Origin of the sequence: Paenibacillus solani, from assembly GCF_050475945.1 — a bacterium.
GTDB classification, from domain to species: domain Bacteria; phylum Bacillota; class Bacilli; order Paenibacillales; family Paenibacillaceae; genus Paenibacillus_AQ; species Paenibacillus_AQ solani_A.
In genome coordinates this window covers 57,672-173,014 of sequence record NZ_JBCMXJ010000006.1, presented here as the reverse complement: position 1 = coordinate 173,014, position 115,343 = coordinate 57,672, and the positions used below count along the sequence as shown (strand labels likewise).

Annotated in this window: 95 protein-coding genes, 1 other RNA gene and 1 pseudogene (2 of these 97 cut by a window edge); 30 read left to right on the top strand and 67 right to left on the bottom strand. The window is 45.5% G+C overall.

What is annotated here, in order from left to right:
• The 13 genes from ABEQ74_RS07980 to ABEQ74_RS07920 form a co-directional block, all read right to left on the bottom strand.
• A protein-coding gene (locus ABEQ74_RS07980) for a glycosyltransferase (protein ID WP_430121235.1) crosses the window boundary here: on the bottom strand, positions 1–608 show its 5' portion. Its footprint begins 532 nt before the window's first position; the window shows 608 of its 1,140 coding nt (coding positions 1–608); its start codon is at positions 606–608; its stop codon lies off the left edge, out of view.
• Complete coding sequence (locus tag ABEQ74_RS07975; protein ID WP_430121233.1) at positions 609–1,811, bottom strand: glycosyltransferase family 4 protein; 1,203 nt, start codon at positions 1,809–1,811, stop codon at positions 609–611.
• A complete protein-coding gene (locus ABEQ74_RS07970) occupies positions 1,808–2,998 on the bottom strand; it encodes a glycosyltransferase family 4 protein (RefSeq protein WP_430121231.1) in 1,191 nt (396 codons plus the stop codon). Before ABEQ74_RS07970 ends, ABEQ74_RS07975 begins: the two co-directional genes overlap by 4 nt.
• 25 nt (positions 2,999–3,023) lie before the next feature.
• Positions 3,024–4,076 carry a glycosyltransferase family 4 protein gene (locus ABEQ74_RS07965; protein WP_430121229.1) on the bottom strand — a complete coding sequence of 351 codons (1,053 nt, stop codon included), beginning with the start codon at positions 4,074–4,076 and terminating at the stop codon, positions 3,024–3,026.
• 41 nt (positions 4,077–4,117) lie between these two features.
• Entirely contained in the window at positions 4,118–5,464 is a 1,347-nt protein-coding gene (locus tag ABEQ74_RS07960) for a lipopolysaccharide biosynthesis protein (protein ID WP_430121227.1), read from the bottom strand.
• Positions 5,465–5,468: 4 nt separating this feature from the next.
• Positions 5,469–6,629, bottom strand: coding sequence for a glycosyltransferase family 4 protein (locus ABEQ74_RS07955; RefSeq protein WP_430121225.1), 1,161 nt, complete (start codon positions 6,627–6,629; stop codon positions 5,469–5,471).
• Positions 6,626–7,411, bottom strand: coding sequence for an SGNH/GDSL hydrolase family protein (locus tag ABEQ74_RS07950; RefSeq protein WP_430121223.1), 786 nt, complete (start codon positions 7,409–7,411; stop codon positions 6,626–6,628). Before ABEQ74_RS07950 ends, ABEQ74_RS07955 begins: the two co-directional genes overlap by 4 nt.
• Before the next feature lies 1 nt (position 7,412).
• Positions 7,413–8,825 (bottom strand): O-antigen ligase family protein, encoded by a 1,413-nt coding sequence (locus ABEQ74_RS07945; RefSeq protein ID WP_430121221.1) that lies wholly within the window; start codon positions 8,823–8,825, stop codon positions 7,413–7,415.
• Positions 8,826–8,857: 32 nt separating this feature from the next.
• Positions 8,858–9,556 (bottom strand): sugar transferase, encoded by a 699-nt coding sequence (locus ABEQ74_RS07940; RefSeq protein WP_430121219.1) that lies wholly within the window; start codon positions 9,554–9,556, stop codon positions 8,858–8,860.
• Positions 9,557–9,570: 14 nt separating this feature from the next.
• The gene (gene galU / locus ABEQ74_RS07935; protein WP_430121217.1) at positions 9,571–10,464 is read right to left on the bottom strand and encodes a UTP--glucose-1-phosphate uridylyltransferase GalU; all 894 of its coding nucleotides are present in this window, start codon (positions 10,462–10,464) and stop codon (positions 9,571–9,573) included.
• A 295-nt stretch (positions 10,465–10,759) separates the two neighbouring features.
• Positions 10,760–11,404, bottom strand: a complete 645-nt coding sequence (locus tag ABEQ74_RS07930; protein ID WP_430121215.1) for a CpsD/CapB family tyrosine-protein kinase — start codon at positions 11,402–11,404, stop codon at positions 10,760–10,762.
• Positions 11,385–12,140, bottom strand: a complete 756-nt coding sequence (locus ABEQ74_RS07925) for a YveK family protein (RefSeq protein WP_430121213.1) — start codon at positions 12,138–12,140, stop codon at positions 11,385–11,387. Before ABEQ74_RS07925 ends, ABEQ74_RS07930 begins: the two co-directional genes overlap by 20 nt.
• Positions 12,141–12,486: 346 nt before the next feature.
• On the bottom strand, positions 12,487–14,457 hold the full coding sequence (locus ABEQ74_RS07920; RefSeq protein ID WP_430121211.1) for a glycosyl hydrolase family 28-related protein: 1,971 nt from the start codon (positions 14,455–14,457) through the stop codon (positions 12,487–12,489).
• Positions 14,458–14,662: 205 nt separating this feature from the next.
• On the opposite strand from ABEQ74_RS07920, the gene ABEQ74_RS07915 reads away from it, so the two are divergent.
• From ABEQ74_RS07915 to ABEQ74_RS07855, 13 genes are all read left to right on the top strand, one after another.
• Positions 14,663–15,085 (top strand): VanZ family protein, encoded by a 423-nt coding sequence (locus ABEQ74_RS07915; RefSeq protein ID WP_430121209.1) that lies wholly within the window; start codon positions 14,663–14,665, stop codon positions 15,083–15,085.
• A 141-nt stretch (positions 15,086–15,226) separates the two neighbouring features.
• Positions 15,227–17,176: an asparagine synthase-related protein gene (locus ABEQ74_RS07910; RefSeq protein WP_430121207.1), complete on the top strand. Its 1,950-nt coding sequence runs from the start codon at positions 15,227–15,229 to the stop codon at positions 17,174–17,176.
• Positions 17,177–17,192: 16 nt separating this feature from the next.
• Positions 17,193–17,318, top strand: coding sequence for a paeninodin family lasso peptide (locus ABEQ74_RS07905; RefSeq protein WP_430121205.1), 126 nt, complete (start codon positions 17,193–17,195; stop codon positions 17,316–17,318).
• A 98-nt stretch (positions 17,319–17,416) separates the two neighbouring features.
• Positions 17,417–18,337, top strand: coding sequence for an aldolase (locus ABEQ74_RS07900; protein WP_430121203.1), 921 nt, complete (start codon positions 17,417–17,419; stop codon positions 18,335–18,337).
• Between the two features lie 247 nt (positions 18,338–18,584).
• Positions 18,585–19,259: a Crp/Fnr family transcriptional regulator gene (locus ABEQ74_RS07895; RefSeq protein ID WP_430121201.1), complete on the top strand. Its 675-nt coding sequence runs from the start codon at positions 18,585–18,587 to the stop codon at positions 19,257–19,259.
• Positions 19,260–19,327: 68 nt separating this feature from the next.
• Positions 19,328–19,543 carry a YgaP family membrane protein gene (locus tag ABEQ74_RS07890; RefSeq protein WP_430121199.1) on the top strand — a complete coding sequence of 72 codons (216 nt, stop codon included), beginning with the start codon at positions 19,328–19,330 and terminating at the stop codon, positions 19,541–19,543.
• On the top strand, positions 19,540–19,929 hold the full coding sequence (locus ABEQ74_RS07885) for a carboxymuconolactone decarboxylase family protein (protein WP_430121197.1): 390 nt from the start codon (positions 19,540–19,542) through the stop codon (positions 19,927–19,929). The genes ABEQ74_RS07890 and ABEQ74_RS07885 overlap by 4 nt, the downstream gene beginning before the upstream one ends.
• Before the next feature lie 287 nt (positions 19,930–20,216).
• Positions 20,217–20,720 (top strand): MauE/DoxX family redox-associated membrane protein, encoded by a 504-nt coding sequence (locus ABEQ74_RS07880; protein ID WP_430121195.1) that lies wholly within the window; start codon positions 20,217–20,219, stop codon positions 20,718–20,720.
• A 5-nt stretch (positions 20,721–20,725) separates the two neighbouring features.
• Complete coding sequence (locus ABEQ74_RS07875; protein ID WP_430121193.1) at positions 20,726–21,286, top strand: hypothetical protein; 561 nt, start codon at positions 20,726–20,728, stop codon at positions 21,284–21,286.
• A gap of 1,174 nt (positions 21,287–22,460) precedes the next feature.
• Entirely contained in the window at positions 22,461–24,266 is a 1,806-nt protein-coding gene (locus ABEQ74_RS07870; protein WP_430121191.1) for an ABC transporter ATP-binding protein, read from the top strand.
• Between the two features lie 249 nt (positions 24,267–24,515).
• Complete coding sequence (locus ABEQ74_RS07865; RefSeq protein ID WP_430121189.1) at positions 24,516–25,106, top strand: TetR/AcrR family transcriptional regulator; 591 nt, start codon at positions 24,516–24,518, stop codon at positions 25,104–25,106.
• Between the two features lie 10 nt (positions 25,107–25,116).
• The gene (locus ABEQ74_RS07860; RefSeq protein WP_430121187.1) at positions 25,117–25,887 is read left to right on the top strand and encodes an SDR family NAD(P)-dependent oxidoreductase; all 771 of its coding nucleotides are present in this window, start codon (positions 25,117–25,119) and stop codon (positions 25,885–25,887) included.
• Positions 25,888–25,915: 28 nt separating this feature from the next.
• Entirely contained in the window at positions 25,916–27,172 is a 1,257-nt protein-coding gene (locus tag ABEQ74_RS07855; RefSeq protein WP_430121318.1) for an FAD-dependent oxidoreductase, read from the top strand.
• A 135-nt stretch (positions 27,173–27,307) separates the two neighbouring features.
• Here the strand turns inward: ABEQ74_RS07855 and ABEQ74_RS07850 are convergent, their stop codons facing one another.
• From ABEQ74_RS07850 to ahpC, 3 genes are all read right to left on the bottom strand, one after another.
• Entirely contained in the window at positions 27,308–27,529 is a 222-nt protein-coding gene (locus tag ABEQ74_RS07850; RefSeq protein WP_430121185.1) for a hypothetical protein, read from the bottom strand.
• 176 nt (positions 27,530–27,705) lie between these two features.
• The gene (ahpF, locus tag ABEQ74_RS07845; protein ID WP_430121183.1) at positions 27,706–29,232 is read right to left on the bottom strand and encodes an alkyl hydroperoxide reductase subunit F; all 1,527 of its coding nucleotides are present in this window, start codon (positions 29,230–29,232) and stop codon (positions 27,706–27,708) included.
• A gap of 12 nt (positions 29,233–29,244) precedes the next feature.
• The gene (gene ahpC / locus ABEQ74_RS07840; RefSeq protein ID WP_053490398.1) at positions 29,245–29,808 is read right to left on the bottom strand and encodes an alkyl hydroperoxide reductase subunit C; all 564 of its coding nucleotides are present in this window, start codon (positions 29,806–29,808) and stop codon (positions 29,245–29,247) included.
• 262 nt (positions 29,809–30,070) lie between these two features.
• Here ahpC and ABEQ74_RS07835 point away from each other — a divergent pair, with 262 nt between their 5' ends.
• Positions 30,071–30,247, top strand: coding sequence for a hypothetical protein (locus ABEQ74_RS07835; RefSeq protein WP_165593455.1), 177 nt, complete (start codon positions 30,071–30,073; stop codon positions 30,245–30,247).
• A 140-nt stretch (positions 30,248–30,387) separates the two neighbouring features.
• Here the strand turns inward: ABEQ74_RS07835 and ABEQ74_RS07830 are convergent, their stop codons facing one another.
• On the bottom strand, positions 30,388–33,762 hold the full coding sequence (locus ABEQ74_RS07830) for an S-layer homology domain-containing protein (protein WP_430121180.1): 3,375 nt from the start codon (positions 33,760–33,762) through the stop codon (positions 30,388–30,390).
• 231 nt (positions 33,763–33,993) lie between these two features.
• On the opposite strand from ABEQ74_RS07830, the gene ABEQ74_RS07825 reads away from it, so the two are divergent.
• Together ABEQ74_RS07825 and ABEQ74_RS07820 are read left to right on the top strand one after the other, a co-directional pair.
• Positions 33,994–36,951, top strand: coding sequence for a histidine kinase (locus ABEQ74_RS07825; protein WP_430121178.1), 2,958 nt, complete (start codon positions 33,994–33,996; stop codon positions 36,949–36,951).
• Complete coding sequence (locus tag ABEQ74_RS07820; RefSeq protein WP_430121176.1) at positions 36,929–37,702, top strand: LytR/AlgR family response regulator transcription factor; 774 nt, start codon at positions 36,929–36,931, stop codon at positions 37,700–37,702. The genes ABEQ74_RS07825 and ABEQ74_RS07820 overlap by 23 nt, the downstream gene beginning before the upstream one ends.
• 173 nt (positions 37,703–37,875) lie before the next feature.
• Here ABEQ74_RS07820 and ABEQ74_RS07815 read toward each other — a convergent pair.
• The 21 genes and pseudogenes from ABEQ74_RS07815 to ABEQ74_RS07715 all read right to left on the bottom strand — a co-directional run.
• Positions 37,876–38,547: pseudogene (locus tag ABEQ74_RS07815) on the bottom strand (DUF438 domain-containing protein); the annotation flags it as partial.
• Between the two features lie 262 nt (positions 38,548–38,809).
• On the bottom strand, positions 38,810–39,853 hold the full coding sequence (locus ABEQ74_RS07810; protein WP_430121174.1) for a DMT family transporter: 1,044 nt from the start codon (positions 39,851–39,853) through the stop codon (positions 38,810–38,812).
• Positions 39,854–39,905: 52 nt separating this feature from the next.
• On the bottom strand, positions 39,906–40,733 hold the full coding sequence (locus tag ABEQ74_RS07805) for an urease accessory protein UreD (protein ID WP_430121172.1): 828 nt from the start codon (positions 40,731–40,733) through the stop codon (positions 39,906–39,908).
• Positions 40,708–41,343 (bottom strand): urease accessory protein UreG, encoded by a 636-nt coding sequence (gene ureG, locus ABEQ74_RS07800; RefSeq protein ID WP_430121170.1) that lies wholly within the window; start codon positions 41,341–41,343, stop codon positions 40,708–40,710. Before ureG ends, ABEQ74_RS07805 begins: the two co-directional genes overlap by 26 nt.
• A 555-nt stretch (positions 41,344–41,898) precedes the next feature.
• Positions 41,899–42,639, bottom strand: a complete 741-nt coding sequence (locus ABEQ74_RS07795) for an urease accessory protein UreF (protein ID WP_430121168.1) — start codon at positions 42,637–42,639, stop codon at positions 41,899–41,901.
• Positions 42,581–43,024 (bottom strand): urease accessory protein UreE, encoded by a 444-nt coding sequence (locus ABEQ74_RS07790; RefSeq protein WP_053490406.1) that lies wholly within the window; start codon positions 43,022–43,024, stop codon positions 42,581–42,583. Before ABEQ74_RS07790 ends, ABEQ74_RS07795 begins: the two co-directional genes overlap by 59 nt.
• A 78-nt stretch (positions 43,025–43,102) precedes the next feature.
• Entirely contained in the window at positions 43,103–44,815 is a 1,713-nt protein-coding gene (gene ureC / locus ABEQ74_RS07785; RefSeq protein ID WP_430121165.1) for an urease subunit alpha, read from the bottom strand.
• Positions 44,816–44,821: 6 nt separating this feature from the next.
• Complete coding sequence (locus tag ABEQ74_RS07780) at positions 44,822–45,181, bottom strand: urease subunit beta (RefSeq protein WP_430121316.1); 360 nt, start codon at positions 45,179–45,181, stop codon at positions 44,822–44,824.
• A gap of 78 nt (positions 45,182–45,259) precedes the next feature.
• On the bottom strand, positions 45,260–45,562 hold the full coding sequence (gene ureA / locus ABEQ74_RS07775; protein ID WP_053490408.1) for an urease subunit gamma: 303 nt from the start codon (positions 45,560–45,562) through the stop codon (positions 45,260–45,262).
• Positions 45,563–45,960: 398 nt separating this feature from the next.
• A complete protein-coding gene (nikR, locus tag ABEQ74_RS07770; protein ID WP_430121162.1) occupies positions 45,961–46,380 on the bottom strand; it encodes a nickel-responsive transcriptional regulator NikR in 420 nt (139 codons plus the stop codon).
• A 75-nt stretch (positions 46,381–46,455) separates the two neighbouring features.
• Positions 46,456–47,139: a class I SAM-dependent methyltransferase gene (locus tag ABEQ74_RS07765; protein WP_430121160.1), complete on the bottom strand. Its 684-nt coding sequence runs from the start codon at positions 47,137–47,139 to the stop codon at positions 46,456–46,458.
• A 22-nt stretch (positions 47,140–47,161) separates the two neighbouring features.
• A complete protein-coding gene (locus ABEQ74_RS07760; protein ID WP_430121158.1) occupies positions 47,162–48,025 on the bottom strand; it encodes an ATP-binding cassette domain-containing protein in 864 nt (287 codons plus the stop codon).
• Between the two features lie 64 nt (positions 48,026–48,089).
• Positions 48,090–48,890: an ABC transporter ATP-binding protein gene (locus ABEQ74_RS07755; protein ID WP_430121156.1), complete on the bottom strand. Its 801-nt coding sequence runs from the start codon at positions 48,888–48,890 to the stop codon at positions 48,090–48,092.
• Positions 48,891–49,736, bottom strand: a complete 846-nt coding sequence (gene nikC / locus ABEQ74_RS07750) for a nickel ABC transporter permease subunit NikC (RefSeq protein WP_430121154.1) — start codon at positions 49,734–49,736, stop codon at positions 48,891–48,893. It abuts the gene before it with no gap.
• 1 nt (position 49,737) lies between these two features.
• Positions 49,738–50,676, bottom strand: coding sequence for a nickel ABC transporter permease (gene nikB, locus ABEQ74_RS07745; RefSeq protein WP_430121152.1), 939 nt, complete (start codon positions 50,674–50,676; stop codon positions 49,738–49,740).
• 16 nt (positions 50,677–50,692) lie between these two features.
• The gene (nikA, locus tag ABEQ74_RS07740) at positions 50,693–52,324 is read right to left on the bottom strand and encodes a nickel ABC transporter substrate-binding protein (RefSeq protein ID WP_430121150.1); all 1,632 of its coding nucleotides are present in this window, start codon (positions 52,322–52,324) and stop codon (positions 50,693–50,695) included.
• 140 nt (positions 52,325–52,464) lie between these two features.
• On the bottom strand, positions 52,465–53,250 hold the full coding sequence (locus tag ABEQ74_RS07735; protein WP_430121148.1) for a class I SAM-dependent methyltransferase: 786 nt from the start codon (positions 53,248–53,250) through the stop codon (positions 52,465–52,467).
• 52 nt (positions 53,251–53,302) lie between these two features.
• Positions 53,303–53,836, bottom strand: a complete 534-nt coding sequence (locus ABEQ74_RS07730) for a GNAT family N-acetyltransferase (protein ID WP_430121146.1) — start codon at positions 53,834–53,836, stop codon at positions 53,303–53,305.
• Positions 53,837–54,526: 690 nt separating this feature from the next.
• Positions 54,527–60,115: an S-layer homology domain-containing protein gene (locus ABEQ74_RS07725; protein ID WP_430121144.1), complete on the bottom strand. Its 5,589-nt coding sequence runs from the start codon at positions 60,113–60,115 to the stop codon at positions 54,527–54,529.
• A 203-nt stretch (positions 60,116–60,318) separates the two neighbouring features.
• Positions 60,319–60,789: a DUF5381 family protein gene (locus ABEQ74_RS07720; RefSeq protein WP_430121142.1), complete on the bottom strand. Its 471-nt coding sequence runs from the start codon at positions 60,787–60,789 to the stop codon at positions 60,319–60,321.
• A gap of 199 nt (positions 60,790–60,988) precedes the next feature.
• Positions 60,989–61,783 (bottom strand): sensor domain-containing protein, encoded by a 795-nt coding sequence (locus tag ABEQ74_RS07715; RefSeq protein WP_430121140.1) that lies wholly within the window; start codon positions 61,781–61,783, stop codon positions 60,989–60,991.
• 282 nt (positions 61,784–62,065) lie between these two features.
• On the opposite strand from ABEQ74_RS07715, the gene ABEQ74_RS07710 reads away from it, so the two are divergent.
• The gene (locus tag ABEQ74_RS07710; protein WP_430121138.1) at positions 62,066–62,221 is read left to right on the top strand and encodes an AbrB/MazE/SpoVT family DNA-binding domain-containing protein; all 156 of its coding nucleotides are present in this window, start codon (positions 62,066–62,068) and stop codon (positions 62,219–62,221) included.
• Positions 62,203–62,445 (top strand): type II toxin-antitoxin system death-on-curing family toxin, encoded by a 243-nt coding sequence (locus ABEQ74_RS07705; RefSeq protein ID WP_430121314.1) that lies wholly within the window; start codon positions 62,203–62,205, stop codon positions 62,443–62,445. Before ABEQ74_RS07710 ends, ABEQ74_RS07705 begins: the two co-directional genes overlap by 19 nt.
• A 43-nt stretch (positions 62,446–62,488) precedes the next feature.
• Here ABEQ74_RS07705 and ABEQ74_RS07700 read toward each other — a convergent pair whose 3' ends face one another.
• A complete protein-coding gene (locus ABEQ74_RS07700) occupies positions 62,489–62,851 on the bottom strand; it encodes a hypothetical protein (protein WP_430121136.1) in 363 nt (120 codons plus the stop codon).
• Between the two features lie 175 nt (positions 62,852–63,026).
• On the opposite strand from ABEQ74_RS07700, the gene ABEQ74_RS07695 reads away from it, so the two are divergent.
• On the top strand, positions 63,027–63,377 hold the full coding sequence (locus ABEQ74_RS07695; RefSeq protein WP_430121134.1) for a hypothetical protein: 351 nt from the start codon (positions 63,027–63,029) through the stop codon (positions 63,375–63,377).
• 79 nt (positions 63,378–63,456) lie between these two features.
• Here ABEQ74_RS07695 and ABEQ74_RS07690 read toward each other — a convergent pair whose 3' ends face one another.
• From ABEQ74_RS07690 to ABEQ74_RS07655, 8 genes are all read right to left on the bottom strand, one after another.
• Complete coding sequence (locus tag ABEQ74_RS07690; protein WP_430121132.1) at positions 63,457–64,152, bottom strand: polysaccharide deacetylase family protein; 696 nt, start codon at positions 64,150–64,152, stop codon at positions 63,457–63,459.
• A 34-nt stretch (positions 64,153–64,186) separates the two neighbouring features.
• On the bottom strand, positions 64,187–65,803 hold the full coding sequence (locus tag ABEQ74_RS07685) for a discoidin domain-containing protein (RefSeq protein WP_430121312.1): 1,617 nt from the start codon (positions 65,801–65,803) through the stop codon (positions 64,187–64,189).
• Between the two features lie 144 nt (positions 65,804–65,947).
• Positions 65,948–66,838, bottom strand: coding sequence for a glycosyltransferase (locus tag ABEQ74_RS07680; protein WP_430121130.1), 891 nt, complete (start codon positions 66,836–66,838; stop codon positions 65,948–65,950).
• Positions 66,839–66,873: 35 nt separating this feature from the next.
• Complete coding sequence (locus ABEQ74_RS07675) at positions 66,874–67,131, bottom strand: acyl carrier protein (RefSeq protein WP_430121128.1); 258 nt, start codon at positions 67,129–67,131, stop codon at positions 66,874–66,876.
• Positions 67,128–68,165, bottom strand: a complete 1,038-nt coding sequence (locus tag ABEQ74_RS07670; RefSeq protein WP_430121126.1) for a hypothetical protein — start codon at positions 68,163–68,165, stop codon at positions 67,128–67,130. Before ABEQ74_RS07670 ends, ABEQ74_RS07675 begins: the two co-directional genes overlap by 4 nt.
• Positions 68,166–68,717: 552 nt before the next feature.
• Positions 68,718–69,971, bottom strand: coding sequence for a mechanosensitive ion channel family protein (locus ABEQ74_RS07665; protein WP_430121124.1), 1,254 nt, complete (start codon positions 69,969–69,971; stop codon positions 68,718–68,720).
• Between the two features lie 185 nt (positions 69,972–70,156).
• Positions 70,157–71,851, bottom strand: a complete 1,695-nt coding sequence (locus ABEQ74_RS07660) for a methyl-accepting chemotaxis protein (RefSeq protein WP_430121122.1) — start codon at positions 71,849–71,851, stop codon at positions 70,157–70,159.
• A 252-nt stretch (positions 71,852–72,103) separates the two neighbouring features.
• Positions 72,104–73,195: a carbohydrate kinase gene (locus tag ABEQ74_RS07655; protein WP_430121120.1), complete on the bottom strand. Its 1,092-nt coding sequence runs from the start codon at positions 73,193–73,195 to the stop codon at positions 72,104–72,106.
• Positions 73,196–73,520: 325 nt separating this feature from the next.
• On the opposite strand from ABEQ74_RS07655, the gene ABEQ74_RS07650 reads away from it, so the two are divergent.
• From ABEQ74_RS07650 to rbsK, 3 genes are all read left to right on the top strand, one after another.
• Positions 73,521–74,702 (top strand): NupC/NupG family nucleoside CNT transporter, encoded by a 1,182-nt coding sequence (locus ABEQ74_RS07650; protein WP_430121118.1) that lies wholly within the window; start codon positions 73,521–73,523, stop codon positions 74,700–74,702.
• A gap of 23 nt (positions 74,703–74,725) precedes the next feature.
• On the top strand, positions 74,726–75,655 hold the full coding sequence (locus ABEQ74_RS07645) for a nucleoside hydrolase (RefSeq protein WP_430121116.1): 930 nt from the start codon (positions 74,726–74,728) through the stop codon (positions 75,653–75,655).
• 106 nt (positions 75,656–75,761) lie between these two features.
• Positions 75,762–76,700, top strand: coding sequence for a ribokinase (gene rbsK / locus ABEQ74_RS07640; protein WP_430121114.1), 939 nt, complete (start codon positions 75,762–75,764; stop codon positions 76,698–76,700).
• A 237-nt stretch (positions 76,701–76,937) separates the two neighbouring features.
• Here the strand turns inward: rbsK and ABEQ74_RS07635 are convergent, their stop codons facing one another.
• Complete coding sequence (locus tag ABEQ74_RS07635; protein WP_430121112.1) at positions 76,938–78,005, bottom strand: AI-2E family transporter; 1,068 nt, start codon at positions 78,003–78,005, stop codon at positions 76,938–76,940.
• Positions 78,006–78,949: 944 nt separating this feature from the next.
• Between ABEQ74_RS07635 and ABEQ74_RS07630 the strand changes: the two genes are divergently transcribed.
• The gene (locus ABEQ74_RS07630; RefSeq protein WP_430121110.1) at positions 78,950–82,429 is read left to right on the top strand and encodes a glycosyl hydrolase family 18 protein; all 3,480 of its coding nucleotides are present in this window, start codon (positions 78,950–78,952) and stop codon (positions 82,427–82,429) included.
• 270 nt (positions 82,430–82,699) lie between these two features.
• Here the strand turns inward: ABEQ74_RS07630 and ABEQ74_RS07625 are convergent, their stop codons facing one another.
• Positions 82,700–84,058 (bottom strand): sulfatase family protein, encoded by a 1,359-nt coding sequence (locus ABEQ74_RS07625; RefSeq protein WP_430121108.1) that lies wholly within the window; start codon positions 84,056–84,058, stop codon positions 82,700–82,702.
• Between the two features lie 252 nt (positions 84,059–84,310).
• On the opposite strand from ABEQ74_RS07625, the gene ABEQ74_RS07620 reads away from it, so the two are divergent.
• The 7 genes from ABEQ74_RS07620 to ABEQ74_RS07590 all read left to right on the top strand — a co-directional run bounded on the left by ABEQ74_RS07620 (position 84,311) and on the right by ABEQ74_RS07590 (position 93,428).
• Positions 84,311–85,261: a helix-turn-helix domain-containing protein gene (locus tag ABEQ74_RS07620; protein ID WP_430121106.1), complete on the top strand. Its 951-nt coding sequence runs from the start codon at positions 84,311–84,313 to the stop codon at positions 85,259–85,261.
• Between the two features lie 327 nt (positions 85,262–85,588).
• A complete protein-coding gene (locus ABEQ74_RS07615; protein ID WP_430121104.1) occupies positions 85,589–86,533 on the top strand; it encodes an ABC transporter permease in 945 nt (314 codons plus the stop codon).
• Between the two features lie 13 nt (positions 86,534–86,546).
• Positions 86,547–87,476 (top strand): carbohydrate ABC transporter permease, encoded by a 930-nt coding sequence (locus ABEQ74_RS07610; protein WP_430121102.1) that lies wholly within the window; start codon positions 86,547–86,549, stop codon positions 87,474–87,476.
• A gap of 155 nt (positions 87,477–87,631) precedes the next feature.
• Positions 87,632–89,104, top strand: coding sequence for an ABC transporter substrate-binding protein (locus ABEQ74_RS07605; protein ID WP_430121100.1), 1,473 nt, complete (start codon positions 87,632–87,634; stop codon positions 89,102–89,104).
• A 271-nt stretch (positions 89,105–89,375) separates the two neighbouring features.
• Positions 89,376–91,103 carry a sensor histidine kinase gene (locus ABEQ74_RS07600; protein ID WP_430121098.1) on the top strand — a complete coding sequence of 576 codons (1,728 nt, stop codon included), beginning with the start codon at positions 89,376–89,378 and terminating at the stop codon, positions 91,101–91,103.
• A gap of 6 nt (positions 91,104–91,109) precedes the next feature.
• On the top strand, positions 91,110–91,871 hold the full coding sequence (locus ABEQ74_RS07595; RefSeq protein ID WP_430121096.1) for a response regulator transcription factor: 762 nt from the start codon (positions 91,110–91,112) through the stop codon (positions 91,869–91,871).
• A gap of 30 nt (positions 91,872–91,901) precedes the next feature.
• Positions 91,902–93,428: an ABC transporter substrate-binding protein gene (locus tag ABEQ74_RS07590; RefSeq protein ID WP_430121094.1), complete on the top strand. Its 1,527-nt coding sequence runs from the start codon at positions 91,902–91,904 to the stop codon at positions 93,426–93,428.
• 320 nt (positions 93,429–93,748) lie between these two features.
• Here the strand turns inward: ABEQ74_RS07590 and ABEQ74_RS07585 are convergent, their stop codons facing one another.
• The 18 genes from ABEQ74_RS07585 to ABEQ74_RS07500 all read right to left on the bottom strand — a co-directional run.
• The gene (locus ABEQ74_RS07585; protein ID WP_430121092.1) at positions 93,749–94,354 is read right to left on the bottom strand and encodes a response regulator; all 606 of its coding nucleotides are present in this window, start codon (positions 94,352–94,354) and stop codon (positions 93,749–93,751) included.
• A complete protein-coding gene (locus ABEQ74_RS07580) occupies positions 94,355–95,527 on the bottom strand; it encodes a sensor histidine kinase (protein ID WP_430121090.1) in 1,173 nt (390 codons plus the stop codon).
• The gene (locus ABEQ74_RS07575) at positions 95,528–96,271 is read right to left on the bottom strand and encodes an ABC transporter permease (protein WP_430121088.1); all 744 of its coding nucleotides are present in this window, start codon (positions 96,269–96,271) and stop codon (positions 95,528–95,530) included.
• A gap of 27 nt (positions 96,272–96,298) precedes the next feature.
• Positions 96,299–97,204, bottom strand: a complete 906-nt coding sequence (locus ABEQ74_RS07570; RefSeq protein ID WP_430121086.1) for an ATP-binding cassette domain-containing protein — start codon at positions 97,202–97,204, stop codon at positions 96,299–96,301.
• A gap of 233 nt (positions 97,205–97,437) precedes the next feature.
• The gene (locus tag ABEQ74_RS07565; RefSeq protein WP_430121084.1) at positions 97,438–98,049 is read right to left on the bottom strand and encodes a DUF4352 domain-containing protein; all 612 of its coding nucleotides are present in this window, start codon (positions 98,047–98,049) and stop codon (positions 97,438–97,440) included.
• A 305-nt stretch (positions 98,050–98,354) separates the two neighbouring features.
• The gene (locus ABEQ74_RS07560) at positions 98,355–98,810 is read right to left on the bottom strand and encodes an HNH endonuclease (protein ID WP_430121082.1); all 456 of its coding nucleotides are present in this window, start codon (positions 98,808–98,810) and stop codon (positions 98,355–98,357) included.
• Between the two features lie 392 nt (positions 98,811–99,202).
• Complete coding sequence (locus ABEQ74_RS07555) at positions 99,203–99,781, bottom strand: zeta toxin family protein (protein WP_430121081.1); 579 nt, start codon at positions 99,779–99,781, stop codon at positions 99,203–99,205.
• A complete protein-coding gene (locus ABEQ74_RS07550) occupies positions 99,774–99,971 on the bottom strand; it encodes a hypothetical protein (RefSeq protein WP_053490481.1) in 198 nt (65 codons plus the stop codon). Before ABEQ74_RS07550 ends, ABEQ74_RS07555 begins: the two co-directional genes overlap by 8 nt.
• Before the next feature lie 94 nt (positions 99,972–100,065).
• Positions 100,066–100,430, bottom strand: a transfer-messenger RNA (tmRNA) gene (ssrA, locus tag ABEQ74_RS07545).
• A gap of 265 nt (positions 100,431–100,695) precedes the next feature.
• On the bottom strand, positions 100,696–101,175 hold the full coding sequence (smpB, locus tag ABEQ74_RS07540; RefSeq protein ID WP_053490482.1) for an SsrA-binding protein SmpB: 480 nt from the start codon (positions 101,173–101,175) through the stop codon (positions 100,696–100,698).
• 151 nt (positions 101,176–101,326) lie between these two features.
• Positions 101,327–103,963 (bottom strand): ribonuclease R, encoded by a 2,637-nt coding sequence (gene rnr / locus ABEQ74_RS07535; protein WP_430121078.1) that lies wholly within the window; start codon positions 103,961–103,963, stop codon positions 101,327–101,329.
• Positions 103,964–104,158: 195 nt separating this feature from the next.
• Positions 104,159–104,389: a preprotein translocase subunit SecG gene (gene secG / locus ABEQ74_RS07530; protein WP_430121076.1), complete on the bottom strand. Its 231-nt coding sequence runs from the start codon at positions 104,387–104,389 to the stop codon at positions 104,159–104,161.
• Between the two features lie 504 nt (positions 104,390–104,893).
• Entirely contained in the window at positions 104,894–105,343 is a 450-nt protein-coding gene (locus ABEQ74_RS07525) for a PaaI family thioesterase (RefSeq protein ID WP_430121074.1), read from the bottom strand.
• 193 nt (positions 105,344–105,536) lie between these two features.
• On the bottom strand, positions 105,537–107,210 hold the full coding sequence (locus ABEQ74_RS07520; protein ID WP_430121072.1) for a long-chain-fatty-acid--CoA ligase: 1,674 nt from the start codon (positions 107,208–107,210) through the stop codon (positions 105,537–105,539).
• Between the two features lie 101 nt (positions 107,211–107,311).
• A complete protein-coding gene (locus ABEQ74_RS07515; RefSeq protein ID WP_430121070.1) occupies positions 107,312–109,102 on the bottom strand; it encodes an acyl-CoA dehydrogenase family protein in 1,791 nt (596 codons plus the stop codon).
• 652 nt (positions 109,103–109,754) lie between these two features.
• On the bottom strand, positions 109,755–110,945 hold the full coding sequence (locus ABEQ74_RS07510; protein ID WP_430121068.1) for an acetyl-CoA C-acyltransferase: 1,191 nt from the start codon (positions 110,943–110,945) through the stop codon (positions 109,755–109,757).
• Between the two features lie 378 nt (positions 110,946–111,323).
• A complete protein-coding gene (locus ABEQ74_RS07505; protein WP_430121066.1) occupies positions 111,324–113,765 on the bottom strand; it encodes a 3-hydroxyacyl-CoA dehydrogenase NAD-binding domain-containing protein in 2,442 nt (813 codons plus the stop codon).
• A protein-coding gene (locus ABEQ74_RS07500) for a heterodisulfide reductase-related iron-sulfur binding cluster (protein WP_430121064.1) crosses the window boundary here: on the bottom strand, positions 113,762–115,343 show its 3' portion. Its footprint extends 599 nt past the window's final position; the window shows 1,582 of its 2,181 coding nt (coding positions 600–2,181); its start codon lies off the right edge, out of view; its stop codon occupies positions 113,762–113,764. Before ABEQ74_RS07500 ends, ABEQ74_RS07505 begins: the two co-directional genes overlap by 4 nt.

Sequence of the window (115,343 nt, the reverse complement as noted above, 5' to 3'; positions counted from 1 at the left end):
TAGTCGCCGGGGCCTTCCTCGCTAACACTGAACCGGCTGATATCTACCGGCGGAAATATAATGGGTGCCTTTACCCCGTATGTGCGGCTGATGCGTTCCTTCACAATGGTCGAATTGGCAATCAAGCGGTCTACCCGTGCGGAATTGCTGCGATCCCATCTCTGCAGCGGGTAGGTCAGCCATTTCGCTATCCGCTTCAGGCTTCTTGGTACGGCAATGCCTTCCATATAGCCTTCAAAATCCCAGGCGAATCGCATCGGGGTGTGGCAGTAGCATACATGCACGCTGCCCCTTTCCTTTCGCGCTCCCTTTGCATAAGCGCTGCTAGAGCTTAGGATGAGATCATAGCCTTTCAGCTTCATGGAGGAGACAGCGAAAGGATACAGCCAGAAGAACAACTTGAATCTCCGCAAAATTCCCGGTATTCGCTGCATCCAGGTCGTATGAATGACCGCATCCTGTAATTCCGGAAGCAATTTATCCAGGTCAACAATGGTCGTATAAATTGGCGCATCGGGAAACATTTTTCGGAACACGGCAACTACCCGTTCTGCGCCGCCCATTTGATTGAGATAATCGTGGACAATGGCCACTTTTACGTTTCGCATTTATATGAACTCCTTTGCATGCTGACGCTCTATTAATCCAGTTCCCGCTCCCTTTCCTTTCAGCAGCAGTTGATATATGTCCTCAACCTTCCGTGCTGTCTGAGTTATGGAGAACAAATCCCTTGCCCGGATCTCCCCATTTCTGCTGAATGAAGATCTCACTGTCTCATCCGACAAAATTTGATGGATACAATGAGTGAGTCCGGCAGTATCTCCGATTTCATACATAAGCCCACTAACCCCATGCTCGATGATCTCGGGTACGCCGCCCCCTCTTGTTCCCACAACAGGTGTCCCTTGCGACATGGCTTCAATAATGACCCGTCCAAAAGGTTCTTGGTCGGAGCATAATAAAAGGAGATCTGCTGCACAGCAGATCTCCAATACATCTTCACGGTATCCCGTGAATACGACATGATCTTCAAGCCCCAGGGATGCAACCTTCTCCTGTAGGCTATCCAGATAACGTTTATTCTCGAGCCTGAACTTGGCTTCTCCGACGATCCAGAGAACGATGTTTCGTTCCTCTTGTACAAGAGTAGCCAATGCCTCTATTGCGTCTTCTTGTCTCTTCCAGGGAGCAATTTGCCCAATAATAGTTAATACCTGTGCATCCGGCGGTGTCGATAATTCCAGCCGAATTCGTTCTCTAATCCGTTGTTTGTTTTCGCTGTCAAAGCTCTGCATTTCCACCCCGTTGTGCACAAGATGACATCGCCCCTTAACCGCAGGATGCTTGATACCGTCAATGACGGACTCAGAAATACCGATGATTGCCTGCGCTGTATGTCCGGCAAACTTCTTGATAAGCTTTCCGATGATTCCCTGCGGAGGCATATCCCGTATATGCCATACGACAGGCAGCTGATGGTACCATCTGAACAGTCCGGCCATGATCCCTGCTCTTATGGAGTTGGCATGTATGAGATCCACCCGGCTTCTCTTCATAAGCCGCGCAAGCCTCCATCCTGCCCACAGCATGCCCATCACATAAACGATCAGAAGAAACGGATTTTTGGTCATTCTCGCCCGGTAGCTCGGAAGAGCAACGCATTCAAGTCCTTGGCTGCGTGCCTTCTGCAGCAATTCTCCCTCGGGAGCGAACACAACCGGATGGGCTTTCGTCAGATGCTTTGCAGTCAGCATGAGGCTGATCTCCGCACCACTGATCGCGCTGGTATGGTTATAAAAAGCAATTCTCATCTTCTGAATACCTTTCTTTTATTGACTTCTTCTGCAAATACCTCGGTCACGGATTCCGCCACGCGGCTCCATGTATATCGGTTCAACACATGCTCCCTGCACGCTTCCCGGGAGGGAAGGAATGAATCATTATTTAGAACGTCTATGATCTTCTTGCCAATCGCTTCGGAGGAGCCATCCTCAAACATCAAATCATCCGATATGCCCCGCAAAATCTCCTTTGTGCCCCCATAAGGAGTTCCCAGAACCGGCGTTCCACATGCCAGGGACTCTACCGTGATCAAGCCAAAGCCTTCAAGCGTCAGTGTCGGAACGACGCTGATATCCGCAGCCTGGTAATATTGAACGAGCTCTTCATTTGAAATTCTGCCCAGTAACTTCACATTGGCTGAGAGACCCAATTCCTGAATCAATTCATCATATTCCGCCCTCATTGGTCCATCACCACCGATGAATAATTGAACGTCGGGGTGTATAAGAATGACGTCTGCCATGGCATGGATCAAACGATCAATACCCATTCTGCGTACAAGTCTGCGGATGCAGAACAGCACGGGTTGACCAGGAGATAGCCCCAATTGCAACTTCAATTGCTCACGATGAGGATGAGGATGGAAGCGATTGTGGTCAACCGCGCCGGGTATGATATGAATTTTACTGTCCTCAATACCATAGGTGTTCGTTAAAATGTCTCGGAAGTATTCGCTGAGTACGATAAAGCTGTCGGAGCGGCGGTAGGTTAGTTGTTCTACTTGCTTTTTGAGCCAGAACTTGGTTTCCCTTATGGAATTCATCGCGCCTGACGTCTGTTGTACCTCTGTTTCCATTGCCCAAGGACCATGAAAATGCGTGATGATCGGGACATGAGACGGGATTACCCTCCTTGTGATCATCGTTGTGTAGAATGCAAAGTGCGGATTAAACACGTCCGGTTGAAATGATTTTACTGCCTGATGTGTATGCTTCTTAACCAACCGCATTCGAGGCAGATAATGGTTAGCTTCGCTATCATGTGTAACATTTCTAATGTTAAGATCCGTCGTTAACCGGGAGCCCTTCGGAGCTACGATAAAGCCCAGTTCAGAATGTCCATGCTCTTTCATGGCGTTAGCGTAATCGGCAAAATAACGGTTCAGCCCTCCGTACTGGATATCGATCCAGCCCATTCCAGTGGACAGCACATTCATGATTATCTCTCTTTTCTCCTAGGATTTAACTGATTAGCAGCTGTTCATAAATTTTCAATGTATCCTTGGCGACTCTTTCTACGGAATAATACTCCAGACCTTGCTGGGCTTCTTTTTGGTACGCTTCTCTCACATCGGGATACTGCAGCATCGCCAGAATAGCATTTGCCAGCTTACCCGGTGTTTTTGGCGGTACCAATATGCCCGATTTACCAAAATCAAGTGTTTCCGGAATCCCGTCCACATCTGTAGCGACAATGGCACAGCCGACCTCCCGGGCCTCGATCAGCACCAGGCCAAACGATTCTTTATGCGAAGCCAGGACAAACACATCGGCTGCTTTCATATAGGTCTGCGGATCAGGCTGGTAGCCTAAGAAATGAATCCGATCACGATACGGAGACTGGCTTGCCCTCCATTCGAATTTTGATCGGTCGGGCCCCTCTCCTAACAGATACAGATTGGCTTCAGGATACACGGAGGCCACATTTTCAAATGCCTCCATCAGTTCAAAGATCCCTTTGCGCTCATACATGCCAGATACGCTGACTATCGCAATGCCATTAAGTGTGACCTCTTCGCCAGGCTTCCTCCGTGAGCTGCCAATCGTCCCGTTTCTGACCACATGCAGTTTCGATTCCTTCACTCCACGATTCAACATCGAAGCAGCAACGGCTTGGCTTACCGCAATAACGGAATCCCCGACCTTCATCACATCCGCGCTTTTTTGAAACTCATTATGAATATGCGTCACAATCTTATATTTATTGAATCCCCTCAATAAGCGAGACAACAAGGCTCCGGTCATCATATGCGCATGGATAATATCGGGCTTGAATGTTTTTACTATTTTCCGAAAATTGAAAAAAGCCTGCATCATCTGTGCCGGCTTCCTGGTCTGGTCCAATGTATAATGTTGAATACCGTGCTTCTCCAGCAAATCAATGTAATGGCCGCCTTCGGATGCAACCGCCACATTATGACCTATTTTTGCCTGTTCGCAAGCTAAGTCTACCATGACATTGACGATGCCGTTACCGGACTGCTTCACATGATTGGCGATATGAAGGATATTCATGCGATCACCTCGTATATGAGTCACTTCAATTTCATTTTCATCTACATAGATTGCTGATTACTCCGCTTATACTGACTGCGAATGCGCTGGAACAACCATGTGACATCGTTCTTCGATACGATCCATTCCTTCATTTTGACTCGATGCCTGGTTGTGTAAATCATAAACACGACTAGAAGTTCAGTAATGGATGCTGTTAACAGTGATATGGCAGCCCCCTGTATTCCCAGAGGAGGAATCAATATATTCAACAATATTACATTTAAAGCCAGGGTCATGACTCGCATGATCGTAACGGTCCCTGGTTTACCGATCGACATAAAGCCTTGTGACAGAATCCATGAAATGCTGGTTACCGCAGTTTGGAATATCAATATTCTAAACACCGGGATGGCCTCAACAAATGATTTCCCATATAAGATTATTAACAGATACGGTGCAACCAAAAATATCCCGGCACCCACGATAATCGTGATAATGGTGCTTATTCGATACACTTTAAACGTCAGCTTAAGCGCTTCACTCTGCTCTAATCCTGCGGCTTTGGGGAATAACACCAAGGTAATGGCATTTTGAATGGTATTTAACATTTTGGATAGATTCAGAGAGACCACATAAAGACCCAAGCTGCTTGGAGACAATAATCCTACAACTAGAATCTGATCAATATACCCGGAGAAGGTTCCGGCAACATCGGTGCCGTAGGATCTAATTCCATAGCTCAGCAATTTTTTACCGGATTCCACTTTTCGTTGCTGTTTCATTTTATACTTGGACACTAAACGAATCGTCATCCATAAGGCTATGGGAATTGCCGGAAGCAGATAAGCCACTGAGGTATAAAAGGGCGTGACGTGTCCCGCTATAACTAGACCGCATAGTAATACTAAAGTGCTCAAAACAGGGATGTATCTCATAAAGTTGAAGAGATGATACTCGCCTCTGGCCTGCAGCGCAGCCGTATTAATCGTTCCCAACATGGCAATAGGCGACATGATTAGAGCCCACGTCGCAAACTGGATCACCTCGCTGGAGTAACCTTTCAGCCAAAAGGGAACAAAGATAAAGCCGATTGCAATCGCAACGCAACCAAGAATCTGACTCATGTACAATGACGCCACATATAATGAACCTTGGTTCTCGCCCTTTTTCTTCATATAGTAGACCAAGGAGGCAGGAATCCCCAACGTCAATGAATATGCAAGGAATCGGGGCCACATAATCATGGCTGCTTGTTCTCCCCGTCCCTCCGGCCCTAGAAATCTCGCAATGATAATACCAGTCAATACGTTTAAGCCGAGGATAAACACATTCGATGCGAATATTTGCAGTACATTCCCCAAACTTCCGAATCGCTTTGTTTGTTTAATCAAGTTTACGATGGCCATAGTACTATCCCTTCAAACTCGCTTTTCCGGTATTTAACCCAATTCCTAAGGCCCGGTTGATTAAATGCATATACTGATTAGACATATTGCCCCAGGAATTCTTTCGGGCATCTTCCCTCGCTCTCAATGACATCGTTTCTAGTCTTTCTTTATTTGATACAAGTTCCCTTAACGCATTCACTAACGTCTCCGTATCATCAGGGTCCTCCATCACAACTGCAGAATCATCCGATAACAGCTCAACGGCACCGCATCTGCTGCTGGTTATAACAGGGAGTCCCGAGGCCATGGCTTCTAATATAACCAATGAGAATGGTTCGTATCTCGAAGGGAATATGAACATATCAGCAAGCGACATGATCTCGGCAATATCTCTTCGATATCCTAGAAAATGAACACGCTGGGAAATCCCTAAACGCTCTGCCATGTGAGGATATACGCTCTTCTCTGCATATCCAAGCACTAACAGATGGATATGATCCACCTGAGTCAAAGCCTCAAGCACAGTGTCCAGGTTCTTCCTCGACGATTTCAAATCCCCGGCAAACAAAGCGTAGGTTGTATGGACGTCCAGATTAAAATCCTCGCGGTTTACCGTACGCGGATAGAACTCATTCAAATCGACACCATTCGAAATGACAGAAACCTTATATGGATTTACTCTTGCATCCTGTATTAGTTCTTGTTTGACTTGCTCGGATACGGCCACGATCTGCTTCGTTCGTTTTAGCGCATGACGCTCTAACAGAGCATTCACACTGTTGTACAGCCATTGGTACATGGCTCTAGCATTTTTTTGTTCTTGATAAGGATGATATTTAGATTTTACCCAGGCACTATGAACAAAATGAATGCAGTTAATATCCGATCTCGCATAGGTTATGAATCCATTGACAACGACAAGGTCCAGTTTCCTTCTGTTCGTCCAAATCCAACAGGCGGAAAGCCATGCAAACAGCTGGTATCGAAGCAGTGCAGTCGGGACTTTCCTCAGATTCATTCTTATCCATTCCACCCGCTCATGGTTCTGCAGTTCGTCTGACAGTTCCGACGATATCACTACAATCTCATGCCCTTGATGAAGGGCTTCAACGATAACCTCGTAATTGACCCTTCCTTGTCCATCACCTTTTTTTACGGCATGTGTAACGAAACAGATCTTCATTGGCTTACCTCTTTCATCACTTGGTTATTGCTCCAGAGTGAATGCTGGATGATGGTTTGCAAGAGCGTCTCGGCAATTTTGTCGTGGCCGACTTCATTCGGATGGAATCGGTCATAAAAATAGTCATCCCATTTATGCAAAGCGGCTGACGAATCACACATGAACAATCGATTGCTCGATTTATACTGCTCGCAGATCTCCCTCATGGCTTCCCTGTATTGCCGCATCGATTCAGGAGTTCCCGGGAAATATCTCTCCTCGATATCACCGGGAGTGAGAAATATAATATTCGTTTTAGGACTGTGCTGCAGAACGGTCAGGACAAAATCCGTGGTTTGCCGTCTGAACTCTTCTAAACTCATCCACTGTTTTCCGCCAAACACTTTGATCAGGGATACCTTCACCCGCCACCTAAGGCCTGATTCTATTTTTTCCAGCAATCTTCTCCTGAACCGTGTTGAATAATAGGCTCTGGGATCCATCCATCCCGGTCTTCTCCATCTTTTCGGAAGAAATCGCAGGTATTTCTTCTGTTCTCTCACGACCGCTTCGGTATTCCCATGGGCATACACAATAATGTCCGGCTGCAATTCGAGTATCGTCTTCTCATATTTGCTTCTCGACTCATTAATCTGCATGGCGCTAGCCCCATAATTGATAACCTGAGCAGATGGACAATACGAACGCTTCAGCTTCTCCTGAAGTAGATTTGCATAACTTGTATTGGATCTGGTGACACCTAACCCTTCGGTTATAGAGCCTCCTAGACAAACGATTAACATTCTATATCTCCTCTCGTTTTGAGGAATTTGGCATAAGCGCTAGGGATACTATAAATAACAGGATAAATCCGCTCAGCCCGCGGATTACATTACTGGCAAAAAGAAGAAATAGAATAGCGCTGATCGCAGCAAAAGCGATGGGAGAATACATCTTCTCTGTTCTGCTTGACTTGTACGTATAAAAAAAGAGATAGCCTAGTAGTGCAATTACGGCCAATCCCAAAGGAAGTCCAAACGTATAAAACAAATTTAAATAACCATTGTCAAAAGCAACCAGCGTATCGGTACTTTTCGTAAGCTTCGCTCCCAAGCCTGAGCTACCCAGTCCCTTCCCTACCGGATTAGCCAATAAACCCGAGATAATCTCGTTTGAGAATATGAGCCTTTCATTAAAAGAGTGATCCTCTTCCAACGACCCAAAAGTTTCGATTCGAGATGTCACATTATTAGCACCCGGCAACATGGGGAGGATGAATGTGTACGCTAATATAATGATGAGGGCCAGTGCAAGCAATCTAACCTTGCTTCTTAGCTCGGAACGGAGGAAGTAAGCCATGATCATAACTGCGTAAGCAATCCAGCCGACGCGAACCAGTGTAAGGAGCAATGCAAATGCTACAATCATCACCCCAACTATTCCCAGCACTCTCCATTTCTTTTGTACGGTCATGATCGCGAGTGCCACAGCAAGAAATACACCTGCTGGACCAGGAGAATTCAAAAATGAAAAGACCCGGAAATTCTGAGGCTGCGGTAGACCAATCGAATTCATTTCCGCATTCAGCATCCAGAATTTATCCCAGGGAGGCAGTGCGATATACTGATATATCCCGTACGCAGCAACGATTACCGCTAGATATGAAAGACTTCTTAACCATCGATCTCGGGTATCATTATCAAATGTACTTACACTGACATAAATGAAAGCTAGAAACGGAACGACATAATTCAGCAAATCGTACACAGACGATAAGCCATATCTTAAAAAACCAAGGCCAAAACCGTATAACAAGGCGGCCCCTATTATTTTCATAATGAAGCCCACTCTGCGGTCGATCTGCTTCTTATTTTTCAAAATGGGCAAAAGCAGCGTCAAACTTACACAATAAGGAGTAAGGGATACGATTGAGGTATCACTGTAGGATTGGACGAGCCAATCCATAAGGCGCCTTATCTCCGGGCTAACTACCCATATAAGTAACGTATAGGGCAATAATGATTTGGGTTTGTATGCATAGATATGCACTGACATCAACACGCTGAGAAGAAGGAGTGTGAATTCCAGAAGCTTCGAATGAAGCGAATCGATGGATCCAGCCAGACCAACACTTAACCCAAGCGCAACGATCCCCGCCAGTTTCAGCAGACTTTGAATTGATAGCGTTACATTACCTTTCTTAAAAAGCCTCTCCACGTTTTCCAACCACCCCATCTGCCTATTAGACATTAATAAGCTGAATTTGGGAATACGATAATTTTCACCGTTTTGAACAGGAGCTTAATGTCAAGCCATAGACTTCTGCGCTCGATATACTCCAAATCTAATGCAAGCATTTCATGAAAGCTTAAGTTATTGCGTCCACTTACCTGCCACAACCCCGTGCAACCCGGAGTAACCTGTAGTCTCAGCTTATCCAAGCTTGTATATTGCTCAACTTCTCTGGGTAATGCAGGCCTTGGCCCGACCAGTGACATATCTCCCCGGATCACATTCCATAGCTGCGGCAGCTCGTCGATGCTCGTCTTGCGAATCAGCTTTCCGACCTTCGTAATGCGCGGATCTTCTTTCATCTTGAACATGGCTCCGCCGACCTCATTCTGATCCAGCAGGTTCTCCAGCAGCTCCTCCGCATTCGAAACCATGGACCGAAACTTATACATTCGAAAGGGCCGTTCATGCTTACCAATTCTTGTTTGGTAAAAAAAAACAGACCCCTTGGGGTCCTCAATTTTAATGATGATAGCTATAAGCACAAAGAACGGAATTAATATGACCATACCTACAAGCGCGAGAATAAAATCCATACCCCGTTTGGTCATGAGATACATGATCTTGGCCTTTTTCGTTTCCGGCACATAATCTGTATAAACCGGGTTCCCCTCAAGAACAACCTCGATATCATTTCGTTGTGGAGTGGGAGACACTTGATTTCACCTCGTTAGCGATTTATTTTACCAAGATATTCTCGTTCGAGAATGGCTTCCATACCTTGCAGCAGCGGCTTGCGAAGTTCATCATTCTGAAGTGCAAAATCAAGGGTAGTCATGATAAATCCGAGCTTCTCGCCTACATCATGACGAGTTCCCTCAAAATCGTATGCATACACGCCTTGGTTTACATTCAATTTTTGAATGGCATCCGTCAATTGAATTTCTCCCCCTGCTCCTTCCTCCTGATGCTCAAGAAATTCAAATATCTCCGGAGTCAATATGTATCTGCCCATAATCGCCAATTGGGATGGAGCTCGATCCGTTTTCGGTTTTTCCACAAAATAATCCACTTCATACAACCGGTCCATTCGTTCCAGAGGGGCTACGATTCCGTAGCGCTGGGTCTGATCAAAAGGCACGGTTTGAACTCCGATCACAGACTTTTGCAAGAGCTCGAACTGCTCTGCGAGCTGGCGAGTGCACGGCACACGGGATTGGACAATATCATCTCCAAGGAGCACGGCGAAAGGCTCATCTCCGATAAAGTTGCGGGCACACCAAACGGCATGGCCAAGCCCCTTGGCTTCCTTCTGACGGATATAGTGTATATCTACGTTCGAAGAGCGCCTCACTTCATCCAGAAGATCAAACTTCCCCTTGCTAAACAGATTATTTTCCAGCTCAAACGCATGGTCAAAATGGTCTTCAATCGAACGTTTCCCTTTACCGGTGACAATGATAATATCCTCAATTCCGGATGCTACCGCTTCTTCCACAATGTATTGAATCGTGGGTTTATCCACGATCGGAAGCATCTCTTTCGGCATGGCTTTCGTTGCAGGCAGGAAACGTGTTCCCAAGCCCGCTGCGGGAATAATTGCTTTTTTTACTTTCTTCGTCATCATCTTCACTACCCATCTCTATATATTATTGATACCATCGCCTAAATAATGGCCTCTATATTAGAAAAGCCTAGCTATGCACTCTTCGGTCTGAACTGAAAAGAACATAGCCAGTTTTTCTAACAAGGGCATTCAACCCGTCCTCACATCACACCCTCGACAATAATGTCTAAGGCCCTTAAGACCCACAGCGTGACCGAGTGTCTACAGTGAAAGAGGTGCAGTAGACATTACCTTGGCTCCTTCTGGCCATTCCCGCCAGTTCAGCCTCTCTATTCCGTTATATTTCCAGTTGCTATCTGGCTTCCTTGTTAATCACAATGCCCAGCATATGTGCATTCACATGATCCAGCTGCTCTTTGGCTTTTCTCAGATGGTCTTTCCTTACCTTGCCTGAAGCCACGATCATGACGACGCCATCACATAACGCGCTGACAATGACACTATCGGATACCGACAGTACAGAAGGCGTGTCGAGAAGAATCACATCATATTCCGGTTTAAGCTGTTCGAGTAGCTCCCGCATGACAGCCGAATCCATCAATTCGGCAGGATTCGCAGGTACCGGTCCGGAAGGCAGGAGCGATAAGTTGCTAACAATCGTTTCTTGAATGGAATCTTGTACACTCGTATGTCCGATCAACAGCGTGCTCAAGCCCTGATGGTTAGGCACGGAGAATACACGATGAAGCGACGGCTTTCGCATATCCGCATCAATCAGAAGAACCCTCTTTCCTTCCTGTGCATACGTGACCGCTAAGTTGCTGATCGTTGTCGTTTTCCCTTCTCCAGTCTGGGTCGATGTAATCATGAGAGTCTTTAATTCCTGATCCTTGGAAGAGAAATGGATCTTCGTTCGGAGGATGCGATATACCTCCGATATAGGTGATTTGGGATTCATGGACACAATTAGGCTGCTATCATTGATTGAGCGTCGCATACGGACTGTCACCTACTTTTGTCTTTTGGATGGCCTTCATTCTGGCAGATTTCTTGAGGTCTGCTTTGCTCATCATGCCTACGACAGCGAGTACAGGAACATCGTCCAGAGTGTCGATAACTTCCGCTTCGGATTTCACGGTATCGTCCAGGTAATCAAGGAGAAATACAAGCCCGACCGCCAGCATAAGTGACACCGCAAAGCTGATAAACAAATTCATAACAGGGTTAAAATTAATCGGTGCAGGCCTTGCCGCCGGATCTGCCTCGCTTAGAATCGTGATATTATCCACGTTCATAATGTGAGGAATCTGCTCCTTGAATACGGCAGAGACCGCATTTACGATTTCGGCTGCGTTTGCATAGGAAGTATCTTGGTAAACCAAGTTCATCACCTGCGAATTATTTGCCGAAGTGACCGATATTTTGGCAGATAACTGCCAGGCACTCTCGCCTAAGTTCGGATATTCCTCGACAACCTTATTCATAATGGCCGATGACTTGATAATTTCCTTATATGAATTAATAAGAAAAATACTCGTTTGGATTGTACTTGCATTGAGGCTTGCTCCTCCCTCACCTGACGACTGGTTGACGATCAGTTTGGCATTCGCTGCATAAACAGGAGTTGTAAAGTAGAAGCTTTTAACGCCTGTCGCTGTGATTGCGATGATTACGATCGATGCGATCAACCACCATTTCTTTTGCAACACCCTAAAATACTGTTTGAGTTCCATTCGCTTGTAGCCCCCCCGCTCGATTTCCTGAAATGATGCATATTTAGACTTTCTTTCGAAAAGTTATTCCTATTTTCAGAAGCTTCCGCGATACAATCTGTATAATTTATATTCCATAATTTACGATACAATATGTATCATGTCAAGGCTATATTGTGTAAAAACTGCATTTTAGAAACAATTTGTATCATTGTTGTGAATGATAGCGCTTGCTTATTCTGTTCCTATAAATTCGTTGACCGACCGCAAGAAAATCTCAATCAACAAAAAGAACCCATCTTGCTGATCGACTGATCAACGAAACGGATTCATTTGGGAAATCACTGATATTTTTAACTTGAAGATGTTATGGCATGGGTGTAATTTGTAAGGTTCCATTGACGACACTCAACTGATATCTGCCGCCCGTAGCGGAGTCGGTTAGAATGATTCCATTACCCGGGCGGCCAATTTCCAAGGAATCAGTCATATAACTGTGTGAATATGGAGAATAAGAACCGACATGATCCCATGTCACCATCACTCCGGCGACGTAAATTTCTCCAAGCTTCGGCAAGCCTCCTATACTAAACTCATACAATAAGCCTGTTTTACTCGCCAATTCTCTGCCGCGTAAATGCTGCCAATCTCTCGTCCTCCAGGTCAATGAATCATTGAAAATATATTCTGCATTCTGCCCGGAAATGCGTCCGATCGCTCGGTAGGTGGACGAAGTCTCATGTTCTGTCTCTAAAATGAAGTATTGCATCGCCAGGTTCCGATTAGCATCTCCCTGATACGGTAAGGTCGGCGCATTAAATTTTATTCGAATACTCGGTGAACTAACGCCGTCCGGGGTTATTCTCAAGATCACAGGCTGGCTACCAATAACCTGCTTCATCTCATTCGTGATGGGAACAGGCACCTGGTTGGCTGCAACCAGGCTGAGGGAAGCGTTAGATACAACCCAATTGGATAATACTTCCGGATTTCTAAGCAGGTTTGGTGCCGAGACTGGCATCAAGGTCCGATGTTCCCTTTCCTGCATCCGTGTTTGTAAATCAGCATTTCGATACAGCGGCGTCACTTTTCTACGAATCACGGTTTCTAACGGTCCCAAGCCGGTTAGCACAGATCCCTTGTCGCCCGTCAGCGTATCAATATAAGCAGATCCTAATGCTCCCTGGGAGGCCGATTTCCTAAGCGTTCCAAGATCATCATTAATTATCGTTGGGTCAGAAACGGTTCCAAACCAAGCAGCATACTGCTGTTTCTCACCAGGGATTCTCAATTCATCCGGCAGAGAATATGCCCAACTGGCAACATCCCCGGTATAAGTGATTGTCGACCATGAGAATCCGAAACCAAAGACTCTAAGATTGGAAGTTAAGGATTTAGTCAGTAACTTTATCGCTGCTTCTCCGCACTGCTCGAACATGGAATTCATATAGATTCCGCTTAGTCCGACGACCGAAGACGCACGATAATAATCATCAAGCCCGCTATCAATACATTGATATATAGCATACGGTGCAAATCCAAGATGAACCCTATGCAAAAATGCATTAAAGCCTCCCCGATGTCCTGCGATTAAGGTCGTCCCCAGCAAAACCCCGCAGAATACGCCTGATATTCCACCGCCTTGATAAAAATAATCCCCTGTATTGAGCCGGCAATACACGCCAATCAATCCGTTCCATGAGCATTCATATGAGGATACATGTCCATTATTACTGTTAAGAAGCTGCCCCACCTTTACTCCGGAAGTAGCAATATTTCTGAATATCGGCGTCGCTGCTCCTGCGACTTCGATCGCAGCTGGGCCCACGGCGAACATATTGTATAAGCTTTGTTCCAATAAGTCTTTGTTAATCCACTTGCCGAGTTCTCTTGAGTTATATTTAGAAACACCATATATGCCGAAGTCTTCAAATACCGCTTTGATTCCAGCATTCCGTACTCTAATACAAGGGAGCAAATCAGTCGTAGTGTCGATGGGATCCCAGATGATTCGCGTACCCATCTGCCCGCCATCTATATAGGACCCTACTCCAAAGATGCCGCGGCTATTGTTCTCTATGGTTTGTCTGATGCGATAGTCGCCGGCAGGTATAAACAACTTATAACGCTTATCGCACTTTGCCATCGCCGTTTGAAAAGCCAAAGTATCGTCTGTTCGCCCATCCCCTACAGCTCCGAACCACTTTACATTTATGCCACGGCTCATTAATTCTTCATCTAACAGATCGAAATTAAAGCCAACATCCTTCGGATCCATCGCATCCGAGGATGATGACCATGCATTCATCTTCATGTGTTTCGTTTGCCTCTTAGCCATGTCATCTCCTCCTTGCTTACATAGTAGTGACTCTAATTCAAATATGCTTGATGCAAATACCCAGCTGTGATGCAAGTCCCGCCCAAATATGAAACCCATTTCAAATGTAGTCTTGAATATCGGATTAAGGTTGCTATAATATAGAATCTGTTGGATACAATTTGTATCAATGAGAGACCATCATCTTCAAAAAGGAGCTATTATCATGCGAAACACGCTTACCCTTCTATGGGCTATAGCTCTGTTTATCTTCACTTGCTCTGTCAATTTCCAGCATTTGATCAGCAATCACGTCGTTGAGTTTCAGTTCAATCCGTCCCCCGACTGGTCGGAGCTGATGCAGCTGGATTTCCAGTGGTACAGCAGCGATTGGAGATTACGCAAAATAGGCCACTTCTTCGGATTTTTTGTCCTTGCACTGCTGGCTTCCAACTTCGGTAAGAAGAAATCGGCTTTTTATGTGTGCGTCGTCTATGCAGGGTTAACTGAAATTCTCCAGCTCTTCTTCTTTCGCGGCGGGCGCATCTATGACGTCATCAATGACTCACTCGGGATTCTTCTTGCCTATCTTATCTGTCTGATCCTGCTGCGTAAAAGGTTCAATTCGCACCCAAGTATGAAGTCATGAAAGAAGCTGATGATTCCATTCATCAGAAGATTTAAAAAAAGCAGTTGATACAATTCGTATACTTGTATTATAATGACGATGATACGAAATGTATCGACAAGAATAACATATCGCAATGCTTTATAACGAAAGGATAATCCAATGGGTGCAATTGCCGGAATCTATCATATCCAGGGAGAACCGATCCCAACGAACAGCAGTGAGCTTATGATGTCGGCACTTAGCAAATATCCCGCCGATCAAAGCGCAGCCTGGCAGCAGGATCGCATTATGCTGGGATGTCACGCTCAGTGGATCACGAAGCAAGCCGCACAAGAAATACTGCCTTATTACGATCCACAGCGCGGGCTTGCCATCACGGCTGACGCCATCATCGATAATCGGGACGAACTTATGGATCAGCTCCAGGTGCCACATTCCGAAAGATCATGCATGACGGACAGCGAAATTCTGCTCTTGGCTTATGAGAAATGGTCCGAGCGCATGTCGGAGCGATTGGTCGGTGATTTTGCTTTTGCCATATGGGATGAGCGCAAGCAGCTTCTGTTTGGGGCAAGGGATTTCTCAGGGGCAAGGACCTTGTATTATCACCACGATGGGCAGCGGTTCTCCTTCTGTACGACAATGACCCCCTTGTTCGCTTTACCTTACATACATAAAGAGCTAAATGAACGGTGGCTAGCCGAGTTTCTGGCGATCCGGGGTGTATTCGAGCCGCCAGATACTTCAACCACGGTGTATAGCCATATTCATCAGCTTCCTCCCTCCCACAGCTTCATCATCTCGCAAAGCCGGTTACGGATCAGCCGTTATGACAGCCTTGCCAGTATACACCCATTACGGTTACGTTCCTCCGATGAGTATGAAGAGGCCTTTCGGGAGGTATTCCAGAGAGCAGTAACTTCAAGGCTTCGGCGATCGAGTCTGCATGTTGGCGCTCATCTCAGCGGCGGATTGGACTCGGGCTCTGTTGCAAGCTTCGCAGCCAGAGCTCTTCGACAGGAGAACCGTCCCCTTCATACATTTAGTTACATACCTGAAGGTGAATTCGAGGATTGGACGCCCAAACACAGATTTGCGGACGAAAGGCCGCTCATCTGTCAGACGGTACAATACGTGGGCAACATCAAGGAATACTACCTGGATTTCAAAGGACATAGTCCCTTTACGGAAATTGACGACTGGCTGGATATTATGGAATCACCTTACAAGTTCTTTGATAACTCGTTCTGGCTGCGAGGAATTTACAAGCAAGCGCAGCAGCGCGGAATCGGAGTTCTCTTAAACGGAGCCCGGGGGAACTACAGTATCTCTTGGGGGCCTGCGATCGAATATTATGCGATGCTTATGAAAAAGTTCAACTGGCTGCAGCTCTCGCGTGAAGTTAAACAATACAGCAGGAATGTTGGCGTTGGCCGTAAGCAGTTGTATTCCATTCTTTATCGCAAAGCATTCCCTTCCTTAGTAAAGGGCAAGGTATCCGGATCATCATCTGACTTTCCGCAGCTTATTCACTCCGGTTTCGCTGAGCGCGCAGGCATTTACGAGAAATTGCAGGATCCCTCCTTCGTGGGGATTGGATCAATGGATGATCTGCCGGCTGATCCGCTGGAAGCCAGAATCCAGCATTTCAACCGTGTCAATATGTGGACCGCTACCGGATCGAGCGGCTGCAAACTATCACTGCGTTATTCCGTATGGAGCCATGATCCGACCAATGATCTGCGTGTCATTCGTTTCTGCTTGGGAACGCCTATGGAGCAGTTCGTTCACAGCGGTATGGATCGGGCCTTAATCCGGAGGTCTACCGAGGGCTGGCTCCCCGACTCCATCCGGCTGAATCAGCGGACGAGAGGGATCCAAGCTGCCGATTCCATCCATCGAATGCGGAGCGACTGGCCCGTAATCATCGATGAGCTGGAGCAGTTGAGCCGCGATTCCAGAATGCAGCAGTTCATTAACATGCCTGTTCTCCAAGAGGCTCTAACGGAAGCACGCCAAGGATTAGACCCGAATCAAGCTTACGGTCCATCCATCAAGCTGCTTATGCGCAGCATCATTCTGTACCGGTTTCTTCAAACAAACTTTTGAAAGGAGGTGAATCCAAATGAAACAGGAATGGAGCGTACCCGTACTGGAAGTCCTTGACATGAATATGACAATGGCTGGTCCCGGAAATGCAATTCCGGATGGAGTTCAGCCCGATCCGGATGAGATGGTTCACTACAGCTAAACAATATGGATTCATCTTTTAGGAAGTCAGCCCATATGCCCAGCTGGGTATATGGGCTTCCACTTTTATTCGCCATAACAAACAATGGAGTGAGGATCGTGACTCAAACCCTTAACAAAAACCTATATACGGCCTTCGGGCATTCCATACATAGCGAGATTCCCCTGCCTGAAGCACAGCATATGACATCACAGGATCATCCCGCCGATATTGTCGTTCGTTATGCCAATTTAACAGAGAAATGGTCGACGTGCGCTATCCCCTCAAGATCCTTCTTCTGTACAGAAGATCTGGTCATGTTCAGGGTCCCTGATCTAGCCATTTTCGCCGTGGAAAACGGGACCACCATCTCCTTTTCTCCGGAAGGGAACGCTGAAGAGGACAAACTTCGTCTATATGTATTGGGTACATGTATGGGCGTTATTTTGATGCAGCGAAAAATCCTGCCCCTTCACGGAAGTGCCATCGTTATCAACGAAAAAGCTTATGGATTCGTCGGCCATTCGGGTCACGGAAAATCCACGCTCGCCTCGGCTTTTCTGCAGCAAGGGTACCCGCTTGTAACGGATGACATTATCGCAGTTACACTGGATCATCACCATGTGCCTTATGTAACTCCTGCTTACCCGCAGCAGAAGCTTTGGCAGGAAAGTCTGGATGTCTTTGGCATGAATTCGAATCAGTTCCGCCCCTTGTTCGATCGTGAAACCAAGTATGCTATTCCCGTGGAATCCCACTTCGCCTCCGCCACGCTTCCCCTCGCCGGAATCTTCGAGCTCATCAAGACCGACTGCGAGCAAGTCAGCATACGGGCAATTGAGAAGCTGGAACGACTGCCACTTCTATATCGACACACCTATCGTAAATCCCTCCTGCAAGACAGCGGATTAACCAAATGGCATTTTGATATGACAGCCCGGATCTCGAGCAGTGTTGCTATTCATCAGCTTCTGCGTCCATCGAACCAGCCTACCGTACAGCAGCTGACTGACCTGGTCTTGGATACTATAGGTGAATAAGTAACCGCCCCTCCTTCCACGTCTTAGAATTAATCCCTATAATTACTTACGCCACTCACGATAAAGAATCCCCAATCGATAGGTTCGGGGATCCTTCTCCTGCTTAAAACTTCGTTGATAGCGGTGACGATGTCACTCTATCCCTGGGCTAAAATCTAAAATTTACTGAACCTTTCAATCGTTGTAAAACATATAATAGATAGACCCCCTTGGTTTATGACATTGATCATCGATAAAGGAGCCCCTTATGAATCCCTCTGATATGGAACGAATCATCGCTATTCTTCCTTGCCTGTCCATGATTTCACCTCAAGATTGGCAGCGTGCCGAGCTCATGCAGGTCGATCCCTCCACCCCGCATTCGATTCGGGAAGGACATGTCCTGCAGCATGCGATGTTTATGCTTAAGGGAAACGTGCGCATTCATAAGATTAGTGAGCAAGGAAGAGAAATCACCCTATATCGCGTGCGCAGCGGACAGAGCTGTGTGCTTATGATGGCAAGTATTATGGGAGAGTCGGAATATGAAGCGAATGCATCAATTGAAGTGGAGAGCGAAGTTTTGCTTATTCCTGTAGGCGTATTCGAAGATTGGATGGATCGTTATAAACCTCTGAGGCAATATATCTATCAGCAAATCGTTCAGAGAATAACGGCAGTCACCAGCCTTCTTGAGGACATTGCATTTAAACCGGTGAACCAGCGGCTTGCCCATTTCGTCTATACGAATACGGAAGACGAAATACTCACATTGAAGATGACGCATGATCAGTTAGCCGTAGAACTAGGAACGGCCCGGGAAGTCATTAGCCGTGTTCTGAAGGACTTTCAAAACAAAGGAATCTTGTCACTAACCAGAGGAAAAATCCATATCGTCAACCGATCCGCTTTGGAAGAAATCATGCATCAGCATCTTGTGTGACTTAGTCACGGAAACGGGATGAAGATACCGCTAAGATGGAGATAATTCCAATGATGCGGAGGTATGTTATGAGAAATGTCGGCGGTATCGACTGGTTGTTCCGTTTGGTTCTAAGCTTCCCTCTCCTGTTCATGCTTTTTTATATGGATAGTAACTGGAGGTACATCGGCCTGATCGGACTTGTCTTTCTGTTTAATGTACTAACTCGAATCTGCTTCATCAATCATATACTCGGGATCAATTCCTGTACGATGAAAGATGGGAAAGGCGGTGTGACGCGTTGACCCATTACTATGATTCTTCAAATTTAAAGAAAATCTCCGAACTTATGCAGCTTGCTCCGGAGGCCTCTGCCTCGTTTCTATCTTTTGAAAAAGACGTCTATCACACTCACACCCACATCCCGCTGAAGACAAAAGAATTGATTGCCCTGGCTGTAGCTCATATTACAGGCTGCCCCTACTGTATCGATGTTCATGTGAAGAAATTCCAGCAGCTAGGAGGAACCCGGGAAGAAATTCTGGAAGCTGTACTCGTCGCAACGACCACCCGCGCAGGTGCCATACTTAGCCATGCAACGCATGCTTTACTGGCATACGACGAGACAACAACTTCCTCGAAGGAATCTAAGAATGTGAATTCTTCGCATGATCCCGAGTGTTTTTGTTAGGGTTGGGCCGATTCTGACACCATAGTATCTGCCAGTCTGGCAGAATAGCAGCATGATATGGAGGTGACCATTACAAGTGTAGTGATGGCCCTCTTCATTGTTGGCACTCTATCTATTTCATTTTTTGAAACCTATATTCGATTTATCTAAAAATTAATTAACAAATGTCTTGAATAAATTCCATATTATACTATAATAATATTTGATATTACATTTAATCCTAATAAATGTAATTAATTACATATCATATTACACTAGAAATCCTATAAAAGTTTAGGGGGAATTTTATGGATGCTAATTTGGTAGTCTCGGTTGTTTTAGCTACCCTGCTATGTTACTCATTTATAGCCAAAATTGTTTCTTACTCCGAATTCAAATCCACCATTCAACAATTGAGTTTTCCGCTATTCTTCGCTTGGATGGCCATAGCAGCGGAGGGATTGGTCGCAGTGCTGCTCGTTGTTGATTACACTCGCCAGATGGGCCAATTCGCTGCTATGCTTCTCTTCCTTACTTTCTATGGAGTGGCCAGCTTGGCCATTTATAGAAAATTAAACGTAAGTTGTAATTGCTTCGGTAAATCCAGTGAAGAGAAACTGGGATGGGGGACTATTTCGAAGGTTACACCACTCTTCCTGTTAACAGTAATCGGAGTTTCGGTTGATCACTCGCAATCGCTAACTTCTATGAATCTAACAGAAATCATTAGCTGCGTTGGACTTACTATTGGTATTTTGAATATGTACCTCATGTTGAAGAATAGAGAACTATTAGTAGAAGGAGGCTCTTGAATTCAATGAATCTATTCAATCTATCTCATGCATTTCTATGGGTTATGGTTGCACTACAATCGTACTTCATTATTCAGCTTGGACGAAAAATACAAGCCTCAAAAGGACAAGCACCACCACTACCCGGTCTTATTGAGGAAGATCACGGGCTCCCCCATGGATTACGGTTTCCTCAGCTTCACTTTGAAACCGTTAACAAAGGCTCCATCGATTTAAGACTACTCAGAGAACAAAAACTCGGTTTTCTAATAGCGTTTACAGATGCAAAATGCAGCTCGTGTAAGTCACTCTACCCTGTATTGGAAAAATTCAACAAGCGTAATCCCCACATTCAACCACTCATTCTCATGATCGGTCAACAACCGGACGTAATTGAGATCATTAAGCAATATGAACTAAGCATACCCGTAGCAAATATTGCCTCCCCTACACCCTTTGAAACCGGCATCTTTCCTTTTGTCTATTATTTGACTCCGCAAGGAGATGTCATTGCGAAAAGCGTCGTCCAGCACAGAGAACAGCTTGAGGCTCTGCTTGCTCAGACACTCACCTCCCAAGCCTCATAACCTACGATGATCGATCGGATTTAGATCTAAAACTCCAACTTCCGTCACATGTAGATTTTTGGAAAGGGGGTGAAACAATGTCGTGTCCTTCAAACGGTAACTACTGTGTTGCTCAGCGCTGTAGCGGAAATATTAATGATGTAAGGATCTATTACTGGTACTCCGGTACAAATTGTAAGTATGGTCAGGACTCCATTTGTGGCTGTTAAGTATTTCCATTAAAAAATCTTATAAAGGTGGTAATGTCCATGTCTTGTCCTTCAAACGGTAGTTACTGTGTCTCTGAGCGTTGTGGTCCTAGCACTTATTCAGTAAGAATTACTTACTGGTATTCCGGTGCAAGCTGCAGATATGAGCAATCATCTTCTTGTGGTTGCTAATTACGTTTATTTAAAAAAACTTATAAAGGTGGTAATGTCCATGTCTTGTCCTTCAAACGGTAGTTACTGTATCTCTCAGCAATGTTCTTTTAATACTTATTCAGTAAAAATTACTTACTGGTATGCCGGTGCAAATTGCAGATACGGACAAGAATCCTCTTGCGGCTGTTAAAACTTCACCAAAAAATATCCAATAAAAGGTGGTAATGACCATGTCTTGTCCTTCACAAGGAAGCTATTGCACTTCTCAACGCTGTAGCGCGAATACTTATGACGTTCGAATTTATTATTGGTACGAAGGTACAAATTGCAGGTATAACCAAGAGTCCAAATGCGGCTGTTAAAACTTTATTGACAAATATCTAAATAAAGGCGGTTATGACCCATGGCTTGTCCTGTAAACGGAGACTACTGCACTACTGTACTCTGTCTAAATACTTATGACAGACGAGTTACTTATTGGTACGAAGGTGCAAGTTGCAGGTATAACCAAGTGACTAGTTGCACCTGCTAAAGCTTTTTTTAAAATATCCAATAAAGGTGGTAATGTCCATGTCTTGTCCTGCACAAGGAGACTACTGCGTTGCCCAACGTTGTAGCGGGAATATTAATGATGTAAGAATCTACTACTGGTACGAAGGTACAAATTGCAAGTATAAGGAAACGTCCAAATGCGGCTGTTAGTCTCTTAATGTACTTGGATTGATTCGATAGTAACAAACCAAAAAGAGGAGAGCGTTCGTTCAGTGCTCTCCTCTTTATTAATAACAATCTCCTATAAAGGTGAGGTCACGATGCAGATCAATCATTCGGAGAAAAACAAAGTTGTATTCAGTGTATTCAGTCGATTCATGCCACTTATGCTTAAAGTCATTCCTGGTGCGACGATTCTGCTTATCTTGCTAAGAATCATGACAGCATTAATTCCTGTCGCCCAAATTTACATTGTAAAAGAATTAGTTGACTTGGTAACCTTACTATTCACACAACAGCAAGCAATCGCCTCTGACGTCTATTTCGTTCTGGGCCTGCAAGCGCTGGTTCTGATCGCAGATCGCTTCTTTAATTATTTAAACTCCGTCGTCGGTTTTCGTGCGCAGCAGAAGTTAAAATATTATTTCGAACAATTACTAATCAATAAAGCCTCCCAGCTGCCCTTAAGCTATTTCGACCGTCCTGATTATTATGATCAACTTGAGCGGGCTGCATTTGGTGTAGATGTTAAGGGCTTTAACCTAGTTAACCTGATACTAACGATTGGTTCAAGTATCATAACTTTAGTCGGATTAGTATCAATTCTGCTCTCGTTCCATTGGGTCCTGGCTGCCATTGTACTAATTATGATTATTCCTAATATTCTAGTGAATGTTCATTTTGGTAAACAAAAATACAATCAGGCGATGACCCAAACACCGGAACAACGAAAGGTTCATTATTTACTCCGCATTTTACATAGCCGAAGCACAGCCAAAGAAGCACGAATTTATAATTATACACCTTACTTAACCGCTAAGTGGAAGGGCATCTTCTGGAAAACAGGGGACGAACAATATGATCTGCGCAAACGCACCGATAGCCGAATGCTCCTCGTCAATATCTCACAAATTTTATTGGATGTCTGTGTCATTATTGTACTCATTCTGTTTGGCGCAAGCGGCGCGCTAACCATCGGACACTATGTCTCGTTAACCCAAGCCCTTCAGCAAATTCAGTCCATCATTACCGGATTGGGTTACTCCATAGCCGCCGTCTACGAAGAAAGTCTATTCATTAATGAAGTCTTACACTTCCTTGATCTGGACGTTGAGGAATCTCAAAATCAAATCCATCCATTCCCTGAGAAATTAAAGACAAAAATAGAGGTCAAAAACCTCTCTTTCACATATGCGACGCATAGCACTCCGCAGCTAAAAAAGATTAGCTTTAACATTTCACCAGGAGAAAAGATTGCCATTGTAGGTGAGAATGGCGCGGGTAAAAGTACGCTTGTTAAATGCTTGCTCGGGTTGTATTTGCCCGATGAAGGCACCATTCTATTCGATGGGGTAGACATTCGTACGATCGAGCCCAAAAGTATGCGTCAAAATGTTTCCGCCGTGTTTCAAGATTTTGAGAGCTATCAATTAACGGTCCGCGAGAATATTGCCATGGGACACGCAAAAATAGAAGATGATGCATCCATTAAAGCCGCCGTGAATAAAGCTGGCCTAAGCGGATTAATGGAGAAGCTGCCCCACGGTTTGGATACAGAACTCGGGGCAATGTTCCACAATGGATACGAACTGTCCGGGGGACAATGGCAGAAAATAGCGTTAAGCCGCGCTTTCATGAGAGATACGCAAATTGTTATTCTGGATGAGCCAACAGCTGCACTTGATCCACGGGCAGAAGCCGAAATCTATGATAAGTTCGCTACGCTATATGAAGGTAAGACAACAATTATGATCTCTCATCGATTGAGCAGCTGCAAGCATGCAGACAGAATTATTGTCCTGCATAATGGCGAAATTGTAGAAGAGGGAAATCACGATACATTACTAGCAGCCCAGGGTGCCTATGCTGAGATGTTCCATACCCAAGCTAAGCGATATGCTTCATGATTGGTTCATAAAGATTACCCTATTAGCTTGCCGTGTCCAATTTCACATCTAACCCGACTCGTTCCATACGAGCGGGTTTTTGTACGTCCATATCTATGTACGCCTTTATATTCAAGCCACTCACATCTAATTTGGAATTATTGACATTTGTGTGGAGTGTTGGTATCATACAGGAAACTCAAAACTAAATTTGAGTTTCCATAGACCTGTTTTTACATAGGCTTGTTTTTCACAGGAGGGAAATCGGGTATGGAGCTGACAACTCTACAGCATCAGCAGAAGATAGAAATTATGGAAAAGTATTTGGAGCTTGGTTTGAAAGACGGATTTAAGAGCGTGCTGTTGGATCAAGTCGCTTCTGAATTAAGCATAAGCAAAAAAACAATCTACAAACTGTACACGAATAAAGAAGCTTTGATCACGGCCTGCATTGACCATGTATTTCAATCCATCGACGAGACGATTGCCCCGATCATAAGAGATCCCAGTATGGATATTATCGATAAGATCATCCGTCTGCTTACGATGGTTTCTGAAAAGCTGAGTTTCTTTACCATGCAGCAAGTAGGTGAAATTCAGCAGCTTTATCCGGAATTGTGGGAGCATGTAGTACGCGAGCGCAATGTTCGGCTGGAACGATACGAGATGTTGTTTGAAGCTGCTAGGAAAAAGGGGGTGATCCGGGACATCGACCCGAAAATAATCGTTCAGCTATTAATGCATTCAATCGATGAATTTACGAAGGAAGGGTTTATGAAAGAGCATAACCTGACTTATTCTCAATCCTTGTCCTTAATTACAAGCATTCTTTTTGAAGGAATATTAAAACCGATTAAATAGGAGGATTGGCATGGATGGAAAAATTGTTCTAATCGTTGGAGCTTCAAGCGGAATCGGGCGAGTATTGGCCAAAAGGATGGCATCGCTCGGTGCCACGGTTATTTTATCATCCCGCTCAACTCATGCGCTTATAGAGCTACAGCATGAAATCCTTGAAAGCGGCGGAACCTGCCATGTGGTTTCCTGTGATATTTGTTCAGAGGCATCCGTCACGGCACTGATCTCGGAGAGCATCGAAAAATTTCAGCGGATTGACATTGCTATTTTGGGCTCTGCCGTCCAATATATCGATCGGGTCGATACCCTTCAAACCGATGAATTGGAGTTGATGTTTCAGACCAATGTTGTCGGCATCATGCGATGTGCAAGATATATCCTTCCTCATATGCTGAGAAGAAATAAGGGACAGCTTGTATTCCTCTCCTCGATGATGGGAGAAGCCGCATTTCCACAGATGGTCCCTTACGGTGCATCCAAAGCAGCAATCTCTTGCTTCGCACGCGGCTTGTATCGAGAATTAAAGAATAGCAATGTGCATGTAAACCTGCTCTCCCCTGGACATATGAACACAAATATAAATTCACATCTAGGCAACCGCACTCCCAGCTGGTATGGCAAATCAGGCTCACTGAATTTAGATAAGGCTGCAGAAGCCATGATCAGAGCCATCTTGGCCAACCGAAAGGAAGTAGTTATCGGCCGCCAGAGCTATATGATGACTCAATTGATTAAGTACATGCCCGCGATCGCCAACCGAATTATTCATAAAATTACGACTTGATATAGAAGGAGGTTAACATAGGTTGATCATGGATCATTCCGTTAAATATGACGCAGACGTCATTATTGTGGGAGGGGCAGTGGCAGGAGCAGCACTGGCTTGTGCAATGGCCAAATACAATATAAGGACTCTCCTACTTGATCGACGCAAAGAGCCTGGCAGTATGAATCGCGGAGACGGCCTGCAGCCCCGAACGCTGGAAATACTCGAACAATGGGGAGCTCTACCAGAGTTACTAAAATATCCGCATGTGAAATCTTCCGGTATTGAACTTCGACATCCTGTTTTTAAGACATTAATGAATATCGACTTACAACCTCTCTCCTCAAGTAAATATAACTACATTCTCAACATTCCCCATCGAGATATTGAACAAGGATTATTAGATTATGCCAACAAACATGAGATGATCAACATTCGGCGCGGAATTATTGTTGAAGAGCTATTATGGAATGAAAAAAACCAAGTGAACGGAGTAAGGGTAAAGCAGAGGAACGAGACATTTCAATATACCGCTCCAATTGTCATTGCTGCCGATGGTGGATTATCCGGTATTCGACAACAACTCCAAATCGATGCAAAGCGAGAGGTATATCATCATGAGCTTGTCGTTCTGCATTTGCCAAGGCCCGCCTGGTTTTCAAACGAGCTAAGAACACTCGTAAACCTTCATCGTGACGGTGCCGTTGTCTTCATTCCTTTACCCGATCAGCAGATGCGCGTGACCATCGTTGTCCCCTCGGGACAAGCCTCACAATGGCGAAAATTATCAGATGAACAGTTGTTTGAGCAGCTACAAAAACGCGTCCCTGAATTAGATCAGGTTCCTGTACATCGTGAGGGTGAACATATCTACAAGATGTACAGAATGCATGCAGATCAGTATGTTAAACAAGGGGTCGCCCTCATTGGTGATGCCGCTCATCTCACACATGCAAGCTCTGGCCAAGGCATGAATATGGCTATTCAAGATGCCGATCTCCTGGGTGATCTTCTGCATCGTTGTTTCTCCAAATCCATCTCCTTAGAAAAAGCTTACTCCCTGTATGAACAAATTCGCCAACCGATCAATGAGGAGATTATTTCGAGATCCGACTTTATGTCTTCTGTCGTTTATACACCGAATAAACTGATTCACACGTTAAAAATGATGGGCATATTCTCAGCACGATTCATACCTGGGCTCCGTAAAAAAATTAGCGGAAATATTGCTCGCGGTATTGCTGGCATAGAGCAAAAGGAAATCATTCTTAAGTCGTTAACCCATACCCTCGAACCTATATGAGTGTTTGTTTATAAACTACAAAAAGCCCGCTCATGGAGCGGGCTTCGATTCATAAAGGCGAGGGATACACAGAAATGAGGATGTCCCTCCTCTATTTCAAAAATCAGCTCTTCAATTCACAAATACAACCACGATTTAATCGTCCAGCGGAAGGCTCTCAATAGCAGTGAAAAACACGTCAAGAAGCTCTTTATCAAAATTAGCTTTAACATATTCGGATATTTGGGCCAATTCTTCCTCACTGTTATACTCCAGGCATGCACGCCCTTCACACCAAAGCACCGTGCAAGGGAAGTGATTCTTCACATGCTCAATCACATAATCTTGCTCCACGCACTCCCGGATCGCTGCGCTCACGTCCCTCCCCCTCTCCGTTCATAAATACAGCCGCAATTGCCGTTATCCTTATTGTTCAAATTTTAGATTATTTCATCGATGACATTTATCACATCCTGATCTAAATAGTGAGTGCGCCTGGTCGAGAAAAATAAAAAGCCCGCTGCATGAGCGGGCTTTCGGTATAAAGATATTTATTAATTTCGAATAAGATAATCAAATGCGCCCAATGCTGCTGTCGCACCCGATCCCATCGATATGATAATTTGTTTATAAGCGCTGTTCGTGCAGTCTCCTGCAGCAAATACGCCAGGAATGGTTGTTGCACCATGGCTGTCTACGACAATTTCACCCATGCGCGTACGTTCTACGGAATCACCAAGCCATTCTGTGTTAGGAACAAGACCGATTTGGACGAACACCCCTTGCAGCTCCACATGCTGAGTAGTACCGGTTTCGCGCTCGATGTATGAAATACCGTTCACTTTGTTTGTTCCGGTGATTTCTTTTACTTGAGCGTTCTTAAGTACCGTTGTGTTTGGCAGACTGTTCAGACGATCCTGCAGAACAGAGTCGGCCTTCAGCTCAGGCATGAACTCAAATACCGTTACATGCGCTGCAACACCAGCCAGGTCAATGGCAGCCTCAACACCGGAGTTACCTCCGCCGATGACGGCAACATGTTTACCGGCAAACAAAGGACCATCACAGTGCGGGCAGTAAGCTACCCCTTTGTTCTTGAATTCCGCTTCTCCAGGTACACCCAGATTACGCCAACGGGCACCAGTCGAAACAATGACGGTTTTACTTTTCAGTGTAGCGCCATTTTCCAATTCAACCTCAATGAGGTCTTTCTTCTCCAGAGACTTCACGCGCTGTGCCTTCATGATGTCAATATTGTACTGCTTGGCATGTTCTTCTAGGCTTGCAGCGAGTTTTGGACCTTCCGTGTAATTTACACTGATAAAGTTCTCAATACCCAAGGTATCATTGACTTGTCCGCCAAAACGCTCGGCCACAACTCCTGTACGGATCCCTTTGCGCGCTGCATAAATCGCTGCACTCGCACCAGCAGGGCCGCCTCCGACAACAAGAACATCGTAAGGCTCTTTATTCTCGAACTCGGATACGTCTGTGGTACCCAGCTTGCCAAGAATATCGTCGATTGTCATCCGGCCGCTTTCGAAGAATTCACCATTGAGGTGAACCGTCGGTACGGCCATAATTTCTTTGCTTTCCACTTCTTCCTTAAATGCCGCACCATCAATCATGGTATGTGTAATACCCGGATTCAGGATACTCATCAGGTTCAGTGCCTGCACGACATCAGGGCAGTTATGGCAGCTCAGACTAACATATGTTTCAAAGTGGTATTCACCTTTAATTTTCTTGATGCGGTCAATGACGCTTTGCTCAACCTTTGGAGGTCTGCCGCTGACTTGAAGCAGCGCCAGTACTAATGAAGTAAATTCATGTCCTAGTGGAACACCAGCAAAGGTTACGCCAGTCTCTTCGCCTACGCGATTGACGCTAAAGCTTGGAGTTCTGGATAATTGCGTTTGTTCTACTGTAATCCAGCTTGACATGCTGGATAGTTCATTGACTAAATCCAGCATGTCATCGGATACAGAGTCGTTACCTGCACTGACTTTCAGCAGAACATCGCCTTCCAAAAGCTCAAGATACTGCGCTAGTTGATTCTTTATGTCTGCATCCAGTTTCATTTTTTTCTCTCCTTAGATCTTGCCTACGAGGTCAAGACTTGGCTTCAATGTTTCAGCGCCTTCTTTCCATTTAGCCGGGCAAACTTCACCTGGATGATTGCGAACGTATTGAGCCGCTTTGATTTTGTCGATCAGAGTGCTTGCATCGCGTCCGATACCATCAGCTGTAATTTCAACGGTTTGGATGATACCGTCCGGATCGATGATGAAAGTAGCACGGTTTGCCATTCCGTCTGCTTCAATCAATACATCGAAGTTACGGGAAATCGTATGGGATGGGTCACCAATCATAATGTAAGTTACCTTACCGATCGCTTCAGAGCTGTCATGCCATGCTTTGTGCACGAAGTGAGAATCTGTGGATACGGAATACACTTCAACGCCAAGATCCTTCAAAGTTGCATATTGATCTTGCAAATCTTCGAGCTCTGTTGGGCATACGAAGGTAAAGTCCGCTGGGTAGAAGCAAACTACGCTCCATTTACCTTTAAAGTTCTCCTCGGTTACTTCAATAAAGTCACCGTTATGAAATGCTGAAGCTCTGAATGGTAGTACTTCTGTTCCGATCAATGCCATGATTAGTTACCTCCTAGATATATTGGTTTTCTTTTATAGTATAGATTTTAGAACCAGTAAATCGCAATGACTTAATACACTACCGGCTCTTATTTATACTTATTATTATATGGGAATGATTTTCATTGTCAATCTTATTCATCAAGTCTTCATATTCCTTGAAAGCCATTCACATTATTCCCTATATTCTTGTATATCCGTACAACGCCGGGCACATACTAGACATCACAACCTATTCCAGTCACTAAGGAGGATCCTTCCATTGAGTCCAAACCAACCCGACAAGAATTTAATCAACACGGTCGAGCAGCTGAATGAAACACCCGTTAACAGCCATGAGGCCCAACAACAGCAACAAGCTCGTAATGACCGCCGAAAACAAGCACTGCATGACAGTGATGGTAAATATAAAGAAAGCGAAACTGACAACTATCATTGAGCATTTTGTATGATAATGAGTGTTTATCTACAAGTTTACAAGAATGCAAAAATCCACAGCCTGAGTCGGTTGTGGATTTTTTGCTTCAATTAAGTTCTTGATCATTTGGGATCAAAATTTTGCTTCTATAGGAACCCCGATTACTTCCAATTCTCAACGCCAGTTTCGAGCTGCTCGAAGGAATGCGGAATGGAAGCTTCCATAATGTCAGCATAATTCTTGTGGTCGTCCGGAATATCTGTCCATTTCGGTTCAACCTTGATGTCCCACGGTTTACGATCCAGAAGCTGATTGAGGATACGTACAACTTCTACTCTCGTAATCGGTTTATTCGGATTGAACTTCTTCTCTGTAAAATCGAACAGCAGGCCTTGCTCCTGAGCAGCTGCAATGGCTTGTTCAGCCCAGTGTCCCGCTACATCGGTATAGGTTGTGTTCTCAGCAGCATCCCACTTATAAATATTCATGAGAATCTGCATAAATTCTGCTCGAGTAATCTGTTTCTTAGGCTTGAATGTATGGTCGTTGAAACCGACCATCCAGTTATTACGGGTTGCAGTCTGGATTGCATTCGCAGCCCAATGTTTTGCACTCACATCCGAATATGAAACTTTGCTGGTTCCACCTGCAGATGTATACAGACGGGACAAGATCGCAGCAACTTCAGCTCGGATAATTCCACGATCTGTACGGAACGTACCGTCAGGGTATCCAACCATGTAAGCTTTATGATCGCCTGCCGTTTTCACTTTCGGCTGCGCGGAGAAGTTAAATTTCACGATCGTGTCACCGACGTGGATAACTCCGTCCTTAATATAACTATTACTTCCAAAACGTTCTTCACGCTTATCGGTACGACTGTCAAAAAGAACGTATCCATTCTTCTCGCCCAAGAAATAGTAATCACCATCGGCATATACCATCCAGCCGTATTGACCCTTATCTGAGCTCAATTGTGGGTTGTGGTTTTGGTTCGGCGAAAACTCTGGAAGCTCAGGCAATTGTACAAGCGTTCCAGGAACTCTTCCTTTGGAACGATTCAGCGCCGTATCCGCCCAGAATAATTGCATGTTCATGCCTTCAACGGGCTCACCAGTAACCTTGTCAAGGATCGTGCCATATGGATCAACCAAATCAACCGATACCTTTGCATTTCCTTTGCTATCAACAATGACCTTGCCAGCTGGACCAGCCAGCTTCTCTCCGTTAGGAGCGAACACATTCAGCGACAATTGATATTCGCCGGCTGCAAGTTTCGGAAGCGTAAAGCTTCCATCTTTGTTCATTACAAGATTCGGCAGATTAAGTTCTTTGCCGTCCGCCGATTTAATTTTTCCTGATACCTTGAGATCGTCTCCGACTAACTTCGTGATTTTGTCCTGAACGACTTTGCCGCCGTTCGATTGATCGGAAACGATGACTTCTGCTTTCATTGTAGGTTGCTCTACCGCTGGCACAGATGGTGCAGGTGCAGGTGTAGGTGCCGGCGCAGGCTCTGACGGTGCAGGCACGTAAGGTGCGCGCGGTGTAACATTAACTATATTAGACAAGCCTGCATATTGGCCCGATCCGATATTTAATCGGAAATAGTAAGTGGTGCCATTCTTTAAACCAGTTACAGTTGCACTTGTTGAAGTAGCAGTAAGCGTCTCCTTAGGACTAATCGGGGAGAAATTGGTGCCATCTGTGGATTGTTCAACAACGATGCTTGATGCCCCTGTCAAAGCTGGGAATTTCAATGTCACTTGCCCATTGTCTGCAACAGCCGACAACGTGGTTAATGTTTCAGAAGGTGTGACCTCTACTGGATCGGACTCACCTGCGTAAAGTCCAGACTCAACGACTAACCGGAAATAGTAGGTTTGCCCATTCGTTAATCCGGTTACGGTTGCACTTGTTGAAGTAGCATCCAGTTTCTCAGACGGGTTAACCGGAGAAAAATCGGTACCGTTTGTGGACTGCTCAACAACAATTTTCGTCGCCCCTTTTAAAGCCGGGAATTTCAATGTGACTTGTCCATTTCCTGGAACAGCCGACAAGGTTTTTAGGGATTCCGGTTCTGCCGCAAGTACATAAACGGTGAATGTCTTTTCGCTTGTAAGCCCGCCTTTTGTAATCTTGGCCGTCAAGTTGACATAAGTTCCCTTTTGTTCAATTGCCGGTCTCGTCACAGTTCCGTCAGGTGCGATGATTGACGGGTCATCAGCAGACCAGACGATGTCTTCATCGTTTGGCAGCAGCGTAAGATTACCTTTAACCGAGTTTTTGTTGTCGCCGGGTTCGTAGCTGATGGTAGTGAGTTCCTCTGCTTGTTCAACAGCCTCAATAGCATCTTTCTTTGCAATGACTGCATTTGCTACGCGCTCAGCAATTTCCTCAATGATATCATCTGTGGACTTTTCGGAATCAAGATGCAGTCCGCCGTGCGGAAGGCCATTGATAAAGTCATCTTCAATATCCTTATAAGTCGATTCAGTGACTCCAATATATTGGGCACCGCCGTTATTAAGTTTGTCCTTCAGATCGGATTCATTCGTTCCGCCATCCAAATTCACACGAGGGTCGTCGTTTAAGTTCACGACATAGCGATAAGGGGAGTAAGGATCCCAGACGATATCATTTACCGCTACATTTACATCTTTAGGCGAAGTGGAGAACAGTTTCATATTGTCAAAGGCAAAAATCGAGATGATTTCGCAACCATGCCCTACATGACTGACAATCGGTCCGAATTCGTCACCATAAACTTGGGGAAGAGCCAAGTTTTTAATGATTTGGTCCCCGTTATCCCACATATTCAATTGTGTATCCGTAGCTACAATTTTAATGCTGTGTTGAGGAGATGCCCCTTTCGAATAACTGCTGACGGGGGAAACACCCTGTATAAATCTTAGTCCACTCCCAGCTTCATTATGGAACGCAGTAGCGTCTACCCCATCAAGCTTATAAACATCGATAGCATTTGATACATATAGAATAGCGTAACCGCTCAATTTCCCGTCGCTATCAATCTTCGAATTAAATAGAAAGCCTCCGCCTTCCATACTGTGATAATTGACCTTGGATTCATCCATGTCAAAGGTGATGATTTTCTTACCCGCAGGGCTTCCACCTGTCAGCATGAAATCCTTGTAACCCGGCATGGTATATCCGTAGAAGGTTAGCGCTTTGCCGTTATTGGAAATTTGAACATGATTATAATCGGCAGTCTCAACCTCTGGAGTGATCCCCATCATATACCAGCTTTCCTGGCCTTTATGCACATAGGTCGTGTCCGTTACCGTTGCTGGATTAGCGCTGGCATCCATGATGGACATATATTTAGGATTAATCCCTGCTGCTTCCAGCTTGGCTTTAATAGCCTCATTCAATTTGCTTTCAAAATCACTATCTCCATGAGAACTTGTTCCCACGTTATAGTAAACCTCTGCTACCGGCGATAGCGCAAATGCCATGGTGGCATTTGTAACCATGAGCACGAATGCCACGGCCATCGAAATTATTCTTTTTTTCATTTAAACACCCATCCTGTTATTTAGTCACAACATCACAACAAGCCGTCCGACACCCCATATATTAAGAATCTATGCTGAACACAACCCTCCAATAAAATAGATTGTAAATATTGTTATTTTTAAAATAGCAGACACATCTCTCAAAAATCTCTCAAATTCGACTGCAGTCGACAGGTAGATTTTTTAGATATTTTTAACATATGATAGTGTTCATAGGGGTGTGAGTATAACATGAAGAAACTGATTGGTTATCTGGGTGCGGCATGCGCCTTAATCGCCATTATGTATATGATTTTTAGCGACCAGGGCACTGGTTCTGTCAAGATCAAAGCCGTAGATGGCGTGATAGACCTGCGAGAGCTCAACGATTCACCTTTTGTGTCCTTAGCTGGCGACTGGAAATTCACACCCGACGCTTTTGTCGCGCCCAATCATTTTATAAGAGATACGGATAATCTGCTGGTACCCGGTTCCTGGGCATCGAATGTGCAATGGGGCTCCTATCAATTACTCGTATATCTGCCCGACCACTGGACCGATATCGGTCTGCGTGTTCGGAATATTTGGTCTGCGCATGTCATCTACATCGATGGAGTACTTCTTTCAGAAAAAGGCAAGGTGGCAGCCACCAAGCAAGAGACGTGTCCAGCTAATCCTTATTATGAAACGTACTTTACACCGGACACCCGGCAGGTGCTGATTACTATACATGCGTCCAATTTCTACAATACAAGAGGTGGCATCGTGCTGCCGATCGATATCGGGGATGCGGAGCCAATGAGGAAAGACGTACATCGGGATCTTTCCCTCGAATGGGCAGCAACCCTATGTTTGCTTCTGTTCAGTGTATTCCATATAACCATCTATTCACTGCGCAGGAAGGATGAAGCCTTCTTATATAGTGGACTGCACTTCCTGGTATTGGCGCTTGTTATTGCACTACGTGGAGAACGGCTGCTCATTCGTGAATTTCCGTCGTTTCCCTTCGAGCTATACTTTCGCCTGCAAGACACGTTTACTTTCCTGGCCTCCATCTTGCTCATTGTCTTTATTGTCAAAATGATTCCATCGATCATAAAACCAAAGACGCTGCTTCTGCTGTTTCTTCCGATTTTGGCCTATGTCATCTTAAATATAATCCTCCCGGCCAGAACCATTTCGGCCGTACAGTATGGGTTCTTTTACTACAATGACGCATTATTCCTGATCGTGATTCTCCGTCTATGTTATTTAACGGTTAAAAATCGAATCAGTATACGCAAAAATGAAGCTGTTGTCCTTGTGTTGATGCTTCTGTTCCTAGCTATCTTCGCGATCAGTTCTTCCTCAGATACCTTGTACTTCTCCGGCCGCAACTATATGAATAGAGTCGGATTGGTAGGGTTCATGATGGCCATGAATATTTTTCTTGGCATACGTCTGATGAATCGCACTGAAGAATCCGAACAGCTGACAGCCAAGCTCCAGAAGGCAAACGACGCAAAGGATGCTTTCTTGAAAGTCACGACCCAAGATTTACAGAGACCGCTTCATGATGCCGTTCATTTAATGAAATCGATTACCCGGGAACAAGATCCCGAGAGGCAGGGCGAGCAATTATATTTGGCTGAACAGCTCATGGGGAACATGGTCTATTTACTAAGGGATCTGCACGATTTTACTCGCATTCGATTTGATGATTATAAGGTCACGCTTAAATCTACCAATCTGCGGATGGTTATGCTCCATGTCATCCAATTGATGCAGCTTACATTTACGAAGAAGAATATTCATATCGACGAGATGATTTCGAAGCAGCTATACGTATGGGCAGACGAGCAGCGTCTGACACAGGTATTCCTGCGTTTGATGACCGAGATTTCACATGATACGGCGAATGACAGCCTGAACATTGAATCGATGCAGGCCGGAACTGAAGTCCTGCTTCGCGTATCGACGACCCGCCAGGGAGCGACCACGAATGGGGATCGGCCATATTCTTCGGGACTCATGATGACGGAGGAGCTCATTCAACAAATGAACGGCACCATGACCTATGAACGCTTGGAGAGCGGCATTCAATTTACGGTCAAACTGGCCTTCAGCGAATTCAAAGAGCCGCTTACAGCAACAGAACATGAATACAATCTGCAGGCCGCGGTATTCAGAGAGGACCGAAAGCTGGGAACACTCTTAATCGTCGATGACGATGTGATGCATGCGGAAATCATGAGAGGCATGCTGGGGGACATCTACCAGGTGCGGATCGCTTATACAGCGCAAGAAGCCCTTGATTACTACAGTGCTCATCCGGAAATCGCGATGATGATCATTGACGATATCATTCCAGGTGACATCAATAGCCTGGATTTACTTGAGCAGATTCGCACCCAGGCATCACTCATGGAGCTGCCGGTCTTAATGATGATATCCTCCGAATATCCTCGGTATATTGAGATGGTTTTTGCGGCCGGTGCTAACGACTATATAATGAAGCCATTTTCAAAAGAGACCTTGATGGCCCGCTTGAATGCGACGGATCAGACGAAGCAGTTTATGCTGAAAGCGATTGAATACGAAATGGCATTTTTGCAGACTCAGATAAAGCCTCATTTTCTATATAATGCGCTTAGCAACATCATTTCCTTTTGTTATACGGATGGCGAGCGTGCTGCGTATCTGCTGACGATGCTCAGCTCCTTCCTCCGTTATATATTTGAGACAAACCGAGATGGACAGTTCTCTTCTCTTCAGAAGGAACTTGAGATTATCGAGGCTTATGTAGAGGTAGAAAAAGCTAGATTCGGTGAGCGTTTAACGTTTGCTTATGATATCGATCCATCCATTGCAGTAAAGAACGTACTGATTCCAAGCTTGCTCATACAGCCTTTAGTCGAGAATGCCATTCGTCATGGCCTGTTCAACAAGGACGGACCAGGGCATGTTCAGGTCTCCATTTCCTTGCAGGGGCGATTGCTGAGCATCCAGGTTTCCGATGACGGCATAGGAATGTCTGCTGAGCAGTGCGCCCAATTAATGGGGGGATCCACCTCCAGTATCGGTATCGGATTTACGAATGTGCGCCGAAGGGTGCATGATCTTACTCAGGGAAGCTTGGAGATTCATTCCATACCGAACCAAGGAACCACCATACTAATAACGATTCCCCTAAAGGAGGGACAAGATCATGTGGAAAGTCATCGTCGTTGAGGATGAGAGACCGATTCTGGACCTTCATGCCAGATTGCTTGAAACTTATGGCCCCTTTCAAATTGTAGGCCGCTTCGAATCGCCGTTCGACGCGCTGGAGGAAATTCCGAAGCTGGATGTGGATGCACTCGTGCTTGATATTGAGATGCCGAGGATGACGGGGCTGCAGCTGGCCCAAAACTTAGTAGAGAACGGCATTGACGTGCCTGTCATTTTCACAACCGCCCACCAGCAATATGCAGTACAAGCCTTTCGCGTTCAAGCGCTGGATTATCTCCTGAAGCCGATGAACCTAAATATGGTCAAGCAGCTGGATGAACGCCTTCAGAAGTACTACGGTCAGAAACAGAAGCAGACCCCTAAGAATGAACTTTCTGTGCAGCTATATGGCGAAGCATCCATTAAGGTTGGAGATCAGCTCATCAAATGGCCTACCCGTATAACCGAGGAGCTGTTCTATTATTTTCTGCTTCAAGAAAATAAGCTGTGCTACAAGTGGAGAATTATCGATGATCTCTGGACGAATGTAGAGGAGAAGCGAGCGCTCTCGAATCTGTATAATACGATTTACCGGATGCGCCAGCTGTTTATGGAGCTGGATCTTCCCATCGTTATCGATCGAAGGCATGATGGTTATATCATGAATACCAATGGCAGCCTTGTTGTCGAACCCAGGGAAAAAACCGATGCCCTTCTGCTAGAGTCCAAGGGTTATCTGTGGGCCTATCGTTGGGAGTCAGTTGTCGATTAAGCGGCCAATACGGCGTGCTCGTTAATCAGACTAAAAAAAACCGACCTCATGCGTTCGTTTTTTTATCGTCAGGCAGTTCCCATTTCATGTGGCAAGGAAGTATAATTATGAAAAGCAAAATCCACAACCTATTTCGGTTGTGGATTTTATGTATGAATCCGAGGGGAGTCACGCTCCTGTCCGAATATAACGACAATTAGATTTCTATAGGAATTTAATATCGCCTTAAGGTTCCTATGGCCATCAAAGTGAGTGAGCTTCTGTTTCACTTCTTTGATTCCAATTCGGATGCCGTCATCTACGGCCCACATCACCTTGGTCGGTCCATAGATTCCGTATTTCTCGAGGAATGGAAACAGCAAATTCTCTTTGCGGCTGTAGTGTTTGTCTACATCATAGAGCAGACTGAAATCCTCCAGCAATTTGAGGCGATTGGCTTCTCCTTGGTCCTTCAGAAATTTGTCCAGATGGAGTACAATTTTGAAGTTGACCAGTTGATCAATTTCTCGGTTCTCCATCTTAAAGGTGTGTACAGGATGTACAGGCTGCTCTTCCGGTTGATGAGCTCTGTGAATGTCTTGGATGGAACCTTTGAACACGACAGCATGCACACTGCACAGTCGCTGGACTTCGGTTATCGGTATTCCTTCCTCCTGCATCAGCACCTGCCCCAGCTCCGAAATCTCATCAACGGAAATTTCCCCTACGGCTTGGTTAAATATCGCCTTTACCTCCTCTACGCTTTTCCCATGATGCAGCTCTTTAATGATGTCCTTGAGCATATTGATACGGACGGTTCGATGAGCGGAAACTCCATTCTCACGGTTATTAATTAATTCACTCATGTTCTTCACCTCGGTATTTGTTTCTATATCAAAAAGATTAAATTCTTTCTTGTTTACATCTTTAAAGTAACATTCCCATGAAACACGACTTGTAATTTAAAGCACAAATAAAATGGAAATTGATTGAACAATCTCCAAGGTGAAAACAAAGAATGACCCAGCTTTCGCTGGGTCATTCCAAATGGAGGCGATATATAAGACATGTATTCAAAAATGTAAAACTAAGAACCCATTATTGAAAAGTAACTGGAGCGAATCAAGGTCATCCAGGCAGCGATTTATCGCTCTTCGTTTTCTTCGTTAGAGCCGCGAACAAATTATTCTGGTAGGCAACCGCCCCTAGAACAATAACAACACCAAGGATCTGAAGAACTGAAGGAATCTCACCGAAAAGAACGATGGCGATAATAGCAACGGTAGAAATAGGGCTGAGCAGCAAGAGTCCTGCAACGATTGTAGAATTCAACCGAACGGAACCGTACTGCACGAACGTCCATGCTACTGCTTGTCCCAGGATACCCAACACAAGCATCCAGAACCAGTTCATGCCGGTGATCGGATCACCGAGGGTGGTTTCCGGATTCATTGGAAGCGCACCATTGACCATAACTCCGTGAGTCAGATCGAACCCACGATCAGAGAAGAACAACATGAAAATCGCTGGAGCCACGAGCTGGGCAGCAGTAGCCCATGCCATAGGCTGGACGATCTGTCCCACGTTGACCTTGGTCGCCTTACGGCTGGTATAGAGGTAAATACCATAGCAGACACCCGAGATCATACCGCAAATGGTTCCGAGAATAGCGATATTAACTCCATATACCGTAGCCGGTCCGTCTGTCGCCGCAGCATTGCCCTCAAAGACACCGCCAGACATAATAACACCAAGGATCATGATTGGAGCAACAATGAAGTACGTTTTTGGAACTCTCTCCCTATCGAAGAGGAATGCAAGTGCAGGCAAAATAATGATCTGAAGGTTCAGCAAGATCGAAGCAATACCAGAACCTACGTAGTAGATGGAATAGTTCCAAGCCGTAAAGTCAATTCCGAGGAACAGACCCGCGAGAACGGAGAGAATAACGCCTTGTTTGTTGAGCGCGCCGATTTTTTTTACTTCCCGAATGGCAAACGGGAGCAGGGCCAAGAGCCCAATTCCACAGCGTAGGATAACAGACGTTGCTGGTTCAAAATTTGATTGTTTTACCCAAGGAGCAGTAAATGCGAGGGCCAGGATACCGATCATAAGGATTACATATGCCCGGGCATTTGACCCTCCACTTTTCTGAATACTATTACTTCCCAAATCTTTCACTCCCACAATTAAATAGAATATGTGATCCGAATATCATTCGGATTTATGCCATACAGCGAGCAAACTCATCCCATGTGCTGCTCATCTCTTGCTTTAACAACACCATGTCTGAGGCAAGCCATCTGACATTCACTGCTTTCCCCTCAAGCAGCGCGGCACTCGCTTTGATATCTGAGAAGCGCTGAAGTCTCTCATTTAATTCCCGAATGTCCAATTGCTGCAGCGTAGGGGCCACAAACCACAATGATCCTACATATAAGTGATCTTCGAGCAATCCCAATTGCCCAAGATTCATGTGGCCCGGAGAAAACAAGAGGGAGTCATAAATCAAACATTCCTCTTCCATCCAGACTTGAAAGTTCGTTCTCACATCACTATATTGGAACTTCTCCCCACGCTTATCACGGCCTGGGGATAGGATCTCACCCCACAGAAGTGTGGAGTCCTGCGCCATGCGGACGATCGTTTTCCCGCGAAATTTCGCACTTTCAAAAGGAATGACCGCTTCCGGTTTCCACGCAAGACTGGCTTTGGAACCAATGGATACGTCAATGTTTTGTGAACTCAACATGCCGTTATATGAAGGATAGATTTTGGTTGCCGATTGTGGAATGAGACAGACGTCCGCTCCATCTTGAACATCGATTTGAAATTTATTTTCGTCCCCTGCCACAAGACCGCCCGATGTTTCCACCATATATACCGTTGCCTCAGACGGGTTAGCCGGATTCAAATACAATGTCCGACTCGCCCTAAGCGGAGGAAGCTGATAGCAATCCGTCATGATTGTCTTATTCCCGCGATTCGCAAACTTCAAGGACAGGCAGCCATTATGATACAGTCGCTTAGTTGGAAGTTGTTGCAGGCTCATCTGGTATCACTTCCAGCAATAAATCAGATTTGATCCAGTTCACTACCTTATCGAGACCTTTTTTGGTCTTAATGTCTGCTAATACAAATGGCTTGTCGCCTCTTGATTTTTTGGTGTCACTTTCCATTCTTTCAAGGTCTACGCCAACGTATGGAGCAAGATCCGTTTTATTTACGATAAGAAAATCAGAACGTGTAACGCCCGGGCCACCTTTTCTCGGAATATCGCCGCCTTCGGCAACATCGATAACGTAGATAAACGCATCGACTAACTCGGGGCTGAATGTTGCTGACAGATTGTCGCCACCGCTTTCTAGCAGGATGATATCAAGATTCTCAAAACGCTGTTTCAATTCATCGATAGCTTCGAAATTCATTGATGCATCCTCGCGAATCGCTGTATGAGGACAACCTCCTGTTTCAACACCGATGATACGCTCTGGTTCCAGCACCTTCTCATTGATCAAGAAATCGGCGTCCTCTCTGGTGTAGATATCATTGGTAATGACAGCGATGTTGTAATGATCTTTCAATGTCTCGGAAAGGATTTTGACAAGCGTTGTTTTACCGGAACCGACGGGTCCGCCAATGCCAAGGTGTATTGTTCTCATTTTCACAATCTCCTCGTATGTTAATTAGATTTAGGCTCTTAAATTTGGCTTTTTATACCTAAAAATCACGTGAATTAGATGTCAATCATTTGAACGCTCTGAGATATTTCTGTATAATATATTTAGGAACATTTCTGGGAAAATCCCCTTGTTTTCATGGGTACAACACATGCTAGCGACAACATCCATGCATGTGCGTGGACCTTCCTGCACGCAGGTTGTCCACCCTGTTGTTCGAACCCGGAAGTGCAGTCCCGGGGCGGCTTTCGAATCAGGGATTGTACTCTTAAACGTTGTGCTGATTGGCGTTCACACCCAGGTATTATAGAGTAGCCCATCACTAGGTTCCAAGGAATTCTATAAGGATATTGGTAGTATCCCTCGAATTTGCTTAAGCTTGGATAGAATGGAGTCCATTTCGATATCTGGTGTGCTGTTGAGAGGTGAAGGGGTTAACGAAAAATCCCTTCACCACAGCCAATGACCTGCCAAAGCATCACGTACTTTAAAGAAGAATTAGCTATTGATTCTCTTCTTAACATGTCACTGCAGGTTCTAGGAAATAAACAATCGTGAATGAAGAAATTCGTGCTGCATCGAAGCAATCTCCAGGGCGATTGAATTGTTATCAAGATCATCCATACTCAAGTCCATAACGCGACTTGCCGTTTCTTGGATGACAGGCAACAAGGAAAACATCGTTTTTACCCCGCTTCGCTGACCAAGTGGAACAGCACGGACAGCATTTTGTACGAGTGCTGTTATGGATGAATAGATAAATGTATCAATCGACATCTTCACATCCACATCCATCATGGCCGTATATATACCGTATATGACGGGATAATGACCCTTGATTTCCTTGTTTTTTAATTTTTCATACCAAAATTTAAGCAGCTCATCATCATTTAACGGATATACCATATGTAAAAATTGACGCCCCATCATCGCGCTACCTTTTCGCGTCTCGGGAGATAGCTTAATACCGTGAGATATGTTTTCAAGGTGGATCAGCCCTTGGGTGTCGTGTTTTTTTGCTAGATGATATGCTTCCTTAACAATGATGGCATCCGCTGAAGCAAGATTATGACGGATATACATGCTGCAGAATTCCCATAAATCATCTTCATTACGGAGGACATTCTCCTGGATATATGTCTCCATTCCAAAGGAATGTGCAAAGCTGCCGGTTGGAAACGCCGAATCATTGATTTGAATCAGATGCAGGAACCACGGATCAGTGCTGATGTCCCTTGTATTTGAAGGGCTCTTTGAACCTTCTCTCTGATTGTTCATAGGTAACCCCCACTTCATCCATCAATTTCTCAAGCGTATGATCGTAACGGACAAGAATCTCATCATCTTCAATGATGCATGGGGTGTGACGGTTGCCTATTTCAAAAGCTGCTTTCCCCATTTCACGCATCGTCTTTGGTTTGATGACATATACCTTTTCAAGCTTTGTTCTAATAGCAATCAGTGTATCCTCATCTTCATACAACACGTCCCCATAATGAAGATGGCTGCCATTTTCGAGCGATATGGAAACATCCCTACCGTTCTCTGTCTGTTTACGCAATATTCTCTTGTTCAGTTCTTCCCATTCGAGCTCAAGCCAGTCGATTGCTTTATCGGATGAACTAAAGTTGTCGAGGTGTCCCGCTATCTTCGTAATAATCAAGCTAATATCCTCCTCATATGGGTACAATGTCGGCTATTAAAGATTGTTCAACACTATGCACATGAACCCATTGTTTTATTAGAACAAGAAATATCTTTGAGCCATGGAGAGTTTTTCAAACGGTTCACACGTAATCAGTTCTCCATCTACTTTAACTTCGTATGTTTCCGGATTGATGTCGATATTTGGCGTTGCATCATTCCACTTCATATCCTTCTTGCCAATGTTGCGGCAATTTTTCACCGTTCCAATGCGGCGTTTCAGACCAAGCTTCTCAGGTACGCCTTGCTGAATCGATCTCTTCGACATAAAGGTAATGTTAGCGCTGTGAGATGCACTTCCATGAGCAGCAAACATACGACGGAACATCACCGGCTGTGGTGTCGGAATCGACGCGCCAGGATCACCAATTTGTGCAGCAACAATGAAGCCGCCTTTGATTACCCGGTCTGCTTTTACTGCAAAGAACTTCGGATCCCATAGAACCAGGTCAGCAAACTTACCTTCTTCAATCGAACCGATCTCATGAGAGATGCCTTGCGCAATCGCTGGGTTAATCGTATATTTCGCCACGTAACGTTTAGCACGCATATTATCTGAACCGTTCTTCTCCTCAGGCAATGCACCACGCTGCTTTTTCATCTTGTCAGCGGTCTGCCAGGTGCGGAGAACCATCTCACCAGCTCGCCCCATTGCAAGAGCGTCTGTGGACATGATGCTGATTACACCTAGATCGTGTAAAATATCTTCAGCTGCAATCGTTTCTGGACGAATTCTGGAATCAGCGAACGCTACATCTTCTGGAATGTTGTGCTTCAGATGGTGACAAACCATCAGCATATCCAGATGCTCGTCAATCGTATTCACGGTAAAAGGTCTTGTCGGATTCGTGGAAGAAGGCAATACGTTCGGTTGACCAGCCATCTTCATAATATCCGGGGCGTGTCCGCCTCCCGCACCTTCAACGTGGAATGAGTGAATGACGCGGCCATTAATGGCACGGAGCGTATCTTCTAGAAATCCTGCTTCATTCAATGTGTCAGAGTGGATAGCCACTTGCACGTCAGCTTCATCAGCTGCTGTCAGGCTGCGGTCGATCGACGTTGGTGTCGCTCCCCAGTCCTCGTGAATTTTCAGTCCAACTGCACCCGCATCAATTTGTTCCATAAGAGGAGCAAGAGACGAAGCATGGCCTTTTCCTAAAAATCCAACGTTAATCGGAAAGTCTTCCGCTGCTTTCAGCATCATTTCAATGTTCCATGCACCCGGAGTAACGGTTGTTGCTTTAGAACCTTCCGCTGGTCCAGTTCCGCCGCCGAACAGAGTCGTTACCCCGTTAGCAAGAGCGACGTCGATCTGATCCGGATTGATAAAGTGCACGTGTGTATCAATTCCGCCTGCTGTTACAATTTTACCCTCGGCAGCAATAACTTCCGTAGCCGCCCCAACGATCATATTCGGAGTAACTCCGTCCATAATGTCCGGGTTACCGCCTTTACCGATGCCGACGATATAACCGTCTTTCACACCGATATCCGCTTTGTAAATTCCTGTGTAATCAAGAATAAGCGCATTAGTGATCAGAAGGTCGAGGACATTCTCAGTCCGAGTGTTCGTACCGTTTTGCCCCATACCTTCCCGAATCACTTTCCCGCCACCAAACATGGATTCTTCTCCATATACTGTGTAGTCCTTCTCGACCTCCACCCATAGATCGGAATCAGCGAGACGGACCTTATCCCCAACAGTTGGACCGTAGTTGCCCGCATACTGCTGTCTATTGTACTTCACCTATCATCACACTCCCTTATAGCCTAATGCCTGTGCTCTCTTGAGAATCTCGTCTTTATTGTCAATGGAACCGTTGGTCAAATCTGCGACACCGAACACACGACGATTGCCGCCGATTTCCGTTAGTTCAATTTCCTTCTCTTCGCCTGGTTCGAATCGAACCGCCGTACCTGCAGGAATATTCAGCCTCATGCCAATTGTTTCCCCGCGGTCAAATGATAGCTCCCGGTTCACTTCAACAAAGTGAATGTGCGATCCTACCTGGATCGGACGATCTCCGGTATTAGATACACGAATCTTTGTTTTCTTGCGACCAGCGTTAATCTCTATAGGCTCTTCCGCCAATCGGTATTCACCAGGTACGATATATTCTTTGGTTGCGTTTTCAATACTCATTTGTTCTATCCCCCTTTTCATTGCTCTCCTACATATTGCTGTCATTTCTTAGGAAATCGGATTGTGAACGGTTACAAGCTTGGTTCCGTCTGGGAAGGTCGCTTCCGCCTGAATGTCCGCGATCATTTCCGGAACCCCATCCATAACATCGTCTCTTGTCAACACGTGCTTTCCTTCTTCCATCAGCTTAGCCACGCTCTTTCCGTCTCGCGCTCCTTCCAGAATAAAACTGGTAATGATCGCAACAGCCTCCGGGTAATTCAGCTTGAGGCCTCTCGCCTTACGCTTCAGAGCCAATTCACCGGCCAAAAAGATTTGCAGCTTTTCCTTCTCTACTGGGTTCAAATGCAATGTCTTCACCTCTTTTACGCTTCATTCGCAGATTTTAAAAAAAATGAATGGTTAACCTCACCATTCTAGTTACCGATTCTACATCGTTAATTTTAGGCATGCTGTGACAAAACTCTCATTCCCCAATCGGAAGCTGCTTGATCAAACCATGAAAGAAACAGAGTGATTCGCAAGCCATAGAGAAATTAATACTTCTTATAATAACGTAATAACGCGTTTAATTTGACCATTTCTGATGTTTACTTCATTTTTCTTCCAAAAATAAAGGAGTATCTTTTTAGTGACTAGCTAAAAAAATGTAATCAAAAAATTTATTTTATTTTTTACATAAAAAAAGAGAGCTCTCTTGTTTCATAACAAAAAAGCCCTCCTAATAATTAAAGTATTATTCCAAAAAATTACATGTGTTCTACAGGTGCCACTATAAATTTTCCATACTCAACACCTTTTAAACTCGTCATTTTATTACTTAGAAGCTTGATATCTTTTGCTTTTCCCTTTACAATGATGAGCTCAAGACAGCTGGCCTTGTCCAGATGAAAATGGGTAGTAGCCAGAATATTATCATGCATATCATGTTGAATGGTTGTTAGCTCTTCAAGCAGATTTCGCTGATGATGATTGTAAAATAACAGAATGCTGCCTGCTACGATTTGCTCTTCCAGTTCCCATGATTGCTGAACTAGAGCATCCCGTACAAGGTCCCGAACGGCTTCGGATCGATTCGCATATCCCTTCTGTGTGACTAAATGGTCAAATTTTCGTAGTAAATGGCCCTCCATAGAAACGCCAAATCTCTTTAATGAGGAATCTTCCATTGTATCCTCTCTCCTTATGTACGCACTCAAATCTTACCCACAATTTAGCATTTACAGGTTGTTAATCCGTCTCTTTTACAAGCGCGTAAATCTGAATATATAACTATTCTCATAGATGGACATTAATTCATCGCTCAAGCTGCTGAAATACTTCTCCTCACTGGACACTTCAACAAAATCAGTCGGCACTTTTCGCTTGATTTCCACTCGAAATCCCTCATTGCTAAAGGCAGAGGCAATATCGTCGAGGGTATGCATATTCGCTTGCAAATGACTGTACTTTTCGATCTCTTCTTTAAAAAAGTCTCGGCTCGGGTTCGTCGTTAAATCGGTGTAGGTTACATAATAGACACCGCCCGGCTTTAACGCCTTGCTCAACTTCCACGCATGTGTCTTTAAATCGTCAATCAAATAAATGACGGATAGACAAAAAGCAAGATCGAACTTTCCTTCGAACTCTTCCGGAGACCCTGATACCATATAGTCGATCGGTAAATTGCCCTTTCTTTCATTGGCGATTTCAATGGAATTACGTCCTAAATCGATGCCGATCGCTTCCTTATACGGCTTAAATTGATGAAGAAGCCTTAGAAATCCGCCTCTATTACAACCGAAGTCCAGAACGGAATCATTCGATAGATCATCTTCCTTTATCGTTGAAATCAGCTGCATCCAGCCCTTCAGATGCCCTTCTTCCATCAAAGATTCGCCTTCGTCATTGTTCCACCATACCTCATAACTTTGTTCATTGACTGTCATGTTTGTCCACTCCTTACTGTCATTAAATTGCTTTTGCTGCCAATAATCGTTCTTGCGTTCCATCGGAAGATGGAGTATCCCCAGCCGCCTTAGCCTTACCACGATCCCTCGGGTGACTAGGGAGAATCGAAGCCACAAGCTGCTTAGAAACAGGATGCTGCACCGAAGATAGTGGTTCTTTACAGCTTATGGTTTCGACAATTTGCCCTTTGTACATGACCGCCAATTGATCCGAAATGGAACGAACGGCCATAAGATCATGAGAAATAAACAGGTATGACAATAGATACTGCTCTTTCAGCTCCTCCAGGAGCTTCAAAATTTGATGCTGAATTAACACATCAAGACTACTGACGGCTTCATCCAGTACTATCAGTTTCGGTTTAAGTGCTATGGCTCGTGCAATACTTATTCGCTGTAGCTGACCGCCGCTGAATTGATGAGGGTATTTGGACATATCGTCCGGGCTTAATCCTACCGATACCAGTAGTTCTTGAATAGTTCTCTTCTCTTCGCGTGCGCTCAGCTTCTCGAAATTTTTGAGAGGTTCTCTGATCGATTCGTAGATAGGCCATCTAGGATTTAGCGAACTATAGCAATCCTGGAATACGGTTTGAATTTTTCTGCGAACGGCTAAACGTTCTTTTCTACTCATGGATGCCAGGTTTTTTCCTTCAAACCAAATCTCGCCTTCATCTGGCTTCTCCAGACCCAAGACCATCTTTCCCAGCGTACTCTTGCCGGAGCCGCTCTCGCCGACCAGTCCTAGACACATGCCTTGATCCAAGGTCAAACAAATGTTATCTGCGACCTTCAAATTGTTGCTGCTCAGCAAGGTTCGCGCTCCAACAGTGAAGCTTTTATTTACATTCCTTAATTCAAGCATACTTCCACCCCTAGAAAACATACTGTTCATCATATCCAGGTACCACACAGCCATTTGAATAACCTTAAGTGAGGCTGATGCCAGGTCTTGCTTGCAGCAGCATACGCGTATACGGATGCTCTGGCTGATCAAACAGCTTGGCTACCGGAGCTTTTTCTACGATACTGCCATGGTTCATCACCATCACCTCATCAGCCATATAAGCAATAACACCAAGATCATGGGAAACGAGCAGCATCGCCGTTTCCTGCTCTTGGCATAACTCATACATCTGTTCCAGCAGCTGTACCTGATGAACGCTATCCAAAGCTGTAGTCGGCTCATCAGCGATCAATACGGCTGGCTGCATCGACATCGCAATCGCGATCATCACCCTCTGAAGCATCCCTCCGCTCAATTGAAACGGATACTGATCCATCAATTTGGCAGGGTGAGGAAGGCCTGTTTTTGCAAGATAGGTCACTGCCAGCTCGTGAGCTTCCACGCGTGAGAATGAACCATGGGTTCGAAGTGTCTCCATAAAATGCTTGCCGATCGTGATCGTTGGATTAAAGGCACTCATCGGATTTTGCATAATGACCGCGAGATCCTTACCTCGCATGCTTCTCATTTGGTTGGCATTCAATTGCAGCAGATTCTTGCTGCCCAGATATATCGAGCCTTGTTCTATAATGGCTGACTCTTGGAGCAAGCCCATTACCGCCAGGCAGGTCATCGTTTTACCGCTTCCACTGGCTCCAACAAGACCTAGTACTTCTCCTTTTTTCAGTTGAAAGCTAACATCGTTCACGATCCTCTTCATGCCTTGAGGAGTTGAGACACTAATATGCAAATGATCCACGCTTAACACGGTGTGATTGTCCATTTACTCCACCTCAATTCTTTCTTGACGAGGATCTAACGCATCCCTCAAAGCATCTCCGATAAAATTAAAGGCCATAACGACTAACATAATACAAACACCAGGATACAGCATCAGCATCGGATTGCTCTTCAAGAATTGCTTGCTGTCATTTAACATGGCCCCCCATTCTGGTGTGGGCGGCTGAATGCCCAGCCCAAGAAAGGAGAGGCCCGAAATACTTAAAATAATGCTCCCTAAATTTAAAGTGGCCAGTACAATGGTAGGAGGCAATATCGTCGGGATAATATGGAAGATAATAATTTTATAACTTGGCGTTCCGGCAATTTTCGCAGCTTGAATGAAATTTTGCTGCTTCGCTGTAATCACCATTCCGCGGATCCAGCGTGCATACCATATCCAGTACGACATGACCATCGCAAATATAACGTTGACCATGCCGGGTCCAAGGATCCCTAGCAGGGCAAGAGAGAGAATTAGACTGGGAAATGCCATCAACAAATCACAGAAACGCATAAAGATACGATCAATAATGCCGCCGATATATCCGGAGAATGTTCCAATAACGACACTGATTAAAATAATCAACACCATCACGATAAATGAGATACCCAGCGAAATTTGCGTCCCATAAATCAATCGCGATAAAATATCTCTGCCTAAATGATCTGTGCCAAGCAGATAGGTGGATGAAGGTCCTTCCAGCTTATGCTCAAGACTGACGAAATTAGGGTCATGCGGCGTGAGCCATGGTGCAAATACGGCAAGAACAAGCATGAGGACAAGCATAATGCAGCTGATCAGTGTAAGTTTGTTGTTCATCAATTTTTTCAACACGACCGAGTTCATGCTAGTACACCCCCTTCTTGCGCACCCGTGGATCGATAACCGCATGAAAAATATCGATTAACAAATTACATATAATAATAATCGTGGTGACCAGCACCACATAGCATAGAATCACCGGATAATCCCTGGCAGACAAAGCATTGACGAAGTAGCGGCCCATGCCTGGCCAAGCAAATACATTTTCCACAATAATGGACCCGCTTAGTTTATGACCGATATGCATGCCCATTGTCGTAATAAGAGGTGTAATTGCATTCTTAAGCACATGCTTCCCGATAATGATTTTCTCTCGAATCCCTCTTGCTCTCGCATAGAGAACATACGGCTGATGCAATTCGTCGATGGTACTGCCCCGCAGCATCCGTGTGTACACGGCTACGGAAGCCAGGGCAAGGGTGAGGGAAGGCAAAATGAGATGCAATAAGCCTCCCCTCCCGGATACAGGGAAATAGCCTAACTTTAATGAAAAGATATAAATGAACAGAAACCCCAGACAAAAACTCGGCGTAGCCGCTCCGACAAAAGAGAGCGTCCGGCTAAAGTGGTCAAATATTCGGTCTTTATACAGAGCCGAGAATATGCCGATCGGCAAACTGATTACAAAGGCGAGAATAATCGATGAAAATGTAAGCTCCAGGGTCGCCGGGAGATAATTCATCATCTCCTCCCACACCGGATTCTTACTAATATAAGAGCTGCCAAAATCCAGTCGAATTGCACCGCTTAGCCAATTGAGGTATTGAGTATATAATGGTTGATCTAATCCGAGCTCGGTCCGGACAAGCTGCACCGCTTCATCCGATATGGGGATTTTCGATAAACGCAAGTACGCTTCTGCTGGATCGACCGGAAGCAGATGAACCATCAGGAATGTAATAATCGAAACGCCCAATATGATGGGTATTATGCTTAGCACTCGCTTTACGATAAACCAGGCCATATTCCCTCATTAGCTCCTATTCCTTGTCTATTTTCTCGAAGGGAATCTCGCTATTCATTTGTCCAAATTCGAGCCCTTTGATGTTTTTATGGTATACGGTCAAGTTCGTACCATAGGATATCGGCAGGTATACTGCTTGTTCATGTAATGTCGTGAGAATATAATCGTACAGCTCTTGCCGCGTTTTCTCGTCCGTGCTGAGCAGAGCTTCCTCAATTTTCTGATCAAGCTCCTCCTTCATCGGCAGTCCAACCTGTGCCTGGTAATCAGCATGCGAAGGGATGCGCATGGATGATACCATCGCGTGAGGATCATACGGTATGCCGAAGGTATCGCTGAAGATCATATCAAAGTCGCCATTTGTTTGACGTTGTCCAAATAGTTGGTTTTCTTCTCCAATCAGTTTTACGCTCACTCCGATTTTTCTCAAATCACCCTGCAGCACTTCGGCGATGGCTTTATGCACATTATTGGCACTATCAAAACAAAGCTCCAATTCCAGTACATTTCCATCTTTCTCCCTGAACTCTTTGTTCGCAGGCAATACCCAGCCAGCATCATTCAGCAGCGCTTCCGCTTTGCTCACATCATACGTATATGGCGTCAGCTTCACATCGGAATATGGAAAGTTTGCCGGGAATAGCGTGTCCGCCAGCTTGTCAGTGCCGTAGAATACATTGTCGATGACTGATTGTTTATTGAAGGCATATTCCACAGCTTTTCTTACATTAATATCTTGAAGAGGACCCTTGTTGGAATTCAATGCGATGGATTTGGTGAACAAGGGATCGGAAACGGCCGTTTCGTACTTGCCCGTCTCCTTCAGATATTTAAATGAATCCAGGCTGATGCTGCCATCGCCATAGATCACATCGATTTCGTTATTTTCAAATGCCAGCACTCTGGATTCGCCGTCGGGGATAACCGCGACGTGAATTTTATCGACTTTAGGCATCTCACCCCAGTAGTTTTCATTCTTGCTGAATTCGGCATATTCATTAATTTTGTAATCGGTCAAAACCCATGGACCTGTCCCGATCGGTGCTTTAATCCCCTCTGAGGTATTTCCGCTCTCAGGAAAACCAGCCTCTCCCAAGAACCGGAGCGGGCGAATCAAAGCTAACTCTTGCAGCATCGGGTAATAAGGATTTTGTAAAGAGATGGTTACGGTGTAATCATCAATTTTTGTAGCTTCTTTGATCTGGTTTACCAGCTCCAGCCAGCTATGTCGCTGTCTATTAGCCAAGACCGCATCCACGTTCTTAACTACGTTATCCGCATTAAATTCAGAGCCGTCCGAGAACTTGACGTCTTTACGAAGAAAGAAGGTGTATTCTTTGCCGTCTTCTGAAACTTCCCATTTCTCGGCCAGATGAGGAACTACTTTACCGTCCACATATTTAACAAGTGATTCATATACCATATTCTGCGCGAACATTTGGTTTGGGGCATACATATGGGGATTGATTGGGCCAATATCGTTAGCAGACGAGAATCTAATGGTTTTCACTCTGGCTTCGGACGATGCGTTATTATCTGCTGCCGAATTCGAAGAGGTCCCACTACATGCGGTTAATAGTAGAGAAAATACGAGCAGAATCGTCAGTAAATAAGAAGATTTAAAATAGCGTTCAGATAAATTAATCATTTATGTAAGTCACCTCGGTAATTTAACTAGTATTGTAAATAAGTTGTAAGTTGTTATAAGAGAACGTGTTACGATTGTTTTCAAAGGTAGCACGATAAGGCGTGCCTGAATATAGTCAGGCTTTCAAGTGCTGGTGCCTATTACGAATGCTTATACCCGGCAACAATAAATCTTCGATGGCTGTCAATAAAACTTAAGCGGTAAGCCAGCGGAAAAGATTCGGCATCTGCAGCGAGCAAGTGCTGAACATCATATTCCTTCAGCTCCTCAATTCCTGCTGCTTCCATTAATGCAATGACCTTCCCCGGGTCTACCCCGCTAAAAGGAAGCATGTGAGACATGTCGTCGTACCCTCTTCCTTTTCCTTTCCAGGGGATCGTTCCTTTGGTTAGAAAAGTCAATGTATGTCCCATGAAAATTCTCATTTTCTGTTTTCGTGACAAATTCCGGTTCGTCCAGTCTCCGTCCATAATCAGCAGCTTACCACCTGGTTTAAGCACGCGGACCCATTCACGGATGGCTCTTCCCGGATTCGGCAGCGTCCACAGCAAATGCCGGTTGGCAACCACATCGAATGAAGCGTCCGGGAATGGCAAACCCTCTGCATCCCCTTGGAGAAACGTACAATTCAATTGACGCTCGGCGGCTTTCTCGGTTGCGACCTCGATCATATTAGGCGATAGGTCAAGTCCAGTAACTTGATGCCCCATCTGAGCAAATTGCAGAGCTAGAAAACCTGGGCCCGTCCCGACATCAAGAATATCAAGCGTCCCCTGCCCCTGTGACTCTAGTAATCCAGACAACGTTTCTTGCCATAGGCGCTGCTGCTTCTCTGTTTGCAAATACATATCGCTGCGCCCCGTGTACTCGCGAGAGCGCCAATTCCAATCCTCTGTAATTCTTTCCTTAAGATTTATGCTGGACACGGTGCCTCACCCTCACCCTACAATGATGTAATATTCATAATGATCTTCAGGATTAACGTTCCCGAGCTAAAGTCAGCTTCTTGTCCATGTGTACGGTTTCAAAAGAATCAAACGGCTCCAGCCGAAATTCGAACCCTTGTTTCTCCCAGAAGGATACGGCCCCTGGCAAGAATCGATGCGTATGCAAATACATCGTTTCATATCCCTTGGTGCGAGCGATTGGAAGTAATCTTTTGACTAACTCGGTTCCGAGCCCCTGCTGCCTCAGCTCAGGCTTAACATAACATTTGACCAACTCTGCCGTGGTCTCTATCGAGTAGTTGCCTTTAATGTCTGGAATCCGATCATCGTAAGGTAGAAAAGCTATAGTAGCAGTTATGGCACCTTCTCGATCGAATGCTGCAAGAAAGGCAGCTGTATTTGATTTATGATAAATCTCCTCAAAAGCTACCATATCGGGAGGCAGCATATTCGGGTCCAGCATAGGAAAGACCTCTCTTACAATCTCCATCACAAAATTCATAGCCGCAGGCAGCTCGTTTAATTCAATTTCTCTTATTACGTACTTCTCCAAACATAAGCTCAATGGAATTCCTCCTTCCTATCAACTTCTATTACAAATATGTATTCCTTCCGTGTTACATTCATGCTCAAAAGTAACACGATGGTACAAACAGACGCTGCCGAGCCGTTATCTGAAATAATCAAACGATATCTACTTCCGCAGAAGCGAGTTCAACCCATATCAAAGCTTCAAATAGAGCATATTTGTTTATGTTACTTTTTGATCCATTCGTAACACCAAGTGGCATGACTGGGCAAGACGTATGAAATGACCTCCTTGTTCGTTTTTGCACATTATATTGGTATAATTATTTCTTATAAATGAGTCCACATATATGAGAAACATCACAGCGGCTCCGATTTAAACGGTTCACAGCGTATGGAATCGTGTGATCGAAACATAAAAAAAACCTCAGCAAACCGCTGAAGGAGTGGAGAATAGAGAGTATTGTTAACCAATCTATTGTAGAAAAAATGCCATAAGATTATTAAAAAAAGTTGAGCAGATTTATATCACCATGGTTAGAAAGAAATCAATAAACGGTATGGTATACATAAACGTGCCGATCATCCATAATATTCCTATAATAAATTTAATATATATGGCTTTCTAGTCTTCATTATCTAGGGCTCCCTTGTTTCTAACTGTATATATGGCTGAATAAAAGAAGTCCTTGTTGCCGCATTATTGTGGCAACAAGGACTTCTCTCTTTATCTATACAAGTGAGTAAACAGATTTAACAGCATTTGTGCGCTTTCCGCACGGGTTGCCAGAGCTTTAGGTGCAAGAACTCCATCACCCTTCCCCTGCATCCACTTCTGGTCAACTGCAATGTTCATCGCTCGAGCTGCCCAGTCGCTAATGCTCTCTTGATCTTTGAAGCCCGACAGATCCGAGCCGGTTGTCAGCTCTCTGTTTGTCGCCTCCCATGCACGAACAAGCATCACAGCCATTTGCTCACGCGTTATCGCTCCATTCGGATCGAAACGATTGCCGCCCGTACCTTCAACCAGGCCGGCTTTGGATGCTGCTTGAACCGCGTCATAGTACCACGCATTAGCTTTTACATCGCTGAAGCTCCTGCCCTCATCCACGCTTTCGCTAATGCCAAAGGCCCGAACCAGCATCGTAGTGAACTGTGCGCGCGTCAATGTATCCGACGGGCCAAAACTGGTATCTGATAGTCCTTTCATAATGTGCTTGGCTGTTAGAACTGCAATGGCATCATAAGCCCAGTGCCCGGCAGCAACATCCTTATAAGAGTGTTCAAGGGTTAACAACGCATAAGTACCGGAAAGAAAAACCAGAGCCTCCAGGACATCGCCGTTTCGTGTTCCTCCAACATATACGGCTTTGCCATCATCAGAAATCGAATAAATCCCCAGCAACCCTGCGTCTTGTTTCTCTCCGATTACAAATTGCAGCTTGATTGGTTCTGCTGCCCTGCTGTTGGAATAACGTGTGCCATCAGCCGTAATAACAGCCGTACTCAGTACAACGAAGCTGCCTGCCGGCTTCATTCCAGCATTGCCAGGCTGCTGCTTCACTTTATTATGAGCTGCCACTTTATCAGCAGCTTCCATGATGCTAACTTGAACAGCGATTTGCGCCGTACCTGTGTCACCCTTGCCTGCCATTTCTGCTAATGCAGCAGATGTCAAAACAGCTTGAACGTCACCCTTTACAAGGGTAATCTGACCATTCTTCATGATTTCAGCCGAATGGATCGGAAGAAGCACTTCCGTAACGCCGTCGGCCAATTGGATAACTGCATTCCCCCCAGGTTGCTTCAGCTGCTGTTCCGTAATCACCATTTGTTCCTTATGAACTGGAGGTGTCGTTGCTGTAACTGGTGTGGGATTCGTGACGGTTGGTGCAACTGGTGTTGGATTTGTGATTGGCGGTGCAGGTGGCGTAACCGGTGATGGATCTGGTTTTGGATTCGGTGTTACCGGATCCGTATTCTCCCAAGTAATCGTATACGTAAGCTTCGACACTCCATCTGTCCCAAGGACATGAATCATCGTTTTGCCCTTCGCTTGACGTTGATCCTCAATAGCAACTACAGCGCCCGATTGCATCGGAACAGCAGCTACTACCGCAGATGGTGAAGCCTTCTGCTTGTAGTTTAAGATCCCTGGCGAGAAGCCGCTAATGTCTGCTCCATCAATCGTCAAAGAGGCCAACGTAGCATCAGTTTGAGGAATCGCAATTCTGGACAGAGATGTACCTGCATTCGGTGCATAATAGATACTGCCATCGATGCCCAGCGTCATGCTGTTGACGAACGTATCAACAACCATCTTATACTGGAGCGTATCCGGATCAACAGCTACAACTTTACGCGCCAATGTCGTGTATAATAACCCATCCGGGGACCAATGCAGCTCATATGGCATCCATTTGCTGGAGTTGTACATACTTGGCCTAATAAGCTTGCTCTTTACAACTTGCTTCGTATCCACGTCCAGAGCAAATATTGTGCCGTCTACTATGCCCCATAGCAATCCGTCAGGTCCAAACGACAGGCCTCCAATCATGCGCGGGGCTTCATCAATATCGATTCCATCCAATGTGTACTCATCAATCTTCAGACCTCTGGCAACATCCCAAACAAAAATTTTGGCTTCGTCCTCAGAAGGATCAATTCCGAGTCCACCCCACTGAGTCGTACTTCCATACAGTAGGCCGTTCTTATACGCCAGTCCAATAATACTATGATCTTTAACAACCTCCGTGTGGTCATACTGAGTCCATACATCTGTTGCTTCATCATAAATAACGAGCGCACCGCCAAGGAACCCATAGTCCGGCACCGTTCCTACGAACAGCTTATTGTCCCCGGATGTGATGGCAAAAGGACGATCCTGATGCGCAATATCAAATTCCAATTTAGGATTCTGGTTCAATATCACTTCCTTGGTCGGATCATAGCTGTACATAATGGCCGATACATAAGTGCCGAAATACGCCTTATCATTCAAGAAGCCAATACCTTCCGGCTGTGCGAAGGAAGAGATGCTAACGTCAATATTGGACGTAAACGGATTATAGATGCTCATGCCACGCTGATAACCGCCCATATAGAGTCGGCCGTCAAAACCTGTCTGAAGGGACTGAATATTAACCGGGTTAGAGTCAATATCAAGTTCAACAAACTTCATCCATTTATCAGATGGATCTATTAATACGTACTCCCCATACTGAGTAATCATCGCTAAAACAGTTTTCCCCTCTTTTTCACCGCCCTTTAATTGGATCCACGCCATATCCTTCACACGGGTGGTATCAGGCAGAGGGAAAGGCAGTTCAATTTCTGTTGATGTCTTTGTGCTTATATCATACTGATAAAACTTCGTTAAGTACTTGTAATAAATCAAATTCGGATTGGAAGGAGAAGGATCAGAGATCATATTGCTGTACTGGAATGTGCTTTCAATTTCAAGCGTATCCAGGTCCATGACCACCATATTAATGGTACTTACCGAGACAAACAGCTTGCCGCCATGGACAAACACATCAGCGATCGTCTCCGTTGCTCCAGAGTAACCTGGAATATAGATCTCTGTTTTTTCGCCGGTCATGCGATCAATTTTGAACAACTTGCGAGTAGTACCTAATCCTGCATAAATATATTTGTCGTCAACTGCAATTCCGCGCACATATTGCTGGCCAGGGTCAACAACGCCGTATTGCCGGAACTGCTTGGTTACCGTGTCATATTCGTACACTTTGCCGCCCGCCGATTGATCGAACGTGCCTCCATATACCTTAATGCCGATATTTTCAGGATCTGAATGATCTTTTCCTTCATCTATAATGTAATCGATCGCTTCCAGATCCCATGTCCAACTGTCTAGGCCATTATAGCTAAGGTTCTCTATTCTTTGCTCCGTCGGTATATAACGGTATAAAATGCCATCCTCTGTGCCTGCGAAATAAACATTCTTATCCGAACCGATTGTCATCGCCCAGGTTGCAACCGTGTTCGGAATGACCTGCTGGAACTTCAAAGCCCCAGTCTCACCGTCAACGGCGAAGAAGCTTCCCGGCTTTCCGTTCGTGACAAAATAAGCCTCATTGTCCCCATTCGCATTCGTTTGCACAGCGCCAGCTTGCCCTAAATTAACATTAACCATATCACCTAATACTTCCGGCACTTCATATTGACGATCCAGAGGGGCCTCATAAGCCAGTCTCTCAATGGAAATATCATCGAAATAAGCCTCCGTCAGGCTGATTTCACCAGAGTACAGGAATACTCTCAAGTATTTGGCATTAGCAGGTGCTTCTGAATACAGCCTCATCGTGGACCATCTATAGCTGCCCAGCGATACATTTGAGAAGAGAGCTTCATCTGCCTTTAATTGCTTATCATTCTCATCATAGTAGTAGACCTGTGCAACGATATTATGTGTCTGCTGCAGCACATACACCTGTGCAGAAACAATAATGGAATGATCAGGTGTAGCGGTTATCTTATTGCTCATTACCTTTAAAGCGTCTGACGTCGAAGAGTCTTTGAAGTAGAGGCTCTTCTCTCCATTAAACTTAACTTCGCTGCTGATGCTAAACTCGCCTTTGCCGAAGCCAAGACTCCAGCCAGGAATGACGCCGTCTACCAGTTCTTCCTCAAATCCCGGATTTACGACATCATCTGATATTTCTTGTTCAGGCCCCTCTGATTGTTCGGCCGATACGGCTACATCGTCAATATATACTTCAGATGTGCTGACTCCTCCGGAGTTAAAAGCAATTCTTGCTTTTACGGCCTCTTCCGGAACAACTGATTCCACCATCAATGAGTTCCATTGATTAGCATCAACGGTAATGCGTCCATTTGCAGGCTTGGTGACGTAGAAGGTTTGTTGTGCACTTCCTACCGGCTTATCATTCCCATCATAATAATAAATCTGTTGAACAAGACTATGAGACAGCTCTACAGGGTATAACTCGAACGCTACCGACAGCTTATCACCTGATGTTACATTGAACGCATCACTGTCTACACGTAATGATGTCGTAGTAGAGTTATCCAGAAAGTAAAGGCTGTTAGGTGTGCTTTTCGCATGCGTCTGACTTAACTCTGCTATGCCGCTTCCAACTTTTGTCCAACCCGGTATCGCCATATTGCTTTCATACGGCAAATCAAAAGATGGATTTTTCAATAAGCTAACAATGGGCTCTTGCGGCTCTGTAACGATCATTTCCTTCGTTATGGAAACATCATCAATGAATACCTCAGAATTGCTGCTTTCTCCGGTACTAAATACAATCTTTGCTTTGACCGCATGGTCCGGCACAGTGTATTGTTCTGAAAGGGTATTCCATTGATTAGATGCCGTATCTTGATCAATAATGTAGCTGGCCTTCTCCATACTCCATGCTGGCGCATCATTGGCATCATAGTAATGAATTTGCTGTTCGAAGCCCGAAGCCAATGCGATCGGAAAAAATTCTAAGGAGACATTCAGTTTCTCCCCGGCGTTCACACTGAACACATTACTTTCTACGAGCAGTGGATCCGCGGCTGAATTGCTGCTCATGTGAAGGCTACCCGGTGCACTCTTGGCTTGTGCTGTGCTCACTTCTGCCGTACCGGTCCCTGATGTAGCCCAGCCTGGAATTCCAGGGTCGGACATAGGATCTTCAAAGCCTGGATTAACAAGTTGAAAGGGATTCGAGTTGATAGTGACAACCGCATCATCAACATATAGCTTCGTCAAGCTCGAAAAGCCTGAGTATAAGCCCACTCTGATATGTGTAATTCTGGCATCCGATATGTTCGCTTCAACCTCAACAGGTGTCCATGCCCCCACAGAAACTTTGTCCTTTGGATAGCTCGTAGAGAACGCGTTTGGTGTTATTTCCGTGTCATCAGAATAAAAGTGAATAACCGGCTGAATTTGTGCCGTCTGATCCGCTGCCGTTTCTTTATACACGTAAGTAGAGAATGTAACCGTATCGTTGGTTTGCACAGGGATCGTATCGCTTAGAACTCTGAAATGTCCCGTCGGTGCAGCTCCATTCGTTTTGTCATGGAATAATAGACTGCTGTTCCCGCTTCTTGTGTATTCAGAGCTGAGAGTCGCACTGCCAAAAGCCGAAGTTGCAGGATCAACGGACCATCCGGGGATCTCGCCTGTTACCTCTACATCAAAACTTGAGTTGACCAAAGGAACCGGAATTGCTAGCGGGCTTCTGCTATCTGCTGCAGCAACCAAAACTGGGAACGCTCCCAAAACTATCGAAAAACAGAGACCCAGGATGAGCAATGCTTTCATTTTAGAGCTTCTCACATGAACACTCCTCGCATCAGTGGATTCGTCTTCTGATATTAATAAATAGTATTGAAACAAACAGGATCATTAAGCAGCAACAATAGATGTTGTTGTAACCGCTTTCAATACACTGTATAAAATAACCCCTTAACTGCCTCCTCCCTACCATATCTATATCCCATCTAACTTGCCTTGTATTGTAATGCACGATAAAAGGTCTGTCAATAATCCTTTCCATTACGACTGATCAGTCCCCGCAGACGCTTCATGACAGACTGAATTTCGGTATCGGTCAACAAATAATACGTGTTCACGGTCCAGGTCTCTCTGTTCTTCAAATGAAAAACCAGCACAGGAAATTTCGGAAGCAGCCACTTTCGAATGGATGGACCGCTGTAGCTGATGCTTTTAATCTCCGCCCAGGCTACAGTCCGCGTATCGTCTGAAATGGAACGTTGATCGTAGGTTAGCAGCTGCGTGTCTGATCTAAGCGCTCTTGGCAAGCTGACAACCAAATATCCTCCAAAAAACGGGATTCCTATTATGGCTGATGTAATACAAAAAAACTTGCGAATAAAAGAAGTATCCACAAAAAAAGCAGCATACAGCAAAAACAGGCAGGCCAGCACAAACAGTAAACTGCCTAGTGCTTTGCCCCATGCCACGGATTTCCGATAAGATATTACGTTCATGATCTAGCGCCTTTCTGAGTTTATTTGAACAATCCACTAATCCAACGAGCTCCACTATCGACCAAGTTCGTCTTGCTTAGACAACAAGGGCTGTCCCTCAAGTAGATAATCTACTTCAGGGACAGCCTCTTATCTGGAAAGGTGCATATCCCGCATCCGCGATAAAGACGCCGGGTATCGAGCCGACGACAGAGAGCTTTTAAAGCTCTCTATGGGCTGGCTGCATCATCCCTTGACTAGGGTGATTCTCTTGGTATTCGTAATATTGCGACTGAAAGGGTGCATCTAGTTCTGCTTCCATTGATGACACGGACGGCTGCTGATACGACTCATCCACATACATAATTCTGCGCTGAATTTGCATAAGCCCATTCACGATGCGCAGCGCAACATAGAACAAGACAAGGCCAACGCCCACGTACAGCAGATATTGCTGATTATAAGTCCAATCGATATGAAAATAACTAAACAAGCTATTCTCTAAAATATCAAGCTGCAATTCATTCATCAATATAATATGCACGACTGGAAGAGCAATGAATCCAAGTCCTAGTGCTATCGCCGTTACCATAATCGCAAAGAATACAATACCTGTTACAAATTTCAAGAATACGAGCAGCAGATTTCGAATGAATAACCCACCGTCAAAGCTTCTCACCATTTGCTTCAACCAGTTCCCCCCGGCTTCAGAGGATTGACGGTAAGTATACGATTCAGCCGGAGCAGGTAAACCTAATATTTGTCTAATCATGCTTTGTTCAAAATTCACAATCCCATTTAACAGCTTGGCTACTCCAAAAAACAGCGGTATTCCGATAAATATAGGAGTCAGACCGATCGATAGTGTAATTCCCGTTATTGCTACTGTAAAATAAATAATTCCTAACGGGAGTGATATCAATAAGTAGAGGATCGTTGCATAGGTTTTTGGATTAAACAGCGCCCAATTCACCTTGCCTGTCCGCACCTTTGCAGTCGCTTCTGTTGCCTTCATATTCAAACACCCCTTATAGCTTCATAAATCACGATCAAATCACGCTCTAAAGTTATAAATCTATTATATCCGCCTTATTTGCCTGACATAACCGTCTTAGGGGGTATCTAAACCTAGACTTTAGACTAGGGACTGCACTGGCCCTGCTGACTTTATAGATGTAGCTAAGATTTAGTCACTGTGCGGTGTCCTATAAATTGAAGTTAAGCCTTTAGAGTGTATAATTGTTATAACAGTTGAATAAATTGATAAAGAGGACTTCCAATAAATGGGATGGTGGACATGGAACGGAAAGTGACCAAGTTTGGAAACAGTTTGGGTATAACCATGACCGATGCACTCAAGCAAATTGGCTTGGGTCAGGGAGATAGCGTTCTGATTGATGTTAACCAGTCAACTGGTGAAATCATTATTAAAAAATCGACCATGCCTACCTGACCGTTTATGGAAAATCAGCCGCTCTGTTTGAATCCCTAGGACAAAATCATCTCTTTCATAACGCTAACAAACGCACCGCTTTTACAGCCCTGGTTATATTTTTACGTTACAACGGGTTGCAGTTTAAAATGGATACCAAGTTTGCTGAAGACTTCATGGTAAACCACGAATATTCATTTGAGCATTTGACAGAAATCATTAAAATGCATTGCATAGTTATTTAATGACTGAGCCGAAAAAATGCGACCAATCCAGGTCGCTTTTTAACTATAGCGAAAAATCAGTAACGCCCTTCTTATGCGCATATTTCAGCGTATATGTTTCTTCTTTTCCATAGGGCATGGTAGCAATTTTTATACGAGTATGATCAAGTCGGCTCTCTCTTAAAACTTTTTTCACCAAAGCAATTCCCCGTTCTTCCTCGTTAACTACACAAAATATATTAAGGGCATACTTCTTTTGGTCAGAAGTAGATCTCCCCATATCAAATCCATCAACATAGCCTAAATCAGCATCTGCTAGAGATATTTCTAAATATTCCATTACTTTTTCTTTTAACCAGTGGTCACGCTGGCTGCCTTTTTCACTTTTCAGAGGATACTGTACCACTAACCAGAATTGTTCACTCATTCCAATTCACCAGCCAATCTATAAAAAATGATTACTAGAAAATTTCTCCCCTCGGCTCATTATCCCTTCCGATTTAACCCTATTCTCCTTTTATTATTCCAGAACTTGTGCTTTATTAAATATAGAATGAAGCTATCATATTCACATTTACTACCTTACTGAAGGAGATCTCTACATGAAGCAGCCATTAAATATCATCCCTGAAAAATGGAAAAGAACCGGGATTGTCACCATCGGCGGTCTACTTATAGGAGCAGGTGTTGCCGATTGCCTGATTGCCATGAATTCAATCGATTTAAATCAAATCGCTAGAGGGTTAACGATCTTTAGTGCAGGTCTAACCATCTTAGTCATCATGGATAACTCCAAAACACAAAAAGAGACCGAGAAACTCCAGAAAGAAACGCAACTTCAAATGGAAAGAATAGAAGACAAGCTGAACGCCCTTCATCAATCCCAACAAATCACGAATTCACAATTTCTTGAGATCAAAGAGTTGATGCAGCAAACGAATTCGGAGACTTAATACTTTGTTCAATATAAAAGTAAGAACCCGCTCAATGAGCGGGTTTAATGTATGGGGCGAACTGTGAATCTGTAAGCTGCTAGCCCCGAGTCCTAGAGTTCATTAGTTCACTCAAGGTGGTAAATTTATAGTTTAAGCTTTTTAATATGGGTAGAACCTTAGCAACGGTTTCCACCGTTTGATCACGATTCCCACCAGCATCATGCATCAAGATGACGGAGCCATTTTTCACATTACTTATAATTTCATCAACCATTTTATCTGTACCCGGCAATTCCCAATCATTTACCTGCATATCCCTTGACCATAGCATGAACTTATAGTTCAATTCTTCTACTTTCTCTACGATTTCGTCACTAAAAATCCCATATGGCGGTCTAAATAAGCTACATCGATACTCCACAGCAGTCTGAATGGCTTTCTCACCCTCGAATATTTCACGCTCTACTTCCGATAAATCAAGAGACGTTAATGTAGGATGAGAATATGTATGATTACCTATTTCATGATGCTCACTTACAATTCTGCGCACGATTTCCGGATAAACTTCTGCAAATTCTCCGAAAATAAAAAAAGTAGCCCTAGCATCATATGCTTTTAACAAATCAAGGATCTGAGGAGTATATTCCGGGTTAGGTCCATCGTCAAAGGTAAGACAAACATGATTCTCTCCGTCATCAGGAAGTACTATGTCTTGGATGATTCGCCCATCATCAAAGCCTGTGAAACGTTCATCTTTACATAGCTCAATATAGTCATACACTTTAGAATACATGAATACACCTACTTCTATTAATATATTCGATTGACTATTCAAACACAGATATATTCCAAATAGAGTAACCGTATATTGTAGCTTTTTCCTCACATAGAATTCTAATGTATCTGCCCCGGCCATTCAGGTCTGCAATTTTTTCTACTCCACCATGTCCATCATGATTTACATAGACATCGTTCCAATCTTTGGCATTGTTTGAACATTGGATTTTATATTTTATTGCATAAGCTTCTTCCCAACTAATCATTATAGTTGAGAACTCCACTTCATTGCCTAAATCAATATAAACCCATGAAATGTCCTCCGAATGCGAACTCCCCCATCTGGTGTGCCGTCTCCCATCGACTACATTATCTCCACCACGGAAGCTAATTTCATCTGAAGAAGTAACAACGGGCTTAAATAATGCCATATCCTTGTTTTGAATCGAAGTATCGATTTTAATATGGTTGATTACACCCATCTCACTTGAATTCCCAAAAACATCTCTTGCTCTTACGGAGATCGCATAGGATGTATCCGGTAAAATATCTTTTATATTAAATTGCAATTGGTTAGTTTCTCCCACCAGCTCTCCATCTTTGAAAATTTCGTAGGAGGTAACCCATATATTATCGACTGAATCATTCCACTTTATTTTCATATTTGTATTGTTAGCTTTGATCAATTCAGGCTTTTCAGGGCGTTCCACCCTGATACTCGAAATCAGTTCTGATAGCTTTTCGGTGTTATTGTCCAAGTTATTTTGCAACAATAACACGGCTTCAAGTTCCATCTTCTTTATTTTATTAATTAAATTTATGATTTCCTTGCTGTTGTATCTCTTTCTAACCAAGCTTATAGACATCATGATCTTCAGCTTCTCTACGTCTTTGGAAATGAGCATAAATAAATCGTAATGAATTTTATTCCAATCAAGTTTCAATAATCCATTCGCAAATAAGTACCTTGATCCAGCTATAATACTTAATGCATCATCTATCCATATGGACTCTTTAAACAATTCATCGCTAACTGTGCCGCTCGGTGAAAAAAGACTACTTAGATAATCATAAAACTCCAGCTTATCTTGATAATACTTAATGTAAGCAATTTGTTTACTCTTTAGTGATTCCACATTCAAGCTACCCTCTAGCAAATCATAATACACCAAATTTTTACTTACATGATTAGGAATATCATTACACATTCTCTCTAAATCCTTAAAATCATAAATGATGTCAGAATAAAAAGGAATGTCCTGAATTTTATACATTTCTTCTTGATTCAGAAACTCCGTTACCATGATCGAATGTATGGATTCAGGGTCAAGGGTTGTATTATGCAATACCTCAGAACTTCTCACCCATAAAAATATAACTTTATTCTTATGTATAAGATCATGCATTAAATCTTTGACATCACGAAGTTGCTCGAATGGTATAAAGATTGGAATGATACCAAATTTCTTCATAGCGAAGTCCGATAGTATATTAGAGTTGAAGTACCACTTCCTTTTTTTCATGTTTATGATTTCATCGAAGACTTTATCTGTGCTTTCTAAGGCATGATAATAATAATAACCAAGAGGCAAATCACGATTATAAAAATGATTAACGACTTGGATTTTTCTACAATTCAAGTAGTTTAAGGACGAGTTCTTAAACACATTTTCCAATTATGGCCGCTCCCTGCTACATATATGGATTTAAATAAAAAAAGACATTCTTGACTCGCTGTGTAAAATAGAAGTACGATCGGCACTCGGCGAGAGGAAATCAAAAATGTCTATATTGGACTACACAGTTCATGTTTATATTCCTATTTTCTGCTCTTCTAATAACATTTTAATGAGTTCCACATCATCGTCCGTTTCATTCCATAACCAAACAGCTCTTGTTGGATACTTCCTATATAAGTACATTTTTTTATCATCAACATGACGATCTGCAACATCGGTTTCATTAGCAAAATCAAATTCTTTTTTATGAGGAAAATGAATACTCATTGCACTTCTAGCTAGTATAAATTTTGCACCATATTTTTGCATGGCCAGCCCAATATCTGAATCTTCCCCTCCCCATGTTGTGAAGTTTTCGTCAAACATCCCTACATCTATTAATGATTTCCTGCTCATCGATACATGACATGTCCAGAACAATACAAACGGTGCAGGCAACTTATCGATATCATCAGAGAATTCTTTATAAAATTTTTCTCTTACATCCAGTATTCCTTTTTGACTTAACAGTTGAATCGCATCGTCAATTGAATTTTCCTCAACAATATGGATAATTTCTTCCTGATTACTTTCAAACACATCGAACCCATACACATAACCTACAACAGCACAGGGCTGATCATGCTCGCCATGAATTCTTATATGTTCATTTAAAGCATCCTTATGCAGAATGATGCCATTATCAATAAATAAGCAAACATCACCACTGGCTTCTCTGATCCCCATATTTCTTGCTGCTGCAGCTCTAAAACCCTTATCTTCTTGAAATTGATAAATAATACGCAGACGATCTTCATATTGCTTAACTAGTGAATAGGTATCTTCACTGGAGCCATCATCACAAACCAGAACCTCATAACTATTTTTGTCGAGCCTCTGTTCTACTAAGGAATCCAATGTTACCTTTAAACCACCCAATCGATTGTAGGTTGGAATAATAACGGATATAGCAGGTTTACTCATTTGAAGACCCCCTGATGAATATTATAAATTTGGTTTTATCGGACTTCGTTCGTCATTTGTTTTTGATTTATAAATTCAAGGATATTATTAAATGTGGTTAAATCTCCTGAAAGCAAGTCAGCATCGTTAATCTTTATGCCAAAATCACTCGCCATTTGATTTAAAATCTGAACATATGTAATCGAATCCATCCCAAAAAAGTCATCAATCGACATATCTCGGTCATTCTCAGAAATAGATACTCCATGTTTTGAAAAAACTTCCTTAAGTTTTTGTACTAATTCTTCGCTCACAATGTTACACCTCGCTTAGTCTCTTTATTTTCTAGTTCCATATCTCTTTCTTCTACGATGGCTAACCACATTTTTTTCTCAATGTCTAACATTTCATTCGCTTTATTCCTAATTAATTCTAGATTTATCTCTTTATGTTCAGACACTAAATTATTTATAAATACTTGTTTAATAGCTTTCCAGCCCTTCTGGAGACGTTTTAAACAATATTTCATCTCTTCATAAGTTGCTTCTTCCATTAGATTAAGATCAGTGAGTTTATTTACCAAAAGCTCATTACCGATATGTCTATTTTCGATAATATTAACTCCAATGAGAGAAATCCTTATGTATTCATCCATATTATCTTTATGCTCGTCTTTAAAATTCCACAGATCATCAAAAGAAAACACAGACAGTTCTTCAATCAGTCTCTCTGCATGCTTTATAATTTCCGATTTATCCATTCTAAAAGGTTGGATGTCCTTACGGATACCATAGATATAGGCATGAGGGATTTCACCCTCAAGTTCATTCATAGCATATGAATTCATAAAAGCCTGCACTACCCGATCCTCAGGTATAAGATGAACGCCATACCCATCAACATCATCATCCAGAACAGAGTACATTTTTGTCTCTGCATCAAAACCATTAATTATGGAGTAATGACTCATATGAAACCGATTCCAGGCAATGTTTTTGGGCAACCAATAAAATAAATCTACATTAAGCTTTACAATTTCCCCCTCTGAGATTATTTTTTGAAGATCCGGAAGAAAATCATGCGGGTTTTTAAAGGAAACTGGTATTTCTTTCTCAATCACCGCACTCAATACAAAGTTCTCCCAATGATCTGAATAATCTAAAACTTCAATTGTGGGAGTCATAAACTCTATATCTATGGCAGCGCCCCAGCTGGTGTATGAATAATTATTTAAATATGCTGCAGCGGAATAACTGCTTTCAAAGTTAGTGGCAACAGAATAAGCTGAGTTTAATATACAATTCATCCAGAAATCATTATACGGTGTCATTTGACGTGAATACTTCAACCTGCAACCTCCCTTTATTCTTTTCTACTTCTATTTCATTCATAAATAATCAGACAGAAACGGTTGTTTTTTGCTACGAATAAACCTAATTGCGCCAGCTAAATAAACTCAAAGAAGCTGCTTCAAAAGAGACCCTTGAGTTCAATCAACAAGATAATATTTATGATGAGAACGACAATGAGAGTAAGTTGAGTGTGAGGAAGGTGATAATCGCGGTGTAATACAGCTTTTTCCATATATACTAAATTAAAATATATTATACATAAACACCATTGTCAACTCAGTATTTTACTGTAATTATAGTGTTTCTTTGTAAGCTTTTTTGACCAAATCTGGCTTCGAGTTCCGCTTATTAACAATAGTTCTCCTTAATTAATGCCGTTTATATCAAGTCATCCTCGAGTGATCCCATAGATTTCATACAAATACGCAGAAAAGCGACCAATGTTGGTCGCTTTTCTAATAATTATAGGAAGAATAATCCACGCTGTACAAAGCCAATTTCTCCAATCGGTTCAGCTGCGAGTCAGCAGTCCGGCTGACTTTCCATACTCAATATCCTCGAGAGAATTCCGGGCTTTCTTTGAGTTGGACGATATCATGGCCGCTTGGATTTTGGAAAGCACGAAGCCCGAATATCGGTGCGATGGCGAAAATGTGATCAAAGATATCCGCTTGAATCGATTCATATACCACCCAGGTGGTATCATTGCTGAAAGCATAGATCTCCACTGGCAGTCCGTTATCTCCTGGCGCTAACTGTCTCACAATCAGCGTCATATCCTGATGAATTTTCGGATGATTCCTCAGATACTGATGGATGTATTCTCGGAATACACCGATATTCGTCAGCTGCCGGCCGTTCACTTTGCTTTCTCTATTAATCTGGTGTTCGATGTTGTACGCGTTAATTTCATTTACTTTTGTCGTGATATAATCGGTAAGGTAATGAATCTTTTGAAATTCCTCAATCATTTCTTTCGTACAAAAACTTATGCTGGTCGTATCGACATAGAAGCTTCGCTTAATCCTCCTACCGCCGGATACTTGCATGCCCCTCCAATTCTTGAATGAGTCGGAAATGAGAGCATAGCTCGGAATCATGGTGATCGTCTTATCGAAATTCATGACCTTTACCGTGTTTAAGGTAATGTCGATCACGTCGCCGTTCGCGTCGTATTTCGGCATTTCAATCCAGTCACCGACACGCACCATGTCATTCGACGATAATTGAACGCCTGCCACCAGGCCTAATATGGAATCTTTGAAGATCAGCATCAGCACAGCCGATAAGGCTCCAAGCCCGCTAAGAATGATCACGGGATTCTGACCGATCAGGTTCGAGACGACCACGATGCCGCCGATGACGTAAAGAAAGATCTTCACCACCTGTATGTATCCCCTAATCGGTCTGATCTTGGAGACCTCAAACGAACGATATATCGCATCAAAGGCATTGAGCAGCGCAATAAACACCATGATGGTTACGATGATCATGTATGTCCCTGCAGCTTTTTCTATCAATGCTTGATAGGGCGGAAAAATTGACGCCGAATAATAGATGATAATCGCCGGCACGAGATGCGACAGCTTATGGAACACTTTTTTCTCGACAATGATATTATCCCATGTATAACGATTGTTATTGACAATATGAATAATGATCTTCAATACGATTTTTTTGGTTATAAAATTGGCCAGTATGGAAACCACGGCTATAAACACGACCATGATCAGATTTGAAAGAAATCCAATCATTTGTTCGCTCATGCCGTATCCGTCTAGTTGATTTCTGATAAAATCCATTGGTGCCTCCTGACGCACTTTATACTAGTCTATTATTATAAATGAGTTTTTAGAACGGGGCAAAGCCAGAGGCGGCATTGGGTTGAATTGGCAGATGTTTAACAGTAAAGGGAGTAAGGCCATACAAAAGAAAATAGCACCGAATCGGTGCTATTTGATACCATATGAATCATGTTCTATTCATTTTAGACTTTAAACTTCATAACGAGTGCTTCCAAGCTTCGAGAATTTTGGCTAATCAAGTCCGTAACTGAAGCTACCTCCTGAACTAAAGAGCTCTGCTTTGCAGTCATATCATTCACTGTTTTAACTCCTGCAAGCGAATCTCCAGCTATAGTTGCCATTTCGGAAACAGATGCTGCAATTTCTTCAGAGCCTGCCGCCATTTGTTCGCTAACAGCGGAAACCTCCTGAATTTTCCAGGCTACTTTCTGAGCGGATTTCAATATGTTCTCAAACGATTCAATGGCTTCTTCCATCTTCTTTTGTCCCGTCAATACTTCACTCGTTACTTGCTGCATCGCATGTTCTGTTTCTTGAGAGTCTTTCGTAATATCTTGCAGCAATCCGAATATTTGCCCTGCTGAAGCAGAAGAATGGTCTGCCAATTTCCGGATTTCGCTGGCCACTACAGAAAAGCCCCTTCCATGCTCGCCCGCTCTTGCCGCTTCAATTGATGCATTTAGCGAAAGCAGACTCGTTTGATTCGCAATTTCCGTAATTGCATTTACAATTTCCTCAATATGAGAAGAGCGTTCTTGCAAATTGGATACGATTTCTACTGTAGTCCCGACAGAATCGCTAATTTGGACCATCTGCTTGCTAACTTGCTGTATGAAGTTCACACCGCTTGCTGCCTCTTGCTCCGTCTCCGTTGCAACAGTAGCAAGTTCCTCCGCAGATACGGCGATACGCTGCACACCTATAGACATTTCATTGATTGCATCCGAAGCATCCAGTGTGCTCTGCACTGAGGTGGTCGCCCCTTGCTCAATACTGGCCCCCTGTCTCGTAATTTCCTCTGTTGCGCTTGCAGCTTCTTTCGTATTTTCAACCAATTTACTTGACGAGTTTAATACAACGTGGGAAGCGTTACGAACATCTTTAATAATGGATTGCAGGGTTTCGAACATGGCATTTAAGGATCTTGATATTTCTCCTATTTCATCCTTGCCGGAGTAATCCAGTCTTCCTGTAAGATCGCCTCCGCTCTGTGCAATTTCGGCGATCTTTTCATTGACTAACTTAAGCGGCTTCAACTTAATATAAATAATAGCAAAAATCACAAGCAATGCCCCGAATGTAATGACAAGCAAAACAATAGCTATCGTGAGCATTTGGCTCGCTTTTTGCTTTGCAGCATTTGCTTCATTTTCCGTCCTAGTATTCATCTTTTCCTGAAACTGTTCCAGCGGCTCCATAATGGTCTCTTTAATTGCATCGTATTCACTGCCAAACATGAGCTCCCGAGCTCTGGTAAAATCTTTTGCCTCCGCAGCTTTTATGGCCGTATTTTCTATCTCAACAAGGGTATCGGAAATTTGTTTTGACTTTTCTATAAGATCCAGCTCTTCTTTAGGCGCATCCAATGCAGTTAAACTCTCTACTACATGATCTCTTGTTTTGGTTTCGTTTACTTCCTTCCAGTAGTTGTCATAGTGGACTTTTTCTCCGAACTGCACATAAGCTTTCACTTCATTACTCAAATAATTCGAGGAGCTGGCTAAATCAATACCTAATTGCTTGAATTCTGCTTGCATTTTTACTGTTTCGCGTTCATTCGCTACGCTCTTTTGGAGGGAATAGACACTAATCCCATTCAGAACGATTAGTAAAATAAACACTCCGCTCATTGCTTTAATCCATGTAGAAATCCTCATGATGACCCACCCCTTTTTTATAGAAAGCCTGTTAAGATTTTATCGGTCGACTTTATTCGACGATAAGATAGGTCTTTATACCCGTTTCTAAATAAACACGTTTATGTCTCATTCCGAAGAAGTCTGCGTCAACTGCTTTCCAAGTTCAAGGAACATGCGGAGCTTATCGTAAAGCTAAAAGTGCCGGAAAAGCAAAATCCACAACCTAAATGGTTGTGGATTTTATGTAATGTGGCGAGGAAGCGAATATTATCATGAATACTCCTGTATAACCTCATATAGTTTTTCGGGTCTTACCAATGTGCTAATCGATTCTTGCGTTTGAAGGGTAAGGGCAGCACCGGCAAGTCCCAACTGACACGCATTATGCAGTGATTCATTGTTCATGATCCCATATATGGCACAAGAAGAAAACGCGTCACCAACCCCTGTGATATCCACAATTTCCGTTACGAAAGAAGGCAAATGCCCAGATTCCTCTGCGGAAGAATAATAAGCCCCTTGATCACCAAGTGTTATAATAACTTGTTTAACGCCACGCTCTCTGATTTTTTTACTGGCTATCTGACAATCCTCGATTGAGTCAATCTTCATATCAGTAAGTACTTCTGCTTCTACTCGGTTGGGAAGCAGAAGCTCGACTCCGTCAAGCAGGAAAGGAAGTTTGCGTGTCTTGGCTGCAGATGTAGGGTCAATGTACAAGGGAATGTGTTCATCGGCACAGCGTTTAATGATGTAACTTATACATTCCTTAGGAATATTCGTATCCAAAAACACACCTTGCGAAGAAACAATATAGGACCATTTTTCCTCAAACATGGAAGTTGTCATTTTTTCGTATATATTCATATCGTCCATAGAGATAACACTCTCACCCGTTTGATCCAATAAAGTGATGAAGGCCCCTGTTCGTTCAGTCGGCAGTACCCAAACTTGACTAACATCAACTCCCTGGCGTTTTATTTCATTCAGGATCCAATCGCCTTCTTTATCATCTCCGACACACGTCATAATGGCAGTATTGCAGCGAAGTCGACTCAAATTCTCGGCAACGTTTCTTGCTGCACCGCCACAGGATTCATTAATCTTCACCGGATTGGATGAATGAAAATTCACCTTCTGATTCGATCGCGCGATCCGGTCAATGTTAGCCCCTCCGATACAAACAATCGATGATTCTTCCCGTAGAATATAGGCCCGGCCTTTAATTTCACCGCGTCTTATCAAGCTAGCAATATAATTAGCAACCGTTGGACGGGATAAACCAACCTTACTTGATAATTCTTGCTGGGATATAAAAGGATTCATTCTTATATATTCTAAAATCTGTTGTTCTTTATCCATGAAACAACCTCATTTCATCCTCTATTCTTCAGAACATAGAGCTCTTGTAGCCCCTCTTTTATTATACAACTAAAACCACATTCGGAATTATTTCAAGCGTTTGAGCCGTGCAAAATACACCCATTCTAGAGACTGTTAATTTTATCCACTAGGAGCGATGAAATTTTGATCTTGACATACCTTCTTGGAAGCGTATACTAAACATATGTTTTCTAGATAAACTTTTGTTTGGTTAAGCAGGGGGTGTACAATGGCTTCTATTCAAGTCGTAGACGGACGAGAGAAAACGGTATAAGACACAGGCGCTAACATGGGGGTAATGTACATGAATTTTATTTTCTTGATGACTGGCCTTCTTCTTGTTTTTATTATTGGTTTTCTAGTAAGTAACAACAGACAAAACATAAAATACAAACGTGTTCTGATCATGTTAGCCATACAAATCATATTAGTTTACGTCATGATGAACACTAGTATAGGTATCATTGTCATTACAAAAGTGGGCTTGCTGTTTGAAAAACTAATGGAGATTGCTAATGCAGGAATTGAATTTGTATTTGGCGGTTTGGCGAATGAAGGTCAAACTCCGTTTTTCCTTGGCGTGTTAATGCCTCTTGTTTTCATGTCCGTTTTAATTGGGATTCTAAACTATATAAAAGTATTACCTTTCGTCATCAAATATTTAGGTCTGTTTTTAAGTAAAATTACGGGAATGGGCAAGCTTGAAAGTTATTTTGCCATATCTACATCTGCACTTGGACAACCGGAAGTGTTCTTAACCATTATCAAACAAATTCCACTCTTGTCTAAAGAAAGGCTATACACCATTTGCACATCAGCTATGAGTGCCATAAGTATGGCGATGGTTGGGGCATATGCCAATATGTTAGAGCCTAAGTTTGTCGTAACTGCGGTTGTATTGAATATTTTTAGTGCTCTTATCGTTGCCAATATTATTAATCCTTATGATTTAGATGAGAATGACGATTTAGTTGAAATCGAAGAAAAAGAAAGGCTTCCTTTCTTCCAGGTGGTTGGAGAAAGCGTAATGGATGGTTTTAAAATCGCCATTATTGTTGCCGCAATGCTATTAGGATTCATTTCCCTAATGCAATTAGTTAATGTCATTTTTCAAAGTGCATTTCAAGTATCGTTCGATACGGTTCTTGGTTACATTTTTGCACCAATCGCCTTCTTAATGGGTGTTCCATGGGCAGAAGCTGTACAAGCAGGCGGAATTATGGCCACAAAACTAATTACAAATGAATTTGTAGCTATGCTCCATTTTGGTGAAATTACAAACCAACTTTCCTCTAAAACAATTGCCATTGTATCTGTATATTTGGTTAGTTTCGCAAATTTCGGAACGCTGGGCATTATTTCCGGATCAATCAAGTCGATCAGCGACAAACAAGGGGATCATGTTGCGAAGTTTGCTTTTAAATTGTTGTTAGGTTCAACCTTAGCATCTGTAATTTCAGGCACCATGATGGGACTAGTTATGTAAATAAAACTTAGAGGTGAAAGATTATGACATCAAGAAAAATTATTATGGATTGCGATCCAGGACATGATGACGCCATTGCGATTATTTTAGCTGCTGTACAACCAAAACTGGAGATATTAGCGATTACAACGGTTTCCGGAAATGCAGAAATCGAAAAAACGACTCAAAATGCTTTACAAATTTGTGATTTGATTTCGTTACATGATGTTGTGGTTTCAAAAGGGGCCAGTGAGCCTTTGGTTCGAATACGTGAAACTGCACCTGGCATTCATGGAGATTCAGGCTTAGATGGTCCTAAGCTGCCGGAACCTTCCCGCAGCTGGAGCGAGGAACATGGCGTTGATACCATTATTAGACTTGTAAAAGAATCCACAGAGCCTGTTACCCTTCTTCCGACAGGACCATTAACCAATATTGCGTTAGCATTAACAAAAGCACCAGAAATCAAGAACAATATAGAAGAGATTGTAATAATGGGCGGCGGAACATTTGGTAACTGGACGCCAACTGCGGAATTTAATATTTGGGCAGATCCAGAAGCCGCAAAAAAAGTATTTGATAGCGGTGTTCCCACAGTAGTTATGGGACTTGATATTACACATCAAGCCTTAGCGACACAAGAAGTTATCGAAGAAGTGAATAAAATCGATAATAATGTTGCTAAAATAGTCGGCGAATTATTAGTGTTTTTTGCATCGACGTATAAAGAGATGTTCGATTTTGACGGGGCACCGGTACACGATGTATTGACTGTGGCATATTGTATTGCGCCAGAATTGTTTAAGACGAAAGATGTCAATATTGTCGTGGAAACTAAAGGAGAGTTTACAGCAGGTACAACCTTAGTTGATCTGCACGGGGTCACGGGTAGAAAAGTGAATGCTAAGTTTGGATTAGAGCTTGATGTAGACGGTTTTTGGAAACTAATGATTGATACACTTAAAAAATACTAGAATCTGATATCGTAAAGCCAGGCACATAGATATTAGAGAGCGACTTTACATGAGAGACATAAATCACGCCCATGTAAAATCACTTTTACCTTCAGGAGTTGAGGTCATGAGAGTACCAAATATTGTGGTTATTGGAAGTTTAAATATGGATATCGCGGTTGAGGCAGAGCGTTCTCCTTCTATGGGAGAGACGATCATGGGCAGAGACGTCCACTTCATTCCCGGTGGCAAAGGTGCCAATCAGGCCGTGGCTGCTGCCAGGCTTGGCGCTCACACAACGATGATCGGGACGCTGGGAAGTGACAGCTTTGGAGCAGAACTTCGAAATTCTCTAGTGCAAAGCGGAGTTGACGTTCGTGGGATCAAAACGGCGGAAGGAGTTCCAACTGGGATTGCCTCTATTCTCCTCGCTCAAGGAGATAATCAAATTGTGGTCGTTCCTGGAGCGAATGCCCACTGCCTGCCAGAAGATGTTTACCAGCATGAAGCTCTCATTGCACAAGCCGATGTGGTTCTTCTGCAATTGGAAATTCCTCTAAGAACCGTGATTGCCGCTGCAGAAGTCGCCAAACGTCATGGCAGAACGGTCATTTTAAATCCAGGCCCCGCCAGGGACTTGCCGGAAGAATTGTTGAAGCATACGGACTACATTACCCCGAATCGTTCAGAGCTCGGCCTGCTTACGGGAATGGATACGTCGGGGGAGCAATGGAAGGAAGCGGCGAAACGTTTATTGGAAATGGGTCCACGCCATGTAATTACTACATTAGGCTCGCAAGGTTCAGGATACATGAAATCGGATATGCATATAACGGACATTCCGGCATACCGGGTTCCCGTCATCGATACGACCGGCGCAGGGGATTCCTTTAACGGCGGATTGGCTTACGCTTTAGCCGCAGGAGAAGACCTGGATAATGCCGTTCATTTTGCCACCAAGGTTTCCGCTTTAGCTGTCACCAAATTTGGTGCCCAAGCCGGAATGCCCTCGCTTGAAAAAGTTGAGACATTCGACTGGTCCATCGTCCAGGCATCACTTTGTTAAAGATGCAGTTCATATGAGGAAATGGCTTTCTCATTATTAATAATAGCCCAGTAACCATTATGGTTGCTGGGCTATTATCATAATTGTACAAACTATATTTCTATCCTCAAAGTTACCCTCTAATTATTGCTATCTACATTAAACATTCATTTAAAGTGTTCCCTCGTACTCAACCAACAGCGCCTGACGCAGCGAATCCGGCAACGGCTCTGCCTAAATAACGTGCTATCAATCGCTCTAGTTGCTCCTAGGATCTCCACCGTTTTCTCCTGGAAGCTGTGCAGCTTCATTTGTTGATGATACCGCGTTATTTTGATCAACTTCGAAAATATCGAGCAGGAACATAAAGATCGGAATCCCGATAATTAGCCCCCAGATCCCCATGAAGTGCTGGGAGAAAATAAGAACAATAAAGGTGTAGAACATCGGCAGCTTCGTTTTGTGCGCATACAGCTTCGGATTTAAGAAATATGTCTCCACTGCATGAATGATCAAAATCATGACAATCGCCCAAATGACGGTTGAGATACCACCAATCTGGTAACCGATAATACTGATCGGAATGAAGGAAATCACAACGCCGACTACCGGCACAAGACTTAGTAAAAATACCATAATCGTTAGAGCGAACAAGTAAGGGTAGCCCAAAATCGACAACCCGATTGTCGTTAGAATCGTGTTCAACAAGGCGATCATCAATTGAACCTCGATCACTTTACCAAAGGAAGAGGTGAATTTTTGGCCAAAATATTTAAACTCATTGTAAGCCCAGCTTATTTTGCTTTTGCTCAACTTATCTGTAAAGTCATTGACTGTTTTCTTCTGGATTAAGTAGAAGTAGCTCAGTACAATAACAAAAATGATAACCTCGGCCCATTTGCCTAGCTTCAGAATATAATTTAGTGCCTGACTTCCGTATTGCTCTAATTCCAGCTTACTAAGCGCGGAGGAGACAAGCTCAGCAATTTCATCCGACTGAGGTGTATTTAGAAATTTGATAATGGAAAAATATAAATCAGAAATTTGACTAATGAGCTTCGGAACATAATTGGCAATTCCGTATACAAGCCCAAATATTAAAGCCGCATACAATACCGTATTAACGACAATGGACGATATAGGAAACAGCTTAGATATTTTCTTCGTAATAAATTGCTCTAGGCGTCCCATGACGAAGGTAACAAGAAACAGCAACAACAGCAAATTGAGCATACCTCTTAAGCTATACAGCAATAAAACGACAAGTAGGAGGAACAGAATTCTTCTTACTATGTTGTTAGCAAAAAACTCCCGCAAAAAATTCATTCGCTTCCCTCATTTAATTGTATTTTAGTTATCTAATGATTTACGGAGTTCAACTTAGACAGTTCAATTATATATGAAGATTGTTACATTATGAAATGTCGGCACTTGAGCAGTTTTTGTTTAATGATATGATTTCTTTCAAATTTATTGACTTATAAATTCAAAAATCTCATCAGTGAAAAGCGGATATGTAAAAATTCACATGTACTTTTAACCGAATCGTTCTAGTTCGACATTCTTTGCTATATCAATAAAAGGAAATCAATGGTAAATTAGAGGAGTATCGACCGACGTAACTCCCCTCTCCCTTAAAGCATGAAACAGAACTATTGAAACTTTCGAATGCCAATAGAGATTTTTAATAGTTTTCTTCTATAAAGATATACACCCACTCCTTATATCTGCCTTACGCTCCAATCTACGTTATAAAAACGTCCTATCATCCCATTATACCCGTTTAAAAACGGCTGAGATCCTTTATTCCAGAGTTATACCTACCGAATGGTTTACTTAAAGCGCTCTCCTATTTTTCGTGCTATTACATAGCTTTGTGATAAGCATCATTCAACATTCAGCCTGCTCTTCCACTCCTAGCAGCCGCCGAAACCCTCTTATCCACAGCAAAATCGCCTCAAAGCATGTTATTCATGCGATCGAGTGTCCCACCTTAATGCCAACACGTGTTTCTTTTGCGTTCCTTAATCATTTCCTCGTTCAGTCTTTTGGTCATACAAGATCAGTGCCCTTAGCGTCGATTGAAATGATTCGGATAGTAGGACTGTTAATCTATCATCCCCCTACCTATCGCTGTAGTACTTATCAATTGAAAGGAGGTGAGGCTTTAAATGTAATAACGGTATCATTCATCTAAAGCGTGCCTGCTCGACATTCAAAATTACGGGCACAGAAATGGTTACCAGCTGCACAAAAAAGGAGGAGAATTTATGGTTCACGGGAGGGTATTAAAGAAGACCGTCGGTTTGGTTTGGATGTGCTTGTTACTTATCATCATACCACTCGTATCTGGCATTGGTGTACAAAATGTAAATGCAGCCAATCCGAACGGAGAGTACAAAATCGTAGGGTATTTCCCATCCTGGGGAATCTACGGACGCAGCTACAACGTTTCGAATATTGACGTTTCCAAAGTCACGCACATTAACTATGCGTTTGCTGATATTTGTTGGGAGGGTAAACATGGCAACGGTTCCACAGCGATAGACAACCCAAACAAACAAACTTGGCCTTGTACAACAACCGGTATTCCACTTCAATCCGGCAATGTCCCCAATGGCAGTATCGTACTTGGCGATCCTGATGCCGATGCCTTGCGTCCGACACCCGGTGGTCCAACAACCGGTTGCTGGGCTGATGCGGCTTGCGGTAACTTTGGAGCCTTGCGGAATCTGAAGGCTCAAAATCCTCATTTAAAAACCATTCTATCCGTGGGAGGCTGGACATGGTCCAACCGTTTCTCGGATACGGCGGCATCCGACCAAACTCGCAAAAACTTCGCTAAATCCGCAGTCGATGCACTTCGAGCCTATGGCTTTGATGGGATTGACCTAGACTGGGAATATCCGAATGTCGAAGCCATCCAAGGTAATAGCTACCGTCCGGAGGACAAACAAAACTACACCTTGCTCCTTCAAGAAACTCGGAATCAGTTAGATGCAGCAGGAGCAGAGGACGGCAAACAATACCTCCTCACCATTGCTTCCGGAGCGAGTCAAAAATTCGTCGATAATACAGAACTTAATAAAATTGCTCAAATCGTCGATTGGATCAATATTATGGCTTATGACTTCCACGGCGGTTCCTTTGAAGATACGACTAGTCATAACACGGGTCTCTATGGCGATCCTAACGATCCATATTACAGCAACAACTTCTTTGTGGACGGTGCGATCAAAGCTTATAAAAATGCTGGCGTACCTTTGAACAAAATCGTCCTCGGCTTGGAGTTCATGGGTCGCAGTTGGAAAAACTGTCCTCCAGGACCCAATAACGACGGTCAATACCAGACATGTGCAGCAGATAACAGTTCTGTATTCAAATGGGCACCAAACGGCACTTGGGATGATTCCAAAACCGGAAATACCGGGGTGTTCGATTACGGGGATATCGCCGCAAACTATGTAAATAAAAACGGGTATACTCGTTATTACAACAGCATTGCCAAAGTTCCGTACCTCTACAATCCAACGACAAAAATCTTTATCTCTTATGATGATACGGAATCCATCGGTTATAAAACCGAATACATCAAGAACAATAACCTCGGCGGCGCCATGTTCTGGGAATTCAGCTCCGATTGCCGCACAAGCCCGAAATTCAACTGTACAGGACCTAAGCTGTTGGATAAAGTTGCTGCCGACTTGAGTCAAGCCACTCCCCCTGCCGATACGGTTGCACCAACAGCACCAACGAATCTGGTCGAAACAGGTCATGGCGATAAAAAAGTCACATTAAGCTGGGGCGCTTCTACGGATAATGTAGGTGTCATGGCTTATGATATTTATCGTAACGGTACGCTTGTTCAGTCTGTTGACGGAGCCACAACAACCGCGCTTATCAAGGGGCTAACAGGAAGCACAACCTATATCTTTACAGTCAAAGCCAGAGATGCAGCGGGCAACTCTTCTGCAGCCAGTAATGCCCTTTCTGTTACCACTTCACCGCCAATCATCGATAATCAACCTCCAACCACACCGACCAATCTCGTTTCTTTAGCCAAAACAAAAACGACGGTAAAACTTAGCTGGGGTGCTTCAACCGATAATGACGATATCGCCGGCTACGATATTTATCAGAATGGTACGCTTGTCAAAACAACAGAAAACACAACGGAAACCCTCACCGGACTTTCACCGGGAACAACTTACAACTTCCATGTTAAGGCCAAAGATTTGTCCGGCAACTCTTCTGCAGCAAGTAATTCCATTTATGTCACAACGCCTACCGATCCTGTGTTTCCTGCTTGGAAACTCAGTACAGCCTATGCCCTCGGAGATTATGTCACTTACAACGGTAACCTCTACAAATGTACTTATGCCCACACTTCCATCCAAGGTTGGGAGCCTTCAGCCGCTCCTACATTATGGCAGCTTCAATCTGCCCCACCTGCGGATACCCAACCACCTAGCGCACCTACGAATCTTGCGATTTCTGCACAAACCGCAACATCCGCGACATTAACATGGACCGCATCTACCGATAATATCGGCGTAACAGGATATGACATCTATCAAGGTTCGAATTTAATCGGCAGCTCCGCGACAACAACTTATACAGCAACAGGGCTTCCAGGAGGCAGTGCCATATCCTTCTACGTAAAGGCAAAAGACGCCGCGGGTAATGTGTCAGCTGCAAGCAACACCGTGACTACGACACCAACAGCACCTGATACGACTCCTCCTACAGCTCCTGCCAATCTGACCTTTACGGCAAAAACTCAAACGAGCGTCACACTTGCTTGGGGAGCTTCCACAGATAACGTTGGCGTAACAGGCTACGATGTTTATAACGGTTCCACGCTTGCTGCTTCTGTAAACGGCACCACGCTTACTGCGGTTATTAATAACCTGACGCCTGGCACAGCTTATACCTTTACAGTCAAAGCCAAAGACGCCGCTGGCAACGTTTCAACTGCAAGCAATGCTGTAACGGTCACAACCGATACGTCACCTTCAGTGGATACTACTCCTCCCACAGCTCCTGCAAATCTGACTTCTACAGCAAAAACCCAAACGAGCGTCACCCTTGCTTGGGGAGCTTCCACAGATAACGTTGGCGTAACAGGCTACGATGTGTATAACGGCTCCACACTTGCCGCTTCCGTAAACGGCACGACGCTTACTGCGGTCATTAATAACCTAACACCTGACACGGCCTATACCTTTACAGTCAAAGCCAAAGACGCCGCTGGCAACGTTTCGGCTGCCAGCAATGCCATGACGGTCACAACCGATGCAGCACCTTCAGTGGATACCACTCCTCCTACAGCTCCTGCAAATCTGACTTCTACAGCAAAAACCCAAACGAGCGTCACCCTTGCTTGGGAAGCTTCTACAGATAACGTGGGCGTAACAGGCTACGATGTGTATAACGGCTCTTCGCTTGCCGCTTCCGTAAACGGCACGACGCTTACTGCTGTTATTAATAACCTGACGCCTGGCACGGCTTATACCTTTACAGTCAAAGCCAAAGACGCCGCTGGCAACGTTTCAACTGCGAGCAATGCACTAACCGTGACAACGGATGCCTCTACACCAACAGCTGCGGCATGGGTGGCTAATAAGGCGTATGTCAAAGACGATTTAGTTACCTATAACGGAAAAGTATATAAATGCATACAACCACATACATCGCTTGCTGGTTGGGAACCTTCAAATGTACCTGCTTTATGGAGTGTTCAGCCTTAATCTCAGCCATGGCGATCCACATCTCGAATAAACAAATTGGGTAGAGGGGGCTGCCCCCTCTACCCTCTGTTTATTGCTTGCGAACTGGCTTGAAATCGCGAATCATTTCCTTGGTAAGGCAAAAAAGCAGATAGCACCGATCATAACTGAATTCATAATAAAAACAAAGCGCCCCATCAAGGTCGCTTTTCAAATGCTGTGTCGTACATATGTGCCATTCTACTGCGCCAGCCCACTCTATGGCGACTGTATGGATACGTGGCACGGGTATCAAAGCGTAGGCAGTCTAAACTCATCTCCCGTATCCTCAACCCACTGCCTCAAACGGTCGTTCAGGCGTTTTCTCTCGTGATTATAGAGTGAATTGTAAGCCATATTCACTTGCTCGTAAGGATCTTCATTCAGATTAAACAGCAGCCATGGCGTATTCTCCAGACATACGTATTTCCATCCGTCCGTTGTGACGATTCCCCTCCACGGACGATCCACGCTGTGTCCATGGCCTGTAGGTATGACGGACTGTAAATAGGCGGAATCCGGCAATTCGGGTTGTGGTCCGCCTAGACGCAAAGCCGACAAGTCCGAGCCCTGCATCCAATCCGGTTTGGTGATTCCACATAAACCAAGCGTAGTTGGGGCGACATCGACATGGTTAAACGGTACGTTCCATTCGCCTGTTTGCCGTCCATAGAACGGCTTCTCGCCGCTAATGATCATCGGAACACGGATAGATTCTTCCCAAGGCGACATTTTGCGGAATTGGCCATGGGAACCGTGCATGTCACCATGATCACTGAAAAACATGATATGCGTATCCTCTGCGAGTCCATTCTCCTGCAGCGCCGTCATAATCTGTCCGATATTCCAGTCCCAATTTTCAATCATGCCATAATATCCAGCCAGATCTTTGCGGGCTTGCTCCTCAATGCGAGGAATCGACGGAACGTTAGGTCTTAGCTTAATGCCTGCGGCGTTATGCCCCTTACGGAACGATTCCGGCGCAATGTATGGATCATGCGGCGGCTGTACCGACAATACCGCGAAGAAAGGCTGAGCCTGTTCACATTCCATCCTTTCCTTCCCTCGCTCTTGCAAATATTCGACGAACAATTTGGTCAACCCATCTGTCTCATAGCCAGGCAGGCGGTAATGGAATGCATTGGTGCCTTCGCCACCGTGAACCCAGCTGTCCCACTGGCTGTTATTGTTTTCATAGCCGACCCAGTGATTGAAGCCGCCACGCCGCTCTGGAGGAATCATGTGAAAGGCCGCTCTGCCAGTCCCCTCCTTGAACCCGTCGAGATGCCACTTGCCGAAATACGCCGTCTTGTAGCCAGCTTCGTTCATGACATGTGCTATGGTCGGTTGTTCCGGTGGAAGCCTATGTTCATGGCCGGGTACCGCCAGATGCGGGTATCTTCCCGTTACTATCGATCCCCGGGACGGGCAGCATAAGGGAATTCCCGCTACCGCTTTGGTAAAATGCACCCCGGAAGCTGCCAAATTATCGATGTTTGGCGTATGTACATTCGGATCTCCACTGCAGCCTAATGCCTGTCCGCGGTGCTGATCCCCAAATAGCCAAATGACGTTCGGCCGCTTGGTGCCTGTACTGTTCTCGTTACTCATCTATATTCGCCCTCCAATAGTTAATGCCAATGTATAATGGTACCTAAAGCCTTGCTTATGCGGGCGAACCTCGCACAACGCGGCTTCATCAGCTATCCTAAATATTCAGGTTTGAGCCTAACTCTAACATACCGATGAATAACCGTATGTACCAAAGGCGGGGGGAAATGTTTCAAAAATGCAGATCATCTCACGAACTGACTTCCTCCAGAGAGATCACCATTAGAAGACATCCACAAGGAGGCACGCAAAATGCTGCAGATGGAAATGAGCAACCGAAGTTCGTTGGACCAGTTATATATCAACATTCGCTGGATGAAGGAATGGAGACGTCACAGCCTAGAGCATTTGGGTGAAGGGACCTTGCCCTATAATACGTTTTGGCTGGTGCTGTCGGGAAGTGCTACGATGCAGTTCAACGGAGATGTCTACGAAGTGAAGAAATACGATATTGTGGCGCTTCCAGCGCAATCCTATCATCAATGGATTTCACTCGGAAATGACGGCCCCTTTCATTACCTTTCGCTTGCTTGCGAAGCCAAAGTGGGATCATTCGATCTGCTCCGGTTATACCGTTTCCCTAATCATACGACCCTTGTCGACCATCGCGCTTACGAGGAATTGATTGGTCTTTGGTTCGAGCTTTCAGATAACTTTCACCGCCTCCTTCGTGATTTTAATGAACAGGAGCTAAAAAGCTCGGATCATGGAAAAATAAAGAGGGACGACTATCCGGTCTTTATTTTCGATACTAAGCAAACGATTCAGTATCTCAAGATTCGTTCCTTGGGCAATCAGTGGGTACACCAGTTATTCGAATCGTTACAGAATAAGCTGATTGACCAGCCAGTGACCTACGATGTTCGTGTCTACGACGTATGCGACTACATCAAGGAGCATTTGCACGAGCGTCCATCGCTGGAGGAACTTGCTGGGCTTGTTTCACTCAGCAAGGAGCATCTTCGTTTTTTGTTTCAGAAAGAGCTGGGCTTATCCCCCATGAAATACGTAGCCCGGCTCCGTCTGCAGCAAGCTCAGGAGCTCTTGCTGTTTACCTCGGATTCAATGAAGGAAATCGCCGACAGGCTCGGATTTGACGATCAGCATCATTTTACGAGGGCATTTCGCCGGGCGGAGGGCATCTCTCCCTCGGAATATCGCAAGAAGTATAAGGCAAGCGTTGAACACCCAATTGAAATGTAAAATGAGGCGGTAATAGCATCATTAATTGCCGTTAATATATTTAATCCGATACATATTAACAACACGAATGACACCATCCGCATGAGGATGGTGTCATTTGCGTTTAAACCGGAAAACACCAACCAAATTACTGGTGATGGCTTTTATACGTGGCTTCACATCACTCATTTACCGCTGCCTTAGCGTCAGATATGTTGTTCAAATACTTTATAAAATCTAACGTTTGTTGACTACAGTATCATGTTTGTTGTCTGGATGAAAGCGCTTTATCTACTATAAAATTGACTTGCAACATGAATTTATAGGATGACGGAAGAGGTGACAGACATGAGCACTAAAGCTAAAGGTAGGCGCCTGCGGACGCAATGGCGCAAGCAAGATGCCGAGCTGACCCTTTTGGCGCTGCCGACTACCATATGGTACATTCTTTTCTGTTTCTTACCCATGTTCGGTATCATTATCGCCTTTAAGAACTTCAAAATAAGCGGCGGGTTTCTGAGTAATGTGGTGAACAGTCCATGGTCGGGCTTCAAAAACTTTGAATTTTTATTCAAGTCCAATGATGCATGGATCATTATTAGAAACACGCTGGGATACAATATCATTTTTATTATCCTTCATATTGTGATCCCTGTTGCTTTAGCACTAATGATCGGCATGCTGCACAACCGCAGAGCAGGGAAAGTCTATCAAACGATGATGTTCTTACCCTACTTTTTGTCATGGGTCGTGGTTTCAGCTGTAGGCTGGGCATTTTTAAGCTTTGACAAGGGAATTGTCAATCAGATGCTCGTTAACATGGGAAGTGAGCCTGTTAATTGGTACATGGAGCCCAAATACTGGCCCTACTTTTTAATCTTCATGAATGTATGGAAGGGATTAGGCTATGGTATGGTCGTTTACCTGGCCACAATCACCGGCATTGATAAAACCTACTATGAAGCGGCCGTAATTGATGGAGCCTCCATTTGGCAGCAGACGCGGTTTATTACCCTGCCTCTGATGAAGCTGGTCATCGTCATGATGTTTATCTTGGCTGTGGGTCGAATCTTTTACACGGATTTCGGGTTGTTCTTCCAGGTACCACGGGATGCAAATTCCTTGTTTAACGTAACCACCACCATCGATGTATTGGTATACAAGCAGCTCAAAACAGCAACTGTGGGGATGGCTTCCGCAGCCGCATTCGTGCAATCCGTACTGGGCTGTATCACGATTCTAACGGCAAACTGGATCGTTCGTAGATTAGATCCGGATAGCGCGATGATGTAAGGAGGGTGAGTATATGGCAACAAGAACGGTATACGAGAGCGGATTAGATAAATTCAATCGCCCTAGCAAGAGCATCAACGTTATCTTCAATCTCATTTTTATCCTGCTTGCGTTAATATGCGTGGTGCCGATGCTGGTTGTACTGTCCATTTCGTTATCCAGTGAAGAATCTATACGCCAGACGGGATACCACATGTTTCCGACCGCACTTTCCGGCGAAGCCTACGGTTATATCGCTCAGCAAGGGACGATGATTCTGCGTGCACTAGGTGTATCCTTATTTGTCACGATTATCGGTACGGTACTTGGCATCCTGCTTACCACTTCGATGGGCTATGTCCTCTCAAGACCGAATTACAAACTCAAAGGTCTTCTGACCTGGATCGTATTTATTCCGATGATCTTCAACGGAGGTCTGGTCTCCAGCTACTATATCAACGCAAATTTACTGGGCCTTAAGGATTCGATTTGGGCGTTGATTTTGCCTCTGGCGGTCTCATCGTTCAACGTTATTATTTGTAAAACATTCTTCAAGAGCACGATTCCGGATGGTTTGATCGAATCCGCGGAAATGGACGGAGCTGGCCAGCTGCGCATCTTCTTCTCGATCATATTGCCGATTTCCTTGCCGGTCATTGCGACCATCGGATTGTTTCTGTGCTTTGCTTATTGGAATGACTGGTTCCAATCCATGCTGTACATCAACAACCAGGATCTGTATTCTCTGCAGGCTCTTCTAAATAACCTGATGAGCAATGTGGATGCGCTTGCCAAAAATGCCGCCAACATGGGGGTCAGCTACGCAATGCTTGTAGCAACGATGCCGAAAGAGTCTGCCCGCATGGCGGTAGCCATCGTCATTGTGCTTCCCGTGGCCTTTGCTTATCCGTTCTTCCAGCGGTATTTCATTTCCGGTCTGACGATCGGTGCCGTCAAAGGATAAGCTGTGGCAGCATCCGTTTTCGCGAAAAGCGAACTACCTGATTAGAGAATCCGGAGAAATTGAGGATTTTTTATAAACTTTGCCGCTTTGAGGATAAACCTTTTTTATAAAAAGCTTTAAAGCGGAGTAAGAACACTTACAAGGGGGAAATACCTATGAAAAGGTCTTTGAAGCTCATCTCGATTATGTGTGTTTTAACGCTCCTTATGACAGCGCTTGCAGCCTGCGGCTCGAAGTCAGACTCACCAGCCTCCGATTCGTCCAACTCTTCTTCATCTCCCGATGATGTGCCTACTTTGGTATGGTGGACGATTGGCGGTCAGGTTCCAAACAACTTTGACAAGGCTGTCGCAGCGATGAACGAATATACCGCTGAGAAGATCGGCGTCAAGGTTGATATCAAAGTCGCAAGCTGGGGAGAATGGGAAACCAAAATCAACACGATCGTAAATACCGGCGAGCCTTTCGATATCATGTTCACGAACGGTTCCAAGTACAATCAACAAGTGGCGATGGGCTCCTTTGCCGATATCACGGATCTCGTGCAAAGCGAAACGCCGGATCTGTATAAGTTTATTCCCGAGAAGGTATGGGATGGTTCAAAGGTCGGCGGAAAGATTTACTCCGTGCCTACGTATAAAGATTCGTCTCTAACCCAGTATTGGGGATTCGATCATACGTATGTGGAGAAATACGGCATCGATGTACCAAACATTAAAACCCTGAAGGATCTTGATAAACCTTTCCATGATATGAAAGCAGGAGAAGGAAAAAGCTTCTATCCGCTGCCGATGACGCAAAGCGAAGGCTTGAACGGATTCTTTAACGGGTATGACGATATGGCGCTTGGGCTTGGTCCTGTCGGTGTGAAGGCGGATGACGCTTCTCGCAAGGTTATCTCTGTTCTGGAGCAGCCGGATATCATGGACAATTTGAAGATGCTGCACCAATGGTACAAGGATGGCATTATTAACCCGGATGCGCCAACTAAACCTGAAGCAGACAAAGGCAAACCGTTTTTAAGTGCTCAAGGATTCCCTGGCGCTGAAATAGGCTGGCAAATTAACAACGGCGTTGAACAGTACGATATCGTTCAGAACTACGGCCCGATCTACACGACGACAACGATTCAAGGCTCCTTAAATGCGATCTCCGCTAACTCTAAGTATAAGAAAGAGGCCTTGAAATACCTTGAGCTGGTCAATACGGATTCGAAGCTTCGTAATATGCTTGCTTATGGTGAAGAGGGCGTAGACTTCCAAAAGATTGATGGCGAAAAGGTCATTGAACGTATTTCCGATACATGGCCGCTGGCATCTTACACGCAGGGTACTTTCTTCAACATGGCCACGAACAAGGGTGCTCCTGAAGATCAGTGGGAACAAGTCAAGAAGCTCAATGAACAAGCATTTGCTTCTTCACTGCTCGGCTACTCCATGGATATTACCAATCTTTCTACTGAAGTAGCTAATACCAAAGCGGTGTGGGATAAATACCGCTATGAATTGCTAACAGGCGCATCTGATCCGGAGAAAATGGTACCGAAAATCGTGTCCGAACTTAAAGCGGCCGGCATGGATACGATCATGGAAACCGCCCAAGAGCAGATTGATGCTTTCTTCAAGTAAAAGTAATTTATAAAGACTTTTTGAATTCGTACTAAAAGCAACTGCTCGATTTTAAACGCCCGAACGGAAAAGGCACTTGCCCGTTCGGGCCTTCTTATATGAGGATTTTGTCAAAAATCGGACTGGATCGAATTTTGCATCATCCTGATATAGGATAGGAAAAACAAAATACGATGAAATCGTTTCAAATTGAATTGAATATATGACAGGCGCATTTTAAGATAGAAGTCGGTGCTTCATAGCTAACAACCTATTGCAAAGGAGGCATCGCATGGGTTCGTTTCTGCAGATTAAGATATACCGCAGCAAATTCATTGCGTATACGGTATTTGTGGTGTCTTTAGGTCTGGCACTTGGCACTCTGACCTGTGCCGTCATGCTGTATCAATGGATCGAAAACGTCCGAAGTGACGCTGTCAGCGCCTTTGCCCGCATTGAAAATGAGCTTCAGTTGGATGCGGATCGCATCGAGGCATACATGCAGCGAATATACTCCAACAATCGCCTGATGACCGATGCCCGTTACTTTTTAGGCAATAGCGCGGAGGGATATCTAACAAGCAGGCTGCAGGATAGCCACTTTACCGAACCGCTCGTCTCCTTTCCCGACGATTTAAAAGCTTTTCTGTACGGCTCAGGGCAAGGAGTCATTTCCCAAATTAGCCTTCACACCGAGTCACAGGGCAATGTGATTCGCTTTGACAGCAGCGGCAATGGCAGCTTTGCGTTTCGCCTGCCGAACACGGATGAAGCCTTTCGCGAGACGATCCAAAAGGGATTCGTCTACCGAAAAAAACTATCTGACCCAAACCAGATATCCCGTCAGATCGGGGAATTCCGTTTCTTGGTCAGCAGCGAGCAGCTGTTCAAGAAAATAGACGGTTACAAATTGGACACTGCCGCAGCCGTAAGCACTTCCGGCGAAGTGTACATGATCTCAGGTGGAAATGACCATGCCGAGGGGCTGGCCCTTCAAGCGGCGGAAGATGGACAAAACAGCGGCTATCTCTCGTTAAGCGGACTGAAAAGCGTATATTTCTTCACCTTTTCTTCCACCAAGTTTGATTACAGATTCGTCGTTCTCGTCGACTTACCCTTGCTTTTACGTCAAAATGCCACCATTATTGCTGTCGTATTATTCATCATATTGATGTCGATGATCAGCGTGCTGCTCATTATTGTTTACAATCTTCGTGACGATGCGCGATTCCTTCAGCGCATTATCTATTCCATCAAACGTGTGAAAACCGCTGACTTTACATCGTATTCTCCTGCAAGGTACAGGAAAAATGAATATGGCATGATTGCCCGGGAGCTGGATGATATGGTTCTTCAGCTTGATAAGCATATTCGCACCGAATACTTGCTGAAGCTGAAACAGCAGGAAACAGAAATGAAGGCGCTTCAGCATCAAATCAATCCTCATTTTCTGTACAACACGCTTGAGGCCATTCGTTCTACCGCTTTGGTGAACCGTGACGTTGACACCGCCGATGCCATCGCTACCCTAGGTGCTCTATACCGGGATATCGTGAAGAAGGAAAATATTATTACCATCGGCAGCGAGCTGGAGCTGTTGCAAAAATACTTAAAAATAATGGAGCTTAAATACCCCGGGCGGTTTTATTATCAGCTCAATGTGGACGAAACGCTTTTGTCTTTATCAACGGTAAAATTTTGGATGCAGCCTTTGGCGGAAAATTTTTTCGTTCACGGTTTCAACCCGGGCATTGAATTCAATCTGCTTGTCGTAAATGGTTGGGAAGCCGATGAGCACTATGTCCTGGAATTTGTGGACAACGGAAAAGGGATCTCCGATACGCGGCTGGCGGAGATTAGACAAAATCTCTCCAGCCCTGACGATGTTCGGGCACAAAGCATTGGCCTGCATAACGTATATATCCGACTGCATTTTTTCTATGGAGAAGTCTTCTCTATGGAGATCGCGAACAATGAGGAGGCAGGGGTTAAGATTACCGTAATGATCGCAAAGGAGTGAACAGGCATGTACAAACTTCTTATCGTGGATGACGAACCTCAGATTCTGGAGGGCATAAAACGAACTTTGGATTGGGCAAGCTACGGCTTTCACCGGGTTGAAACAAGCGAGACCAAAGATGACGCAGTGTCCAAAGCGGTTGAATTGCTGCCCGATATTGCGATCTTCGATGTATGCATCGGCCCGGATCGCGGCTACGAAATAATAAACAAGCTAAATGAGCTGCGAATTCCTGCCAAATATATCATGATGAGCGGCTATAGCGAATTCGAATACGCCCAGGAGGCCATCCGCTGCGGTGTGAAGGATTATCTGCTCAAGCCCGTCGAGCGTTCCAAGCTGCAGCAGGTGATCGAAAAAATCATCGTTGAGGATCTGCACGGGAATTTGAATGGCAGAAGCAGTGAAGACCTGCATACCGATCCGATCCTCGGCATCCCATACGATCATCTATCCAAATTGACCAACCGCATATTGATGATGGTGAAGGCGGAATATGCCCAGAACATTACCTTGAAATCCGTAGCGGAGCGTTTTCGCATGAACAGCACCTACCTCGGACAGCTGTTTTTAAAGGAAGCACACATGAAATTTTCGGAGTACTTAATGGCCTATCGAATGCTTCATGCCCGGGAACTTATTTTAACGACCAACGACAAGATTGTCAGTATTGCACTGTCCGCAGGGTACCAGAATATGAACTATTTTTACACTCATTTTCAAAGCTACTTCGGCAAGTCACCTTCAGAGCTTAGGAAAAAAGGCTAGGTTAAACGTTGCAGAAAGGGAGGCCTTTGTATGCAGCACCCCTCTTTTGTGGGTCGTATCCTCTATATTGTAATCATCGGCATGTTAATGCTGCTCGGAACAGGCTGTTCCTCGTCTTCTGTTAAAGATAAAGAGATACAGCCGGACGGGGCCATGGTGAATCTTATCTATTACACGCTCGGCGAGCCGGACAAGGATCTCAAGATGGTGAATGACAAAATCAATGAAATTCTAGCCAAAAAGATCGGCGTTACCATCACCTACGTCAAGGTGGGTTGGCAAGAGTATGAAAAACGACTGAACACGATGATATCAGCGGGAACCCCCTTTGATGTCGCTTTTGCCTCCGACTTCACAGCTTATGCCAAGCGTGGCGCATGGCTGCGGTTGGATAACTATCTCTCTACCGTAGGCAAGGACATGTATGATATTATCGATCCTGTTTTTTGGCAAGGGGTGCGTATGGACGATGGAGGCATCTATGGCATACCCACCAATAAGGAACTTGCTGTACGTCAACAATGGACGTATCCAGATGAACTGATCAAGAAATACGATATTGATATTTCAAAATACAACACGTTGGAATCGCTTGAACCCTTGCTGCAGATGATTAAATTACAGGAGCCGGACTACTTGCCCATGATGCTGGACAAGGACTCCCAGAATTTCTTCGCCTTATACGGCTACGAATATGTTATCGACAAGAAGCTCCCCCTGATGGTGCAATCCCTCGATCCGAACTCCCAGGTCGTGAGTATATTCGAAACCAAGGAAGCAAGGCAGGTGCTCGATACGCTTCGACACTATTACAAGGCGGGATATATTAACGAAGATGCTGCCTTGCGGGAGAACCAGGAGCTCGAAAGAGGCTTGAAGGTGTTCTGGAAGGCTTCGGAGGGCGGCCCTCTCGCTGAAAATACCTGGAGCAAGTTCCGGGGCTACAAGGTTGTGGCGCATCCCGCTACACCTGAGTTGGTCACGACAGAGGGTCTGCGAGGAGGCATCATGGCTGTTAGCTCGAGTACAAAGCACCCCGTAGAGAGTGTAAAGTTTCTGAACCTTCTCAACACAGATCCCGAAGTGCGCAACTTGTTTAATTACGGGATCGAGGGTGTCCACTATACCTTGGATGACCGAGATCAGGTCGTGCCGATCCCCCCAATCGATGAAAATGGTAATGCCATCCCAGGTGCATCTCCAAATTATGCAGGGGTAACGTACACGCAGGGAAACTGGTTCATTTTGAATACCGTAGGCGGCCAGTTTCCAGATCCTTTGAACAAGTGGGACCAATTCCGGTCTTCCAACGCAAGAGTCGTTAAATCCAGCATGCTTGGCTTTACACCCGATTTATCCATGATGCCGGTTCAGATGCAAAATATCGAAATGGTGTGGCAAAAATACTATCCCAGCCTGATGACAGGCAGCGTGGACGTCAATACCGAACTGCCCAAGTTCAACCAGGAACTGAAGCAGGCGGGCCTAGACAAGGTGAAAGCTGAGGTGCAAAAACAGCTCAACGCGTGGCGTATAACGCACGATCAGCGTCTCTAAATTAATCCAGTTAAACCGAAGTCCGAAAGTTGGCACCACTAACGGGGCAAAGTTCAAAGACATTATTGGAAAGCGTCTAAGAGTATATGGAGTAAGGCTATACAAAAGAAAATAGCACCGAATCGGTGCTATTTGGTGTGTAATGGAGGCGAATCGTGGCTTGGCACATCCACCATTCACTGACGCATAACGAGTGCTTCCAAACTTCGAGAATTTTTGCTAATCAAGTCCGTAACCGAAGCAACCTCTTGAACTAAAGAGCTCTGCTTCGCAGTCATATCGGATTTCGCTGGCCACTACAGATTAACTCGAAGCTCTCCCTAATCCAACCATCCCTTACTACGTGCGATATCTATCGCCTCGATCCGTGTATTCGCCCCTAGCTTCCCAATCGCTTCTGACATATAGTTCCGTACCGTTCCATAGGAGAGAAACAGCTGTGCTCCAATATCTTGAAGAACTAAGCCTTGGGCAGCCAACTTCATGACTTCACGCTCCCTGGGTGATAATGGACATGGATCATCCCATACCGCGAGCGACAATTCTGAATTGATGACACGTTTCCCATCATAAACCCGACGAATCGCATCAGCCAGTTCCTCGCTGCCTGTATCTTTAAGAAGATATCCATAAACTCCTGCCTGCATAGCCCGCTGGAAATATCCAGGACGCGCGAATGTCGTCAAGATGATGACACGACAAGCTGACTTATTTTTTTGAACCCATTCCGCAATATCTAACCCCGTTTTTAGTGGCATCTCAATATCCAGAACAGCGACATCGGGTTCATATTGCTGAATCATGGACATCACTTCTTCCCCATTTTCAGCTTGACCGACGACTTCAATATCATCTTCTAACGAGAGTAAAGTTGCCAGTGCTCCTCTTAATAACTTTTGATCTTCTGCCAAAACAATACGAATCATCTAAGCACTACCTACCTTTTCATTTCGTATTACCCTAGGTATATGTAAGGTGACTTCCGTCCCCTTGCCTGGGGACGAAGACAGCGACATACGACCATCGATCATAACCAACCGCTGCCGTAAACCGGCGAGGCCATTACTGCTAGTATAGAATTGATCCACATCTGCCCCAATACCGTCATCACTTACAGATACACGAACTTCCCCTTCCTGAATGTCGAGAAGAACGCTGCAACTTGTTGCTCGGCTATGTCGAACCACATTCGTAATCGTCTCGCGAAAACACATCGCCAAGATCGTCTCCTGCAAGGGTGTTAACGGAAGCGGATTGTTCACTAAAGCGTCTTGCGTCCCTACATTAGAAGGTCTGGGATCTGAAATCGATTGATATTGGAAAAAAAGCTGTATGCCCGCAGCTGAACATAACGATAAAGCATGCTTATATTCGTCAGCGAGATATGTAACTTTCATCTCCGTAACCAATTCACGCATTTGTTTCAAAGCTGCGCGTGCCGTTTCTCTTATTTCACGAGCCTCTTCTATCGCTCTCTCGGGTTGACGATTGACCAATTTCTCAACGACTTCTCCTTTTAGTGCGATTAATGACAGTGTATGTCCCAATGTATCATGTAATTCACGTGCGATCCGCTGGCGCTCCTCCTGCTGTGCCATTCGTTCAGCCGTTTCTGCCCGCAACCGTGCAGACTTCTGTTGAAACCTGGTCGAAGTTCGAATAATATACGGCAGAATACAGATGCCAAACATAGGCACCAGCCCTATCCATACTAGGCTGCCCATCCGATCCAAGTAAGGAACAGCGATAAATCCCATAGCTACAGTGAAAACGATCGTTATAGAGAGTAATATCGGCAGCTTTTGTTTGCTCAGCGGAGCAGCTATCATAAAACCTATAAACGTATACATAGGGTGAAATACAGCTGCTAAAATTAATAGAATAACCACCTGAACGATCAATATTGGCGTGGCCCACTTTGCATAAAAGTAGGATTGTCGAAACGATAGAACGAATATGCCTAACAGAACAAAGCCAAGCCACTGTATACTTGATGGCTCATAGAGTAAAAAGTACATGGGTATCATTAAATTTGTTAACAAAATATAAGGAGCGACTCCTTCCGATTTTGGAAAGAGACGCCACTTTTCTCTATTCAATTAGACCGCATCCCGTCGATTATAGATATAGATTGATAGTAGCATAAAGAGGAGACCGCATCCTGTCAAAATTATGAAATCGATACTTGCTGGATTTTGTCCAGCGATCATATTCCATGCCCCATTGGCGTAACGGTGAGATGGAAGCCATTCCCCGACCGAGCCCATCCAACTTGGCAAAGTACTAAGCGGCATCCAAAGCCCCCCCACAATGGCAAGCCCCATCTGTAATACATTTCCGATTGCAACGGAGGTATTCGCATTTTTAAGCGTTCCTAACAATGTACCAAGCGCCAGAAAAGATAAGCTTCCAATCCATAACCATAATCCACATAAAATCCATTGCCCGGCCGTCAATTGTATATCATGAACAAGACCAGCAGATAAGAATATAACAACAATTACGATCAAGTGAACAGCCATTTGCGATACAATTTTGCTGCCAATCCAGACTGCAGGAGATAGTGGAGTTAGCTTCAACAAGCGTACCCACCCGTCTTGATGCTCGAACGATAGACGGATACCGAATTGAGATACGGCTGTACCAATCAAACTGAATGCCGTCATCGACATCAATGAAAAGACACCCCAAGTTGTGGATTGAATCGATTTATCTACCCCATTCATACTGGCGAATAAAAAGTAGAAAGCAAGCGGCATCGCAATGGAGAAGAGTAAGAAAAATGGACTGCGGATAATTCGTATACTTTCTGCTTTGGTCTGGGCAACAAACATATGTAACATGGCTATTTTCCTCCTAAAAGTGTTTTTTTATCGTATAATCGTTGGTTTATGTGTACCTGTAAGGCTTCGGAATGTATCTTCTAAACTGGCAGATTGTATATCAATATCGGAAATTCCCCATTCAGACTGCATCAGTTTAAGTAACAATACATCGGTCTCTTGAGCATACAGACGAATTCGCTCGCCGTTGCACTCTGCCTTTTCTACACCAGGTAATGTGAGCCATACCTGCTCATCTGGCGCCTTCGCCGCTCGAAATGAAACGGTTCTAAGCGCTGTTTGAGCTTTTAAACGTTCTGGAGTCCCTTCCGCAACAACCTGTCCACTGGCGATTACCGCGATGTGATCTGCGACAGCATCAGCTTCCTCTAAATGATGTGTAGTTAAGAGCACAGTACGTCCGTCACTTGCCAGCGCTTGGATGGTGTCCCAAAAGCGGCCACGAGCCTCGATATCCATTCCGACGGTTGGTTCATCAAGCAGGAGAAGCTCTGGATTTCCCGCCAAACTCTGAGCGAAGGCTAATCTACGGCGTTGTCCTCCAGACAGCGTGGATGCGCGCCGTTTCTGATCCGCGTGGAGTCCCGAAATGTCTAACAATCGCTCTAGCGACATCGGATTACGATAATAACTGCGGAACAATTGAAGCACTTCTTTCACCGTAAGTCCATCTGCTGCTTTAACATCCTGCAAGAGCGCTCCAACGCGCTGCCGTAATTCTTTTGTTCCAGACGGCATCCCCAAGACCCTGACTTCTCCTGATGTTGGCTTGATCATTCCGAGTATCATGGAAATGGTTGTTGTCTTGCCTGCCCCATTCGGTCCGAGCAATGCTGTTATTTGACCTTTCTCAAATGATAGATTCATATGATCAACGGCACTATAATCGCCGAATTTCTTCACTAGATTTATACATTCAATGGCCTTTGTCATTTTGTACTAACCTCCGCTAATTTCTTCTCTCGTTACTTGATGTCCTTATTATATTGAAAAAGCGCGAGCTTCAATTAGTGTGGGTTGTCACAAGCCGGATATGACAAATGTCAGAAAAAAGAAAGCAAAAAAAGAAGGACCTCTAGGCCCTTCTTTTTTGATACTAAAAAACCGAAAGCTTTGGGAGAAATCCCTTACGCTTGCGGTTTATTTCATACTAGTGGCAACTTCAGCTATCTTAAATTGATTGTGGCCTTGTCCTTATCATCTTTAAGCTTAAGAATCAAACTATCTTCTGATGTAGCTACCGTGTCAGGTACTTCCATTACAACAAATCCGGTTTTTGAAGATAGCGGCTTAATACTCTCTTTACTAAGATCTTTATCTATCAGAGTGATCGTATATTTATACTCATATTTGTCCTGGAAAACCGCCTTCATATCAACTCCGCCAATCATTGACGTAAAGTTGTCAGCTTCCGTTCCTTCATTAGTAACCGTATAATTTAAAATCAAAAACTTATTGCCCTCATCTGCACTAGAAGAAAAGTATTCATCACTGACTTTTTGATTGAATTCAAAAGAGTCCAGCACAACTTCCCAATCGCCCAATTTGAACTTGTCTCCAGTTTTGTATGTAACTTCTTTCGGCGCTTCCGGCTCCTTAGCCGGTTCTTCTGCAACAGCTTCACCTGTTTGCTCGTTATTTGCGTTCGCCTCAGTACCTTGATCCTTTACAGCAGCATTAGCATTCTGCGTTCCTGTTGATGTAGAGGAAGCATCTCCACATGCAGTAACCAACAATAACAATGCTACCAATAAAATTCCCAAACTAGCCTTTCTCAAAACCTCTCCTCCTTTTTCTACATATTACCACATATTACGTGTTTTTTGGTTCTTAAGTTTCATTTTATTCAATAATTTTCCTGTCTTTTGTCCTAAATTTGTGTAGTACATTTAACTTAATTTTTCCACACTCCCTGGTTTCATCAAAAATAAGGAGTTGCTCTAATGCTATGTGGAAGAGAGTATGTCACATCTGGACCAAGGAACCCTAGGGGTCTTTATTTGTTATCAATTCGATCATCAACAGACGACTGCGATCATTGAAGCTCACTGCATCACGATTTCCAAATCATAAATCTAAGCCTTTACTCAAGTGTCCCTTTTTTCATTTGACGATGTCTGTATTTAGCTAGAAAGATACGCAAGCAAAGCTTCATAAGATTTGGAACAAAGTTCGCGTTTTCTTTGAGATAGGATAATGCAGAACGGTTTCCTCGTTTTGTATTGCATTCGCTGCATGAAGCGATCAGGTTATGCGGAAGATCCGAGCCACCTTTGCTTGCAGGGATAATATGGTCCACTGTCGTGGCGTATTGTCCACACCACAAACAAGTGTGATGATCTCGTTTCAGTGCGGCTTTTCGATAGTGCCGAAATAAGAACGGATTATAAAGCAGTTGGATCGTCTGCTCATCAATCCAGACAGCTCTCGATCGCTCAACTTCCCGCCAAGCCCGATGGGGCAAACATGGTGTTAGTTGTTGACCATCCATATTGAGTACCGTTATCAGTGGTTCCTCTCCATCATGACTGTGATTCATCAATTTCACTCCACCTGTAAGACATGTTCTAGCCTATAGTATTAATATAAAACAAAAACACCATCCTCATACGGATGGTGTTCATCATGGTGGAGGCGAGGGGAGTCGAACCCCTGTCCGAAGATAACGACAGCACAAGCTTCTATGGGTGTGGTGACAGATTTGATGTCACCTGAGAGCATTGCGAAACAATGCTAACATCGTAAGCGATACTCGAACTCCCTGTCACCCAATTCCCTTCAGATCAGCCTGATTGTCTTCTTCAGCTTCATGGAGACAAGACAGCGTATCCCGCTAAAGTTGAGCCTTCATCCTGGTACGCGGGCGATACAGAGCAAGAGCACACGTGCAAGGTTATTAAGCTAATTGCCATAACAACACCCTAAAACGCACTACCCACTATGATCCCTAATAACATTCGCAGACCAAGCAGGTATATTCTCTATGCAATATATCAGCTTACTTTCTGTGATTTCAGCAACAATCGTTGGTTGGTTTGTGTTATCTATAATAAAAACCTGATCTGCAATGGCTAGTGCAGGCTTTAAATTTTGCAATGACTGACCGTATCGAAAACGAATATCCTCTTCTGCAATCCAATGCCCACCCTGCTCGACACGAGAGGCCACACGGTCAATATGCATTTGCACATCTTGAAGTCCAATATAGTACATGACGATGTCATAACCGCTTTCTTTAGCAATTTGCATATGCTTAAGAACAAATGTACCTGATAGTGTAGTTTCAATTGCAAAATGCTCCTGTCTTTTTATCAGCGATCTGATTCTTTTGACCGCTTCTCTTCCCGCCGAAAGATCGACACTTCTTGGATCATCTGGTTTTAGTTCACGGGCAATCTGATCAGGGTCAACCAACTCGCCTAACCATGCTCTCATCTGCATACTGAGCGTGCTTTTTCCCGCCCCATTTGTTCCTGCAAAAACCGTCATAACTGGTTTTAGTTTATTCATGATATTCGAACTCATGTCGTTTTCCGGTTGCATCATAGATGATTTCGAACTTATTTCCGTTAGCATCCTCACGTACTCTTTTATTATTCTTTATATAGTAAATGGATGCCCCTGATTCCCTGGCTTGCTTGCGTGCATGTTGATTCGCTTTTTTCAGAATTTCTTGGAGCTGCTCTCGATTGGCAACCATCCTGAGTCCCCTCCAGTTTTCTAATTACGCTTATTATATCATAAACAGAAGAGCCACCAACCAGATCACTGGCTGATGGCTCTATCATTGTTATGTATGGAGGCGAGGGGAGTCGAACCCCTGTCCGAAGATAACGACAACACAAGCTTCTACGGGTGTAGTGACAGATTTGATGTCACCCTAGGAACTCCCTGTCACCGGATTCCCTTCAGGTCAGCCTGATTGTCTTCTTCAGCTAGCCCCAGGCGGAGACTAGGCAGCGTATCCCACTAAAGTTGAGCCCTCATCCCGGTACATGGGCGATACAGAGCGAGAGCACGCTCACAGGTTATTAAGCTGCGAAAGCGTAGTTGTTTTGTTGTTTGCCGTTTAATTGGCTTTAGCGTTGATGAAGTGGACGCGTCCCCACTACCCGCTACTCATGCCCGAACTATCCCCGTCGAATCCAAAAACGCCCCCTTAAGTTGGAGAAATGCCGGTGCTTCGCACCTTAAGCGTTCCTGCCAAAAAGGGCTATCGGATTAAATCAAAGAATGTATTCAGTCATAGCAGTCAATCTATTGCGCATTCTTTCCCTCCAAGAAAGGAATACGCAGGCTGTATGCTGATTGTCAAAGATCTTATTGATCTCTCTTACATCACTTAGTATATCACATTTGATATCAAAATGATATATACATTGCAGGTAACACAGCAAAAAGCTGCCATCCTGCTAGTTGTTCCATTACCTTGCAATCTTCTGCTTCTCACGCAGTGCACGCTGGATATCACGTTGTGCATCCTTCTTGGCGGCATCGGCGCGCTTGTCGTATTGACGCTTACCTTTACCAAGACCCAGCAATAACTTCGCATAGCCATTACGGATGTAGATCTTCAGCGGTACAATCGCGTAGCCGTCCTGCTTGGACAAGCCCAGCAGCTTGCGGATCTGCTCCTTGTGCAGCAGCAGCTTCCGTGTACGCGTTGGATCCGTAGGATTATTGCGGTTCCCTTGCTCGAACGGGCTGATATGCATGTTGTGGATATGGATCTCGCCATTCCGGATGGTTGCGAACGCATCTCCAATATTAGAGCGGCCGTTCCGAATAGATTTGATCTCCGTTCCGGTCAGGACCATTCCCGCTTCATACGTATCCTCGATGAAATAATCATGGGAAGCTTTTTTGTTCTGGGCCAGAACCTTCCCGTCACTTTTCTTACCCATGGTCTCACCCCTTGTCATCAACAATGATTATGGAAAAAGGACTTCCGGCAGACCGCCAAATGCAATCGTACCAGAAGTCCATTGTATCAAACGTGTGCCTCCAAAATCAAGACAGGGCAAGCATCGCCCGTGTTAGATTAGGAGGAGAAGCTTACTTTTTCTTCTTACGGACAAAAGCGGCTGTGCCGTTTCCGCCCTTGTTCTTCCGCTTGCGTCCACCGCCGCCAGATCCATTACCTCCGCTATTTCCGCCAGGAGTAGGACCTTCGCCGATGAAAATGCCGCTGCCCGACGTCTTCTTGCGTCGGTTCTTCCCACCGGCACCGCCGGAGCGTGCGTTGCGGTCAAAACCGAGGGCGCCGCCGCTGGCGGAGCTGTATCCGCCTTTGCCAGAGCCAAAGGCAAAGTTCGACGCCTGCTGCTCGCTAGCACCAGCACCAGCGCTCGCTCCAGCTGGCGCATCGCCGCCGCGCTTGCCGCGGCCACCCTGGCCGCCAGCGGCATCCTTGCGGCGCCCGCCCGGCGCGCCGCCTTCAACCGCGCCGCGTTTACCGCCGCGGCCCTTGCCCCCGCGGGCTGCGCCGTCGCGGGCACCGAACCCGCGGCCGCCATTGCCGCCGCGGTCGCCTTCGCCGCGCCCTTGGCGGCGCGGCTTCATATCCACCATCTCAAAATCGATGGTGTGATCGTCCATGTTCACCTTCGCCACGCGAACCTTCACATCATCACCGATGCGGTATACCTTCGAGGTCCGCTCCCCGATCAGCGCCATATGGCCCTCATCGAAATGATAATAATCGTCGGTCATCGCACTCAGGCGAATCAAGCCCTCGACCGTATTCTCCAGCTCGATGAACATACCGAAGCTGGTCACGCTGCTGATAATGCCTTCGAACTCTTCACCGACCTTATCCAGCATGAATTCGGCCTTCTTGAGCGCTTCCGTATCGCGCTCTGCATCCACGGCTACACGCTCGCGCTCCGAGGATTGTTGCGCGATGTCCGCCATCCGGCTCGCTAGCTGCTCATGACGCGTCTCATTAAGCGCACCACCGCTCTCCAGCACTTCCCGGATAACCCGGTGGATGACCAGATCGGGGTAACGCCGAATCGGAGACGTAAAGTGAGAATAATACTCAGCAGCCAGGCCAAAGTGACCAGTGCTCTCCGCATCATATTTCGCCTGCTTCATCGAACGGAGCATCATCGTGCTCAGCACGGTTTGCTCCTTCGTGCCTTGAATGGCCTCAAGCAGGTTCTGCAGCGCACGCGGATGAATCGCGTTGCCCCGCCCCTTCACATGGTGTCCGAAATTCGCCGCGAACGCCATAAAGTTCTGCAGCTTCTCCTGATCCGGGTCCTCATGGATCCGGTAAATGAACGGAACCTTCATCCAGTGAAAATGCTCAGCTACGGTTTCGTTGGCCGCGAGCATGAACTCCTCAATGATCTGCTCAGCAATGGAGCGTTCTCTTTTGACGATATCCACGGCCTTGCCGTTCTCATCCACAATGACCTTGGATTCCACAAAATCAAAATCCACCGCGCCCCGGCGCATCCGGCGGCCGCGCAGCTTCAGTGCCAGCTCACGCATCAAGCGGAAATCCTCAACCAGATCGCTGTATCGCTCGATCAACTCCGGATCCTCATCCACCAGAATTTTGCGTACATTGTTGTACGTCATCCGTTCTTTCGTGCGAATGACACTGGTGAAGATATCGTGCTTCACGACCTTCATCTGCTCGTTGAATTCCATCTCACACGACATGGTCAGACGATCCACCTGTGGATTCAAACTGCATATGCCGTTGGAGAGACGATGCGGCAGCATCGGGATAACCCGATCCACCAAATACACACTGCACCCGCGGTTATATGCTTCCTTATCCAGCTCGGACCGATCGCGGACGTAATAGCTGACATCAGCAATATGAACGCCCAACCGGTAGTTTCCGTTTGGCAGACGCTCCACATTCACCGCATCGTCCAGATCCTTGGCATCCTCGCCGTCAATTGTTACGATGTTCAAGCCCCGCAAATCCCTGCGCCCTTGCTGCGAAATTTCCTCTTCCGTAATCGAATCCGGGGCCGCGTCGGCCTCAGCCAGCACTTCCTCTGGAAAGCTCTCAGGCAGCTGGTGCTTGCGAATAATGGACAAAATATCGACACCCGGATCATCCTTGTGACCCAGAATCTCTACCACTTCACCCTCAGCCGCCGCTCTTCCTTCCGGATAGCTCACCAGCTTCACAACGACCTTCACGCCGTCTACAGCGCCATTAATCGCATGCTTCGGAATAAAAATATCCCGGTTAATCCGTTTGTCATCCGGCAGCACGAAGCCATAGGCTTCATGGTTCTGGAATACGCCCACAACCTGAGTGACCGCGCGCGTCACGATACGGACTACTTCGCCTTCCATTTTGCCGCCATCGTTCTGCTTGGAACTGATCCGGATGAGCACGATATCTCCATTCATCGCACTCTTCAAATCATTGGCATGAATGTACACATCCGGGTGCTCACGATCATCGGGAATCAGAAAGGCAAAGCCCTTCGCATGTGCCTGCAAACGTCCGCGCAGCAAATTCATCCGTTCCGGCACGCCATAGCGCTGGGTGCTGGTCAGGATGATTTTGCCGGATTGCTCCAGCTCGTTCAACAGCTTCAAAAATTCCCGGAATTCATGAGCATCCTCAATCGCAAAATGCTGCTCCAATTCCTGGTACGTCATCGGTTTGTATGCAGTTTCCCGCATAAAGTCCAGTAATATTTCTTCAGTTATCATGTTTATCACCTCGGGGAACCTGCAAATTCATCGTTCCACTATCCATTCTTTACCTTTATATACTCATACCCTAGTATACACGAATTTAATCCTTGGTATCCTTCTTAGGCTCCGCTTGCCTCTATGTATGCCGAATTTCAGGCAATAAAAAACCCCCGCTCTTCCAAGACTGAAAAAGCGAGGGTATCGTTATTGTTATTTCAACACAGCAACAACGATGGCCAAAATCATAAAACCTGCTGCAAGACCTACCGTTGTGCGCTGCAGTACGAGATCCATACCGCGAGCCTTTGTTTTACCAAAAAGATGTTCCGCACCGCCGGAGATGGCACCGGCAAGACCTGCGCTTTTCCCTTTCTGGAGAAGAACGACAGTAATCAGTCCGATGGAGAAAATAACAAGCAACACTTCGAAAAATACAACCATGATTTCCACCTCCTACGTATGTAAACATCTAAATTTATAATCTTAAGAGACATTCTAGATTCTACATGAAAAACAGCATTCTCATTGTACCATAGCTTTATAGACTTGACAAGAAAAAATGGGGAGTAAACCCAGGCCAGATCTTTGGGATCTTGCTGTCTTTGAGGTGTCCTGGGCAGACAAGCATAGCGGGATGATGCACCAGCCTAATATCAGCCTCACATTTGAACCAATCCTTATATATCAAAAGTGCCGACCGTCAAAAAATGAAAAGTCTGCCCTCTAAAGAGAGCAGACGTCCGCACGCGCTTTAGCACGTGTTGACTTAAAGACCACTTACCTCAGGCACACAAGGCCTTTAGCAAGCAAGTTCACTTACATGTCTTGTGACTAGTTACAAGGCTACTCGCAAGGTCACGTGCTTTATTACAAAGCCACTCACAAGGTCACTTACTTTAACACACACGACACTTTCTCCAAAGCTCGGTCGTAGCCAAAACTGCTCTACTTCACTCGGAACGACCCTGTGCTGATTGCGACAAGATCACCCTTCTCGTTCTTAATCCTGCATTCCGTTGTTACCGAACGATGTGTCTGATGCACGATGTTTGCCGTTACGGTGAGAACGCCCGCCCGGGCTGGCATGAGAAAATGCACATTCAGATTGCTCGTCACCGTCGATTCGCCGGGGCGCTCCAGCATGACGGCTATGCCCATGGCGTTGTCCATTAATGAGGAAAGTACGCCGCCATGCACAATTCCCATCATATTCATATGATGTGGCTGCGCATCCAGGGTGACAACAACCGCCTCCGGGCTGGCCGATGCGAGCTTGCATCCGAGATAACCCCAGAAGGTAGGCTCTGCCGCCTTGGTCATGGTCTCGACATAAGCCTCCAGGTCAAAATCCGGCTGGCCCGCCTTCGTGTCCGGATTCGTATGGGTAGGGTCCATCAGGCCGCCTCCTTTTTTCTTTTGACATCGCTAGTACTGTATCCAATCCTGCATAATAACATGAGCCGGCATTCGTGAGCTTCCGCCCATGCATACAACTTAGAACGAACATTATTAATTACCCCAAATTTAGAAGACTGTTTAACTCTTGTGCCTTAACCTGTTATGCCCTCTCTTCACTTCAGATTGTACCTTATCCAATTCTCTCCTCCTCTTCTTCAAGAAGCTTGCGGCGCAGTACTTTGCCTACCATCGTCTTTGGCAGCGAATCGCGGAACACATACTCGCGTGGCACCTTATAGGCTGCCAGCTGACTGCGGCAAAACTTCTCGAGGCCCGAAGGGTCAGGAGGCGCTCCATCTTTCAGTACAATATAAGCTCTCACGGTTTCCCCGCGATAATCGTCCTTAGTTCCGACCACGACGGCTTCCTTCACGGACGGATGCTCATACAGTACTTCCTCAATCTCCCGTGGGTATATATTGAAGCCGCTCGCGATGATCATGTCTTTCTTGCGATCGATAATTGTAAAATACCCTTCTTCGTCCATCGTGGCCATATCGCCCGTAAACAGCCAGCCGTTTCGCAAGGTATCAAACGTCTCGTCCGGCCGGTTCCAATACCCGATCATTACCTGGGGTCCCTTCACAATCAGCTCGCCCGGCTGTCCAGGCGGCATTTCCTCGCCAGTGTCGGGATCGACCACCTTGGCATCGGTATCCGGAACGGGAACGCCGATCGAGCCGATTTTGCGTTTTCCCCAGATCGGATTCACATGGGTAACCGGTGATGCTTCGGTCAGACCGTACCCTTCAATCAGCCGTCCCTTCGTCAGCTCCTCGAACTTATCCTGCACCTCGACCGGAAGCCCGGCGGAGCCGCTGACACAAGCATTAATGGACGACAGATCGTATTCCTTGATCCGCGGGTGATTGATCAGGGCGATATACATCGTCGGTGCGCCGGGGAAGAGCGTCGGCTTCTTCTTTTTGATCAGGTTCAGAATCATCGTGACTTCAAATTTTGGTACCAAAATGAGCATACCGGCACGGTAGACGGCCTGATTGAGCAGCACCGTTAATCCGAATACATGAAAGCACGGAAGCACCGCCAGATAGCGCTCCTTCCCATCCTCCACCTGAAAGCACCAGTTCGCCGACTGCACGGTATTGGCGATCAGATTCATATGTGTCAGCATGACGCCTTTGGGAACACCGGTCGTCCCGCCTGTATACTGCAGCAGGGCCAGATCCTGCTCCGCTTTCACGGGTTCGCAGATGGGATCATCCGGTGCGCTGGCGAGCAGCTTTTTGAAAGCATGGATTCTATCACCATACGAGACAACAGGAAGTGGGCCCTCCTTCTTAGCTTTGATCGGGTAGAGGAGATTTTTCGGAAAAGGCAGATAATCGGCTACGGACGTGACGATCACATGCTCTAGATCTGTCTCCTCGATGACACTCTCGACCCGGGACACAAACATATCCAGCGTGATGATGATCCGTGCCCCGGAATCCTTCATCTGATGGGCGATTTCCCGCTCCATATAGAGCGGGTTGGTCATTACCGCCACGCACCCTGCGAGCAGTACCCCATAATAGGACATAACCACCTGCGGGCAGTTGGGCAGCATAATCGCCACCCGGTCGCCCTTCTTGAGACCTTTGCTGCGGAGCGCGTTCGCCATACGGTAGGACGACTCCAGCAGACTTTTATAGTTAATCGTGTTGCCCATGAAATACATGGCCGGCCGACTCGGATATTTTTGCGCCGACGTCACGAGAAATGATGCTAAATTCTGTTTCGGATAATCAAAAACGGGGGCTACTTCGGGTGGATAAAACGGCAGCCAAGGCTTTGTATCCATACAAAACCAACCCTTTCCTCAGGAATGCTCCTTGTTCCTACTCCAAAAATAAACTCTCTCTTTTTTGAGTGAATGCGCATCCTCTTGCGGCAGCGATTAGACTATAGGCTGTATCGTTCATTCTTGACGACACGGGCTGCAATGCTGCGCTTAAGACCTACCGTATCGACCGGCGTACTGCGTGTCAGCTTCTTAAGCACCGATAGCTGCATGCGCAGCATATCGCCGTCTTCCACCGAGGCCAGGGTCTCTTTGGCCAGCGCTTCGATGCGCTGGAACGCCTCATAGGCAAACACCTGCGTCATCTCGATCATACCGGCTGCCCGTTCCTCGGATGTGCGCTCGATCTGCTTGCGAGTACGCAGTAATACACTCTCAAGGGCATAGATATCAATCATCATATCCGCCAGGTTGGACAAAGCCTCCTGCTCTTTCTCCAGCTTCGTGCCGAATTTCTGTACCGCCAGACCGCCTGCAAGCAGGAAAATTTTCTTGCTCATCTCCAGGAAATGCGTTTCTTGCTCCAAAGTGTCCTCGAAGGTCTGGCCCGGCACCAGCTGGAGCAGCTCTCCTTGCAGGGATTGTGCTTTTTGTAAGAGTGCGATTTGGCCCTTCATGGCCTTTTTCACGAGCGTGCCCGGAATCAACAGCCGGTTGATCTCGTTTGTGCCTTCGAAGATGCGGTTGATGCGAGAATCACGATAGATGCGCTCCACTTTATACTCTTGTATATATCCATACCCGCCGTGAATCTGCACCGCTTCGTCCGCCACCGCATCAAGTCCTTCCGAACAGTACACCTTGTTAATAGAGCATTCGATGGCATAGTCGGAGATCGCCGCAGCCGCATGGGTTCCGGCATCTTCACTGTTGTAATCAATATCCTGCATAGCTTCATCCAGCAGTCCTGCCGTACGGTACACCATGCTCTCCATGACGAAGGTGGTGATGTTCATCTCGGCCAACTTCTTGCGCATGAGCGGGAATTGCGAGATGGGCGTATCGAACTGTTTGCGGGTATTAGCATATTTCGCGCTCAGCTCAATGGATTCCTTTGCCGCACCAACGGTGCCGGCTGCCAGTTTATAGCGCCCGATGTTCAGAATGTTAAAAGCGATCCGGTGGCCTTTGCCAATCTCGCCGAGTAAATTCTCTTTTGGTACCTTCACATCTTCAAAAAAGAGCGGACGCGTCGACGATCCCTTGATCCCCATCTTCTTCTCTTCCGGCCCAAGCGTAAAACCTTCCATCTCCTTCTCGACGATGAATGCGGTGAAATGCTCTCCGTCAATCTTGGCGTAGACGATAAAGATGTCTGCAAACCCGGCGTTCGTGATATATAGCTTCGATCCGTTTAAAATGTAATACTCTCCGTCATCGGACAGGCGGGCTGTCGTTTTAGCACCGAGCGCATCTGAGCCGGAGGTCGGCTCGGTCAAGCAATACGCGGCGATTTTGGCGCCGGTTGACAGGTCCGGGAGATACTTCTGTTTCTGTTCGGTCGTGCCGAAGAACACGATGGGCAATGTGCCGATGCCGACATGGGCACCAAAAGAAAGCGCAAAAGATGATCCCTTCGCCAACGCTTCATTAATAATTGTTGTGCTGACTTTATCTAGTCCGATCCCACCGAACGGCTCCGGCACATCGGCCCCAAGCAGCCCCAGCTCGCCTGCTTTGCGAAGCAGGTCTACCGTCAGCTCGTAGTTCAGCTTCTCTAGCTCCTCATCATGCGGCACCACTTCGCCATCAATAAAGTCACGTACCGTCTCGCCGATCATGCGATGTTCTTCCGTAAAATCCTCCGGGGTCAGAATGCGCTGTACATCGGGATTGTCGATGACGAAGCTGCCGCCGATGATCTTTGGTTCTTTGGTTTGGTTATCGCTCATGATTGGTGCTCCTTTCGGGATATGGAATAAGGGGAGTGCAAGGACTTTCTTGGTATAGCTTCGAAGCTATAGATATCTCCTCTACTTGCTCAATAATGGCCGCTTCGCGTGCGGATTGTACTTCCGATCGTTGTTGAATTTGGATTTCCTTGAATGAATCTATTAATAGTAGAAATCCAAACTCAAAGGCGACCGCTGCCGCTTCTCCAGTACAATTCCGCTCTCTCCGCTGGGTTGGTGCCAGTTAGGAACAAACCCCTGCCTCCGGCAAGCCTTGCACTCCCCTGTGGGTGGAGTGAGAGGTGCCGTGTCCGGTCCGTGTGTGGAGCGGACACGGCACTAAGACTAAATTGCAATGCTAATGGGTTATGCATAATTAAAAGACCATTAGAAACATTACTAGATATCGATATCCTCGATCTGGTTGAAACAATACAATTAGAAGCTTAGAAGCATTGTTGAACTAGCTTTCCCTAGCTCATGCTTGAGGCCTTTTGGCCTTTTAGAGACTGACTATGATCTGAACTCATCCCCGTTAGATAGTGGCCTTCAAGACTCTGATAATTTAATGGGATAATTAGATTAGAAAATATTAAAGAATCCATGGATCTAAGGGACTTAGAGAATTGTCCGAGCTCACTGAGCAAACTATTTACGCCCCTGCCGCGTGCACCTCGAACACCCCTGCGGCGCCCATGCCGCCGCCGATGCACATGCTCACGACGCCGTAGCCGCCGCCGCGGCGGGCGAGCTCGGAGACGAGGCTGACAGTCAGCTTGGCGCCGGTACAGCCGAGCGGATGGCCGAGCGCGATGGCGCCGCCGTTGACGTTGACCTTGCTCTCGTCTATACCCAGCGCGCGGATGATGTGGAGGCATTGCGAAGCGAATGCTTCGTTAATCTCGAACACATCCACTTGGTCCAGCTCAATCCCGGCCATGCGGAGCGCTTTTGGGATCGCTTCGACAGGGCCAACGCCCATAATTTCCGGTTCTACGCCTGCCAAGGCGAAAGATTTGAACGTAGCGAGCGGGGTAAGACCCAGCTCATCCGCTTTCTCGCGGCTCATGACGGCTACGGCCGCCGCGCCGTCACTAGTTTGCGACGCGTTGCCTGCGGTAACCGAGCCTCCAAAGGCAAAGGCTGGCTTTAGCTTCGCCAGCACTTCCGGGGTCGTGTCCGGCCGGACCCCTTCATCCGTGTCGAAGGCGAAGGTGTTACTGCGCACCTTGCCCTGCTCGTCAGCCGCAGCCAGCGTTACGTTCACCGGTACGATCTCGTCCCGGAACTTCCCTTCCGCGATGGCGGCTGCTGCCTTGCGGTGACTGCTGGCCGCGAAGGCATCCTGCGCTTCGCGGGTGATGCCGAAGCGGCGGGCCACCTCTTCCGCCGTGTGACCCATGCCGATGTACACCTCCGACATCTCCTCGACGATGGTCGGATGAGGTGCCGGTTTGAAGCCAGTCATCGGAACATGGCTCATGCTCTCGACGCCGCCAGCGATGATGACCTCGGCATGGCCAAGCATAATCCGCTCTGCTGCAAAAGCAATTGCCTGCAGGCCCGAGGAGCAGAAGCGGTTAACCGTCAGCGCGGGCACTGTCACGGGATATCCCGCATACAGTGAGATAATCCGCGCAACGTTAAGCCCCTGTTCACCTTCCGGCATAGCGCAGCCGAGGATGATGTCCTCGACATCCTCTTTCTTCAAACCAGGCGCGCGTTCAATGACCGCTTCCAGTACGGCTTTGCCGAGATCCTCTGCACGCGTCTGGGCGAAGCTGCCCTTCTTCGCCTTCCCAACAGGTGTCCTGGCAAGGGACACAATAACTGCCTCTCTCATGCGTTTCACCTCTTCAACTTGTAATGGTTGGATTCATTGCCTCTATAGGGTTCGCCCTTGTCGGCCGTGAGTTATGTTCGTAACGTATGCAACTGATTAAAAGAATCGCCTGCTTCAACCTTCACAGCGTTGATATGCCGTCATGGCCAAGCAACTTACTAATAGGCACTATAACTGGTTTGGCGTAGGTTTCACCGATTCGGCTAGGAGCCGTCAATTGGTCTAGATATCATTAGTTCGGCTAGGTACCATCCATTCCGCTAGGGACTATCAATTCGACTAGCCACCATCCATTCAGCCTAGGTACCACTCATCGATTTGGGCGATTCGGTTTATCCTAACCGAGCTAGATTCATTTCTGAGTAACCCTTGCACGCCCTAATTCCGCAGCGGCTTGCCTTTCGCCAGCATATGCTGCATGCGCTGCTGGGTTTTGACTTCGCCGAGCAGGCTGAGGAACGCTTCACGTTCCAAGTCGAGCAGGTGCTGCTCGCTTACGACCGTTCCCGCAGGAACATCGCCGCCCGCCAGGATGTTGGCCAGCTTCTTTGCGATCAGCAGATCGTGATTGCTAATATAACCGCTGCGCTTCATGTCGATAGCGCCCATCTGGAGTACAGCCCGGCCGTCGCGGCCGACCACGCGGGCTTTGCCCGGCTGCGGCGGAACATAACCTGCCCGGTCCATCGCAAGTACCGCCTGCTTCGCTTCATAGATTCGATAGTCCTGATTCATGACCACCGAATCCCCACTGCGCCCATACCCCATGCGGATCGCCTCATGTCCGCTGGTCGATGCCTTCGCCAATGCCACCATCTCGAAGATTCTATTGATCTCCGGCTGGAGATCGCTCTCCTTATCTGGATAGCGGTTGCTCGTCATAAGCGCCAGCTCCTTACAGCCGCCGCCTGCCGGGATGAGGCCAACCCCCGTCTCTACGAGACCAAAGTAGGTCTCCGCCGAGAAGATGATCCGGTCCGCAGGCAGACAAGCTTCGACGCCGCCGCCCAGCGTCATCCGGTGCGGCGCGGCCACAACCGGCTTCTCCAGCGCCTTCAGCTTCATCATGCTGCCTTGGAACAGACGGATGATATCATCCACCTCATCCCAGTCGCCGCTTTGCGCTTCCATCAGCATGAGCATCAGGTTAGCGCCGACACAGAAGTTTCGGCCTTCGTTCGCGAGCACAAGCCCGCGGTAATTGGCCCTGACCTCTTCCACGCTCTGCTGGATCATGACCAGAATATCGGCGCCGATCGCGTTGTTCGGCGAAGTGAACTCAAGGCACGCAACACCATCGCCAATATCGATCAGATTTGCCCCCGTGTTCGAGCGGATGATCCGGTTTTGCGATTTGAGTGCTTGCAGCGAGATCAGCTCAGGCTGTACCTCAACGCCCGTATACTCACCTTTGTAATAATGGAACATTTCGCCGTCCTTCTGCTGATAGAAGGACTTGTTGCCAGCAGCAATCCAATCCTTCACCCAAGCCGGGACGATCATGCCTTCGGCTTCCATGCGCTGCACCGATACCGGCAGTCCGATCAGATCCCACGTCTCGAATGGACCGAACTCCCAGTTGAAGCCCCATTTCATCGCATTGTCGATGTCCTGAATAGAATCGGCGATCTCTCCAAGCTTGTCGGCGGCATATACAAGCACTTGCTTTAATACATTCCAGGCCAGCTCCGAGTAACGATCCTGCGTACCCAAGAATGCTTTGATCTTCCGCTTAGCCCCCTTCACCGCTTTGGCGGCTTCAATGGAAGGGGAGCTTACTTTGGCACTTGGGTTGTACTCCATCGTGGACAGATTAAGCGATAAAATTTTGCTCCCTTGATCGCCCTTTACTTTTTTATAAAAGCCTTGGCCGCCCTTCTCACCGATCCAGCCGCGGGTAACGAGTTCATTCATGACACCGGGAACCGTGAACACGTCTTTCTCCTCGCCGTCCGGCACGGAGTCGTACACATTTCTGGCAACATGGACAAACGTATCAATGCCCACCAAGTCCAGCGTGCGGAAGGTGGCGCTCTTCGGACGTCCCAGCACAGGCCCGGTGGCCGCATCCACTTCCTCCACGGTGTAGCTGTTCTTCACCATCTCCTGCAGCGTAACCAGCAGACCGTAGGTGCCGATCCGGTTGGAGATGAAATTCGGTGTATCCTTAGCGAGCACAACCCCTTTGCCGAGGCGTTTTGTGCAGAATTCAACCATAAACTTCGTAATATCCGGGTCGGTATCGAAGCCAGGGATAATCTCCAGCAGCTTCATATGACGCGGCGGATTGAAGAAATGGGTGCCCAGAAAGTGGCTGCGGAATTCCTCGCTGCAGTCCTCGACCATCGCATTAACGGAAATGCCGGAGGTGTTCGTGCTGACGATCGACCCTTCTTTACGCACGCCTTCGATCTGCTTGAAGATGCTCTTTTTGATTTCCAGTCGCTCCGTGACCACCTCAATGATCCAGTCTACGTCCTTCAGCTGGCTCAGATGATCCTCGGTATTGCCCGGAGTGATCCGGCCCACAAAATCAGGACTGTACAGCGGGGCCGTGCTGGATTTAGTCAGAGCAGCAATCGCTTTGGAGGCCAGCCTGTTTCGTACCTTCGGATGATCCAGCGTCAGTCCTCCTTTTTCCTCCTCCGCGGTTAAGGAATTCGGAACGATGTCGAGCAGCAGGCAGGGAATTCCTGCATTGGCGAGATGGGCGGCGATCCCCGACCCCATGACGCCCGAGCCGATCACGGCGGCTTTGGTTATGTTTCGACTTGCGACACCGGAACCGCTGACGGCTTCTTGGGTAATCGTGTTACTCATTGCACAACGACCTCCTGTTCATGGATTTCGGATAGACCGAATACGGATAACTCCAGGATTTCTGCGATATCTCGCGTTTTTACGCTATCTTCCACTTCTTTCAGCTTCGTGCCGTCCTCCAGCATGGTCAGACAGAACGGACAGGCTGAACTGATCATTGTCGGGGATACGGCCAGCGCCTGCTCCGTTCGTGCCAAATTCACACGTTTGCCAGCGTCTTCCTCCATCCACATCTGCCCGCCGCCGGCCCCGCAGCACATCCCGTTCTCGCGCGTCCGCTCCATCTCCATAAGTTCGACGCCAGGAATGGCGCGAAGTACACTGCGCGGCTGATCATACACATCGTTATACCGTCCCAAGTAGCAGGAATCATGGTAGGTGATTTTCTCCTGAACATGGTATTTAGGTTGAAGGCGCCCTTCCTTTACCAGCTGATCCAGCAGCTCCGTATGATGAATGACCTCGGCTTCAAGCCCAAACTCCGGATACTCGTTCTTCAAAATATTGAAGGTATGCGGACAAGCTGTGACGATTCGCTTCACATCGTACTTCTGGAACGTCTCGATGTTCTCCATGCAAAGCTGCTGGAACAGAAATTCATTGCCCATCCGGCGTGGCGTATCGCCCGAATTCTTCTCCTCGTTGCCGAGAATAGCGAAATTGACGCCAGCTTCATTCATAAGCCGGACGACGGCTTTGGTGATCTTGCGGCTGCGATTGTCATAGGAGCCCATGGAGCCGACAAAGAACAATACATCAAAATCCGGATTCTCCTTCACGGTCGGAATTTTCAAATTGAGCGTCCCTTCCGGATCGACCTCCTTCACCCACTTGCTCCGGTCCGAACGGCTGATTCCCCAAGGGTTGCCCTGCCGTTCGATGTTTTGCATCGCACGCTGTCCTTCCTGCGGCACGCTGCCTTCCATCAGAACGAGATGACGCCTCAGATCCACGATTTTGTCGACATGCTCGTTTGCAACCGGACACTGATCCTCGCAGTTGCGGCAGGTGGTGCACGCCCATATCTCTTCTTCCGTCATGACGCCGCCGATCAGCTGAATGTCCTTCGGATCTACGCCCTCGACTTGATGCCAGGAGCGCTTCTGCACGTCCATCGTCGGACCAATATCGGTGATGCCCTCGCCCTTCCAGCCGACAAGTGCCAGATCCGTTGCGCCCATGGAGTGAACACCCGATGATCCAAAAACAGATGCGGGCATCCATGCCGATTTGGAGGTGAGCGCGGCGCCTTTTTCCGTGAGATGATCCCTCAGCTTCACAATCATGTGCATTGGCGACAGCAGCTTGCCTGTATTCGAGGCCGGACACACATTGGTGCACCTTCCACACTCAACGCAGGCGTAGAAATCAAGCATCTGCTTCTGCGTGAAGTCCTCAATCTTGCCTACCCCGAATGCCTCGGCCTCTTCATCCTCCAGATCCAACTTACTGAGTTTGCCGGGGGGATCGGTACGGCGGACCAGAATGTTGATCGGCGCCGTTATGAGGTGAAAATGCTTCGATTGCGGCACATAGATGAGAAACGATAACAGAATCAACAGATGCAGCCACCAGAAC

Excerpts from the sequence above, each read along its gene's own strand:
- ABEQ74_RS07505 (WP_430121066.1), bottom strand. The coding sequence starts at position 113,765 with ATGAGTAACACGATTACCCAAGAAGCCGTCAGCGGTTCCGGTGTCGCA.
- ABEQ74_RS07635 (WP_430121112.1), bottom strand. The coding sequence starts at position 78,005 with ATGAATTTTTTGCGGGAGTTTTTTGCTAACAACATAGTAAGAAGAATT.
- ABEQ74_RS07700 (WP_430121136.1), bottom strand. The coding sequence starts at position 62,851 with ATGAGTGAACAATTCTGGTTAGTGGTACAGTATCCTCTGAAAAGTGAA.
- ABEQ74_RS07615 (WP_430121104.1), top strand. The coding sequence starts at position 85,589 with ATGAGCACTAAAGCTAAAGGTAGGCGCCTGCGGACGCAATGGCGCAAG.
- ahpC (WP_053490398.1), bottom strand. The coding sequence starts at position 29,808 with ATGGCATTGATCGGAACAGAAGTACTACCATTCAGAGCTTCAGCATTT.
- ABEQ74_RS07955 (WP_430121225.1), bottom strand. The coding sequence starts at position 6,629 with ATGAAGATCTGTTTCGTTACACATGCCGTAAAAAAAGGTGATGGACAA.
- ABEQ74_RS07970 (WP_430121231.1), bottom strand. The coding sequence starts at position 2,998 with ATGAATGTGCTGTCCACTGGAATGGGCTGGATCGATATCCAGTACGGA.
- ABEQ74_RS07760 (WP_430121158.1), bottom strand. The coding sequence starts at position 48,025 with ATGCTTGAATTAAGGAATGTAAATAAAAGCTTCACTGTTGGAGCGCGA.
- ABEQ74_RS07515 (WP_430121070.1), bottom strand. The coding sequence starts at position 109,102 with ATGAGCGATAACCAAACCAAAGAACCAAAGATCATCGGCGGCAGCTTC.
- ABEQ74_RS07880 (WP_430121195.1), top strand. The coding sequence starts at position 20,217 with ATGGATGCTAATTTGGTAGTCTCGGTTGTTTTAGCTACCCTGCTATGT.
- nikR (WP_430121162.1), bottom strand. The coding sequence starts at position 46,380 with ATGGAAGATTCCTCATTAAAGAGATTTGGCGTTTCTATGGAGGGCCAT.
- ABEQ74_RS07525 (WP_430121074.1), bottom strand. The coding sequence starts at position 105,343 with ATGGACCCTACCCATACGAATCCGGACACGAAGGCGGGCCAGCCGGAT.
- ABEQ74_RS07570 (WP_430121086.1), bottom strand. The coding sequence starts at position 97,204 with ATGACAAAGGCCATTGAATGTATAAATCTAGTGAAGAAATTCGGCGAT.
- ABEQ74_RS07585 (WP_430121092.1), bottom strand. The coding sequence starts at position 94,354 with ATGATTCGTATTGTTTTGGCAGAAGATCAAAAGTTATTAAGAGGAGCA.
- smpB (WP_053490482.1), bottom strand. The coding sequence starts at position 101,175 with ATGGGTAAGAAAAGTGACGGGAAGGTTCTGGCCCAGAACAAAAAAGCT.
- ABEQ74_RS07765 (WP_430121160.1), bottom strand. The coding sequence starts at position 47,139 with ATGACAGTCAATGAACAAAGTTATGAGGTATGGTGGAACAATGACGAA.
- ABEQ74_RS07870 (WP_430121191.1), top strand. The coding sequence starts at position 22,461 with ATGCAGATCAATCATTCGGAGAAAAACAAAGTTGTATTCAGTGTATTC.
- ABEQ74_RS07550 (WP_053490481.1), bottom strand. The coding sequence starts at position 99,971 with ATGGTTGCCAATCGAGAGCAGCTCCAAGAAATTCTGAAAAAAGCGAAT.
- ABEQ74_RS07575 (WP_430121088.1), bottom strand. The coding sequence starts at position 96,271 with ATGTTACATATGTTTGTTGCCCAGACCAAAGCAGAAAGTATACGAATT.
- ABEQ74_RS07715 (WP_430121140.1), bottom strand. The coding sequence starts at position 61,783 with ATGAAGGCAACAGAAGCGACTGCAAAGGTGCGGACAGGCAAGGTGAAT.
- ABEQ74_RS07865 (WP_430121189.1), top strand. The coding sequence starts at position 24,516 with ATGGAGCTGACAACTCTACAGCATCAGCAGAAGATAGAAATTATGGAA.
- ABEQ74_RS07665 (WP_430121124.1), bottom strand. The coding sequence starts at position 69,971 with ATGGATTTTATCAGAAATCAACTAGACGGATACGGCATGAGCGAACAA.
- ABEQ74_RS07680 (WP_430121130.1), bottom strand. The coding sequence starts at position 66,838 with ATGAGTAAACCTGCTATATCCGTTATTATTCCAACCTACAATCGATTG.
- rbsK (WP_430121114.1), top strand. The coding sequence starts at position 75,762 with ATGAGAGTACCAAATATTGTGGTTATTGGAAGTTTAAATATGGATATC.
- ABEQ74_RS07895 (WP_430121201.1), top strand. The coding sequence starts at position 18,585 with ATGAATCCCTCTGATATGGAACGAATCATCGCTATTCTTCCTTGCCTG.
- ABEQ74_RS07625 (WP_430121108.1), bottom strand. The coding sequence starts at position 84,058 with ATGAGTAACGAGAACAGTACAGGCACCAAGCGGCCGAACGTCATTTGG.
- nikA (WP_430121150.1), bottom strand. The coding sequence starts at position 52,324 with ATGATTAATTTATCTGAACGCTATTTTAAATCTTCTTATTTACTGACG.
- ABEQ74_RS07925 (WP_430121213.1), bottom strand. The coding sequence starts at position 12,140 with ATGGAACTCAAACAGTATTTTAGGGTGTTGCAAAAGAAATGGTGGTTG.
- ABEQ74_RS07600 (WP_430121098.1), top strand. The coding sequence starts at position 89,376 with ATGGGTTCGTTTCTGCAGATTAAGATATACCGCAGCAAATTCATTGCG.
- ABEQ74_RS07720 (WP_430121142.1), bottom strand. The coding sequence starts at position 60,789 with ATGAACGTAATATCTTATCGGAAATCCGTGGCATGGGGCAAAGCACTA.
- ABEQ74_RS07695 (WP_430121134.1), top strand. The coding sequence starts at position 63,027 with ATGAAGCAGCCATTAAATATCATCCCTGAAAAATGGAAAAGAACCGGG.
- ABEQ74_RS07560 (WP_430121082.1), bottom strand. The coding sequence starts at position 98,810 with ATGAATCACAGTCATGATGGAGAGGAACCACTGATAACGGTACTCAAT.
- ABEQ74_RS07660 (WP_430121122.1), bottom strand. The coding sequence starts at position 71,851 with ATGAGGATTTCTACATGGATTAAAGCAATGAGCGGAGTGTTTATTTTA.
- ABEQ74_RS07825 (WP_430121178.1), top strand. The coding sequence starts at position 33,994 with ATGAAGAAACTGATTGGTTATCTGGGTGCGGCATGCGCCTTAATCGCC.
- ABEQ74_RS07905 (WP_430121205.1), top strand. The coding sequence starts at position 17,193 with ATGAAACAGGAATGGAGCGTACCCGTACTGGAAGTCCTTGACATGAAT.
- ABEQ74_RS07710 (WP_430121138.1), top strand. The coding sequence starts at position 62,066 with ATGGAACGGAAAGTGACCAAGTTTGGAAACAGTTTGGGTATAACCATG.
- ABEQ74_RS07965 (WP_430121229.1), bottom strand. The coding sequence starts at position 4,076 with ATGAATATCCTTCATATCGCCAATCATGTGAAGCAGTCCGGTAACGGC.
- ABEQ74_RS07795 (WP_430121168.1), bottom strand. The coding sequence starts at position 42,639 with ATGAACAATCAGAGAGAAGGTTCAAAGAGCCCTTCAAATACAAGGGAC.
- ABEQ74_RS07975 (WP_430121233.1), bottom strand. The coding sequence starts at position 1,811 with ATGAGAATTGCTTTTTATAACCATACCAGCGCGATCAGTGGTGCGGAG.
- ABEQ74_RS07755 (WP_430121156.1), bottom strand. The coding sequence starts at position 48,890 with ATGGACAATCACACCGTGTTAAGCGTGGATCATTTGCATATTAGTGTC.
- ABEQ74_RS07875 (WP_430121193.1), top strand. The coding sequence starts at position 20,726 with ATGAATCTATTCAATCTATCTCATGCATTTCTATGGGTTATGGTTGCA.
- ABEQ74_RS07805 (WP_430121172.1), bottom strand. The coding sequence starts at position 40,733 with ATGAGCCTGCAACAACTTCCAACTAAGCGACTGTATCATAATGGCTGC.
- secG (WP_430121076.1), bottom strand. The coding sequence starts at position 104,389 with ATGGTTGTATTTTTCGAAGTGTTGCTTGTTATTTTCTCCATCGGACTG.
- ABEQ74_RS07860 (WP_430121187.1), top strand. The coding sequence starts at position 25,117 with ATGGATGGAAAAATTGTTCTAATCGTTGGAGCTTCAAGCGGAATCGGG.
- ABEQ74_RS07610 (WP_430121102.1), top strand. The coding sequence starts at position 86,547 with ATGGCAACAAGAACGGTATACGAGAGCGGATTAGATAAATTCAATCGC.
- galU (WP_430121217.1), bottom strand. The coding sequence starts at position 10,464 with ATGACGAAGAAAGTAAAAAAAGCAATTATTCCCGCAGCGGGCTTGGGA.
- ABEQ74_RS07930 (WP_430121215.1), bottom strand. The coding sequence starts at position 11,404 with ATGCGACGCTCAATCAATGATAGCAGCCTAATTGTGTCCATGAATCCC.
- ABEQ74_RS07645 (WP_430121116.1), top strand. The coding sequence starts at position 74,726 with ATGACATCAAGAAAAATTATTATGGATTGCGATCCAGGACATGATGAC.
- ABEQ74_RS07910 (WP_430121207.1), top strand. The coding sequence starts at position 15,227 with ATGGGTGCAATTGCCGGAATCTATCATATCCAGGGAGAACCGATCCCA.
- ABEQ74_RS07855 (WP_430121318.1), top strand. The coding sequence starts at position 25,916 with ATGGATCATTCCGTTAAATATGACGCAGACGTCATTATTGTGGGAGGG.
- ABEQ74_RS07595 (WP_430121096.1), top strand. The coding sequence starts at position 91,110 with ATGTACAAACTTCTTATCGTGGATGACGAACCTCAGATTCTGGAGGGC.
- ABEQ74_RS07820 (WP_430121176.1), top strand. The coding sequence starts at position 36,929 with ATGTGGAAAGTCATCGTCGTTGAGGATGAGAGACCGATTCTGGACCTT.
- nikC (WP_430121154.1), bottom strand. The coding sequence starts at position 49,736 with ATGAACTCGGTCGTGTTGAAAAAATTGATGAACAACAAACTTACACTG.
- ABEQ74_RS07915 (WP_430121209.1), top strand. The coding sequence starts at position 14,663 with ATGCGAAACACGCTTACCCTTCTATGGGCTATAGCTCTGTTTATCTTC.
- ABEQ74_RS07510 (WP_430121068.1), bottom strand. The coding sequence starts at position 110,945 with ATGAGAGAGGCAGTTATTGTGTCCCTTGCCAGGACACCTGTTGGGAAG.
- ABEQ74_RS07920 (WP_430121211.1), bottom strand. The coding sequence starts at position 14,457 with ATGGCTAAGAGGCAAACGAAACACATGAAGATGAATGCATGGTCATCA.
- ABEQ74_RS07630 (WP_430121110.1), top strand. The coding sequence starts at position 78,950 with ATGGTTCACGGGAGGGTATTAAAGAAGACCGTCGGTTTGGTTTGGATG.
- rnr (WP_430121078.1), bottom strand. The coding sequence starts at position 103,963 with ATGATAACTGAAGAAATATTACTGGACTTTATGCGGGAAACTGCATAC.
- ABEQ74_RS07830 (WP_430121180.1), bottom strand. The coding sequence starts at position 33,762 with ATGAAAAAAAGAATAATTTCGATGGCCGTGGCATTCGTGCTCATGGTT.
- ABEQ74_RS07950 (WP_430121223.1), bottom strand. The coding sequence starts at position 7,411 with ATGTTAATCGTTTGTCTAGGAGGCTCTATAACCGAAGGGTTAGGTGTC.
- ABEQ74_RS07590 (WP_430121094.1), top strand. The coding sequence starts at position 91,902 with ATGCAGCACCCCTCTTTTGTGGGTCGTATCCTCTATATTGTAATCATC.
- ureG (WP_430121170.1), bottom strand. The coding sequence starts at position 41,343 with ATGAGAACAATACACCTTGGCATTGGCGGACCCGTCGGTTCCGGTAAA.
- ABEQ74_RS07960 (WP_430121227.1), bottom strand. The coding sequence starts at position 5,464 with ATGGCCATCGTAAACTTGATTAAACAAACAAAGCGATTCGGAAGTTTG.
- ABEQ74_RS07890 (WP_430121199.1), top strand. The coding sequence starts at position 19,328 with ATGAGAAATGTCGGCGGTATCGACTGGTTGTTCCGTTTGGTTCTAAGC.
- ABEQ74_RS07605 (WP_430121100.1), top strand. The coding sequence starts at position 87,632 with ATGAAAAGGTCTTTGAAGCTCATCTCGATTATGTGTGTTTTAACGCTC.
- ABEQ74_RS07620 (WP_430121106.1), top strand. The coding sequence starts at position 84,311 with ATGCTGCAGATGGAAATGAGCAACCGAAGTTCGTTGGACCAGTTATAT.
- nikB (WP_430121152.1), bottom strand. The coding sequence starts at position 50,676 with ATGGCCTGGTTTATCGTAAAGCGAGTGCTAAGCATAATACCCATCATA.
- ABEQ74_RS07690 (WP_430121132.1), bottom strand. The coding sequence starts at position 64,152 with ATGTATTCTAAAGTGTATGACTATATTGAGCTATGTAAAGATGAACGT.
- ahpF (WP_430121183.1), bottom strand. The coding sequence starts at position 29,232 with ATGAAACTGGATGCAGACATAAAGAATCAACTAGCGCAGTATCTTGAG.
- ABEQ74_RS07655 (WP_430121120.1), bottom strand. The coding sequence starts at position 73,195 with ATGGATAAAGAACAACAGATTTTAGAATATATAAGAATGAATCCTTTT.
- ABEQ74_RS07520 (WP_430121072.1), bottom strand. The coding sequence starts at position 107,210 with ATGGATACAAAGCCTTGGCTGCCGTTTTATCCACCCGAAGTAGCCCCC.
- ABEQ74_RS07650 (WP_430121118.1), top strand. The coding sequence starts at position 73,521 with ATGAATTTTATTTTCTTGATGACTGGCCTTCTTCTTGTTTTTATTATT.
- ABEQ74_RS07555 (WP_430121081.1), bottom strand. The coding sequence starts at position 99,781 with ATGAATAAACTAAAACCAGTTATGACGGTTTTTGCAGGAACAAATGGG.